The following is a 112580-nucleotide window of genomic DNA, read 5'->3' as shown; positions in this document are numbered from 1 at the left end:
GCGGACATGCGGCGCAAGTACAGCGGCGATCAGCCCAACGAGGGGCAGTGGTCCATCGCCAACGCCGGCGACACGGGTGAGGTGCTGCGAACGGCGATGGCACTCGGCGCGCAGACCGACCTGCTCGACGAGGCATGGTGGCTGCCCATGGTTTTCATCGCCGACCCGGGTGCAGCATCGCTCGGCTCGGGTCGGCAACGACCCGGAGCGATCTACGTCGACGCGACCGGCAAGCGGTTCTGCAACGAGTCGAACTCGTATGTCGAAGTCGGCAAGGCGATGTACGCCAACAAGGCGGTGCCGTGCTGGCAGATCTTCGACGAGGGGTACGTCGGTCGCTACGTGTCAGGCGCCAACCCGCTGAAGAAACGCACCCTCTCCGAGGAATTGATCACTCAAGGTGCGGTCAAGCGGGCCGCCACCGTTGCCGACCTCGCGCGCCAGATCGAGGTACCCGCAGACGCGCTGGAGCACACAGTGACGCGGTTCAACGAATTCGCGGCCGAGGGTCTGGATCCCGACTTCGGTCGCGGCCAATCGGCCTACAACCGCTGCCTCGGCGACCCGGGTTACAAGCCGAACCCCGCTGTGGGACCCTTGGATTCCGCGCCGTTTTATGCGACCCGGGTGTTTCCCGCCGATGTGGGGACATGCGGGGGAGTGATCACCAATGAGCACGCCCAAGTGCTCGACGAGCAGGACCGAGTGATCGACGGGCTCTACGCGACCGGCAACATCACGGCGACGGTGATGGGCCGCAACTACCTCGGTGCGGGCGGCAGCATCGCCAACACGATGATCTTCGGTTACGTGGCCGCGCGCCACGCAGCGGGCAGTTAGGACTGCGGGTCGCCCTCGACGAAATCCCTTGGTGTCAACCCTGATTGGATAAGCGCGGCGCGCCGGGCCTGGACATCGGACGCCGCACCCACCATGTTGGTCAGGATATGGCTCACCTGCAGGTGCACCCGCATGCCCATCAGCTCCCATGCGCGCTTGACGTTGTTCTTCACCGCCATCAGTGTGGTCAGCGGTATCTGGCCGATCCGGCGCGCCATGTCCTCGACCGTCTCCTCGAGGTCCTCCCGCGGCACCACCTTGTTGAGCAGTCCCCACTCCAGCGCCTCCTGCGCCGACAGCGTCGGCGCCAACAACAGCCAGTCCATGGTGCGATGCCAGTTCATCAACAGCCAAGGCTCGATCATCGTGTGTCCGCCGGGTTCACCGAGACTCTGGGCCAGAGGCATCTGGAAGTATGCGTCTTCGGAAGCCACGCAGAAATCGGTCAGCAGTCCCAGGTATATCCCGCCGCCCATGCAGTAGCCGTGGATCGCCGAGATCGTCGGTTTCGGGAACTCCCACAGGTACAGCGTCGGCCAGAGGAACAGATCGGCGGTGCCCTTGTAGAGATCCTCGAACGTGTCCCCGAAATCCGGATAGGGGTTCTCGTCGGGACCCCACCGGGCCACGTGGCCGCCGCAGAACCCCTTGCCGTTGGCCTTGAGGATCACCACCTTGATCTCTTTGTCGCGATCGGCCTCGTGAAGGCAGGCGTCAACCTCCTGCACCAGTTGCGCATCCTTGGTGTTGGCCTTGTCGGCGCGGTTGAGGATGATTCGCGCGATCGGTGGTTCACGTTCGTAAATCACCGCTTCGAGGGTGCGTCGCTCCAGCATGAACCACTCCTTAAAGAATCGCGCCGCTGTCCTTGGCCGTCGAGATGTCGTCCCAGTCGAGGTCGAGTTCGAGCAGGATCTCCTCCGTGTGTTGCCCGTGCTCGGGAGCACGCGCGGCCTGCGGCGGTGTCTCGTTGAATTGCACTGGGGCGGCGACGATCTGATATTCGACGCCCTTGTCATCGACGTTGGGTATCACATAGTTGTTCGGTTTCACCTGCGGATCATTGAGGGTCTCCTTCGGCGTCGCCAGCGCAGCCCACACCCCGGGCTCGTCGGCCAACGCGGCGTGCCAGTGCGCGAGGTCCTCGGCGGCGATCCGTTGACCGACCAATCTGCACGCCTCCTCGGTGTTGGCGATCAGATTGCTCGATGGGACGAAGCGCGGGTCGGTGGCCAGTTCCGGCAGTCCGATCCGCTCACAGAAGCCGGCCCAGAAGCGATCCGGTTGCAAAAACACCATCTGGATCCATCTACCGTCGCGCGTCTTGTACCGGTTGACCAACGGATTGATCGCCAAACCCGGTGGCGCGCCAGGGATGCCGTCAATGTCGAAGAGGTCGGCCACCGAGATCGACGGCGCGATGGTCCACATGGCCTGGGCCAGCAGCGATGAATCCACCACCGACGGCTCGCCGGTGCGTTCGCGGTGAAAGAGTGCGGCGCACACACCGCCGGCAAGGGTGATGCCACCCTGCAGGTCACCGAATCCGGGCCCCTGCACGGCCGGGGTGTCGGTGCCGTACGGGGTCATCGTGTACGACACGCCGCCACGGGACAGATAGGTAGCGGCGTCGAACCCACCCTTGTCACGATCGGGTCCGCGGACGCCGGTTCCGGTGCCCCGCGCAATGATGATGTTCGGGTTGAAGGACCGGATGTCGTCGACGGTCAGGCGCGCGCGTTCGAGCGGACCCGGCAGCCAATTGGTCAGGAATACATCGGCGGTCGCAAGTAGGCGGCCGAAGTACTCCCGGCCGATATCGGATTTTATGTCCATGGCTATGCTGCGTTTGCCGCGGTTGCCGATCTCCAGAATGAAGTCGACGTCTGCCTTCGCGTTCTGCCGGGTGAAGCCCCCGATGACCAACGCTCGGCCGGGATCGCCCGCCTTGACGTCTTCGACCTTGATCACGTCGGCGCCCCAGTCCGCCAGCGCTGCGCCCGCCGACGGAACGTAGGTCCACGAGGCCAGTTCGACGACGCGGACGCCGCTCAGAACTCCGGTCATTGCAATCCCTTCCGGTCGACCTGGCCGACGAGCTGCGCGCCGACCTGTTCGAGGTAGTCGTCGGCTCCACCGAGCAGCGCACTCCAGCTCAGCAGGCGCTTGAGGTAGAGGTGAGCATCGTGTTCCCAGGTGAAACCGATCCCGCCGAACACCTGGATCGCGGTATCACCGACGGACGCCAGCCGCCCCGCGAATGCTTTGGCGCGAACGGCCGACAAGTGACGCTCCGCGGGTTCGGCAGCGTCGGCGGCCCACAGCGCGTGGATGACGCCGCTGCGCGCGAGTTCGACCGATTCGTACATGTCGACGCACAGATGCTGAACCGCCTGGAAACTGCCGATGGGTTGATCGAATTGCCGCCGCACCTTGGCATAATCGATCGCGAGACTCATCACCTTGTGGGCGGCGCCGATCGCGTCAGCAGCGGATGCGATCAGGACGTCGTCGACGACTGCGGTCAACACATCCGCCGTGGCCGCGCCGAGCGGGTGCGCGGATACCCCGTCGAGCGTGACATCGAACAACTTGCGTGTCGGGTCGACGTGCGGCCGCGGCACCACGGTGACATCGGCGGAGGACGAATCCACGGCGAAAAGGACTGTGTCATCGGCGTTGTCGGCGAACACCAGCAGGACATCGGCGACGGCCGCATCCGGCAGAGCCGCGAGCTCGCCACGCAGCACGAAGCGCCTGCCGGTCCGCACGGCGGCCGGCCGAGGTCCGCGCAGCGGGCCGACCGTCGCGATCGTCGAGCCCGCCGCGATTCCGGTCAGAAGTTCTGTGACGTCGGTACCTGCGCCCACATGCACCAGCGCGCGTGGGGCGGCGACCGCGCTGGACAGCCAGGGCCCGGGACTGAGTGCTGCGCCGAGCGCCTCGGCGACCACTCCGGCCTCGACCATGGTCATCCCCGCACCGCCGTATTCCTCGGCGACGAGCACGCCGGTGGCCCCCAAGGCTGCCAAGCCCTGCCACACCTCGTCGGTGGTGCCGGTCGGGTCCTCAAGCATCGGCCGCACGTGCGTTGCCACAGCTGCCTTTTCGGCCAGGTAGTGCCGAACGGTGTCGCGAAGGGCCACCTGCTCGTCTGTCAGCTCGAGGTTCATGGGCGGGGCAACCCGAGCACTCGAACCGCGGTGATGCCCTTGTTGATCTGGGTGGTGCCGCCGGCGATGGTCAGCGAACGCGAGGACAGCCGCTGGTCCGTCCAGCGGCCGGTCGTCTGCCCGGGGCCCAGCAGGTCGTACGCCAACGAAGCCAGGTCCTGGCCCGCCTCCGCCCACACGCTCTTGGCGAGGCTCGCCGAGCCGAGCGCATCACCGCCGTGCAGCGTCGCCGAGATGGATCGCTTGCAGAGCAACTCGAGATAGTCTATGCGTACCGCGATCTCACCGAGGCGGCGCAGCGTCGAGGGATTCGACAGCACGGTTATGCCGTGCACTTCGTGCTCGGCCAGATCGGTCACCAGATCCTGCAATTGCAGTTGCAACTGCGCATAGAGGCGCGCGGCCCCGGCCCGTTCATGACTCAGTGTCGTGGTGGCCACCTGCCAGCCGCCGTTCAACGGACCGAGGACCGCGTCGGCGGATACGCGCACGTCGTTGAAGAAGACTTCGGCGAAATCTGCTGCGCCGTTGAGTGTGACGAGTGGGCGGACCTCGATGCCGGGCGATGCCATGTCCACGATCAGACAGGTGATGCCCTTGTGCTTCGGCACGTCGGGTTCGGTGCGCACATAGAGCTGACACCAGTCGGCGCGGTGCCCGAGCGAAGTCCAGATCTTCTGGCCGTTGACGACGAAGTCATTCCCGTCGCGGGTCGCGCGGGTACGCAGAGACGCGAGATCGGAGCCCGCGTCGGGTTCCGACATTCCCTGGCACCAGATGTCGTCGGCGCGCACCATGCGGGGAAGAAATTCGCGCCGCTGGGCCTCGGTGCCGTATTGCATGATTGCCGGGGCGATGTTATTGATGCCGATCACGTTGAGGGGCACCGGAACTCGCATCCGTGTCGTCTCTTCAGCGTAGGCGAGTTGCTCCAGTACTGTCGCGCCGCGACCGCCGTATTCCCGCGGCCAGGACACCGCACCCCATCCCGCGTCCGCCACGGCCGCATCCCACTGCCGCAGGATCTCGAAGGCATGCGGTTCACGACCGCGGGTGCGGCCTGCCGAGACCACGTCCTCGGTCAGGTTCGCGGACAGCCAGTCGAGCAGTTCCTTGCGGAACTGCTCGACCTCGGGCGGGTATGAGAAGTCCACGGCATCCTGTGGGTCGGCGGGATTGTTTCTTTATAATTTTAGGTAGTATAGCTACCGCAGCGGATACAGTGGCCGCAATGTCGTGTCACAAGATGGTCGATGGGGTTCCAATGGCGTGCACCGTTGTTCGAGCAGGCGGCGCTGCGAAATGACGAACTCGGCCGGCCCGTCGGATGTCGTCGACGTCAAGAATCTGCAAATCTCGCGCCGTAGAGGCATCGACGGACGCACGGCGCCGGTGGGTACCTCACAAGTCGCGATCGCCCATGTGTTCGGGTCGCGGTGCGGATCATGCGTGCCGACAGTGTGACGCCGGTGAGAAGGGATTCGCCATGGGCAGGGTGACGGGCAAGGTGGCCCTCGTCAGCGGGGCGGCGCGCGGCCAGGGACGGTCGCATGCCCGTGTGCTCGCCGCAGAGGGCGCCGACATCATCGCCGTCGACATCTGCGCGGACATCGAGACCAACGACTACCCGCTGGCGCGACCCGAGGACCTCGACGAGACGTCCCGACTGGTGGAGAAGGAAGGTCAGCGGGCGTACACGGAGATCGCCGACGTCCGCGACCGGGCAGCGCTGTCGGCGGCCATCGACCACGGCGTGGCCGAGTTCGGTCAGCTCGACATCGTTGTCGCCAACGCGGGCATCTGCCCGATGACCGCCGGCCTGCCTCCGCAGGCATTCGTCGACGCGGTCGACGTGGATCTGCTCGGCGTCATCAACCTCATTCACGCCAGCCTGAAACACCTCCATGCGGGCGCATCGGTCATCGCGACGGGTTCGGTGGCCGCGTTCATGGCGACGGCGATCAATACAAGCGGGATGGACGGGGGACCCGGCGGTGCCGGGTATGCCTTCGCGAAACAGGTTGTCGCACATTATGTCAACGATTTGGCCCGGACACTCGCACCGGAGCAGATCCGTGTGAACGCCGTTCACCCGACGAACGTCAACACCGACATGCTGCACAGCCCGCCGATGTACAAGGCGTTTCGGCCTGACCTGGCCAACCCGACCCGCGAGGACGCCGAGGCGGTGTTCCCCGTGATCCAAGGGATGCCGATCCCGTATGTCGAACCCGAGGACATCAGCGAGGCAGTGCTGTTCCTGGCCAGCGACGCCGCCCGCTACGTCACCGGTCAGCAGTTGCGCGTCGATGCGGGTGGCTTCCTGAAGATCAAACCGTGGTCAGGGCCGTAGCGCAACGAGGAGTGGTGACATGCCCAGAGGAATCATGTTCGTCGAGACGATGCCGGCCTCGCCGGACAAAGAAGCCGAGTACCACGAGTGGTACAACGAGACCCATCTGGCGCAGATCGTGTCCGTGGAGGGCATCGTCTCCGCCCGCCGGTTCGCCCCGACCGACGGAAACGGCCCGTTCATCGCGATCTACGAGCTTGACTGCGACGACCTCGATGCGGCGGTGGGGCGCCTCGGAGAACTCGGCGCGAGCGGCGAGATGATCGGGTTGGAGAACCTCGCGATGGATCCCAAACCGATTCCGCGCTTGTACCGCGAGATCGGTTCATACGGAACATGACTCAATCTGTAGACGTTCAGCGGCGTTTGTACGCGCTGATGGTGTTGATGAAGGCGGCCGACGACCGGTTGTCCAAAGGCATCAGCACCGGCGAGTTCATGTGTGTGTACTGGCCCTCACGGGGCCAGGAGGCGATCGCCGCCGCGATGGGAGTGTCGCTACGACAGGACGACCGGCTGGTCACCACCTATCGCGGCTTGCACGACCTCATCGGCAAAGGCGTTCCGCTGCAGGAGATCTACGGCGAATTGATGGGGCGCACCGTCGGAGCGGCCCGCGGCAAGGGTGGCACCATGCACATCGCCAAGCCGGAGGTAGGCGTGATGCTGTCGACCGGCATCGTCGGCGCCGGGCCCCCGGTGGCCGTTGGACTGGCCATGGCCGCTAGACGGCAGGGCTCTGACCGCGTGACGGTCGTCAGCTTCGGGGACGGCGCAACGAACACCGGGTCGTTTCACGAGGCGGCCAACATGGCCGCGCTGTGGGATCTGCCCATGGTGTTCGTCTGCCAGAACAATCTATACGCGGAAATGACCCCTACCGCCGACACCATGAAGCTCGAACACGTCGCGGACCGGGCGGCAGGTTATGGGATGCCCGGGGTGCGCGTCGACGGAAATGACCCGCTGGCCGTGGCCGAAGCACTGCAGGCGGCCGTGGAACGCGCACGCCGTGGCGACGGTCCGACGTTGCTCGAATGCGTGACGTTTCGCTTCCGCGGCCACTACTTCGGTGACCGGATGCCCTACATCCCGAAAGAGCAGCTGGCCGAGGCGATGGCGGCCGATCCCGTGCCGCGCTTCCGCCGTCACCTGATCGACTCGGGCGTCTGCGATGACGACGAACTCACCCGCATCGACGAGGGTGCGCTCAGTGAGGTCGAATCCGCGCTGAAGGTCGTCATGGCCGCCGAGTCCCCGTCGGTCGAAGAGTTGGACCGCGACGTGTACGCGACCCCGATCAAGTACCCGGTCTGAGGACGACGCATGGACGAAAAAGAGATGACGATGCGCGAGGCCCTCAATCTCGCCCTCGATCAGGCGATGGGCGCCGACGACCGGGTGTTCCTCCTCGGCGAGGACATCGCCGATCCCGGCGCGTCCGGCCCCACGGCAGGTCTGTCGACGAAGTACGGGCATGACCGGGTGCTGGACACGCCGATCTCGGAGGCGGCCATCCTCGGAGCTGCCATCGGGGCAGCCATCGAAGGGCTGCTGCCCGTCGCCGAGATCATGATCATGGATTTCATCGGCATCGCGGCCGACCAACTGATCAACAACGCGGCCAAACTGCGGTTCATGACGGCCGGCCGCACGACGGCCCCGATCACGGTGCGCACACAGGTTTACGGCGGACTGGCTACCGGCGCGACACATTCGCAGACGCTGGAGGCGTGGTTCATGCACATCCCCGGGATGAAGGTCGTCGTCCCGTCCACGCCCCGCGACGGCAAGGGGCTTCTGACATCGGCGATCTTCGACGAGGACCCCTGCCTGTTCGTCGAGACGATCCGCCTGCAGAGCCAGAAAGGCCTCGTGCCAGTCGATCCCGGGTTCGCGATACCGCTGGGGCAGGCCGACATCAAGCGCCCGGGTGACGACGTCACGATCATCACTTATGGCCGTAGCGTGCTGGATGCGCTCACAGCGGCGGCGATGCTGGACGAGCAGGGTGTCAGCGCCGAAGTCGTCGATCTGCGCACTCTCGTGCCGCTGGATCAGCAGACCCTGGTCACCTCGGTACGCCGGACCCGCCGCGCGGTCGTGGTGCACGACGCGGTCCAGTTCGCCGGTCCGGGAGCGGAGATCGTCGCGACGCTGCAGTCCCAGTGCTTCGGTCGGCTCGTGGCGCCGATCGAACGCGTCGCAGCCCGCTTCGTGCCCACGCCGGCCGCAGCGGTGCTCGAGCAGCAGATCTACCCGTCACCGCCGCGCATCGTCGCTGCGGTGCAGCGCACCCTGCAAGAGGCGAGTGTGCATGGCTGAGTTCGTCATTCGTATACCCCGCGTGTCGGTCGCCGTTTCTGAAGCGGAGCTCACCGAGCTACTGGTGGAGGCGGGACAACACGTCGAGGAGGGGACCCCGATCTACGTCATCGCCACCGAGAAGGTCGACCAGGAGATCGAAGCCGGCGCCTCGGGGACCGTGCAGTGGACCGGCCGGGTCGGCACCACATACGACATCGGCGCCCAGATCGGCGTGATCACGTCATAACCAAAGGAGGACGGATGGATCTCAACGAAACCCGCGAGAGGATCATCTACGAAAAGGATGGTCCGATCGCGAAGATCACGCTCAACTGGCCCGAGAAGGCCAATGCGCAGGATCAAAAGCTCGCCGAGGAGGTCGACGCGGCGCTGTTGGACGCCGACCGTGACTACGACATCAAGGTGCTGGTCCTGCGGGCCAACGGCAAGGGGTTCTGCTCAGGACACGCGATCGGCAACAACGCGGTCGACTACCCGGCCTTCGTGGAGAACGCGATGAGGACGGGTCATCCGTGGAAGGCGCAGTCCGACCTCTTCGTGAAGCCGACCCTGAACCTGTGGGAGTTCTCCAAGCCGACCATCGCGCAGGTGCACGGCTATTGCGTCGGCGGCGGCACACATATGGGGCTGACCACCGACATCGTCATCGCCTCGGAGGACGCGTACTTCTCGTACCCGCCGCTCCAGGGCTTCGGCATGCCGTCGGGCGAATGCTCCATCGAGCCGTGGGTGTTCATGAACTGGCGTCGCGCCGCCTACTACCTGTTCACCGCCGAGGTGATCGACGCCAAGAAAGCCCTGGAGGTCGGATTGGTCAACGAGGTGGTCAAGCGCGAGGACCTCGACGCGCGCGTCGACACCATCGCCCGCCATATCGCGCAGGCACCGTTGACGACCCTCATGCTCACCAAGGCCAACCTCAAGCGGGCCTGGGAACTGATGGGGATGCGCGTGCACTGGCAAAGTTCGAACGATCTGGTGGCGCTCGCGTCGATCAGCAAGGACGTGCAGGAACTGATCCAGCGAGTGTTCAAGGACAAGATCCTGCCATCGGAGATGGCGCAGCGTCAGGCCGCCGCATCGACCGACGGGGCCGTCTCCTAGCTGACGGGCACGCGAGGAGCACCGGATGGTCTTTGCGGCATGGGATGGGCCTGCGCTGATCGAGGCCGACGGAGAAACCGTCACGTACAGGCAACTGTACGAGCGCAGCCAACGCGTGGCGGCTGCGCTTCACGACGCGGGGCTGCGTCGCGGTGACGGCGTCGCTCTGATATTGCCGAACCGTCGTGAGTTCCTCGAGATCACCTGGGGCTGCCAGCTTTCCGGACTCTACTATTCCGCGGTGAACACCCACTTCACACCGGATGAGGTGGCATACGTCGTCGAAGACTCGGAGGCGAAAGCACTGTTCGTCGATGCGTCGTTGGCCGCCGTGGGGGAACGGATCCGAAACGCCGGCGGTGGCCTACTTATCTGCATCGGCGGTGAACTGCCGGGATGGCGTCGTTACGACGACGCGCTCGCGTCGGCCGGAGCGCCGCCACCGGTGTCGGACGGGTCGGAGATGTTGTACTCGTCGGGTACCACGGGGCGCCCCAAGGCGGTGCGGCGACCGTTGCCGACGGACGGCCAAGGGTCCTGGGCGCAGAAGGTTCTCGAGCACGCGTTGGTTCAGCGCTACGGCATGACCGAACAGAGCGTCTATCTGTCGCCCGCACCGCTGTATCACGCTGCGGGCGTCAACTACACGATGGCGGTACACCGGGTCGGCGCGGCGGCAATCCTGATGCGCAGGTTCGACGCGGAGACCGTACTGCGGTTGATCGAGACCCATCGGGTCACCCATGCCCAATTCGTGCCCACGATGTTTGTTCGGATGCTCAAGCTGCCCGACGCGGTCCGGCGTTCCTACGACGTGTCGAGCTTGAGATGTGTCCTCCACGCGGCCGCACCGTGCCCGGTCGACGTCAAGCGGCAGATGATGACGTGGTTCGGCCCGATCATCCACGAGTACTACGGCGGGACCGAGGGTTTCGCGGGAACGACGATCGGTCCCGAGGAGTGGCTCGCGCATCCGGGCTCGGTCGGCAAGCCGTTCGCCAAGGTGCACGTGGTAGGCGACGCCGGAGTGGAACGTGCGGTCGGCGAGCCCGGCGAACTGTTCTTCGAAGGCGGGCCCGCGTTCGAGTACTTCAAGGATCCTGAAAAGACCGCCTCGGTGAGCAACGCCCGCGGGTGGCGATCACTGGGCGACGTCGGCTACCTCGACGATGACGGATACCTGTACCTGACCGATCGGTCGACGTTCACCATCGTCTCGGGCGGGGTGAACATCTATCCGCAGGAGGCGGAGAACATTCTGGTCATGCACCCCGACCTCGTCGACGCCGCGGTGTTCGGCGTGCCGAACGACGAGTTCGGCGAGGAGGTGAAGGCCGTAGTCCAACCGATCGACGGCCTGGTCGCCGGACCTGAACTCGAGGCCGAACTCATCGCGTACTGCCGCGCACATCTGGCCGGCTACAAGTGCCCGCGCTCCATCGATTTCGACCCCGCGCTGCCGCGCGATCCGAACGGGAAGCTGTACAAGAAGCGGATACGGGAGCGTTACTGGCAGGGACGGGCGACGCGCATCGTGTGACGCGATTAGTTGAGTGCGAAATCGATGACTCCGCGAATGATTTCACCATTCAACAGATCCGCGTAAGCCTCGTTGATGTCGTCGAGCCGATAGCGTCTGGTGATCATCTCGTCGAGTTGCAGCTGACCGCTTTGATAGAGCCGGGCGAGCCGACTGATGTCCGCCCTCGGATTGCACGAGCCGAACACCGTTCCGACGAGATTCTTGTTCCACAAGATGAAGTCCTGCAGGTTGATCTTCGCCGAACGTGTGGTCTGGGCGGTCATCCCGGTGAGCACGCAGGTTCCGCCCTTGCGAGTCAGCTTGAGATAGGAGTTGACGTCGTCGCCCTCGATCAACGACGGCGCGACGACGACGCTGTCCGCCATGACTCCGTAGGTCAGGTCGCGAACCAGGTCGGCGGCTTCGCCGGTGTTCGAAACACTGTGTGTGGCACCGAATTGCAGTGCCGACTTCTGCTTGAACTCCACCGGATCGACGGCGACGACATGTGCGGCGCCGTTGATTCGCGCCGCCTGAATCGCCGCGGTGCCGATACCGCCCGCGCCGATCACGACGACCGTGTCGCCACCGCGAACGTTCGCGCGGTATGCGGCGGAGCCGTAGCCGGTTGGGACCGCGCACGACAACAGGGCGCTCGGCACCAACGGCAGGTGCGGTTCGATCTTGACCAGCGAGTGCTGCGACACCACAGTGTGCCGTGCGAACGCGCCGACCTTGGACAGGTGCCCGAGAGGGCGGCCGTCGGCGGTGTGGTGGCGGAACGTCTGATCGGTCGGCATTCCGGGCTCCATGGTCGCAGCGCCCTCGTCGCAGATGTACTCCATGCCGCTCGCGCACCAGCGACATCGGCCGCACACCGCGACGAAGGACATCACGACGTGGTCGCCGATTGCGAAATCGGTTACCCCGTCGCCGATCTCGATCACGGTACCCGCACCCTCGTGCCCGCCGATCATCGGAAACATCGGGGTCAGGCCGAACTGACGGGCGACCTCGTTGGACACCGACATGTCGCCCTTGAGTATGTGGTCGTCGGAGTGGCACAGGCCTGCGGCGGCCATCTCGACCAGAACCTCGCCGGCGCGGGGGGAGTCCAACTCGAAGTCCTCGACCGACCAGGGCCCGCCGACGTCATGCAGGATCGCAGCGCGGCTTCTCATGCCCAAGCTCGACTTGTCGGATCAGCCGACGTGGCGCGGAAGGTCACGGGAAGGTGCTTGGGGGAGCGGAACGGCATCCCGACGATCCTGGTGTCGTCGTCGGGCAGCAGCGTCAGATCGGTCACGCGATCGAAAAGGCTGTTGAGCATCGCCCGGGTTTCCACCCTGGCCAGATGCATCCCGAGGCAACTGTGGATGCCGCCCGCGAACGAGATGTGGGCGCGCCGCGAACGGTGGATGTCGAATACCTCCGCGTCGGGCCATCGCGATTCGTCGCGATTTGCCGCGCCCATGCACAGGTTGACCTGCGCGCCTTCGGGAATCGTCTGCCCGTGCAACTCGACGTCACGAGTGGTGTTGCGCGCGACCAGAACCAAGGGGGTCTCATACCGGATGCCCTCCTCGATGGCTGCCGGGATGAGGTCACGATCGCGCTGCAGCGCCTCGAGTTGGTCCGGGTGGGTGAGCAACAGCGCCAACAGGTTGCTCGATGAGCGGTAGGTGGTCTCGAGCCCGGCGGGCAGAAGCAGTCGCAGAAACGAGATGATCGCTTCGTCGGTCAGTTTCTCACCGTCGATCTCGGCCGTGACGAGGTCGCCGATGACGTCGTTGGTGATCTCGCTGCGGCGCTGGTCCACCTGTTCCTGAAAGTACGTGCCCAGTTCCACTGACGCTGTCAGGCCGGCCTCGATGTCTTCGGTGATCGAGATCAGGTCCAGTGACAGCCGCCGGAACAGGTCGAGGTCCTCCTGCGGCAGTCCGAGGAGTGCGGCGGTGACCCGGGTGGGGAATTCGAACGTCACCGCCTTCACGAGATCCGCGCCGCCGTCGTCCTTGATCTCGTCGATCAGTTGGTCGCAGATGGGGTCGATCACTTCGGGTTCCCATTGAGCGAGCGCGCTCTGCCGGAAGGCTTTGGCCACCAGGCTGCGATGGTCGTGGTGTTGTTTGCCGTGCATGCCCAGAATCGTCGGCCCGAATACCAGCCCGATCGTTTTGTTGTACATCTCCGAGGCGAACACCTCGTCTTGACGGAACGCTGCGAACACGCTCTCGAAGTCGAACAGCGTCCATACTTCGTCGGTCTTCAGCTCCGGCGGCATCAGGTCGCTCTCCATGAGCGTGCCTCGCCACACCGGCGCTGTTCTGCGCATCTCCGCGAAGTACGGATAGGGATCGTTGACCAGATCGGGTGCGGCCGGCTGATCGTGGGAATCGGCGCTGATCGTCACATATGCCTCCCGGCGGCAGCATTAAGTTAGTGGATCGCCCTATCTTTACTATTTTAGTATTCTAGGTCAAGAAAAACGGAAGGACGCCATGCATCGCCGAGTGGTCTGCGCGATCGAGGACCTGCCACCCGGAAGCATGAAACTGGTGCAGGCCGGAAAGTTCGGAGTGGGCGTCTACAACATCGACGGGGCCCTGTACGCGATCGCGAACTACTGCTCACACGAGGGCGCGCCGTTGTGCGCCGGTTACGTCCGGGGCACCACAGAATTCGCTCCGGAGATGCCCGACCGTGTCCGGCACGTGCGCGCGGGCGAGATCGCCCGGTGCCCGTGGCACCAGTGGGAATTCGACATCACGACCGGAGAGAACCTCGCCGACCCGCGCAAGCGGGTGCGCACCTACGAGGTCGACGTGGCCGATGGGCAGGTGTATCTCACCGCATGAGCGAGCCTCGCGAAAGAATCATCGACGCGTCGGTGCAACCGCATTTCCGCTACAACGCCGAGATCCGGCGCTATCTGGCGGCTCCGCACAAACTGCGGTCGATTCCCGACGTCGAACAACAGTGGTACCAGGCGCCGGGCGGTGACTACCGCCAGGATCTCTACGGCGAGGGCTATCCGGGCTCCGATCCGCAGACGGTGGCCCGCCATCTGTTCGACGAGGGCGGAGCCGACTACGCGGTCCTCAACCCGCTGACCCGCGGCAACATCGCCGACTACCTGCTCAACAGCAGGATCTGTGCGGCGGTCAACGACTGGCTGCTCGACCGTTGGATCGAACCGGACATCACCGGCAGATTTCTCGGCACGATCCGGGTCAATCCCGAGGATGCCAGGGGCGCGGTCGCCGAGATCGAACGGCTGGCAGGCCATCCGAGGATGGTGCAGGTCGGGGTGCCCATGCAGTCGCGGGAACCGTACGGCAAGCCGATGTTCGAGCCCATCTGGGAGGCGGCGGCCGCACACGGGCTACCGGTGGCGGTTCACATCAACGGCGGCAACGGCGTCGACCACGCGCCCACCTTCGCCGGGCATGCGGCCACCTACCCCGGCTACGCCGCCTTCATGCCGCTGAATTCGTTCGTCCATCTGGCGACGCTGATCGTCGAGGGTATGTTCGGCAGGCACCCCGGTCTGCGGTTCGTGTTCGCCGACGGTGGCAGCGACATCCTCACTCCGCTGATGTGGCGGCTCGACACCTTCTGGATGTCGATGCGCGATCAGACACCCTGGGTGGACCGCTATCCGAGCGAGTATCTGCCCGATCACGTGCGCTACTGCACCTCGGCGTTGGACGGCCCGACCGACGAGCGTGATGCCGAGCGGTGGCTAAAGCTCACGGACAAAGCCGACCTGCTCATGTACGGGTCACATTATCCGCACTGGTCGACGTCGGGTCCAAGGTCGGTGGTTGCGGGACTCACCGACACGCAGCGAGAGAAAGTGTTGTGGCGCAACGCGAGTGATCTGTACGGGGTTGGCGCACAGATCGGCGAGGCTGTCCGATGACGAGCATCGAACACGCGAAGGATGTCGTCGCAGCCGACATCGCGGTGACGATCGTCGACACCGACGTGCATCCTATGCCGGTATCGGCCGAGGTGCTGAAGTCGTACGCGCCGGCGCAGTGGAAGGACAAGCTGTGGCCGACCGGCAATGCGGTCGCGCCGATCCCGCACTTCTACGACACCCCCGACTCGTACAAGACCAACTCCATGCGCGTCGACGCCACCCCACCCAACGGTGGGATCGCCGGCAGTGACCCGGATTTCGCCGCCAGGCAGTTGCTCGTCGACGCCGGGGTCAGTATCGCGATGTTGGAGCCCATGTGCGACGCCCAGCTACCGCAGGCCGAACACGTTCTCAAGGCGGCTCACAATGACTGGCTGGCCGACGTCTGGCTCGGGGACAACAACTGGCACGGTCGCTGGCGCGGAGCCATCAGCGTCACCGCCCAGGACCCCGTTGCTGCAGCACGGGAGATCGAGCGATGGGCCGGCCATGCGTACATGGCCGAGGTCCTGATGACCCCCCAGACACGTGGCATCCCGTTCGGCAGCCCGCACTTCGATCCGCTCTACGATGCCGCTGCTCGCCTCGGCCTTCCGGTTGCCACTCATTTGATGGGCCAGACGCCGTTCGAGCTGATCCCGATCTACCCCGTCGGCAACCCGGCCCACTGGCATGACTTCTTCGCGTCGTGGCCGCTGCTCTACGTGTCGCATCTGATGAGCCTGGTGTTCGACGGCGCCTTCGACCGCCACCCCGACCTACGCGTGGTGTTCGTCGAGGGCGGGTTCACCTGGGCGCTGCCGGTGATGTGGCGGATGGACCGAATCTGGCAGCAGCGCAAGGGCGATCTGCCACACGTGAAACGCAAGCCGTCGGACTACGTGCGCGAACACGTGCGCTTCACCACCCAGCCGCTGGAGGACGTCAACGTCGGCGTGTACCGCGAGTATCTGGAGATGATGGACCTCGGCGACAACCTCATGTTCTCCACGGACTACCCGCACTGGAGCTACGATTCGCCGGAATGGGCGATCCGGCGATTTCCCGCCGAGCAGCGGGAGCGAATCATGCGCGGGAATGCGACCGCGCTCTACGGTCTGCCGGAGTCCGTCAAGGCCCTGCCGTCGGAATCGCCGGGCTCCGGTGGCGTCACAGTCTGACGCGGCGCTCGAGGCAGCCCTGCTCGAGCTGGTTGGTGACTACGACCGGCACTGGTCCAGTCTCGATATCACTGGGGTAGCGGACCTTTGGGAACACGCGGATCCAGCGCCGATCTACGTCGGTGATGAATACGCCGCACCGCTGATCGGAGACGACGAGTTGGACCGGCACTGGGCGCGGGTAGGCAGCAGGCTCAAGGCCGCATCCCTGTCATCGACCCTGCACGAGTTCGACGTCGTCGACGACACCGTCGTGCGCGCGCTGCTGCTGTCTCGCTGGCGGTTGACCGATCGGGACGCCGACATCGAGCGCACCGGCGCAAGTTGGATCACCTGGCTGCTCGTGCGGCGCGGCCGGCGGTATCGGATCTTCCACCAGATGGAGTCGCAGGTGTATCTCGCAGACAGCGATGGGGAGTAACGGAACTCAACGTTCGCCCGTCGTCTTCGCCGCCCGTCGCTCGACCTCGAGCGGTACCACCGGAGCGCGGGCCGACGGACCCCGGGTGACCGCGTTGAGCCTGATCTCCGGTAGGTCGACGGACGGGTCGAGCGTGTCGAGCCAGGCGACGGCATCGGCGACATCGGCGGCGCGTATCGCGTACATCTCGAACGGAACATCGGCCAGCATGTCCGTTTCGACCGGACCCGGCGTCACGACGTGGACGTTGATGCCGTCCCGATCGACCTCTTGTGCGAGTGCACCGGCGAAGGCGTTCATACCGGCCTTTGACGCCGAGTACGCGGTCCGCGCACGCATCGGTTCATGGGCCGCCGAAGAGGAGATGAATACAAAGCGTGCACCCGCCTTCATCCGAGGCAGTGCGGCCGACGTGACCACGAAACAGGAATCCAAATTTGCCGCCATGGTGGTGCGCCACTGCGCGAAAGTCTGCTTGCGCGCGTACGTTCCGCCGAGAACGCCGGCTGCGTGAACCACGATCCCGATTTCACCTGCGGCCTGCACCGCGGGTTCGAACTTCGCGGGATCGGTCGCGTCGGCGACGACGAAGCGCGCGCCCATCTCTTCGGCTGCGGCGCGCAGCGGTTCCTCGCGGCGGGCAGTGAGGAGGACGTCGTAGCCCAACTGAGTCAGTCTGCGACCACACGCCTTTCCGATGCCACCGCTGCCGCCAGTGATCAGGGCCGTTCGCACGCAACAGCCTTCAGCGCTTGCGCCGCGCCAGCGCTTGCGGAGACAGCGCAACGATCCTCTGCTCGGGATCGCTCTCCATGAAGTAGGCCTGCGTGTCTGACAGGTGGCGCGCCGCGAGCTTGCGGGCGCGATCGGCGTCACCCGCCTCGATGGCGTCGGTCATCTTCGTGTGAGTCGTCAGCGCGATGCGGCGCTTGTTCATCGACGGATACTCGCCCCGCGCCGCGGTCTCCTCGGCCCACCAGTTGAGGTGCCCCGTCCACAGCGTCTCGAGGCTGCCGACCACCGCAATCATCGTGTGGTTGCCGCAACCTCGAACGACCTCGTCGTGGAACTGCCCGCCGATTTCGGTGAATCGCGCCCCGTCGTCGATGTGCTCGGACATCGCATCGTTGATTTCTTTGAGCTTGGGCACCAACGTCTCACCGCGATCGGGGCGACGAGCAGCAAGGGCCGCGCACATCGGTTCGAGTTCCTGAAGTGCGGTGCCGAGATCGGCCAGTGGCACGTAGTCGCTCTGCAGAAGCAGCCCCAGCATGTAGGCCGCGCTGGCCTTCGCTGGTGCGTGCACCACGGCGCCGCCACGGTTGCCGCGTCGCACCGAGACCAGGCCCTCGGTCTCGAGGATTCGCAAGGCTTCTCGCAACGACACCAGACTGACGTTGAACTGCTCGACGAGCAACTCCTGGCGGGGCAGCAGGTCGCCGTCGGACAGTTCACCGTCGATGATCTGCCTGCGGAGTTCATCGGCGACGATCTCGGCCGTCCTGCGCGCACCGAGCCGGCGTCGCGCCTCAGGCCCAATCCCCAGTGTTGTCATGTCGTAACGATGTTAACAGTGGCAGCCCGGCTACCAGGCCTCTACCGAGCCGCTATCTGGCAAAAGTTACTAAGATGACAAAGAAACCACCGGAGGTTGTGCCTGTGAGCGACGAAGCATCGACCCCGCTTCGTGACGTTCGAGTCGTCGAGATCAGCGACCGGATCGCGGGCGCCTACTGCGGCAAGCTGCTGGTCGACGCGGGCGCCGAGGTCGTGTTGGTGGAACCGGTGAACGGCGACGCGATGCGCCACGCCACCGCGTCCGGGGCTGCGGTGCCGCCTGGCCGAAATTCGCCGTTGTTCGATTACCTGAATGCCGGGAAGCGCAGTGTTACAACGATTTCCGAAGAAATGATGACTGGGGCCGATATCGTCGTCGTTACCGCGTCACAGTCCGTCGCGGACCAGATCGGGGTGAATCCGCAGCGGTTAGGCGACCTCGCGCCGCACCTCATCGTCGTCACGATCTCGGACTTCGGCTGGACCGGCCCGTGGGCGGAGCACCCGGCGTCGGAGTTCACGCTGCAGGCGTGGTCCGGGCTCACCGGCTTTCGTGGCGACCCCGCGGGTCCGCCGATCTCCATAGGCGGCGAACTGGGGGAGTACATGTGCGGCGTGTGGGCCGCATACGGCGCGCTAGCGCTCCGTCGCGGCGTCCGCACCGGCGGGCCCGGCGGGCATCTCGACCTGTCCATGCTCGAGGCGATCACCCTGATGCAAAGCGGCGAGTGGCTGCACTCTGCGTTGCTTGCGGTGCCGCCGATCAAGCGTTCCGTCGAAGTGCCTTCGGTCGAACCGGCCAAGGACGGCTACGTCGGGATCAGCATGGTGACAGGTCAGCAGTGGCTCGACTTCGCGGCGATGGTCGACTGTCCCGAGTTCACCGAGATCCCGCAGTTGCAGTTTCAGACCGGGCGGTGGGACTACCGCGACTGGATCCGCGAGCGCATCGGCCCCTGGATGCGCGAGCGCACCGTCTCCGAGATCGTCGAGCTGGGCCAGCTGTTCAGATTGCCACTGGCTCCGCTGGGCAACGGCTCGACCATCCCCCAGATGGATCACCTTCAGGAGCGGGGCGTGTACGTCCAGAACCCCGCGGGTTTCCGCCAGCCGCGCCCGCCGTGGTTGATGTCGCACGCGCGACCGGCGCCGATTCGGCCCGCACCCCGCGTCGGCGACGCTGGCGACGATTTCCGTTGGAAGCCGAGACCGGCGGTGGCGGCATCGGACGGCGGCCTTCCGCTCGCGGGGTTGCGTGTCATCGACTTCACCGCCTTCTGGGCCGGGCCCTCGGCGACCCACTCCCTTGCGGCGTTCGGCGCGGACGTCATCAAGGTCGAGTCGATTCAGCGCCCGGACGGCATCCGCTATTCGGGTGGCATGCGAAAGGACGTCGACGACTGGTGGGAGTACGGGTGGGTGTTTCACGCCATGAACACCAACAAGCGGTCGGTGACCTTGGACCTGCAGACCGCAGACGGAATCCGCCTGGTGAAAGAACTGATCCGTAAGGCCGACGTCGTCATCGAGAACTTCTCGCCGCGCGTGATGGAGCAGTTCGGGCTGGGCTCCGACGCGCTGCTCGAAACAAATCCACGGCTGGTGGTCGTGCGCATGCCGGCGTTCGGGTTGTCAGGTCCGTGGCGGGACAGGGTCGGCTTCGCTCCGACGATGGAGCAGATCGCCGGACTGGCCTGGGTGACCGGGATGCCGGACGGACCGCCCGTCGCGCCGCGCGGTGCGTGCGACCCGCTGGCGGGCGCGCATGCCGCGTTCGCACTTCTCGCCGCGCTCGAGTTCGGCGAACGAACCGGCCGGGGCCAGCTCGTCGAGGTCCCGATGGTCGAGACTGTACTCAACGTAACCGCCGTGCAGACAATGGAATTCGAGGTTTTTGGAACGATCCTCGAACGCCGGGGAAATCGCGGGCACTCGGCCGCGCGACAGGACCTCTACCGCTGCGCAGGCGATGACGACTGGGTCGCGGTGACCGCCCGCACAGACGAAGAATGGAACGCGCTGACCATGCTGGTGGACGGTCCCGACGCCGACCTCGGGCAGTGGTTCAGCGGTCAGGACGCAGCAACCGCCGTCGACCGTCTTCGCGAAGCCGGAATACCGGCCGCCGTGGTGATCTCACCGTCCCTGGTGACCGACAACCCGCAACTGGTCGAACGTGGCTTCTTCGAGCAGCTCGATCATCCGAGCACCGGGCCGGGCCTGTACCCCTGCCCGCCGTTCGCCCGGCTGGATGGAGCAGACCGGTGGCTGTCGCGCCCCCCGCCCACACTGGGTCAGCACAACGACGAGATCCTGGGTCAGCTATGTGGACTCGACGAGGCGGAGCTGCAGCGGCTGAGGTCAGAGGGCATCATCGGCACCAGGCCGAAGGGGCTGTGACGCGCTAGCAGGCGCGCAGCGAGATCGCCATCCCGTCGAAGATCGTCATGTTGTTGGTCAGGTCGGGATGGGCGACTTTGGCCGGACCCAAGGTGATGTCGGTTGCGCGGCAGAACAACTCGTCGAACACCGCGCGGATCTCGGCACGGGCCAGCATCGCCCCGAGGCAGTGGTGCGGCCCGCCGCCGCCGAAGGCGACGTGCGGGTTGTCGCGGCGGCCGATGTCAAATCCGAACGAGTCGTCGAAGACCTCTTCGTCGCGGTTGGCCGACCGCAGCATCGACACCACCCGATCGCCTTTGGGAATGGTGACACCGTCCATCTCCACGTCGACCGTCGTGCTGCGGGTCCAGAACGCAACTGGCGTCGACCACCGCAACACCTCCTCCACCGCGGTCGACCGAATGGTTTCGTCGTCGCGGTACCGCTCGATCTCACTGGGGTTGGCGACGAAAGCCTGCAGTCCGGAAGCGAGCGCATTCTTGGTGGTGTCGCTGCCTGCGAAGGCGATGACGAAGAAGAAGATCTCCAATTCGCTGGTCGGGATGGACAATTCCTCGCCGTCCTCGTCAGTCACCACCGCCGAGGCCAACGTGCTCCAGATGTCATCGGCGGGGTTGCGCCGCTTCTGGGCGGTGAGTTCTGACCCGTAGGAGAAGATGTCGGCGAACAACTCGAGGTGCTGCTGCTCGGTCAATGCCGAATCAGGTGAGTTGGCCTTCAGGATCCGGTCGAACGTGTCGAAAACCCGCGCCCGGTCCTGCTCCGGTATGCCGATGATGTCGCCGATCACCGACATCGGCAGGACGTCGGCGACGTCGTCGATCCAGTCGCCGCCGCCGCTGTCGAGCAGGTGGTCGACCATCGCGGCGGCCCGCGTGCGGATGCTCTGCTCCAGCTTGGCGATGGCCTTCGGGGTGAACGCGTGCGTCATCACCCTGCGCCGCTGGGTCAGGACGGGCGGATCCATGTTGATGATCGTCGGAAAGGACCCGACGGCCCCCACCCCCTGGATGAGCGGGCCATCGGCCGCGGTGAACGACTCGACGTCGCGGTGAATGCGTTGCGCGTGTCGGTGCTTGGTCGTCATCCAGAAGTCTCTTTTGACCGTCTTGGCGACGCCGTCGGTGAGCTCGTGATGAAAGACCGGTCGGTCGCGGCGCAGTTGCGCAAACAGCTCGTCGGGAAAACCGTTACGCCACAACGCGGAATCTGATAGATCGACCGGAGTCGTCGTGGGCATGCCGACCTCACTTCGTTGACCTTGACTAGAATGCCTAAAATAGCAAAGATAGACAAGGGACAGGGTCAGCGACCTGCCCGGTTTCTGCGCGGACGGAGAGAATTCGGTGACCGATACGGTGTCAAACTCGACGATCGATCCGTCCGAGCGGGAGTTCGGCCCCAGCGGTATCAGCCTGTCGACCTACCGGTTTCCGACGGGCTGGTTCATCGTCGGGTTCGCCTCCGACCTGACCCCCGGCCAGGTCAAGCGGGCCCACTATTTCGGCGAGGAACTGGTGCTCTTCCGGACGCAGTCCGGGAAAATCAACGTTCTGGACGCCTACTGCCAGCATCTGGGCGCGAACATGGGGGTCGGCGGAACAGTCGAAGGTGAACACATCGTCTGTCCGTGGCACGGCTGGCAGTGGCGCGGCGACGGCACGAACGCGCTGATCCCGTACAGCAAGATCGGCTGCAAGCAGAACGTCCGTGTGCGGACTTACCACAGTGTGGAGTGGTACGGCTTCATCCTGGTGTGGCATGAACGCCACGGCCGCGCGCCTTATTGGCAGCCGCCGGTGCTTCCCGAACTCGAGACCGACGAGTACTACCCCCTGCATCCGCACACCCGAATGGTCAACCGCGTCAAAGTGCATGCGCAGATGATCATTGAGAACGCGGCCGACCCGTACCACGTGCAGTACGTGCACAAGGCGGCCAACCCGGCCAACACGGCCTCATTCGAGGTGGCCGGCTACCACCTGCACGCGACAGTGAACGCGAATTTCGGCGGCGGACGGGCGAAGACCTGGTTGACGCCCAACGGCCCGGTGGACGCCAAGATCATTTACGACAACTACTCGTTGGGCCTGGGGGTCGTACGGTTCCCGTCCGAGTTGGTGGCGACGGTTCAAGTCACCGGTCAGACACCGGTCGACGAGGACTACACCGACTACTTCTACACCCAGGCGTCCATTCGCGAGCCCGGTGACACCGGCGACAGACCCACCGGACGGGCGGAGAAATTCCTCCAGTTGCAGCAGGAGGTCATCAAGCAGGACTTCTTCACGTGGGAGAACATGAAGTACCTCGAGAAGCCCAACCTAGCGCCCGAGGAGGCGCGAGACTACGCCGCGCTGCGCCGGTGGGCACACCGCTTCTACCCCGGGATCGACCCTGCCCCTGACGATTTCGGGTACACGCGAGACGGCGAACCCGACCCGGCGGCAGCGGCGGTGTGACACCCCCGGTCCGGCTCACCGTGCCGGCAGTGCTCGACCGGCGCGCCGAAGAGATCGGCGAACGCGTCATGATGTCGATCGCAGGCACACCTGTCACCTTCGCGCAGATGCGCGATCGTTCCTGCGCCACGGCGCACGTGCTCGCCGACCTCGGCGTCGAGCGTGGCGACACCGTGGCGCTGTTCACCGGCACCTGCCCGGAGTGGGTGTACTTCTGGCTCGGCGCCGCCCGCATCGGCGCAGTGACGGCGGCGGTGAACGGCGCCAGCAAGGGCGACTTCCTGGCGCATGCACTGCGGCTGGCGCGGACCGCGGTCGTCATCACCGACGCGCAGCGCCACGATCGCGTCGCCGACGTCGCCGATTCGGTGGAAACATTGAGATCGACCGTCCTGGTGGGTGCTTCGTTGACCGACATGCTGCAGCGCGCGCCCACCACGCCGCCTCCGACCACGCCGCTCGACGAGCATGAGGTCGGCGCCCTGTTCTTCACCTCGGGCACCACCGGCCCCTCGAAGGCGGTTGCCACCACTTGGCACTACCTGTTTCGCGCTGCGGGCTCCGTCGCGCAGGCCTGGCACTTCGGCCCTTCAGACGTGGTGTGGACCGCGATGCCGCTGTTCCATCTCAGCGCCGCGCCCACCGTCTTGGCGCCGATGCTCGCAGGCGGCACCACCGTCCTCGCCGAGCAATTTCACCCCAGCACGGTGTGGCAGGAGATCCGGGCGTGCGGTGCGGTCGGATTCGCCGGCGCGGGGGCCATGGTGAACATGTTGTGGAACCTGCCGCCTGAGCCCGGTGACGCCGAATCGGGATTGCGGTTCATCTCCGCTGCCCCCATCGCAGCCGACCTGTACCGCGACATCGAACGTCGCTACCGCTGCCGGGTGGTCACCATGTACGGCATGACCGAGGCGTTTCCGCTCGCATACAAGGCGGTCTCCGAGGACGGCGTGCCGGGCACCTCCGGTCGCGTCAATTCCGCGTTCGACGTCCGGATCGTCGATGGGTACGGAAATCCGCTGCCTGCGGGTAATGTCGGCGAGATCACCTGCCGGGCGCGAGCAACGCATGCGATGAGCGAGGGGTATGTGTCGTCCGCGACCGGCGGGTCCACGCTTCGGATCGAACCGCATCCCGAATGGTTCCGCACCGGCGATCTCGGGACGCTGGACGCCGACCAGAACCTCACCTACGTCGATCGGGTGAAAGATTCGCTGCGCAGGCGCGGCGAGAACGTGTCGTCGGTCGAGGTGGAGACGACGGTGATGCGCCATCCGGCCGTGTTGGAGGCCGCGGCCATCGGAGTCCCCAGCGACCTCGGCGAGGACGACATCCTCGTCGTCGTGGTTCCTCGCCCCGCCGCTCGCGTGGACTTCGAAGAGCTGATGGATTTCTGCGCGGCCCGCATGCCGTACTTCTGCGTACCGAGATATCTCGAGGTGCTGGACGAGATCCCCAAGAACGTCATCGGACGCGTCCGCAAGGACGTGCTCCGCAGCAGGGGACTGGGCAGGCATGCCTGGGACCGGGAAGCGCACGGCTACGTGCTCACGCGTTAGGCAGGAGAACGCAATGACGATGACCTATCAGCAGCAGTTCGTGTTGGACACCCTGGCGGGCCGCGCGGCCATCCTCAACGTGAATGCCCGGCACAACCGGCTGTACTCCAGTGGCGACCTCGTGGGCTGGATCACCACATTCCGTCATGCCGGCGCGACGTACTCGCGCGACGGTCAGAGGTTCGCCGACCTACGTGAGGCATTCGACGGCGGCGGCGGAAGCCGACTGGTGACCGTCGACCACGAGATCAACGTCGACGGCGTCGACGCCACCCAACACTGCGTGGCACTGCTCTTGCGCGACAACGTGCTCAGCGCGACGGGGACGTTCGTCGACCGGCTCGTCTACGAGCGCGGCGGCTGGTACTTCACGTCACGGGAGTTGCAGTGGGATCGAGCACCACGCGAGAACGCGCTGCCGGTGTGACCGCTGACATCAGCTACGAGTTCGCCTACGGCACTTATGAAGAAGCGCGCCAGTGGATCGGCAGAAAGGCCGAACCGCGGTACGCGGGCACTGCCGTGAGCGGGGCCCGCATTCAGCACTTCGCATCGATGGTGCGCGACCCCAATCCGTCGTACTGGGATGAGGACTTCGCGCGCCCGGTCTGGGGCGGCCTGGTCGCACCTCCGGCGTTGTTGACCGGGCTGCTGATGCCGCCGCCATGGACGCCCTGCGGCGAGCGGCCCACGGCGTCGATCGCCATCCGGGTGCCGCTGCCGGGCGTCGCTATCATCAACGCTTCGAACGACGCGGAATTCGCTGCCCCGATCCTCGAGGGCGATCGGCTCAATGTGGTCGAGGAAGTGGCCGGCGTGTCGCCCGAGAAGGAGACGCGCCTTGGCGCCGGGCATTTCGTCGAAACACTCGAAACGTACTACCGCGATGACAGCGCGCCCGTGGCCACGATCCGCAACACGTTGTTCCGCTACTCGCCTGCGGGCCAGCCGTGAGGTGGGACGAAATCATCGTCCCCGCCGCGCTTCCCGAAGTGATCGACGAAATCAGCTATCAGCGCGTGGTGATGAATGCGGGCACGACCTGGGACTACGTGCCATGGCATCACAACCCGTTTTATGCCGAAACCCACGGCCATCCGACGATTTTCGTGAACACGATGCACCTCGCCGGATTCGTCGACCGGATCGCGACCGATTGGGCGGGTCCGTACAGCCGGGTGGTGCGACGCAAGGTGTCATTGACCGGCTCGATCTACGCAGGCGATTCGATGGTCGGCCGGGGGCGGGTGGTGGACAAGCGGTGCGATTCAGCTCGGCATCTCGTCGACCTCGAGATCGCTGTGTTCAATCAGCGCGACGAGCTGTGCTGCCCGGCGCAGCTCACGCTCGAGGTGTCAGGCTAGGTTTGGCAGCTTGCCCGCGCTGACGGTCGACTGCAGTTCCACGTACTCCGACAATCCCTCGGCGCCGAATTCGCGCCCGATGCCGGACTGTTTGAAGCCGCCGAACGGCGCGGTGGTGTCGAGGGTGTACATGTTGATGCCGTAGGTGCCCGTCCGGATCTCGGCGGCGATCTCCAAGCCGTGGGCGACATCAGCGGTCCACACCGAACCGGCAAGCCCGTAGTCGGTGTCGTTGGCGATGCGGATCGCGTCCTTCTCGTCGGCGTACTTGAGCACCGTCAACACCGGGCCGAAGATCTCCTCACGCGCGATACGCATGTCGTTCGTCGCATCGGTGAACAGCGTGGGTTGGACATACCAGCCGCGATCATGCGGTTTGTCGCTGCCGCCCAGCACTATTCGCGCGCCTTCGTCGACGCCGGCCCGGATGTAGCCCTGCACGCGCTCTTGCTGACGCTGCGCAACGAGCGGTCCGACGTCGGTGGCCGCATCGGCGGGGTCACCGACCTGCAACGCCGACATCATTACCGCGAGCGCGTCGACCACCTCGTCGTGTTTGCGCTCGCTGACCAGGATGCGCGTCTGCGCGACGCAGGCCTGCCCGTTGTTCATCAGGCTTGCCATTTTCAACTGCTTGACGGTATGGGCGATGTCGGCGTCGTCGAGAACGATCGCCGCCGACTTGCCGCCGAGTTCCAGGCTCACCCGCTTGAGTTGTCCACCGCACAACGCCGCGATGTGCCGCCCGGTCGCCGACGATCCGGTGAACGAGATCTTGTCGACGCCGGGATGGCGCACCAAACTCTCGCCGGTGTCCCTGCCACCGGGAACGATGGATACCACACCTTCCGGGAGGTCGATCTCGGACAGCATCTCGGCCAGCCACATCGCGTCAAGGGGCGTCTCAGGAGCGGGCTTGACGACGACGGTGCAGCCGGCGATCAGCGCAGGAATCAGCTTGGGCATGATAAGGAACTGCGGAACGTTCCACGGCACGATCGCCCCGACGACACCAACGGGAGCGCGGCGCAAATGCACATCGCCGAAGAGGCCGCGCCGCCGCTCGACCCACGGGAACTCCCGCGCCGTGGCCATGGTCAGATGCATCTGTGCAAGTGCCCCTGCGCCCTGACCGAGTCGGCTGAAGCTGCGCGGTGAGCCCATCTCGGCGGTGATGAGATCGGCGATCGCATCGGTCTCGGAGGCATAGATGGTTGCGAGCTTCTCGATCCTGTCTATTCGCTCGTCAACGCGAAGGCGTGGCCACGGCCCTTCATCGAACGCAGTCCTGGCGGCTCGAACGGCCCTGTCGACGTCTTCGGGACTCGCCTCTGGTGTCTCGCCGACAGGTTCCTCCGTATGCGGCGAAATCACCGAGAGCCGCTGCTCTGTCGCCGGCTGTTCCCAGCGTCCACCGATGAAAAGACGATCGTAGGCAAGCGATCTCATGCCGCAACCTCCTCTGTAGTGGGAAACCGCGTGTCGATGTCGCCCATCACGGGGGTCTACGGCCCATCGCACGGCTAAAGTTGCTATTAATGCAAACATAGCAAAAAGGCGGAGGTTCGTGGACCATCATCAGTCCGACGATTGGCGTCGTTATCCGTTCCGGTTGGTAACCGGCGACACACAGTTCGACTTCCCCGCTGCGGAGGCGAACCACCCGCAGTGTGAATCGGACACCTGGTTCTTGGCAGGCGAATTGACCGCCGAGAGCGGTCGCAGATACGCGTTCCTCAGCATCTTCAACAAGAACCGCCCGGGACAGGCGATCGTCGCTGACTTCTACACTCTTGCGCTCTTCGACATCGATGTCGGCGCGTATGGAACCTTCACCGACTACGACATGCCCGGCTCCAACCTGCGTTCCGGTTCGAACCCGAAGTTGTCGGTGGCCGACGACCATCTCGACATCACCTTCGACAGCCGCGCGGGAACCGCCCAGTGGCGGACCTGCCGCGACGAGGGCGGCCGGTTGGTCCCCTACACCTACGACGTCACCTTCGTCGGACGCGACCAGGCGGGTGCGCAGATGCGGTTGGACCTGCGCGTGACACCGTCGCGCGCACCGGTCCCTCTCGGTGCCGCGACGCACAACGGCAGGATCGAGTGCTTCGGGCAGGCCGACACATACTCCTACTTCCAAACGGGCATGTCGATGTCGGGATCGCTGTCATGGGGGTCGGTCACCGAACACGTCGCAGGCAATGCGGGCCATGTTGACCGGCAATGGTTTCCACTGGTGGCCAACAGCGGGGGGCCGGACGGCGACATCCGCTCGCGCGCACATGAATGGCGCACGATCAACCTCGACAACGGTGTCGACCTCAGCATCTGGCGTCAGTTCGACCGCACGAATCGCAATGCTGTCGAACCTTTCTCCGGGGTCACCACCAGTTCCCCGGTCGCCGATCCCGAGTATGCCGACGATGTCGAGGTCGAGGTCTTCAGCTATGTGCGATGGCCCGAGGCGATCCGGACACTGGTACCGCCGCCCGCACCGGTGCGATACATGCCCGATCGCCACCGGCTGACCTCGCGCGCTTTAGATCTGGACCTGACGGGGGATCCGTTGGTGGCGGCGCCCGCGCACGGCTTGCCCCTGGAGTACATGGAAGGTCCGTACCGGTACCAGGGCATGCTGCGGGGTGTGCCCGTCAGCGGGTTCGGCTTCTACGAGCGGTCGCTGGCGCTGTACCGCGACTGGGAACTGGCCGACGTGTTGGCGGCAGCCGATTCCGAACAGCGCGACGATGTGGCGCGTGTCATCGACGGCCTGCACCGAATTTGACTGCCGCCTCCCAGGTTTCGTGACGGTGGTGCAGGCCCGGCTCATTGCGGCCGAAGACCAGATGCTCGCGCACCCCCGATGCGAGGTTGGCCTGCAGGGCCTCGACGAGCGCGTAGTCCTCGTCACGGACCGTCGAGTGCGCATAGTCGAAGACCGCGGCCGCACCTGCGGCCATCGATTCATCGGACACATCCAGTGGCGTCGAGTTCTGATGCACCGTGATCGACCGTCCAGGCACATCGCCGGGGTAGACCCGGAACAACTCGCCGTTCGCGATCGTGCAGGAGAGCACGATGTTCGGGAACAGCGCATATATCACGACCATGTTCTGCAGCGGCTCCCACTCGTGCTCGGGCGTGTTCTCCAAGTCGAGAATTCCGTTGAGCGGGAACACCAGCCGGTGATGCGGGCCGAACGAGTCGAACACGGTGCAGTTGCTGCGGGCTATCGTTGCGAACGTGGTCTTGTGGACCGTCGCGAAGTGATAGTTCTCCGCGAACGTGTCGATTGCCAGTTTCCAGTTGATCGGACAATCCAGCACCTTCTCGCCCAACGGCGACCATCGCCCAATGCCCCAGGAGTCGAGTTCGGCGGCCAGCGGACCGAGAAAGGCGGGTATGTCGAGGGTCCTGTCACGGTCGAGTGAGATCCACAAGAATCCTGCGCACTCGGCGGCGGGCATCTCGCTCAATCGTGCATCGCCCGTAGTTGTTTCGGGAAAACCCTCTGCGCCCGGAAGGCCCGCGAGGTTCCCGGTCAGATCGTAGGTCCACGAGTGGTACGGGCACGCCAGCCGGCGCGCGCTGCCACATCCGTCGGTGATTCGGGACTGACGGTGCAGGCAGACATTGTCGAACGCGCGAACCAGTCCGTCGGCCGCACGGGTCAACAGGATCGAGCGGCCCATCACCGTCTTCGTGCAGAAGGTGCCGGGGCGGGGGAGTTCGGATACGTAGCCGACGAGTTGCGGACTGGCCATCAGCATCGCGGAGTCCTGCGCGTGGCGCTCAACCGACGTATAGGCGTCAGCGGTCACCGTGCGCTGCGAAGGCGCGAGGTCCGTTGTGTTGTCGCGCGCGAGTTTGACGGCTCGCCGAGTCAGGTCGATCAGCTGATCGCGGTCCACAGCGGCCTATCTTAACTGTTTTTATAACAATAGCGCCAGCAGTCGGTAATCCCGCGAAACGTGCAGGTGAGACGGGTGCGCGGCGTATCGTCCGCAGCAGGTCGGGGTCCAGCGGGACGGAGGTCCGTCGATGGTGCTCGTGGCGAGAACGTCACCCCACAGGTCCATGCGTATGGCTGTCGCCGCGGTCATTGCCGGCACCCTCGCCGGCTTCGTCTGTGTGGCAGGCGAATCCGCCACGGCACAAGCGTTCTCGAACCCCAGTCTGCCGGTCGAACAGCTCGAGGTCCCCTCGGCGGCCATGGGGCGCAATGTGCGCGTCGAGTTTCTGTCCGGTGGTCCCGATGCTCCGGCGCTCTATCTGCTCGACAGCATGGAGGCCGGCGAGGATTTCAACGGGTGGGACATCAACACCCAGGCATTCGACTGGTACACCGGCTCCGGGATCTCGGTGGTGATGCCGGTGGGCGGCAAGTCAAGCTTCTACAGCGACTGGTATGCGCCCGCCGTCGGCAACGGCGGAACCTACACCTACAAGTGGGAATCTTTCCTGACCCAAGAGTTGCCCGCATGGCTGGCGAGCAACAAGAACGTGCGCCCCACCGGCAGTGCGATCGTGGGATTCTCGATGGGCGGCTCGGCAGCGCTGGTGCTCGCGGCCCATCATCCTCAGCAGTTCGTCTACGCGGGCTCTATGTCGGGCTTCCTGAATCTGTCCGCGCCGAACTGGCCGGGTCAGGTGCGGCTCGCGATGATGTGGAACGGCGGCTTCGACCCGGCCGCGATGTGGGGCCCGCCCGGCGATCCCGCATGGGCGCGCAACGATCCGACCCTGCAGGCGCCGCTGCTCGCTGCCAACGGCACCCGTGTCTGGGTTTACTGCGGAGACGGCAACCTGACCGACCCGGCGTTGGCGAGCCCGGACGCACCCATAGCCGGCCTCGGATTCCTGGAGGGATTCGCCGTCGACTCCAATCGCAGCTTCGTCGACGCCTACATCGCCGCGGGCGGGAACAACGGCGTGTTCAACTTTCCCGGCGGTATTCACAGCTGGGGCTACGCCGGTCAACAGCTGCAGCAGATGAAACCCGACATCCAGCGGGTCCTCGTCGCCGCACCTGCAGCTCAAACGTGACGAATTGCAACCACGTCCGCGCTGCCGGCTGATCGTCCACTCGTCGCATGTCCTCACGAGGAGGTACCCGCACCGCCGCGGGAGGTCCGCGCCTTTTATGTCGACCTCGACAACATCAGGGCGGTCCATCCACTGGTGCTGTCGGTGCGCTCGTTGTCACGGACCGAAACGCCCGGCGGCTACCGGCAGACCTATCGCGTGACTGACCGGATACCGCTGGGCCCGTTGACGATACGGACTCGCTACGTGGCTCGAATGACTGTGCCGTGGGAGGGCGATGTCGAGGCGGAGGCGCGCCAGTTTCCTCGCGTGCGGTTGTCCGCCACGGTGACGTTCGCCCCGGCCGGAACCGGCACGCAGACCACCGAACGGTTGACGATCGACGCGCCAGGCCCGCTGCCCGCGCTCACCCGACGCGAGGCCGTCGAGGCGCACAAGACGATGCTGGCCGGAATCCGGCGGCGGTTCAGCTAGCGGTGTCGGAGGGCGGCTCCGACGACGACTCGGGCGCGTCGAGCACGCTGACCGCGATGCCGTACGGCAGGAACCGCACCCTGCGGGTCGGATCGGTGTTGTTCTTGTTGGCACGCAAAGCGTCGAGCTCGGTCGGGTACACCTGCTCGATGTGGGCGCCGCCGTCGTCGTCGACGGTGTAGATGGCCCACACCCCGTCGCCCGTTTCCCCGGCGGTCTCGGGCTCCCGCTTAGGCCGCGAGTGCCGGGTGAACTCGTCGACCAGATTCGCCCAGCCCGCCCGTTCACCCGACGTGCCGAGGAGCTTGCCCACTCCGTCGAGAGCCTCGCGCAGTCCCTCGCCGGCCTCGCGGACGACGCGGTCGAAATCCTCGGGGTCGAACCCGAAAGGCCCGTTGCTGCTCATGGCGGTTCCTCCTCGAAAGCCCTGCAATGCTGCACGGCGGTACTTCCAGTGTGCCCGCAGATGCCGCGGTAGTCGACTGGGACCGACCGGCGTGGTAGGACGCCCTTATGCCGATTACACGCGCGGACGCGCTCGCGGCCGTCGAGCGGTCGCCCGCAGCTGCGGCTGCGCGTGACCGTCGCGGTTGGGTCGGTTTGTTCACCCCGGACGGGCAGGTTCAGGACCCGGTCGGTTCTTCGCCGCATCGGGGACACGCGGCGATCGGACGCTTCTTCGACACGTTCATCGGGCCGCGCGACGTTGCCTACCTGCCCGACACCGACATCGTCTCGGGTGAAACAGTCGTCCGCGACGGCGTACTACAGGCGGCGCTCGGCTCCATCATGCTGCGTGTGCCGATCTACATCCGATACGACCTGCAGCGCAGCGGTGAAGAAGTGAAAATCGCGGCCCTGACGGCGTTCTGGGAACTTCCGTCGATGGTGGGCCAGTTCCTGCGCGGGGGCGTCAAGGGCGTGCCCGCCGGCCTGCAACTGTCCAGAGCACTACTGACCAACCAGGGTTTGATCGGCACGCTCGGCTTCCTCAACGGCTTCCGCGGGACGGGCGCGGACGGCAAGCGGCAGTTCGGCAGATTTCTCGACGACGCGCGCATCGGTGACGAGGTGGCGGTGCGTCGGTGGCTCGGTAAGGGTGCGCGAATCACCTCCGGCGACGACACCCCGCTGTCGACTTCCGACCTGCTGTCGCGGCTGTCCGATTCGCGCCCGCGCAAGCTGATCGCCTCCGGATACCACATCGCCGTCGCACTCGAGCGCGACACCGGTCGCGACGTGTTGACTGCCGAGGTGGACTCGAAACCGTTCGCAATCAGAAGGATTCGTTACTTCTCCGAGCAGCGGTGACCGCGGCGATCGGACGCTCAGTTTGAGCACCTCGGCAGCGGGTAGATGAACCCCATGAGTCCAGGAGACAACGGTGACAACGACGACAGCGAGCAGGGCGTCGAGGACGACGGCAAGGTAGCCGGGTCGCGAGCAGGAAAAGAAGACTCCGACGACGGTAGCTACGTCGGGCGCACCTTCTCCGACGACTCCATCGACTCCGGCGAGACGGGAGCGGAAGCCCGGAGCGAACAGGGCGGCCACTGACAGCGTGTCTCGATTCGGGCGCGTCGCACCGGTGGACGGTGCCGACGTGAGACGGTTAGGCCATCATGCACGTCGATGACCAGATGACTTACGAAGAGTTCGGCCGCAGATTCTTCGAGACCGCGGTGACCGAAGACCGCGTCGGCGGCGCCATTGGCGAGATCGCCGGCGATGCGTTCGAGATGGGCCCGATGGGCCAGGGGCCCGGCAAGATCGCCAAGGTGACCGCGAAGGTGCGGATTTTGGAGCCTCGGGCGACACGCGACGTCGGTGACATGATCACCTTCGCGATCCGGATCCCTCTCGAGATCGACATGGTCGTCGACCTGCGGATCGACAAGCCCAAGTTCATGGTGTTCGGCGAGATCGCGTTGAGTGCCACGGCGCGGGCCGCCGCGCCGCTGCTGCTCATCCTCGACGTCGAGAAACCGCGCGCTTCCGACATCACCATCCACGTCACCTCCAAGTCCTTGCGTGGGGAGGTGGTGCGGGTGCTCGGCGGCATAGACGCCGAGGTCCGGCGCTTCATCGCAGCTCATGTCACCGGCGAGATCGACAGCCCAGAGGCGCAGAAAGCCAAGGTCATAGACGTGGCCGCCATGATCGACAGCACGTGGACGGGCGTCTGACCCGGTCCCGACGCGGCGTTGGCGCCCGCACCACGTACGATTTGCCGGTGCTCCGCAAACTTGGTTCGACGACGGCGCTGTCCGCCGCGTTTCTCACCGCGGCGGCGGTTACCGTCGCCCCCGCGCAAGCCGACCCCGCCAACCCGGTCGACGACGCGTTTCTCAACGCCGTGACCGAGGCTGGTGTCGTCATGGGCGATCCGTCGAGCGCCGTCTCGCTCGGCCAGCAGGTCTGCCCGATGCTCTCGGAGCCCGGTCAGACGGCCGCCGACGTCGCGGCCAAAGTGGCAGACACAGGCGGCATGTCGCTTGGTCCGGCAACGATGTTCACCGGCATCGCCGTCTCGATGTTCTGCCCGACGGTGATGTCGTCCATCGGCAGCGGTCAGTCACCGATCCCGCTGTCACTGTTCGGCCTCTAGACCGGCACCCGCGTGAGTCGAGGACGCTTGGGTCCTCTTCCGTCGCCCTCGGATCGTCCGCGGACACTGCGCCACAGCCACGGCATCAGCAGGTTGTTGGTCCACAGCACCTGAGAGTGCGCACGCGCCCGGATCGACGATCGACGCATGCCCTCGGGCTGTGCCCAGTCGTGGCTGCTGCCAGGCAGGTCGAGCGCTTCAGCGGCGGCAGCGGCGAACAGGATGTGCCCCTGCGTGGATCCGTGCACGCGGTCGGGGCTCCAGGTCTGCGGGTCCGCCATCGACGGCGCGCCGTAGAGGTCGACGAGCCGGAAATCATGCCGCTGCGCGGCTGCCCGGATCTCTTCGTTGATCCGCAACACCCGGGACGCGATGACACGACCGACCGGCAGGATCTGGGTGAGGTCGGGGAAGGTCGTCGTCACCACGGTGGCACCGGACTCGGCCAGCCTGCCGTGCAGGGTGTCCAGGTCGGCGAGCGCACGATCGAAGTACGGCCCTGGCCGGGTGACGTCATTCATCCCGATGCAGACGGTTATGAGGTCCGGACGCATCGCCAGCGCCAACGGCAGTTGCTCGACGAGCAGGTCGAGTATCCGCCTACCGCGCACCGCGAGGTTGGCGTACTCCAGGCCGGGGTGATGGGCGTCGAGGAGGGCAGCAAGTCGGTCGGCGAACCCGACGAGGCCGGTGGAGTCGTTGCCGTCCCACAGACCCTCGGTCTGGCTGTCGCCGATGGCGACATATCGCGAATAACGGTGCACACCGGCACTGTAACGGCGAAGAGCGTTCTGCACCCGTGACCCATGCGCCTCGAGACGGCATCGACACACGAAAGGAGGGGCACCCGATCGGATGCCCCTCCGCGTGCGTCGTTGGTTACCTGACGTCTACGTAGACGACCCGGTCCCGCACCGTGGTGTAGTTGTCGTTGCCGCCGATGATCGGAGCGCCGGCGTCCAGGTGGGTGTACGTCTGTCCGGGCCGGACGGCTACGACCTCGGCCTGATCCAGCGGGGCGTTGCCGAGGCGGTTGACGATCACGGTGTAACCCTGCGACTTCAGCTGGCCGATCGTCTGCTGCGCGTTGTCGGGGCCTGACGGCGCGGCCAACGCCGGTGCGGCCAGTCCGATGATCGCTGCGGCCACCCCGCCGACGGCCGCGGTGCCGATGGTGGCAAATCCGAACTTCTTCATGTTCTTCGCCTTCTTTCACTTCGTCGAGCCGTGGAGCGAATGACGCGGTTCGGACGTCTACTTCTCCGGCTGTCTTGGCATTCGTGCCGGTCTGACCCGTTTAACCGGCCGCGCCGCGGTTTCATTCCGCTGGCAGGAATTGATCGCCCGCTGGCAGGATCAGGCGCCTGCCAGGTTGGCCGCCCTGTTGCTAGAGCAAACGAGGCAGCCGGGTGAGATTGAGCGGCACCCCGACCGCGCTGAGTTGGTTGAGAATTTCCTCGAGACGGGTGCGCGGCATTGCCATCCGCCACTCGGGCAAAGTGCCCGACAGCCGCACCACTTTAGGAGCGAACTCGACCTCGGTGAGCCGCAGGCCGTGCGGCAACTCGGGCAACTGAACCCGATACGCGGGAGTGTGCGCGGGAAGCCGCCACCGCGACCGGCCGAGGACGATGCCGTTCGGTGTGAGCCGTAACGTCGAACCGTCGAGGCGGGCGTCGACCTCGAGGTGTCCCATCCGCGGTCTGCGCGCCAGCCGCAAGCGGGCGATTCCGTCGTCGGCGACCTCGCCGGAGAGCCGGGGCGCGGCCCATCGGAACAAGTCGTCGAGCGCTGCGGCGGGCACCTCGAGCGTCAGGTCCACCGGCGCGGCCACCACCACCGGAGGCGCAGCGGGCCTGATGTGCAGGTTGTGCAGTACGGCCGTGGCGTGGTTGAAGACGCTGTCATTCCATCGAATGTCGCGGGCGGCGAGGCGGACGTCGGTGAGTTGTCCCACCGAGAGCCCGCGGATATCGAGCCGGGAATCGAATTCGGTGACGGTGAGTGTCAACTCGCCTTCGTCGAGGCGAATCGCCAGTCGCCGGCCGGCTACCAGGCGCCGCACCGTGATGAACAACGTCCGGTAGGCGGCGGCGGCGCCGCTGCTGATCGGGGCGACCGCGGCTGTCGACCACAACGCAGTCAGCACCTCGAGGGCCCGCAACGGGTCGAGCAGGCGCAGCGATCGCGAGCGCGTCATAACTGCAAGCATCCACTGGACAGAGTGCCTTCCGTACAGTGGGGGCGATGACGTCTGTGGTGATCGTCGGCAGCGGTTTCACCGGCTTCGAATGCGCGCGCAATCTTGCCAAAAAGCTCAGGAGGCAAGACGCCGACGTCGACATCTCGATCATCTCGCCCGTCGACTACATGCTGTACACCCCACTGCTTCCCGACGTTGCCGGAGGCCTGGTGGACGCTCGCTTCGTAGCGATTCCGCTGGCGAACACACTGCGGGGCGTCCAGGCGATCCGCGGCCGTGTCGACGGTGTCGACTTCGATGCGCGCACAGTCACCTACGTCGATCCCGAGCAACGCGCGCGCGTGTTGCCGTGGGACCGTTTGGTGCTGACGCCGGGGTCGGTGACCCGGCTCTTCGACGTGCCAGGTCTGGCTGAGCACGCGCGGGGACTCAAGTCGACGGCAGAGGCGTTGTACCTGCGCGATCATGTGCTCGAACAACTCGAGCTCGCCGACGTCGACGACGACCAGGGCCGTGCGGCGGCGCGGCGGACGATCGTGGTGGTAGGCGCGTCGTACTCGGGCACCGAATTGGCGGTTCAACTGCGGGCGCTGGCCGATGCAGCGGCGAAATCGATGAGCTTCGCGCCCGAGGATGTGAAGTTCCTGCTACTGGACATGGCCGATCAGGTGATGCCCGAAGTGGGGGACAAGCTGGGCGCCGCCGCACAGCGGGTGTTGAAATCGCGGGGCATCGAGGTGCGGCTCGGGGTGACGCTCAAGGAAGTGCACGCCGAACATGTCGTGCTCAGCGACGGGTCGCTGGTCCGCACCCACACCGTCGCGTGGGTCACCGGTGTCACCGGAGCGCCGCTCATCGAACAACTCGGCCTGCCCACCGAGAAGGGCCGGCTGAAGGTGACCACTGAACTGGAGGTGCCCGGCTACCCGGGCGTGTTCGGCGCGGGCGACGCTGCCGCGGTGCCGGACGTGACACAGCCGGGGAAGATCACCCCGCCGACCGCGCAGCACGCGACGCGGCAGGGGAAAGTGTTGGCGCGCAACGTCGCCGCCAGCCTCGGTATCGGGAAGGCGAAGACGTACAAGCACCGCAACATGGGCTTGGTCGTCGACCTCGGACCGCGCTACGCCGTGGCCAATCCCCTCAATGTCCAGCTGTCCGGATTCCCCGCCAAGGTCGTCACCCGCGCCTACCACATCTACGCGATCCCACGGTTCGTCAACCGGTGGGCGGTCGCGCTGGCGTACCTGACCGACGTGTTCTTCGAGCGCTCGGTGGTGTCGTTCGGATTGTCGTCGAGCGAGGATGCGCGGTTCTCCGCGAGCGAAGGTATTCCGATGCCGAGAGCCGACTGATTCAAACCCGGCCAACCGGGTATCGGTATCCGCATGGCTACGTATCGAGTGTTGAACCCCAAGGGTGAAGTAGTCGACACCAAGGACATCGAGAGCGCCGACGATGCACACGCTTGGTTCGTCGACGAGAAGGCCGAACCCGAACTCGGTTGGCGCATGGAGGTCAAGTCCGACGACGGCGAATGGGCATTCTTCGACGACAGTGAAGGCGACCGCAAGTACTGATCCGACCGCACTCGCGGCAATAAGGTGATGGCGTGCCAAAGCTATCGGCGGGACTGCTGCTGTACCGCGTCGTCGACGATCAGGTCGAGGTGCTCATCGGTCATCCCGGCGGGCCGTTCTGGGCCCGCAAAGATGACAGTGCGTGGTCGATCCCCAAAGGCGAGTACGCCGAGGGCGACGACCCGTGGAGCGCCGCGGTGCGCGAGTTCGAAGAAGAACTCGGCAAGATTCCTCCCGACGGACCCCGCATCGACTTCGCGCCGCTGCGGCAGCCCAGCGGCAAGGTGATCACCGCGTTCGCGGTCCGCGGGGACCTCGACCTGGAAGGCACGTTCTCCAACACGTTCGAACTGGAGTGGCCGAAAGGGTCGGGAAAGTTCAAGGAGTTTCCCGAAATCGACCGGGTGGGTTGGTTTTCTGTTGCCGAGGCTCGGTCCAAGCTGCTGAAGGGTCAGCTGCCGCTGCTCGATCGACTGCTGGATGCGCTCGAACGCGACGCGCGGGGCGGGTCTCGATAGCGTTGATGGTCAACGCGCGGCCGTGTATACGCCAACCGGCGCGGGTGCGCAGGTATTCGTCGTCGTAGCGCAGATGCCACACCAGATCGTCGATGCGGTCGCCGGCAACTGTCCAGTGGTGGGCGATGCAGGTGATTCTGCCGAGCGCGTAGTCGGCGTCCTCGCCGGGCGCGTACACCTCACCCACGATCGCGTGTTCGGTGCGCGTCACCGCAGCCAGTGTGGCCAAGGCGGTACGGATGCCGTCGCGACCATCGTGGCGCCGTACCGGATACAGCATCTTCGGTGGATCGGGGAGCCGTAATTCCGCTGTCTCGGTGAATAATTCGAGCACATCGTCGAAACGTCGGTCGTCGACCGCGGACGCATACAGATGCACCAGATCGGCCAGCGCCAGCCGGTCGGGCAGGGCCAGCATCATGGCGTCAGCCCCAGTCGCTGGGCACACGCCGAGAGTACGTCGCGCGCCTCGCCGATGGACGCCGTCGGTGGCATCGCCAGCACGACGCGGCTCGCGCCGAGCGCCTCGAGCTTGTCCGCCCGTTGCCGGTCGATCTTCCCAACGCTGTGCCCCAGCGACAACTCCAGCTCGTCTGGATCGCGCCCGGAATCGGCTGCTGCGTCGCGCATCACGGCGACCAGCTCCTCGAGCGCGGGTCCGCCGACGCCCAACGGTTGCAGGCCGTCTCCGAGTCGTCCCGCCCGGCGGGCGGCCCGGCTGGTGTGTCCGCCGATGTGGATGGGCACCCGGCGGGCCGGTTTCGGATAGCACATCGCGTGGTCGAAGTCGAAGAATTCCCCGTGAAAACTTGCTCCGTCGGCCCGCTGCTCCCACAGCAGCCGCATCACCGCGATTTGTTCGTCGGCTCTGCGGCCGCGGCTCGCGAAATCCGCTCCGCAGGCTTCGATCTCCTCTTTGAGCCAACCAACGCCCACACTGAGGCGAAGTCGCCCACCGGAGAGCGCGTCGAGGGTGGCCACCCTTTTGGCCAACACCACGGGATGGTGATTCGGCAAGACCAGCACGCCGGTTGCCAGGCCGAGCCGCGTCGTGTGGCCGGCGAGGAACGCCAACAGGTCCAGGGGGTCGGGCACCGGACAGTCGGCCGGTAATTCGACGCGTCCCGACGGGTCGTAGGGGTAGACGCTGGTGTACCGCGACATCAGCACGGTGTGTTCGACCACGACGATCGACTCGAAGCCGCATGCCTCGGTGTGTTGCGCGAACGCGACCATGAATTCGGGGTCCGCGGTGACTGCTGCGCCGACGGGCGCGACGACGGCGAATCTCATGGCAGTGGCCGCAATCTGTTGCTGTCGCGAAAGTCTCTTCGGCATCCGCGTCGGGTCCGGACGGTCTGCTGCATGCACACCCGGACGAGAGACTCCTCGGCGAGGGGCAGGGGTTCGTCGGTCGCCTCGGTGGCGCGGGTGTTGCCGACCGGCGCGCAGGCAGCCCCGACAGCGCCGGAGCCCAGCAGGCGCACGATGGTGTATCCGGCGAACCTCGCACCATCGGTCAACCGCATGGGCGAATAGTACGAGACGCGACTACAGATCGAGCGTGAGACGCGACCCCTCGGCCGCCCGCGAGACGCAGATCAGCATCATGCCGCTGGCACGTTCCGGATCCGTCAGCAGCATGTCGCGATGATCGACGGTGCCGTCGAGCACCCGTGTCCTGCAGGTGCCGCAGAACCCCTGCTGACACGAGTACGGCGCTTGCGCGCCCGCGCGATTGAGCGCGGCCAGCAGAGTTTCGTCGGGCCCGACGCGAATGTCGGCGCCGGTAGAGGCGACCGTCGCGGTGAACTCCGTGCCGTCCACGACTGGCGGCGCGGCGAACCGCTCGAAGTGCAGCTCGACGCCGTCGCGACCGATCAGTGCGGACCGGATGGCGGTCAGCATTGCCGCGGGGCCGCACGCGTACACCGCGGTTCCGTCCGCACAGTCGCCGAGAAGGTCACGGGCCGTAGGCAACCCGGCGGAGTCGTCGGTGCGGATGCGCACCCGGTCGCCGTGGGCAGCGACCTCGTCGAGGAACGGCAGGCTGTCGCGGCTGCGACCCGCATACACCATCGACCAGTCCACGCCGAGGCGGTCCGCCAACCCGAGCATGGGCAGAATGGGGGTGATCCCGATACCGCCCGCGATGAATCGGAGCCGCTGTGCGGGCGATCCATACCCCGGCACGGTCAGCGGGAAGGCGTTGCGAGGCCCGCGCGTGGTGACGGTCGCCCCTACCGGCAGGCCGTGCATCTCGATCGAGCCGCCGCCGCCGGAAGGTATGCGCCGCACCGCGATCCGATAGGCAGCCGTGTCCGCGGGGTCACCGCATAGCGAGTACTGACGTAGCCGGCCGCTGGGCAGGCGGACGTCGATGTGCGCGCCCGGATGCCAACGCGGGAGCCGAGCGCCGTCGACACCGGCCAGCGTCAACGCCACCACGTTCTCGTCGTGCGCCACCACGCGTCGGTCGACGATGCAAAGTTCGCGTGTCCGGTCCGATTCCGGCGGTAGCGTCACCCGCCGGACCGCGCCCGCCATCGCCTCCATCCCGGAGATCACGGCCCCGACCAACCCCACCATCACGTCCCGGCGCTCGCGGTGAAACGGGTTGGACGGCAGTTGCCGGTAGCGTTCCCGCAGGCTCATCAAAGGTGGGCCGCGCGCGCTGCAGGAGAGGTGGCCAGATACGCGACTGCTTGCGCCGTGGAGCCCATCTGCTCCGGGGAGAATCCCGGTCGGAAGTACGCCATTGTGTTGGCTCCGAACAGGGTCCGAAACTTCGGCAGGAGCCCGAGTTTGGAATCACGCATCCGCAGACGCTGCATCTTCCACCAACCGATGTCGCTGGCCGGGTCGGCTTTGAGCAGGTACCACGTGCCGCGCTGGAAGAAAGCGAACATCACGGTCGCCGCCAGCGCCATCGCCCTGATGCGATCGGGGTAGCTGTCGTGGAAGTAGACCGCGACGTCGTGCGCGACGCTGCGGTGCTCGACCTCCTCGCTGCCATGCCACCGGAAGAGATCGACCAGCGTCGGGTCGGCGCCGTGCCGGTCCCAGGAGGAGTTCAGTGCAAAGTCGCCCAGCACCGCCGTGTAGTGCTCGATGGCCGCGATCAGCCACAGCCGTTCACAAAGGTTGTTCAGCCGACGCTCGGGATCAGTCGAAGTTGTTGGCGCCAAGACCTTTTCGAACATGTACTCGACGAGCTCGAGCATCGGGGTGGGATCGACGCCGTTGCCGGTGAGGAACTCCGCGATCACGCGGTCGTGCGCTGCGGCGTGCGTGGCTTCCTGCCCGATGAACCCGCGGATGTCCTCGGCGAGCTTCGGGTCCTTCACCAGCGGCAGCGCCTCGTTGAACGTCTTGACGAACCAATGCTCGGCTGCGGGCAGCACAACGTTGAACAAGTTGATCATCGTAGAGGCCACCGGATGGGCCGGAATCCACTCCAAGGGCACGCCGGCGAGGTCGAAGTGCACCTGACGGGCCTGGATCTGTACCGGGCCCGGATCGATCTCCTCGGCGAACCGGCGCGGTCGCAGCATATCGACCTCCTGTCGAAGCATCGGTGATCGCAGTTTACGAGGAGTACGTGGGAACGCGGGTTTCGGATTGCTGCGTCGTGTCAATATCACCTGCATGGCGGGCATCGGCGACGCTCTCGATTGGGCAAAACACCAGGTGACGGCCCGTGTTCCGAAGGCCGATCTGGACCAGCGCGACGCGGATTACATCCGCGAGCAACTACCGGGTCTGTGGCTGTTGGCCTCGTTGTACTTCCGGGCCGACGTGCGCGGGCTGGACCGGATCCCGGCCGAAGGACCGGTCTTGTTGGTGGGCAACCACAGTGGCGGCAACCTCCCGCCCGACACCTTCGTCTTCACGCTGGCGTTCTGCTCGTACTTCGGTGTCGAACGGCCGTTCTACCAACTCGCGCACAACCTGGTCGTCTCGATGCCGGGACTGGGCTCACTGCGCAAGTTCGGCACCGTCGCCGCCAATCACGACAATGCCACGCTCGCTTTGCAGTCCGGTGGGGCGTTGCTGGTGTACCCGGGCGGCGACTACGAGGTGTTCCGGCCGTCGTGGAAACGTCACGAGGTCGACTTCGGCGGTCGCAAGGGTTACGTGAAGCTCGCCCGCGAGGCCGGTGTGCCGATCGTGCCGGTCGCCAGCGTCGGTGGTCAGGAAGCGGCCCTGTTCCTCGACCGCGGACAGTGGCTGGCCAAGCTGACGAGGGTCGACAAGATGGCGCGTCTGAAAAGCGTGCCGATCCTGTTGGCGCCGCCGTGGGGCCTTGCGGTCAGCGACATGGTGCCGCGCTTACCCCTTCCGACGAAGATCGCCATCGAGGTGCAGGACCCGATCGACGCCGACGACATCGCGGCCAGCGACGACGACGTCATCAACGACAAGGTGCTGGCCAGCCTGCAGGCCGGTGTCGACCGGCTCGCGGCGGGTAGACGGTTCCCGGTGATCGGCTGATGAGGGCTTGCGCGAAGAAGAGACGGCCCTGATGAGCGCTTGCGCGAAGAAGAGACGGCCCTGATGAGAGTTCAACGGCAGTGCGTCATGGACGCCGATCGCGAGACCGTGTGGAAGCTTGTGAGCGACCCGGGTTGTTATCCCGAGTTCATGGCAAGCCTGGAACGCTGGGAGACCCTGACCGATGGGGCGGCAGGCTTGGGCGCTCGCTACACCGTGCACTGGAAGGTCGGATCCGTGCCGATCGGCGGCACCGTCGAGGTCGTCGAGTTCGATGCGCCTCGAGAGTTGTCCTGGATCGGGCTGACCGGGGTGTCGCAGCGCGGCCGGTTCCGGCTGCGGGAGACCGACGACGGCCGCACCAAGGTCACGTTCCGGTTGGCCTACGAGTCGGCCGGCAATCTGCTCGGAATCATCGCCGACAGGGTTGCCGCCCGTCAGGTCGGCCGCACGATGAGCGCGACGCTCAACAACCTGCGGCAAATGGTCGAGGGGTAGGTCAGGCCGGGGGCGGGGAAACGGGTCCGGGCGCGCCCTGGATCGGCACGAGCGGCGTCGGTGTCACGGTCGTGACGCCGTTGCTCCCGACGCGAGGACCGCCCGACGGGCCCATCTCCTCGAGCATATCGGCGGCCTTCTGACTGCAGTCCAACATCAGCAGGACGCGGCCTCCTGAGGTGATCTTCTGCTGATCGACCAGGCAGTCCGACTGGGACAGCACGCTGCCGAACGATCCGCCGAAGTACCCCTTCACACCCTGACTCTTGAGCAGTTGAAGCGCCTTGTTGTACGGCTCACCGACCACATTGAGGCCGCTGTAATCGGCCGGTTGTGACAAGGCGATGCCCGCGCCGACCAGGGCGGCCGAGCCGGCGACCACGAGGCCACCGCTGAGCACAACGAGCTTCTTCACGTGTTATCTCCTAAGTCGGTGCGCTGCGAACATATCGCAGAGGTGACGATTGTGAAACCGGAGACGGGCGCTCGCGCGTTACACCTGAGGTTCGACCGCCGCCCGCATGATGTCGACGAGCGCAGCCGCCCGCGGGCCGTACGCAGCCATGTAGGCTGTCTGTAACGATCCTTACAGACAGGCGACAATGTCCGCATCGACCAGCAGGCGACAGCAGCAGGGCGAGTTGTCGCGCGAGACGATCCTCGACGCCACCGAACAGCTGATGGCGACCCGCGGATACGCGGCCACCTCGATCAACGACATTCGCAAGGCATGTGGACTGCCGCCGAGCTCGATCTACTGGCATTTCGGATCGAAGGAAGGGGTGCTGGCGGCGGTGATGGAACGCGGTGCGGAACGGTTCTTCGCGGCCATTCCCGCCGGCGCCGACATCGATAGCCAACTCGCCGCCGTGACCCGACAGCAGGCTCAGCATCCCGAATTCCTGCGGTTGTTCCTGCTGCTCTCGCTGGAACGCAGCGACGACCCAGCGGTCGCCCAGGTGGTGCGCCGGGTGCGCGACAAAGCGCTCGCGGGGTTCGGCGCCGCGATCGCTGCGCTGCTACCCGAGGACGTGCCGCCGGCGAGGGCGCGGCGCGTCGTCGCAGAACTGGCGGCCGTCGCCACGGCGTTGTCCGACGGCATTTTCCTGGCCGAACATCTCGAGCCCGACGTGACGGACATCGAACGGATGTATCTGCGGCTGCACCAGACGGTGACGGCCTTGATCCCGATCCTGCTGGAGGAGAAATGACGACCAGAACCGCGATCATCACCGGTGCCAACGCCGGCCTCGGATTCGAGTGTGCCCGTGCGCTACTGGCCGCCGATCCGGCGTGGCACGTCGTGCTCGCCGTCCGCGATGCGGGACGCGGGGCCGACGCCGTCGCCCGACTCGGCCTGCCGCAGCGGTGCACCGTGCTCGAGCTGGACCTCGCCTCGCTGGCTTCCGTGAGCAGATTCGTCGACACTCTGCGCGGCGCTGGGCTGCCCCCGCTGCACGCCGTCGTCTGCAACGCCGGCCTGCAGGTCGTGTCCGGAACCGAGCAGACCGAAGACGGCGTGGAAATGACCTTCGGAGTGAACCACCTGGGCCACTTCGCTCTGATGCAAAGGCTCCGTGAGCAGTTGGCGCGGCCAGGGCGTGTCGTCGTCGTGAGCAGCGGCACGCACGACCCGGCCAAGTTCACCGGCATGCCGTCGCCGAACTACACCAGCGCCGCAGAAATGGCGCAACCGTCCGAGATCTCCGACTCGAGTGAGGGTCGTCGCCGCTACACCACCTCAAAGCTGTGCAACCTGCTTTTCGCCTACGAACTCGACCGCCGCCTCGGCCACGGCGAGCAGGATGTGACCGTCAACGCATTCGATCCCGGCCTGATGCCGGGATCCGGCCTGGCCCGCGACTACGCGCCTGCGGGCCGGTGGGCGTGGCGTTACCTGTTCCCCGCCCTTCGCGTGCTGCCCGGTGTCAACAGCACGCGCACCTCGGGCCGCCACCTTGCTGCGCTCGTACATGACCCGCGGCTCGACGGCGTCACCGGCGCCTACTTTGCCGGGCGAAAACAAATGTCCTCTTCGAAGGATTCCTACGACCGCGCGAAAGCGCTCGACCTATGGGAGACGAGCGAACGGCTGGTGACCCGCGTCAGCAAGTGAGCCAACCGCTTTCGGTAGTGTCGTTGCAATGGCGCCTGGCGGACTCGACGTGTCCGAGGCGCAGAACCGGAGGGCGCGGGTCGCGGTAGCCGCGCTGTTCTTGGCCAACGGCGCGGTTTTCGCCAATCTGCTGCCGAGGTACCCCGAGATCAAATCCGATCTGCACCTGTCCAACGCGATATACGGCGCAGCCGTCGCCGCGTTCTCGGCAGGCGCGCTCGTGGCGGGCCTGGCTGCCGCGGCGCTGATCCGGCGCTACCGGTCGTCGCGGGTGGCGGTCGTCGGCGCCGCGGGCATAGCCCTGTTCGTCGTGGCGGCGGGCCTGGCGCCGACGCCGCTGATGCTGGCGGCGGCGCTGTTCGTCGCGGGTGCCTCCGACTCGATCACCGACGTCGCCCAGAACGCACACGGCTTGCGCCTGCAACGCAGCTACGGGCGCTCGATCATCAACTCGTTCCACGCAGTGTGGGCCGCAGGTGCCATCGTCGGGGGCCTGATGGGCGCCGCCGCGATCGCGTTGGACATCTCGCGCGCAACACATCTGACGATTGCGGCCGTCCTTTTCACCGCAGTGGTCCTGGTCGCCTACCCGTATCTGCTGAAAGGTCCCGATCAGGACAACCACCCGTCAGCACGGACGGGCGGCGGGGGAGACGCCGGAATTGCGGTGTACGCAGCGCTGCTCGCGCTCGTCGTCATCGCGATCGCCGGCGCCACCGTCGAAGACGCCGGAAGCAACTGGGCCACCTTGTATCTGCGAGACAGCCTCGGTGCACCGGGTGCTGTCGCGGTCTTCGGCTATGTCGCTTTGGTCGGGTTCATGTTCGTCGGCCGGTTGATCGGCGACCGCTTGGTCGACCGGTTCGGCGAACGTACGGTCGCGCGCGCCGGCGGCCTGATCGCGGCGCTCGGAATGGGTTGTGCGCTGGCATTTCCTACCGTTGTCGGTACGGTCGCCGGCTTCGCCGCGGCGGGCTTCGGGGTGGCAACGCTGGTACCGGCCGCGATGCACGGCGCGGATCAGTTGCCGGGGTTGCGCCCCGGCACCGGGCTGACGATCGTGACCTGGCTGATGCGTATCGGCTTCTTCGGCGCACCCTTGGCCGTCGGAGTCATCGCCGACGCGACCAGCCTGCGGGCCGGGTTGTTGGCGGTGCCGATCGCCGGCATCGTGGTCGTCGCCCTCGCCGGTGTGCTCAGCGGGCGACGCCGGCCGTCTCGATCGTGAGCACGCCCGCCACGATCAAGGCGATGCCCGCCATCATCTTCGGGGTCAGTGGGTCGGCGAACACGACCCTGGCGATGATGGCCACCAACGCGACCCCGCACGCCGTCCAGACGCCGTAGGCGATGCCGACCGGCATGCCCAACGCGAGCGACACCCACAGCAGGTAGAACGACACGAGATAGCCGGCCAGGATCGGGCCGAACCAGACCCGCTTGCGGAAGCCGTCCGAGGCGCGCAGCGACAGCGTGGCGAAGACTTCGGCGAGGATGGCGCCGACGAGCGCCCACCACATCACGGCTCCACCCCGGCTGGCGTCCGCGAGCCGAGTTCGACGAGAAGCACACCGCCGATGATCAACGCGATGCCCGCCACTATCGGCCAGGTGAAGGGATCACCGAAGATCACAGCCGCCAGCACCGCCGTGCCCGCCGTGCCCATGGCACCCCAGATCCCGTACGCGACGCCGACCGGTACGCCGGCCCTCAGAACCAGGGTCAGCAACACGAACGCGCTGAGGTAACCGACCACGACGACAGTCAGCCACGCGGCATGATCCTGGGACGCTCGCAAGGACAGTGTCGCCACGACCTCGACCGTGATTGCCGCGATCAGCAGCGTCCACTTCCGCACGCCACCAAGTTATGCCATCGCCGTCAGATGGCGCGTTCGACCATCGGGGTCAGCACGTCGTGGGCGAAGCGACGCAGTTCGGCGTCGTCTCCGAAGTCAGGGTCGGAGGGCGGGATCGAAATGTAGGTGAAGAACAGCCGCGCGAACACATCTGCCACCCAGCGCACCGGTTGGGACGGCGCGCCCGGCGACTCGCCGTGGATGTAGTTGGCGATGAAGGCCGAACCCATCTTGAGCAGTTCGGCGGAGTCGTCGGTGGGCGCCGGTTCGACCTGACCGGCCCGGCGCAGCATCGGATGCTCGCGTGCGAAGCTGACCGCGGCGATGAACGCTTCCGCCACCCCCTCATGCGGATCCTCGACAGCCTCGATGGCGTCGGCGACCGAGGCGAGGAAGCGCTGGGTCTCTCGGCGCACCAAGGCCTGCACCAGGTCGTCGCGACGGGGGTAGCGACGATAGGCGGTCATGCGCGACACTCCTGCGCGGCGCACCACATCCTCAACCGTAAGGCGTTGCAGGCCAACAGAAGCCGCTTCGTGCAGAGCGGCGTCGAGGATGCGCTGACTGGTCCGGTCCGCGGCCTCGTCCACGCTGGCGCCCGTTGACGCACCGCCGACGATCTCGATCAGTTCTGCGTCGATCACCGCGCGCCGATCCTGTCAGGCGATGCTCTCCTGCGGGCGAGCTGGGCGTAGGGCGGCTCGCCGAACGCCCAGCGCAACCGTCTGGCGTCGAACTGCAGTACCGGCCCGATCAGAGCCCGGGTCATTGCCGACGGTCGGTCATAACCGATGAGCTCGCGGGCCCACTGCGGGGCCCGGCTCATGCCGGCATAGATGGCGAGCCGGTGCAACCGGCGGTCGACCGGAGCGGGAAGATCGGGGAAGAAGGGCGACGTCATCAGGAAGTCGATGAACTCCCTCGTCTGAGCGTTCACGCAGAGCTTCGGCCGCATCGCCGCGACGTAGTCGGACAGTTCGGCCATTGACGTGGGCACCCAGTCGGCTCCGCCCATCCTGCCGATCACGGCCTGTTCGGCGAGGTAGCGGTCACGCTCCTCGGCCGACAGCGACCGGTTGGTGTCCTCGAAGGCCCGCAGGATCATCCAGGGGATGCACGTGTGCACCCAGGCCAGTAGCTCGGGATCCCGTGCCCGGTAGACCACGCCGTCGGGCCGGGTGCCGTTGACGAACGAATGCACGTGCCGGACACGGTCGATGACTCCGGTGGCGGCCTCGGTGTTGCCGAACGTCGTCGTCAGCACATAGCCGAGGGTGGCCCTGGCCCGCTGAAACGGATCCTCGCGGTAGGTCGACAGGTCCTGCACCCCGGCGACGACAGACGGGTGCAGTATTTCCAGCACGATCGCGGCCAGACCGGCCTGGGATACGGCCGCGAGGTCGGCGTTGACCTCCCACGAAACGCTGCCCGGCCCGATCAGACCGGGGTCGCCTGCCGGTCCGCCGTACACATCGGGGTCGTCGTGACGGCCCGCGCCCTTCTCGAAATCCTCGACGATGCGACGGCGCAGCGACTCCATGGCACACCTCCTCCGATACGAATGTGACAGTAACACCTCCATCTATACCACGGGGGCATCGTCGCCGTGTGGCTACGGGGAAGCAGTCGATCGATCGGTGGCGTCCCAGGAGTCGGCGCGTAGCCTGGAATGGTTTTGTTCCCTTGGCGCAAGGAGTTCCATGACGGATCCCCGGCCCGTGGCCGACGGCCGCCCCGTCGTCGACACCGCCTACGGTCCCGTCCGTGGCGTCGACGAGGGAACAGTCAAGGTATGGAAGGGAATTCGGTACGCGGCCGCGCCCGTCGGCGAGCTGCGGTGGCGATCTCCTCAGCCGCCGCAGCGCTGGACCGAGCCCGCCGACGCAGCCCGCGTCGGACCCGTCTGCCCGCAACCCACAGATCCGCGGATCCCGATCGACCTCGGCGCTCCCCAGGGAGAGGACTGCCTGACGCTCAACGTGTGGGCACCGTCGGGCACCAGCGCCGGAGACGGCAGGCCGGTCATGGTTTGGGTACACGGAGGCGCCTACATCCTCGGGTCATCGGCCCAACCGCTGTATCACGGCCGAGCGCTCGCCTGCGGCGGTGACGCGGTCGTCGTGACCTTCAACTACCGGCTGGGAGCGCTGGGATTTCTCGATCTGTCGTCGTTCGGCGACGGGTTCGACACCAATCTCGGCCTGCGCGACGTGCTGTTCGCGCTGCAGTGGGTGCGTGACAACATCACCGGGTTCGGGGGAGACCCGAACCGGGTCACCTTGTTCGGCGAGTCCGCGGGTGGCGGCATCGTCACCACCCTGCTCGCCAGCCCCGCGGCGGCGGGGCTGTTCTCCGCGGCCATAGCCCAGAGTTCCCCGGCCACCTCCATCTATGACCGCGAACGCGCCCGCCGAGTCGCCGCACAGTTCCTCGAGTCGCTGGGAGTCGGCCCCGACGACGCACACCGGATGCCCTCGATTCCGATGGCCGCGGTGCTCGCCGCGTCCAAGACGGTGTTCGACGGCGTTCCACGACGCAACCCGGGCACGCTGGCGTTCGCGCCGATCGTCGACGGTGACATCGTGCCCGCGCATCCGGTCAAGCTGGCCAGGGAGGGACGCACGCATCCCGTGCCGTTGATCATCGGCACCAACAAACACGAGGCAGCGCTGTTCCGCTGGATGAAGTCGCCGCTCATGCCGATCACCCCGGACGCGATCCGGGCGATGTTCACCGAGATTGCGGCCGAGCAGCCCACCCTTGCGCTGCCCAGTGAGGAACAGATCCGCGCCGCGTACCGGGGCCGCGGCAAGGTCGCCGGCATGGGGGTCGCCCGTGACATCGGGTTTCGGATGCCGTCGATCTGGTTCGCCGAAGGCCATCGCGACGTCGCGCCGGTGTATCTGTACCGGTTCGACTTCGCGACGCCGATGTTGCGCTTGCTGCGACTGGGCGCCGCACACGCCACCGAATTGCCGTTCGTCTGGGGCAATCTCGTGGCAGGCCCACGCGACCCGACCTTCAAGCTGGGCGGGCTGAAAGCAGGTAAGACGGTGTCGGCACGGATTCGCACGCGCTGGTCGACGTTCGCCGCCGACGGGGTGCCGTCGGCGCCCGCGGGTGACCCGACGTGGCGTCCGTACCGCCGCGACGATCGCGCGACACTGATCATCGATGCCCAGGACAGGGTCGTCGACGATCTCGATCACGACGTCCGCACCGCGTGGGGCGACCAGGTGCTCAGTTTCCGCTGATTTGTCGGCGGTTCACGGGCGGTTAAACTCGCCTCCGGAGGTTTTGCCATGGAGGCGGGTGTGACCGCGATTCGCGAGTTTCTCGACGTACTGCCGCCGCAGATGCGTGACCCGGTGTTGTTCGCGATTCCGTTCTTCCTGTTGTTGCTGATCGTCGAGTGGACGGCGGCGCGCAAGCTAGAGCACGTCGAGGACCGGCCCGCGCCGGGCGCCTTCCATACCCGCGACGCATGGGCCAGCATCTCAATGGGCCTGGTGTCGGTCGCGACCATGGGCGCATGGAAATTCCTTGCGCTGCTGGGCTATGCGGCCATCTTCGCCTATGCCGCTCCATGGCATCTGCCGTCCACCGCCTGGTACACGTGGGTGATCGCGATCGTCGGGGTCGATGTGCTGTTCTACGCCTACCACCGAACCGCTCACCGAGTGCGGCTGATCTGGGCCACTCACCAAGCCCACCACTCAAGCGAGTTCTTCAACTTCGCTACCGCGCTGCGTCAGAAGTGGAACAACAGCGGCGAGATCCTGATCTGGATTCCGTTGCCGCTCCTGGGCGTTCCGCCATGGATGGTGTTCGCCAGCTTCTCGCTCAACCTCATCTACCAGTTCTGGATTCACACCGAGCGCGTCGACAGGCTTTGGCGGCCATTCGAATTCGTCTTCAACACCCCGTCTCATCATCGCGTGCACCACGGGATGGACGCCGAATACCTGGACAAAAACTACGGCGGCATATTCATCGTGTGGGACCGGCTGTTCGGCTCCTTTCAACCCGAGGTATTCCGCCCGCGCTACGGGCTGACCAAACCGGTCGACACGTTCAACATCTGGAAGCTGCAGACCCGCGAATACGCGGCGATTCTGCGTGACGTGCGCGCAGCACGGGGCTGGCGTGACCGGCTCGGCTACGTCTTCGGACCGCCCGGCTGGCAGCCGGTCGAAGGTCGTGCGCCCGCCGACGCCCACGCCTGAGGCGCGGCCGCCATGCAGACGGTGTTCGACGCGCCCGTCAACCCCGCCCTGATCAACCGCGCCCTGGCGGCCAGCCGCTTCGAGTCGATGTGGCTGGACATTCCGAGACCGACCTACCCGCCGCTGACCGAGAGCACCTGCTGCGATCTGCTCGTCGTCGGCGGCGGCTACACGGGTCTGTGGACGGCGCTGCATGCCGCACAGCGCGACCCCGGCGCGCGAATCGTCCTCATCGAGGCGCACCGCATCGGCTGGGCCGCATCGGGACGCAACGGCGGTTTCGTCGACGCCAGCCTCACGCACGGTACCGAGAACGGAACGACCCGCTGGCCCAACGAAATAGACACGCTGACAGCGATGGGCCGGCAGAACCTGGACGGCATGCAAGCCGACATCGAGCAGCTGGGTCTGGATACGGAGTGGCAGCGCACCGGCATGTTGTCGGTGGCCACCGAACCGCACCAGGTCGACTGGCTTGCAGAGGCCGCGGAGAACGGAGAAGGACGGCTCCTCGACGCCGGCGAGGTACGCGCAGAAGTCGACTCACCCACCTACCGGGCGGGCCTCTTCAGCCCGGACACGTGCGCCATCGTTCACCCCGCCAGGCTCGCGCTCGAACTGGCTCGCGCGTGTCGAGATCTCGGCGTGCACATTCACGAACACACGAACGCAACGCGGCTGCGCTCAGCCGGGACAGTGCTGCACGTGGACGCAGGCGATGCAGCGATCTCGGCCAGGCGCGCTGTGCTCGCGACGAATGTGTATCCCAGCCTGGTGCGCCTCAACCGGCTTCGCACCGTTCCGGTGTACGACTACGTGCTGGCGACCGAACCGCTCACCGACGCGCAACTGGACCGCATCGGTTGGCGGGGCAGGCAGGGAGTCGGCGACTGCGCCAACCAGTTCCACTACTACCGCCTGAGCATGGACAACCGCATCGTGTGGGGCGGCTACGACGCGATCTACCACTTCGGGCGCAGGCTCGACGCCGGCTACGAAGACCGGCCTGCGACCTACCGTCGGCTCGCGGCGCATTTCTTCATCACCTTCCCGCAACTCGACGACGTGCGGTTCTCGCACCGCTGGGCGGGGGCCATCGACACCAACACCCGGTTCTGCGCGCACTGGGGGATGGCGCACGGGGAGCGGGTCGCGTACGTGAACGGGTTCACCGGCCTCGGTGTGGGGGCGGCCAGATTCGCAGCGGATGTGTGCCTCGACCTGTTGGCGGGCGGCAGCACGAAGCGCACCGAACTGGAGATGGTGCGCAGACCGCCACTGCCGTTCCCGCCCGAACCGCTTGCCAGCCTGGGCATCCAGGCGACGCGCTGGTCGCTGGATCGGGCCGATCATTCCGCGGGACGTCGCAACGTCTTGCTGCGCACACTCGACGCGCTCGGTCTCGGGTTCGACTCCTAGGCCGTAACGCCAACGGCGCCAACCACGCCGACGGGCCGTGGGGTCGGGCGACCTGGCGATCGTCGGTGTAACGCCGCGGCTTGTCCGTGCGATGGGCAAGTGACGGTGCAGGTTGTCGAGGGTTGCTCCGGGTCGGGTGCGGTCGCCGATTCGCTCGCTCGGGTGCGGGAGTCCGTGATCCCTCAGTAGCCTGGACACTTTGACACGTGAGGATCGGAGACCGTAGTGCGCAGACGATGGTTACGGGTCCTCGCGATGGCGGCCGCCACAGCCGCGTTGGCGCTGACGTCCGCTCCCGCACAAGCCACTCCCGGCGTGGTCGTCCATCCAGGCATGGAGGTCCGTCAGGACACGAACGTGTGCACCCTCGGTTTCGTTGATCCGCAGGCACGGGTGGCGTTCACCGCAGGCCATTGTCGAGGCAGCGGATCCGTCGGCGACAGAAGCGGCAATGTCATTGGCACACAAGCCTCTTTCCGTGACAACACGCCGGACGGCACGACCATCGACACCAATCACCAGATCGCCGACTGGGAGGCCATCACTCTGGCTCCCGACGTGATGGTCAACAACATCCTTCCGAATGGCCGGGCGTTGTTCGTCGATCCCGCGATAGTGCCGGCGCCGGGCCTGCCGGTCTGCCATTTCGGGGTCGTGACGGGCGAGAGTTGCGGCACCATCCAAGCCGTCAACAACGGCTGGTTCACCATGGCCAACGGTGTGGTGAGCCAGAAGGGCGACTCGGGCGGGCCGGTCTACGTCACCACGCCCGACGGCCGGGCCGCGATCATCGGGATGTTCAACAGCACGTGGGGCCAGTATCCTGCGGCAGTGTCCTGGCAGGTCGCCAGCCAACAAGCCAGTCAGGACGTCATCTCCGCGACATCGGCCAACATCGGCGCGGCTCACCCCTGAGGCCGGGGTAGGAGTTCGAAAACCGGGATGGTCGGCGCCGCCGCACGCAATTCGTCGTCTGAGGACTGCGGCGTCAAGCCGCCGACGTGTCCTTTCACCTCCCAGAACCAGCGGTCCAGATAGGGTTTGAGCACGCCCGGCTTGGCGGCGTCGGCGACCTCGCGAAGGCTAACCTCGCGCCGGTTCCATCGCGGTCCAAGCTCGACGACGCCGGCGGCGCGCGCATTGCGCGCCCACTGCGTGGCGCCGCGGGGCGAGACCAGATAGTCGCGGCCGTCGACGGTAAGCAGGTTGACCACTACTTTGCGCCGCTTGCCGGACATGCGCCCTCGCACACTCAAGGCCGTCGTGCCCGCGATGCTGATCCCCATCTCGGCCAGCCGGCGGAACACGTCGTTGAACGCCCGCGTCACCAGGTTCGGCTCGTCGTATCGAATCATCGGGCTTCCTTCCACGCGGATAGAAATAGAGAGCGGTGCTCTCTCATGGAGCATCGCACAGCGTTGTGCGTAAATCAAGAGCAGTGATCTCGTTTCATGGCACACTGAGCCCGTGGGCAAGCGTCAGCAGTCTCGCGAGCGGATCGAGAGCCGGATCATCGAACTCGGCCGCCGCCACCTCGTCACGGAAGGGGCCGCAGGGCTGTCGCTTCGTGCCATCGCGCGCGACCTCGGCATGGTGTCGTCGGCGGTGTACCGCTACGTGGCCAACCGCGACGAACTGCTCACGCTGCTCGTGGTGGACGCGTATACCTCGCTGGCCGACGCGGTAGACCTGACGCGTGGCGCCGACGAGGCCACCTGGCGCGACGAACTTCTCGCCATAGCTCACGCCGCGCGCCAGTGGGCCGTCGCGCAGCCGGCCAGCTGGGCGCTCCTCTACGGCAGTCCCGTACCCGGCTACCACGCACCGAGGAGCCGCACGGTCGGGCCCGGCACTAGGGTGGTCGGCGCGCTGTTCGATGCGGTGTCCACCGGCATCGCTTGTGGCGATGTTCCGGCGACCAAAAATGCTGTGACGCAACCGCTGTCATCAGACTTCGACCGGCTGCGCGACGAATTCGGCTTCGCCGGTGACGATGTCGCGGTGGCCAAGTGTGTGCTGTTGTGGGCCGGACTCATCGGCGCGATCAGTCTCGAGGTATTCGGTCAGTACGGACCTGACACGCTCACCGATCCGAGTGCCATGTTCGACGTTCAGGTCAGGTTGCTGGTCGACATGCTGACACTAAAGTCTTGACTTATATAAGTATCAACTTTTATTCTCGGTGGTGTGCACGCGTTCGACGTCCTGGGCGACCCGGTGCGTCGCCGCATACTCGAACTACTCGCCGACGGTGAGAAGGCGGCGGGCGAGATCGGCGCCACGATTCAGGACGAGTTCGCCATCACCCAGCCGGCTGTCTCACAACATCTGAAGGTGTTGCGGGACAATGGCTTTACTACAGTGCGCCCCGAGGGGCAGCGGCGGCTGTACGCGGTCAACGGCGCCGCGCTGCGCGACGTCGACGCATGGCTCGACGGCTTCCGTCGCTTCTGGACGCCGCCGCTCAATGCGCTGGCCACTGAAATTGCCCGAGGTAAACGACAACGCAGACAAGGGAGGCAAGATGCTGGAAGTTGACGTCGACCACCAGATCAACGCGGTACAGCGCAAGGTCGGGACGAAAACCATTGACGCCGGCCAGGCTGACGTGGTGACCATCAGCCAGAGTTACGACACCGACGTCGCCGATCTGTGGGACGCAGTGACGAACGCCGATCGCATCCAGCGGTGGTTCCTGCCGATCTCCGGCGATCTGGAGCTCGGTGGCTCCTATCAGTTGGAGGGGCACGCCGGCGGTACGGTCCTGACGTGCGATCCGCCCAAGAACTTCACCGCCACGTGGGAGAGCGGGGGCAAGGTCAGTTGGATCGACGTCACCGTCCGCGACGACGGGCCGAACCAAGCCCGGTTGATCGTCGAGCACATCGCCGAGGCCGGCGATGACATGTGGGATCAGTTCGGTCCCGGCGCGGCCGGAATGGGGTGGGACTCGATGTTTCTGGGGTTGGCATTGCACCTCGCGACCGGCCGGGCGGTCGATCCGGCCGTCGGTCAGCTGTGGACGGCCACCGACGATGGTCGGCGCTTCCTCACACTGTCGGGCGAGCGCTGGTACCAAGCCGATGTCGACGCCGGCGCAGACCCGGCATCGGCGCGGGCATCAGCGGATCGGTGCCTGGCGGCCTACACAGGCGAGGCCGAAAACTAGAACACGTTCTAGCCAAGGGGCCGACGCGGCGATATCCTCGTGGCGATGCATGCCCAGACACCTGTCCAGATTGCGTGGGTGACGCGGGACCTCGACGCCACCGAAAAGGCACTGACCGCGTTGTTGGGCGCCAAGAAGTGGGTTCGGATGCCCGGCGTCGCCTTCGGACCGGACTCGTGCACGCTGCACGGCCGCCCGGCGGATTTCGTCGCCGACATCTCGTTGAGCTACGCCGGTGACACGCAGCTCGAGCTGATCGCGCCGGTGAGGGGCGACAGCATCTACACCGAGTTCCTCGCGACCGCCGGGCCCGGCCTGCACCACGTCTGCGTCGAAGTCGACGACGTCGAGGCGGCACTGCAAGAACGTGGCGCCGAGGTCGTCCAGCGCGGCGTGATGCCCGGCGGGATGGAATTCGCCTACGTCTCCGCCGCCGGCGCGGGGGTGCCCTACATCGAACTCGCCTACATCCCCGACGAGATCAAGTCGTTCTTCGAGTACGTGAAACAGGAGCAACAGTGAGCATCAGCGACGAGCGGCCCGCACGACCTGGCGCCACCGAGGCGCCGGAGACCATCGATGCCGCCGAGGTGTCGTCGTGGTCCGACGAGGTCGACGTCGTGGTGATCGGCTTCGGCATCTCCGGCGGGTGTGCAGCGGTCAGTGCGGCGGCCGCAGGGGCGCGCGTCCTGGTGCTGGAGAAAGCAGCGGCGGCCGGAGGGACCACCGCGATGGCAGGCGGTCACTTCTACCTCGGCGGCGGCACCGAAGTGCAGACAGCGACGGGCCACCAGGACAGCGCCGAGGAGATGTACAAGTATCTGGTCGCCGTGTCGCCCGATCCCGATCACGACAAGATCCGCGCTTATTGTGAGGGAAGCGTCGAGCACTTCAACTGGTTGGAGGACTTGGGTTTTCAGTTCGAGCGCAGCTTCTATCCCGGCAAGGTGGTCGTGCCGCCCGGTACCGAAGGTCTGTCGTACACGGGCAACGAAAAAGTGTGGCCGTTCCTCGAGCAGGCCAAGCCGGCGCCACGGGGGCACTCCGTGCCGGTACCGGGGGAGCTCGGCGGTGCGGCGATGGTCACCGACCTCCTCGTGAAGCGCGCCGACGAACTCGGTGTGCAGATGCGTTACGAGACTGGGGCGACCAACCTGATCGTCGACGAGGGGGCTGTCGTCGGCGTGCGCTGGAAGCACTTCAGCGAGACAGGTTCGGTGCGGGCCAAGTCGGTGATCATCGCTGCGGGCGGATTCGCGATGAACTCGGAGATGGTGGCACAGCACACGCCTGCGCTCGGGCAGAAGCGCCGAACCAAACATCACGGCGAGGTAGAGCCCTACATCCTCGGCAACCCCAACGACGACGGACTGGGGATCCGGTTGGGCGTCTCGGCGGGCGGCGTGGCGACGAACCTCGACGGCCTCTTCATCACCGCGGCGGCCTATCCGCCGGAGATCCTCCTGACGGGCGTGATCGTCAACAAGGACGGGAAGCGGTTCGTCGCCGAGGACTCGTATCACTCGCGCACGTCGGCGTTCGTCCTCGAACAACCGGAGCAACGGGCATACCTGATCGTCGACGAGGCACACATGCAGATGCCCGAGATGCCGCTGATCAAGTTCATCGACGGCTACGAGACCGTCGCGGAAATGGAAGAGGCGCTGGGCATTCCGCAGGGCGCCTTGGCGGCGACGTTGGACCGGTACAACGAGCACGCAGCGCGCGGCGAAGACCCCGACTTCCACAAGCAAGCGGACTACCTCGCCGCGCAGGACAACGGCCCGTGGGCGGCGTTCGATCTGTCGCTGGGCGTGGCGATGTACTCGGGCTTCACCATGGGCGGACTCGACGTGTCGATCGACGGCGAGGTGCTACGGGAGGACGGCTCACCGATTCCGGGGTTGTATGCCGCCGGTGCGTGCGCATCGAACATCGCCCAGGACGGCAAGGGCTACGCCAGCGGAACACAACTGGGCGAAGGGTCCTTCTTCGGCAGGCGGGCAGGCGCGCACGCGGCGCGGAACTAGACCGGTACCGGCTCGTCGCCCCCGACACGGCCGAGGCGCCACTCCCCGCCGCCGAGCAGCTGCAGCTCGCGCTCGTGATGCTGTTCGACGGTGGGGCGGTGGCTCACGCTGACGACGATGGTCTGGGGCAACTCGCGCCGCAACAGTTCATACATCGTGAACTCGAGACCTTCGTCGAGTGCCGAGGTGGCCTCATCCATGAAGACCGCCTGCGGCTTCTGCAAAATCACCCGCGCGAAGGCGATCCGCTGCTGCTCGCCCGGCGACAGAACCTTCGACCAGTCCTGGCCCTCGTTGAGCCGGATGACGAGATGCCCCAGCGCCACCTTGGCCAACACCGTTTGCAAATCCTCGTCGGAGATCGTGCCGGGTTCGGCTGGGTAGGACACCACCGCGCGCAGGTCACCGAGCGGCACGTAGGGGAGCTGCGACAAGAACATCGTGTTCTCGAGCGGGCACTTCATGTGACCGGTTGTGTAGGGCCACAATTGGGCCAGGCTGCGCAACAGCGTCGTCTTGCCGGTGCCCGACGCGCCGGTGATGACCAACGTCTCGCCGGGGTCGAGATGCAGGTCGAGCGGCCGCACCAGCAGATCCCCGTCCGGTGTCCGGACCTCGACGTCAGTCAGTGAAACCGTTCCGTCAATACAGTTCTCGGTGGCCAACACCGGTAGCTCACGCGCGCTCTCGTTGGCGATCACCATGCCGTGCAGACGAATTATCGCGGCTCGGTACGCGGCGAAGTCGTTGTACGCGTTTCGAAAGTAAGACAGGCCGTCGTGCACCTGAGTGAACGCCGTTGACGACTGACTGATGGTGCCGAGCAGGATCTCGCCGTTGAACAGCCGCCCCGATTGGATGATCATCGGCAACGGATTGATGGCCTGACTCATGGTGAGGTTCCACCCTGTGAAGCCGATCGTGCGTGACACGTAGCGGCGGTAATTGGCGATCGTCTCGCCGAACCGGCCCCTCAACTGCACCCGCTCGGCGCGTTCACCGCGGTAGAAGCTGACCGCCTCGGCGGTGTCGCGCAGGCGAACCAGCGCGTAACGGAACGCCGCGTTGAATCGTTCGTTGAGGAAACTCAGCTGGATCAGTGGCCTGCCGATCCAGAAGGCGATGACCGTGGCGACCAAGACGTAGATGATCACGATCCAGAACAGCGCCTTGGGCAGTGTGTAACCGAACAGCGACAACGGCCCGGACAAGCCCCAGAGAATCGTCGCGAAGGAAATGACAGACAGCACCGACGCGACCGAGCCGAACAGCAGCGGAACATTGGTGCCGTACGACGGGATGTTGGGCGTCTGGCCGTAGCCGGTGGTGAAGATGTCGACGTCCTGTTGAATGCGCTGGTCGGGATTGTCGATGGTCTGGCCGATGAAGCGGCCACGGTAGTACGCGCGGTGGTCGAGCCAATCGCCGGTGAGCCGGTCGGTCAGCCAGACGCGCCAGCTGATGATGAATCGCTGCAGGAGGTAGATATCGAGCATGGTGCGGGCGACGTGCAGGGTGGCCAGTACAGCGAAAACCAGAAGCGACAACCAGAAACCGTTGATGCCCGACTGCCTGACCGTGTCATCGCCGCCACTGAGACCTTGTACGGCGATCTGCATCGCGTCGTATACGTCTTTGCCGTAGTAGCTCAGAAGGACGTCCAGGCGGACCCCGGCCACCACCGACAACATCAGCACCGCGAACAGGCCCCACACCGGCAAACTTTTGCGGCCCTTGAAGTAGTCGCCCGTGATACGCCAGAACTGACGGCCCCACTTGGTGAGCACTGCGAGCAGGAAGCAGACAATGAGCACCCCGACCATCGCAAAAGCCCAGTGCTTGGCAATCCAGATCAGGGACGGGACGAGCTCGTTGCCCCAGTCGATCGACGGCTTGAATGTCTCCAACGGACGCTCCTGTACGGGGCGCCCGGCGACGCCTCTCAAGCGGCGAAGCTACCCCAGCGCCGCGAATGTTGCGCGGAGGTGGTCGCCGAGCGCATCGACGTCGACATCCTGCGCCGCGTAACCGAGGTAACCGTCGGGCCGCACGACGTACGCCGAGCGCTCGGCGACTGCGTAGGCCTTCGCGAATTCGCCGTCAGCGTCGGAGATCACCGGCAGCCCGCTCGGGGCGATATCAGCTTTGGGAGCGACCAGCAGGTATACGTCGAGACGGCCGTGCGCTGCGGCAGCTGCGGCGCCGGCGGCGCGCTCGAGCCGTTGCACCTCGTCGCGACCAGCGTTCGTCCCCGCGTACAGCAGCAGGGTGTGCTCGGTTCCGAACAGAGTGAACAGTCTCACCGGATGTGTGACCGCGGCACGGGTCAGCCCGGTCGCGTCCGGGGCGCGGGTGCCTGCACCCGGCGCGACGAGGACGCTGTCGGCGTAGCCGATGAGCAGCTGGGCCTCTCGGCGGATGACGAAGTCCGGGTCGTCGGAGTCGGCGCCGATGCCCTGGCGGGCGCTGCGCACGGTTCGCCCCACGACCTCTTCTCCCACCGGCCTGCGCTCGGCGTCGTAGCTGTCCAGTAGGGCTGGTGTGGCGCGGCCCTCGACCGCGAGCGCGAGCTTCCATGCGAGGTTGTGCGCGTCCTGGATGCCGGTGTTCATGCCTTGTGCGCCCGTAGGCGGGTGGATGTGTGCGGCGTCGCCAGCGACGAAGGCCCGCCCGCGGCCATAGGCGTCGACGATGCGGTGGCTGATGCGGAACACCGACGACCACCGCAGGGCCCCCACTGTCGTCGGCTCGGGAGCGAGCCGGTCCAGCACCGCCTGGATGTGGTGCAGTTCGGGCGCGTGGGTGCCTTCGAAGCCGTGCGCGACGCCGTCGCGGGACGACGCTGTGGCGAGGTCGTCGGGCACGAGCATCGACATCCGGTAGCGGTTGTGCCGGCGATGTGGGGGCGCGCGGAGAGCATCAAAGGGAGGCAGCGGGATGCACACCAGGAGGTCGTCGGGGGTGCCGTCGCTCTGGTGCATGGCCCGGATGGCGTAGCCCGGCGGCATCGACCAGTCGCCTTCGACGTCGCCGAGCATGTACTGCTCCTGGAAGGCCGCCCCTTCGAAGGTGAGGCCGAGGGACTTACGCACGACGCTGTGCGCACCGTCGGCACCGACAAGGTAGAGCGCCCGCACCGTCTGATCGCCGTCGGCGGCGGCCACCGTGGCGGTCACACCGTCGGCGTCCTGTTCGAAGCCGGTGAGTCGCCATCCGCGCTCGATGCGCCCGCCGCGGGCGGCCAGCTCGTCGCGCAGGATCTGCTCGGTCGCGTACTGCGGGATCGCGATGAAGCCGAACGGCACGTCGCCCGGCACAGGAAAGTCGACCTGCGCGACGCGCTCGCCGTTGACGTAGAAAATCTGGCCACGCATCTGGGTCGCGGCGTCGAGGATTCGGCGCAGCACACCCATGCTCTCGAACACCTCTAACGTACGAGGTTGCACACCAACGGCTTTCGCGTACTTCGGCGGATCGAGCAGCGGATCGACGATGTGGCAGTTCACACCGCGGCGGATCAGTTCGATGGCGGCGGTCAGGCCGACCGGACCGGCTCCGGCGATCAAAACTTGCGTCAGCAATGAGTCGGACACGCCTGATTATGCTTCCCTACATGAGCATTGGGGCTCCCTCTTCGGTGAACGCTGGACATCTGATCGCCCGACGATTACGCGCCAGTGGCATCGACACGATCTTCACGCTGTCGGGCGGCCACCTCTTCTCCATCTACGACGGTTGCCGCGCCGAGAACATCCGACTGGTGGACACCCGTCACGAGCAGACCGCCGCGTTCGCCGCCGAAGGCTGGTCCAAGGTGACCCGTGTGCCCGGCGTCGCGGCGCTGACGGCCGGACCCGGCGTGACCAACGGGATGAGCGCAATGGCCGCCGCACAGCAGAATCAGTCGCCGCTGGTGGTCCTCGGCGGCCGGGCGCCGACGCAGCGCTGGGGTCAGGGTTCGTTGCAGGAGATCGACCATGTGCCGTTCGTGGCACCGCTGACGCGCTTCGCCGCGACCGCCGACTCGGCGGATGCGGTGGGGCCGCTGATCGACCAGGCGCTGCGGGCAGCGGTCGGCGCGCCCTCCGGTGTCGCGTTCGTGGACTTTCCAATGGACCACGTGTTCGGCGAGGCGCACGACAGCGGTGCGCCGGGTGCGCTGACCCATCCGCCCGCCGTGGCCGAAGCCGACGGCGCGTCGCTCGACATCGCCGTCCGGTTGCTGTCGGACGCGCAGCGACCGGTGATCATGGCGGGCACCAACCTCTGGTGGGGACACGCGGAGTCCGCGCTACTGCAGTTGGCCGAGACGCTTCGCATCCCGGTGCTGATGAACGGCATGGCCCGCGGTGCTGTGCCGGCCGATCACGAGCTCGCGTTCTCGCGGGCTCGGTCAAAAGCGTTGCGAGAAGCCGATGTTGCGGTCGTCATCGGCGTGCCGATGGACTTCCGGCTCGGTTTCGGTGGCGTGTTCGGAACGGAGACGTCGCTGATTGTCGCCGACCGCGTCACACCCGGCCGGCCGCATCCGCGCGAGATAGCCGCGGGGCTGTACGGCGATCTCTCGTGCATTCTGGCGGTGCTGGAATCGGCAGCCCACGTCGATCACGAAGCGTGGATCGCCGACCTGCGGGCCGTCGAGGCGGCGGCCAGGGCAGCGGAGACGGCCGAACTCAGCGATGACCGCACGCCGCTGCACCCCATGCGCGTGTACGCCGACTTGGCCACCATGCTGGACCGCGACGCGATCGTCGTCATCGACGCGGGAGACTTCGGCTCGTATGCGGGCCGCGTCATCGACAGCTACGTACCGGGCGCATGGCTGGACAGCGGACCGTTCGGCTGCCTGGGCTCGGGACCGGGCTACGCGTTGGCCGCAAAGCTGGCCCGGCCGGACCGCCAGGTGGTGCTGTTGCAGGGCGACGGCGCGTTCGGCTTCTCCGGGATGGAGTGGGACACGCTGGTGCGCCACGGTGTCCAGGTGGTGTCGGTCATCGGTAACAACGGGATCTGGGCACTCGAGAAGCACCCGATGGAGGCCCTCTACGGCTACTCGGTGGTGGCCGAACTGCGCCCGGGCACCCGCTATGACGAAGTCGTCACGGCGCTGGGTGGACACGGTGAACTGGTATCGACGCCCTCGGAATTGCGCCCGGCGCTCGAACGGGCGTTCTCGGCCGGCCTGCCTGCGGTGGTCAACGCGTTGACCGACCCGACGGTGGCGTATCCGCGCCGCTCCAACCTCGCCTGAGGCACCCACCCCTTTTCGCCGCGACCCCGCTCGAAATCGGTTGGACGGCTGCGCCGGTTCAGTCCGCATCGAGTTCGCCACGTAGGGGCCGCGTACCGTAATTGTGTGGCGAAGACGAAGACCCGCACCTCAGGTCGTGCCAGCAGCAGGTTCTGGCGGATGCTCGGCGCGAGCACTGACAAGAACCAGTCCCAGTCGATGACGCAGGTGCGCAGCTCGGCAGAGTTCGACGAGAAGGCCACCGCACTCGACGACGAGCAACTACGCAAGGCCGCCAAGCTGCTCAACCTCGAGGACCTGGCCGACTCCGCGGACATCCCGCAGTTCCTGGCCATCGCCCGGGTCGCCGCCGAGCGGGCGACCACGCTCAAGCCGTTCGACGTGCAGTTGCAGGGCGCGTTGCGGATGCTCGCGGGCGACGTCGTCGAGATGGCCACCGGCGAGGGCAAGACCCTATCGGGCGCGATCGCCGCCGCCGGTTATGCGATCGGCGGCCGCAACGTGCACGTCATCACGATCAACGACTACCTCGCCCGCCGCGACGCCGAATGGATGGGTCCGCTCATCGAGGCACTGGGTTTGACGGTCGGCTGGATCACCGCCGAATCGACACCCGAGCAGCGTCGCAAGGCCTACAAGTGCGACATCACCTACGCCTCGGTCAACGAGATCGGCTTCGACGTGCTGCGCGACCAACTCGTCACCGACGTCGACGACCTGGTGTCACCGAACCCCGACGTGGCGCTGATCGACGAGGCCGACTCGGTGCTCGTCGACGAGGCGCTGGTGCCGCTGGTGCTGGCCGGAACCTCGCACCGCGAGACTCCGAAAGTCGAAATCATCCGGCTGGTAGGCGAACTCGTCGCCGGTGACGACTACGACACCGACACCGACGGGCGCAACGTGCACCTCACCGAAAAGGGTGCGCAGAAGCTCGAGGCCAAGCTGGGCGGCATCGACTTGTACTCCGAGGAGCACGTCGGCGGCACGTTGACCGAGGTCAACGTCGCCCTGCACGCGCACGTGCTGCTTCAGCGCGACGTGCATTACATCGTTCGCGATGGCGCGGTGCACCTCATCAACGCCTCCCGTGGGCGCATCGCGCAACTGCAGCGCTGGCCCGACGGCCTGCAGGCCGCGGTCGAAGCCAAGGAGGGCATCGAGACCACCGAGACGGGCGAGGTGCTCGACACCATCACTGTGCAGGCGTTGATCAACCGTTATCCGACGGTCTGCGGAATGACCGGCACCGCCCTGGCCGCCGGCGAGCAGTTACGCCAGTTCTACAAACTGGGCGTCTCGCCGATCCCGCCGAACACTCCCAACATTCGCGAAGACGAGCAGGACCGGGTGTACGTCACCGTGGCCGCCAAAACCGACGCGATCATCGAGCACATCAAAGAGGTGCACGAGACCCGCCAACCGGTCCTGGTCGGCACCCGCGACGTCGCCGAGTCCGAGGAGCTGCACGAAAAGCTCGTCAAGGCAGGCATTCCGGCGGTCGTGCTCAACGCGAAGAACGACGCCGAGGAGGCCGCCGTCATCGCCGAGGCAGGTGCGCTCGGCTCGGTCACCGTGTCCACCCAGATGGCCGGCCGCGGTACCGACATCCGGCTCGGCGGTTCCGATGTCGACGACCACTCCGCCAAGAAGAAAGAGGTGGCCGAACTCGGCGGCCTGCACGTCATCGGCACCGGGCGCCACCACACCGAGCGACTCGATAACCAACTCCGCGGCCGCGCCGGCCGGCAGGGCGACCCCGGTTCCTCGGTCTACTTCTCCAGCTGGGAAGACGATGTCGTCGTCGCTCATCTCGAGCCGAGCAAGCTGCCAATGGAGACCGACGAGGACGGCCGCGTCGTCAGCCCCAAGGCACCCAGCCTGCTGGACCACGCGCAGCGCATCGCCGAAGGTCGGCTGCTCGACGTGCACGCCAACACCTGGCGCTACAACCAACTGATCGCCCAGCAGCGCGCGATTCTCGTGGACCGCCGCAACAAACTGCTCAGCACGACGACCGCGCGCGATGAGCTCAAGGAGCTGGCTCCGAAGCGCTACGAAGAGTTCGTCGAACAGCTCGGCGAGGACAAGCTCGAAAAGATCTGCCGGCTCATCATGCTGTATCACCTCGACCGCGGCTGGGCCGATCACCTGGCCTTCTTGTCCGACATCCGCGAGAGCATCCATCTGCGCGCGCTGGGACGGCAGAACCCGCTCGACGAGTTTCACCGGATGGCGGTCGACGCGTTCGCGTCGCTGGCCGCTGACGCGATCGAGGCCGCTCAGCAGACGTTCGAGACGGCGGCATCGATCGAGGACGAGCCGGGTGTCGATCTCTCCAAGCTGGCCAGACCGACGTCGACGTGGACGTACATGGTGCACGACAACCCGCTCAACGACGACACGATGTCAGCGCTGAGTTTGCCAGGGGTGTTCCGCTAGGTTTGGTCCATGACCGTGCCGTCTGGCCGGCGGCCTCCGGCGCCGGACGCCGCGTCCGGGAACATGCGTGACCGGGTGCTCACGGTGCCCAACGCGCTCAGTGTGCTGCGCCTGATCCTGGTTCCGGTCTTCCTGTACCTGCTGCTCGTGGCGCACGCCAACGCATGGGCGGTCGGCGTGCTGATGTTCAGCGGGTTCTCTGACTGGGCCGACGGCAAGATCGCGCGGCTGGTGGACAATCAATCGTCCCGGCTCGGGGAACTGCTCGATCCGGCGGTGGACCGGATTTACATGCTCGTCGTGCCGATCGCCATGGCGATTCACGGCTCGGTGCCGTGGTGGATCGTGCTGACGCTGATCGGGCGCGACGCCGTACTTGCGGCGACGCTGCCGATTCTGCGCGGCCGCGGGTTGACCGCGCTGCCGGTCACCTACCTCGGCAAGGCCGCCACGTTCGCGTTGATGTCCGGCCTGCCGCTGATCCTGCTCGGCCAGTGGGATGCGTTGTGGAGCCGTGTGGTTCTCGCGTGCGGCTGGGCGTTCCTGATCTGGGGACTGGCGATGTATCTGTGGTCCGGCGTGCTCTACCTGATTCAGGTCACGATGGTGGTGCGGCACCTGCCGAAGGCTTCGCGGCGATGACGCTGCTGGGCGGATATGACCCGGATGCCGGTCGCAACGCCCACAAGGCCGACAAGCCCACGCTGATTCCGCTCCCGTCGCTGCTTCGGTCGCTGTTGTCCGAGCATCTGGACCCCGGCTACGCGGCGGCGGCCGAGGCCAAGGCCGCCGGTAAGCGCCGCGCATGGTGGCAGGCCTGGGCGTGGCAGCTGGCCGGCGCGATGATGATCGCCGTGGTGTTCGCCGCCGCGATGGCCCAGGCCCGCACCACCGCACCGGGTATGCGCGAGACACAGCAGGTGCTGGCAGGCAGCGTGCGGTCGGCCGAAACCACTACCGACACCCTTGCGCAACGGCGCGACGCGCTGGCCGCAGAGGTCGACACCGTCCGGCGCAGCCGCCTGGAGGGCGACGCGCTCGGCCAACAACTGCTGGGCCAACTCGACGAGGCCAACCATGCGGCCGCGGCCACCGAGGTGGACGGGCCGGGCCTGAGCCTCACCGTCACCGATCCGGGCGTGTCAGCGGATCTCAGTGACGTGTCCAAGGGCCGGGTGCCGGGAAGCCAGCAGGTGATCTTGGACCGCGACCTGCAGCTGGTGGTCAATTCGCTGTGGGTCAGCGGGGCAGAGGCGATTTCGGTCGGCGGGGTCCGGATCGGACCCAACGTGACGATCCGGCAGGCGGGCGGGGGCATCCTGGTCGACAATCAACCGATCAGCAGCCCCTATGTGATCAACGCGATCGGACCACCGCATGCGATGCAGGACGTGTTGGACCGCAGCCCCGGACTGCAGCGGCTGCGCCTTCTGGAGGCCTCGTACGGGGTAGGGGTAGGCGTCAGCGCCACGGACACCATGACGCTGCCCGCCGGTTCGGTGCGAGAAGTCAACTTCGCCAGGCAGTTCGAGCGATAAGTGAGCGCAGATAGATGATCGGAATCGCGGCCCTCGTCGTCGGCATCGTGCTGGGTCTGGTGTTTCACCCGGATGTGCCTGAGTTCGTCGCGCCCTATCTGCCGATCGCGGTCGTCGCCGCGCTCGATGCGGTGTTCGGCGGGTTGCGCGCCTATCTGGAACGCATCTTCGATTCGAAGGTGTTCGTCGTGTCGTTCGTGTTCAACGTGCTGGTGGCCGCGCTCATCGTCTACGTCGGTGATCAGCTCGGCGTCGGCACGCAGTTGTCGACAGCGATCATCGTCGTCCTCGGCATTCGGATTTTCGGCAACGCAGCAGCGTTGCGGCGCAGGCTTTTCGGCGCATGAGCACCCGAAGACGACCGCGAGTGAGGAACGAGCGAGGACCGGAGCGAGCGGGAGTCGAGGTAGACAACCGATGAGTGAGCATCCGCCCCAGCACGCCGACGAACCCGATCGTCAGGGCCGGCACGAGCTGCCGGCCGACCAGCCGGCGCCCGAGATCGGCGAACTGCACGCCGGCGGGGTGGGCGGCGTGCTTCGGAGGGGACGCTCGCAGATCCTGTTCGGTGCGCTCGCGGTGCTGCTGTGCGTGCTGCTCGGCATCGCGATCGTCACCCAGGTGCGGCAGAACGAGTCCGGCGACTCGCTGGAGACGGCGCGGCCCGCGGATCTGCTGGTGCTGCTCGATTCGCTGCAGCAACGCGAGGCGGCCCTCAACACCGAGGTGAACGACCTTCAGCGCACTCTGGCGCAACTCGAGGCCTCCGGCAGCAGCGATCAGGCCGCGATCGAGAACGCCCAGGCCCGGCTGGCCGCACTCTCGATCATGATCGGCACCGTGGCCGCGACGGGACCGGGTGTGACGCTCACCATCACCGACACCACCCCCGGTGTGCCGGCCGAAACGCTGCTAGACGTGATCAACGAGTTGCGCAACGCAGGCGCCGAGGCCATGGAGATCCGCGGCGGGACCGCCGCCGTGCGCGTGGGCGTCGACACCTGGGTGGTCGGGGTGCCCGGCGCGCTGATCGTCGACGGGACGACGGTGAACCCGCCGTATTCGGTTCTGGCCATTGGTGATCCGCCGACGCTCGCCGCGGCGATGAACATTCCCGGCGGCGCGATGGACAGCATCGAGCGCGTGGGCGGCGCGATGGAGGTTGCGCAATCGGACCGCCTCGACATCACCGCCTTGCGGCAACCGAAAGCTCGCCAATACGCTCAGCCAGTCAAATGAGTTGCAGTCAAGGAGCGCAGTGAGCGAAATCCCAGCCGAGCTGTACTACACCGTCGAACACGAGTGGGTGCAGCGCACCGGCGACGACACCGTCCGCGTCGGTATCACCGACTATGCCCAGTCCGCACTGGGCGACGTGGTTTTCGTCCAGCTGCCAGACGTTGGCGCTGACGTCGGCGCCGGCGAGTCCTTCGGCGAGGTCGAATCTACGAAGTCAGTCTCCGACCTTTACGCGCCCGTCAGCGCGAAAGTCGTTGCGGTCAATGGTGATCTGGAGGCAAGTCCGCAGCTGGTCAACTCGGATCCGTATGGCGAGGGTTGGCTGGTGGACCTTCAGGTCGACGCGTCGGCTCTCGAGGAGGCGCTGGGCAACCTGCTCAACGCCGACGGCTACCGCGCCTCGGTGACCGAATGACGAGTTGTTAGGGTTCTGCAGACCGGAAGCCAACTACGGCGGATCCGGCGGTGGTGGACACAACGGCCTCCAGTGCGCGGTACGGTCGACACCAGACGAAATCATGGCCGGATGCCCGGCCGGGTATCGCCACGGCAGCCAGTGAGGAGCAGCGGGTGACGGAAAGAGACCAGAATTCTGGTGCTGACCAGACGTCTGACGAAGTCACCGTGGAAACGACATCGGTTTTCCGCGCCGACTTCCTCAACGAACTGGATGCTCCGGCGGCGGCGGGCGCTGAAGGTGCGGTGTCCGGGGTCGAGGGTCTGCCGGTCGGATCGGCATTGCTGGTCGTCAAGCGGGGCCCGAACGCCGGCTCGCGATTCCTGCTCGATCAGCCCACCACGTCGGCTGGTCGCCACCCTGACAGCGACATCTTCCTCGACGACGTCACGGTGAGCCGGCGGCACGCCGAGTTCCGGCTCGAGAGCGGCGAGTTCCAGGTCGTCGACGTGGGCAGCCTCAACGGCACCTACGTCAACCGCGAGCCGGTGGACTCGGCCGTGCTGGCCAACGGCGACGAGGTGCAGATCGGCAAGTTCCGGCTGGTGTTTCTGACCGGCCCCAAGGGCGACGACAGCGGTCCAGGCAGCTAGTGACGGCGATGAGCGCTCGCGCGAAGAGCTGATGATGCAGCCCGACACTCCCGCGCTTCCTGGGATGTCGATCGGAGCGGTCCTCGATCTGCTGCGACCGGACTTCCCGGACGTGACCATCTCCAAGATCCGGTTCTTAGAAGCCGAAGGGCTGGTCACACCGGAGCGCACCGCGTCGGGCTATCGACGGTTCACCGCCTACGACTGCGCGCGCCTGCGGTTCATCCTGACCGCTCAGCGCGATCAGTATCTGCCGTTGAAGGTCATCAAGTCCCAACTCGACGCCCAGCCGGACGGCGAGCTGCCGCAGACCGGATCCGGTTACGGCGTACCGCGTTTGGTCTCGGTGGCCGACTACGGCTCAGTCGTCACGCGGGATGACACTGCCACCGGGATCGCGGCGGTGGCGCCGACTCAGGTGCGGCTTTCGCGCGAGGACCTGCTCGCCCGGTCCGGGGTCGACGACGACCTGCTCTCCGCCCTGGTGAAGGCGGGAGTGATCACCACCGGTCCGGCCGGCTTCTTCGACGAGCACTCCGTGGTGATCGCCCAGTGCGCCCGCGCGCTGGCCGACTACGGCGTGGAGCCACGCCACCTGCGGGCGTTCCGCTCGGCCGCTGACCGGCAGTCGGATCTGATCGCTCAGATCGCGGCCCCGGTGGTCAAGGCGCCCAAAGCGGGCGCACGGGACCGAGCCGACGATCTGGCGCGCGAGGTTGCTGCGCTCGCGATCACCCTGCATACGTCGTTGATCAAGTCTGCGGTGCGCGACGTTCTGGATCGCTGAGGATTAGACTCGCTATTAACGGCTTCTTGGTGCGGAGGGCAGACACAGATGGGTGAGGTTCGTGTGGTCGGCATTCGCGTGGAGCAGCCCCAGAACCAGCCGGTGCTGCTGCTCCGGGAAGCCAACGGTGACCGCTACCTGCCGATCTGGATCGGCCAGCCCGAAGCTCAGGCGATTGTGCTCGAGCAGCAGGGTGTCGAGCCGGCGCGGCCGCTGACGCACGACCTGATCAGAGATCTCATTGCGGCGCTGGGGCATTCGCTCAAAGAGGTGCGGATCGTCGACCTGCAGGAGGGGACGTTCTACGCGGACCTGATCTTCGACCGCGACATCAAGGTGTCGGCGCGGCCGTCGGATTCGGTGGCGATCGCTCTGCGGGTCGGGGTGCCGATCTACGTGGAAGAAGCGGTTCTGGCCGAGGCTGGGCTGCTGATCCCCGACGAGAACGACGACGAAGCGTCCGGTGCGGTGCGCGAGGACGAGGTCGAAAAGTTCAAGGAATTCCTCGACAGCGTGTCGCCGGACGATTTCAAGGCGACCTGAGACGGGTTTTGTCACGGCTCGGCTTTGTCACGGATAAGTCTCGTCGTCTCCGACACGCGGCGCGGGTTTCTGTCAACTCCGTTTCGGGCAGCCATACTTTGGGGGCCGGACCGGTTGATGGGCAGTCGCGGGCTAGGCGGAAAGCGTATGCTCGACACACTCGGGCTTGGCAAATGTGCGCCCACGCAGGTCACAGACGCAGGTTCGATCGGCGAGAGGATTCGAAAGTGGGAGACACGCCACGTCAAGAGGAGCTGGATTTGTCCTCTGCCGACGGCCCCGCGCAATCGGATGTGACAGCGTCCAGCGAACCTGTGCAGGCGGGTCTGTTCCCCGACAACTCGGTTCCTGACGAACTCGTCGGCTACCGCGGTCCCAGTGCCTGCCAGATCGCGGGCATCACCTACCGGCAACTCGATTACTGGGCGCGTACCTCTCTTGTCGTGCCGTCGATCCGCGGCGCCGCCGGGTCCGGCAGTCAACGGCTGTACTCGTTCAAAGACATCCTGGTCCTCAAGATCGTGAAGCGACTGCTCGATACGGGCATCTCTTTGCACAACATCCGGGTCGCCGTCGATCATCTGCGCCAACGCGGGGTTCGCGACCTGGCCAACATCACGTTGTTCTCCGACGGCACCACGGTTTACGAGTGCACGTCCGCCGAGGAAGTGGTGGACCTGCTGCAGGGTGGACAGGGTGTGTTCGGAATCGCCGTTTCGGGGGCCATGCGGGAGCTGACCGGCGCGATCGCCGACTTCCCCGGTGAGCGGGCCGACGGCGGCGAATCGATCGCCGCACCCGAGGACGAGCTGGCCTCCCGTCGCAAGCACCGCGACCGCAAGATCGGCTGACGCCTTTGGGCCGCGGCGATTGTGCTGCGGATTCGCCACGCCGGTAGACTCGATGGCGCATCGCCCGCGTGCGGGAGAGTTTCGTGGCGGCCAGTCACGGACGCCGAAGGAGCAACACCTCTCCGTCAACCTCTCAGGCACAAGGACCGCACTCGGCCCCGATGCCTCTGGAAAGTGGTGAGCACGAAACTCACCCGCCCATGGGGAAAGGCACATGCCGAATCTCTCAGGCGCCCGCGACGGGTTGACGACAGAGGGAGAGGAACCCGCGGTTCCTCTATGCGTCTGGAGTGTTCGCAGTGTTCGACCATCAGCAGCCCAACTTCGCCGACCGCCACATCGGCCCGGACGCCGACGCCGTCGCGACCATGCTCGAGACCATCGGTGTGGGCTCGCTCGACGAACTCGCCGAGAAGGCGCTGCCCACGGGCATTCTCGACGCGCTGTCGGCCGACGGGGTGGCGCCGGGGCTGGACCGGCTTCCTGCAGCGGCAACTGAAGAGGAGGCTCTGGCGGAGTTGCGTGCGTTGGCCGACGCCAACACCGTCGCGGTGTCGATGATCGGCCAGGGCTACTTCGACACGTTGACCCCGCCGGTGTTGCGCCGCAACATCCTCGAGAACCCCGCCTGGTACACGGCTTACACGCCGTACCAGCCGGAGATCAGCCAGGGGCGCCTGGAAGCCCTGCTGAACTTCCAGACCATGGTCGGCGACCTGACCGGCCTCGAGGTCGCCAACGCCTCGATGCTCGATGAGGGGACCGCCGCCGCGGAGGCGATGACGTTGATGCACCGCGCGGTGCGCGGGCCGTCGAACCGGTTGGTCGTCGACTCCGACGTGTACCGGCAGACCGCCGCCGTGCTGGGCACCCGCGCCGAGCCGCTCGGCATCGAGATCGTCACCGCCGACCTGCGGCAAGGACTGCCCGAGGGCGACTTCTTCGGGGTGATCGCGCAGTTGCCCGGCGCCAGCGGGGCGGTCGTCGACTGGACCGACCTGGTGACCCAAGCCCACGAGCGCGGTGCGCTGATCGCGATCGGCGCCGACCTGTTGGCCATGACGCTGATCACACCACCCGGCGAGATCGGCGCCGACATCGCATTCGGTAGCACCCAAAGGTTCGGTGTGCCAATGGGGTTCGGCGGACCGCACGCGGGCTATCTCGCGGTGCACGCCAAGCACGCGCGGCAGCTGCCGGGCCGGCTGGTGGGGGTGTCGCTGGACGCCGACGGCGCACCGGCTTACCGGCTGGCGCTGCAGACCCGCGAGCAGCACATCCGTCGCGACAAGGCGACCAGCAACATCTGCACCGCGCAGGTGCTCCTGGCGGTCATCGCCGCGATGTACGCCAGCTACCACGGCGCCGACGGTTTGACCGGCATCGCGCGGCGCGTCCACGCTCGCGCGGAGGCAATCGCTTCTGCGCTCGGCGATGCGGTGGTGCACGACAAGTACTTCGACACCGTGCTCGCCAGGACACCGGGCCGCGCCGACGACGTGATCGCGGCGGCGAAGGCCAAGGGCATCAACCTGTGGCGCGTCGACGACGACCACGTCTCGGTCGCGTGTGACGAAGCCACCACCGAGACCCATGTGGCCGCCGTTCTCGAGGCGTTCGGCGTCACGGCCGCCGAACCGACGCCGTCGGTCATCGCGACGCGGACCTCGGAGTTCCTCACCCACCCGGCATTCACGCAATACCGCACGGAAACTGAGATGATGCGCTACCTGCGCTCCCTCGCCGACAAGGATATTGCTCTGGACCGCAGCATGATCCCGCTCGGCTCGTGCACCATGAAACTCAACGCGGCCGCCGAGATGGAGCCGATCAGTTGGCCGGAATTCGCCCGACAGCATCCGTTCGCACCCGCATCCGACACTCCGGGCATGCGCAAGCTGATCGCCGATCTGGAAACGTGGCTGACCGCCATCACCGGCTACGACGCGGTGTCTCTTCAGCCCAACGCCGGCTCGCAGGGAGAGTATGCCGGCCTGCTGGCGATCCAGGCCTACCACCTCAGTCGCGGCGAGGCGCAGCGCAACATCTGCCTGATCCCGTCGAGCGCCCACGGGACCAACGCCGCGTCGGCGGCGCTGGCGGGCATGCGCGTGGTGGTGGTGGCATGCAGGGAGAATGGCGACGTCGACCTCGACGACCTACGCGCTAAAGTTGCCGAGCACGCGGAAAACGTTGCGGCTCTGATGATTACCTACCCGTCGACTCATGGGGTTTACGAGCATGACGTGGAGGAGATCTGTGCCGCGGTGCACGACGTGGGCGGCCAGGTGTACGTCGACGGGGCGAACTTGAACGCGCTCGTCGGTCTGGCCCGGCCGGGACGGTTCGGCGGTGACGTCAGCCACCTCAACCTGCACAAGACGTTCTGCATCCCGCACGGTGGCGGCGGCCCCGGAGTCGGCCCGGTGGCGGTGCGCGCGCACCTTGCGCCGTATCTACCGGGCCATCCGCTGGCCGAAGAACTCGGCGCTGAGCTTACGGTGTCGGCGGCGCCGTACGGATCCGCCTCGATACTGCCGATCACCTGGGCCTATATCCGGATGATGGGCGCGGGCGGCCTGCGGGCGGCGTCGCTGACCGCGATCGCGTCGGCCAACTACGTCGCCCGCCGCCTCGACGAGTACTACCCGGTGCTTTACACCGGTGAGAACGGCATGGTCGCCCACGAATGCATCCTCGATCTGCGCACCATCACCAAGCAGACCGGCGTCACCGTCGACGATGTGGCAAAACGCCTGGCGGATTACGGGTTCCACGCCCCCACGATGAGCTTCCCGGTGGCCGGCACGCTGATGGTCGAACCGACCGAGAGTGAGAGCCTGGCCGAGGTCGATGCGTTCTGTGAAGCGATGATCGCGATCCGTGCCGAAATCGACAAGGTCGGCGCAGGCGTGTGGCCCGCCGAGGACAATCCGCTGCGGGGTGCACCGCACACCGCGGAATGCCTGCTGGTGTCCGACTGGGATCATGCGTACTCCCGCGAAGAGGCTGCCTATCCGCTGGGCAAGAACTACCGACCCAAGGTCTGGCCGCCGGTGCGCCGCATCGACGGCGCGTACGGCGACCGGAACCTGGTGTGCTCCTGCCCGCCGGTGGAGGCATTCGCCTGAGCGCGGCGGTGCGCGCCATGCCGGGCTAGGCCAGGAATTTCGCGATCGCCGCGCTCAGATCCGGCGAACTGGAACTCGCGAGGTTCTGGTAGTTGCCGCCGGTGGCCTCCGCGACGGCCTCCCAGGTTCCGCTGTCGGCGTCGGAGCCGAAGTCGATCACGTTCACCGCGACCGGACGCGCCCGATCGAAGGCCCCGCGGATGTACTGCTGCAGGCCCTCGCCGTTCAATGACTGGTCGGTGTGGGGGCCGGTGGTGATCACCAGCACGGAGTTGCCCTGTCCCTGACGGTAGTTCGCAAGCGCCTCGGTGTAGATCAGCCGAAGCGTGGTGAACGAAACGGCGCCGCCGCCCGACGCCGACTGTGCGTCGAGTGCTGCCGTCAGCGCCGCCGAGCGTGGTTGGCCGTCGAGCGGGTCGGCCAACGGCCCGGTGCTCACCTCTGACCGGCCTTCGGTGCCGTCGAAGGTCCACAGGCCCACCGCCGAACTCTGCGGCAGCGCCTGCAATCTGGCGTTGATCGCGGCCACCACGTTCTCCAGCCGGGATCTGCCGCCCTCATCGGCGGGCATCGACTGGTCGAGCATGATCGTCACGGCGGGGCTGCCCACCGGTGCGGTCAATGTGTTGGCCAGCGTGGCGCGCGCTGCGTTGTCGCCCACCGCCAACGGCTCGGCCACCGGAGCGAAATCGATGACGTCGCTCTGCGGCGGCGTGCCACCCTCGGTGCGGAACCCGGCCTTGGCGAGCTCGGCGAGTTGCTCGGGCTTACGCATGAAGCGCGCGAACTCGCTGGCCGCAGTCTGCTGTTCCTGCGACAACTCGTTGCCCGACAGCAGCACCGTCGGGTAATCGGCTATCGCGGTCGGCCCTGGCGGCAGCCACGACGCCACAGCGCTTTTCGCGTTCGGAAGCGAAGCGGCCCGCTGGAACAGCATCTGTTCGGTGGTGACGACGGCGTGCACCGGAGCGGCAGCGGGGTCTCGGGCGTTCAGCAGTGCGTCCATCGCCGTCGACGCCTTCTTGTCGGCCAGTTTGGGTTGGCCTGACATCAGCGTGTTCACCGCTGCGGTCCCGGCGCTGGGTGGCGCTCCCGAAGGCGCCGACGCCGCGGCGACCGCCTCGGCCGCCAGGTACGACGCATCGCTGTCGCCGCTGAGTGGCAAGGCGAGTCGCAGCGAGCCCCACCCGGGCAGATTCATCCCGTCCAGGGCGCGCGGATTGGTCTGCAGGTCGGGCAACGTGCGCCAGTTCTGCTGGGTGAGAGCCCTTTTCAGTTGCGGGCGGATGGCGAGCACGACGGGCGATGTCACCAGTGACCTGCTGTCGCTGACGGTCTGTGCGCCCGCGGTGGCCTCCAGGCGAGCCGCCGAGACCGAACTCGCCGGGATCCACAACGCGGGGCGCGCGCCGAGTTCGGCCGGCCAGTTACCGACGAAGCCGTTGACCACCTGATCGGAGTCGGCCGGTTTGACCTCGACCTTGACGCACCGGTCTCCGACCGGGGCCGCGGCGTCGTTGTAAGTCTTGGCCAGGGTCTGTATCGGCGTGGCGATCGACGGGTCGGCGATGACCGCGACGGACAGGTCGCCGTCGACGCATCGGGCCGCCGCGGCGTCGCTGCGGTTGGACAGCGCATCACCGAAAAACCGCCACAGGATGAACGCACCGACGATCACGACGACGCCGACGAGGGCGCCGATCACCCCGAGGCTGACTCCGCGCCTGCCTGCGGTCACCGCACGGTGGCTACCGGTCCATTCGCCACCTTCCCATTCGCCGCTGTGAGCGCCCGCCGAACGCGGAGCACGCGGTGGGGGAGTCGACCCTGCCGACGACGCCGGCTCGTTCTCGCTGTAATCGTCGTAAGCGTCGTAATCGGATGCGGTGTAACCGGTTCGAGTTGTCTGCGGCTCGTCGTCGTAGTCGGTGTCGCGGTAGTCCGCAGTGAGGTCGCCCGGAGCGTCGCGATCGGAGTCCTGGTGGCCGGGCCGACCGTAGTCCGATTCTGAGTACCCGGCGTAATCCTGGCCCGCGACGCCCGGTTCGGGGTGGCCCGACTCGCCGAAGCCGGGTCCGTAGTCGGACTCGTCGGGGAGGCCGAAGCGCTGGGTCGGCGGATCCTCAGAAAGCTCGTCGCCGATCGGTTCGTCGTCGTCAGGTCTGCTATGCCTGCCCACGCTCGCCCTCGTGCTTGCTGCCTCGCCGGGTCATCTTTCATCCACCGTTGTGCGTTGCCTTGTACTCGCGGCGGCGGCGGTGGAGGATCGGTTCGGTGTAGCCGTTCGGTTGCTGCGTACCCGACAGAATCAGGTCCTGCGCCGCCAGGAACGCGATGCTGTTGTCGGGGTCGGTAGCCATCGGCCGGAACTCGGGATCCTTTTCGTTCTGCTTGTCGACGACGGCGGCCATCCGGCGCAGGCTTGCTTTGACGTCGTCGGCGGTGATGACACCGTGGCGCAGCCAGTTGGCCAGCAGCTGACTCGAGATACGCAGCGTCGCACGGTCTTCCATCAACGCGACATCGTGGATGTCGGGCACCTTCGAGCAGCCGACACCCGCGTCGATCCAACGCACCACGTAGCCGAGGATCGACTGGCAATTGTTGTCGACCTCCTCGCGGATCTCCTCCGACGCCCATGCCAATTCCTTGGCCAGCGGGACGGTGAGCAGCTGGTCGATCTCGGTGCGCCGCTTGCCTTCGAGCTCTGAGTGCACGGCGTACACGTCGACCTCGTGGTAATGCATGGCGTGCAAAGTGGCCGCGGTCGGCGACGGCACCCACGCGGTGGTGGCGCCGGCCTTGGGCTGGCCGACCTTCTGCTCGACCATGTCGGCCATCAGGTCGGTCATGGCCCACATGCCCTTGCCGATCTGCGCGCGACCGGAGAATCCGGTGGCCAGCCCGATGTCGACGTTCTGGTCCTCGTAGGCCTTGATCCACTCGGTGCTCTTCATCGCACCCTTGCGGATCATCGGCCCGGCCTCCATCGAGGTGTGGATCTCGTCGCCGGTGCGGTCGAGGAAGCCGGTGTTGATGAACACCACGCGGTCGGCGGCCGCTTTGATGCAGGCCTTGAGGTTGAGGGTGGTGCGCCGCTCCTCGTCCATGATGCCGACCTTGAGCGTGTTCTGCGGCAGGCCGAGCACGTCCTCGACGCGGCTGAACAATTCGACGGTGTAAGCGACCTCGTCGGGGCCGTGCATCTTCGGCTTGACGATGTAGACCGAACCGGTCCGGCTGTTGACCAGCGGGCCGTTACCGTCGCCTGCCTTCAGGCCGTGCGCCGCGATGAGGCCGGTGAACAAGGCGTCCTGAATGCCCTCGAACACCTCCGTCTCTTCGCCGTTGGGCTCGGTTCTGACGATCGCGTCGTTGGTCATCAGGTGGCCGACGTTGCGCACGAACATCAGGCTGCGGCCCGGCAGCGTCAACTCGCCACCGTCCGGCGTGGTGTAGGTGCGGTCCTCGTTGAGCTTGCGGGTAAACGTCTCGCCGCCCTTGCTCACCTCTTCGGTCAGGTCGCCGCGGTTCAGTCCAAGCCAGTTGCGGTACCCGAGGACCTTGTCGTCGGCATCGACGGCAGCCACCGAATCCTCGAAGTCCATGATCGTGGTGACCGCCGACTCCAGCACGACATCCTTGATGCCCGCGGCATCGGTGGATCCGACCGGGGATTGCGGGTCGACCAAGATCTCGATGTGCAGGCCGTTGTTGACCAGCAGCACCGACCAGTCGGGGGAGCCGAGTTCGCCGGTGTAGCCGACGAACTGCTCGGGTGTGGCCAGCCCACTCGACTGGCCGTCGCTCAGGTCGATTGACAACTGACCGTCGTCGATCTTGAGGCCGGTCGCCTCACTCCACGAACCCGAAGCCAGCGGGGTCGCGCCGTCGAGGAACCGCCGGGCATAGGCGATGACCTTGTCACCGCGCACCTTGTTGTAACTGGTGCCCTTCTCCGCGCCATCCTCCTCGGAGATCACATCGGTGCCGTACAGCGCGTCGTAGAGCGAACCCCAGCGCGCGTTGGCGGCGTTGAGGGCGAACCGCGCGTTCAGGATCGGCACCACCAACTGGGGGCCCGCGGTTTTGGTGATCTCGTCGTCGACTCCGGAGGTGGTGATGGTGAAGTCGTCCGGCTCGGGCTGCAGGTACCCGATCTCGGTGAGGAAGTTCCTGTAGCCCTCGGGGTCGAGCGGCTCGATGACGTGCTGGCGGTGGTACTTATCGATCTGCGCCTGCAGTTCGTCGCGGCGCGCCAGCAGGTCCTGGTTCTGGGGGCTGAGGTCGGTGACCACCTTGTCGACACCCGCCCAGAAGCTGTCGGGGTCGATGTCGGTGCCGGGCAGCGCTTCGTTGTTGATGAAGTCGTACAACACCTGCGCCACGCGAAGGTTGCCCACCGTCACGCGATCACTCATCATTTCCTCCCTAAACGCCGTCGACCCAGCTTACCCGTGGGTAACGTGGCCTATTCGCCGCGGACGACGGCCTTCGCCGCCGACAGCAGTTCGCCGCAACGCGCGGTGAGCGCCGTCCGCAACGGGGCTGCCCGCGAAGCGATCTCCTGCTGAGCCCGAACGTATTCCGCACGACCGGCCGCTGTCTCGATCTCGATCGGTACAAATCCGTAGACGCGCAGATCATACGGGCTGGCCCGCATGTCCAGTGCACGCGCGTCGGCCGCCAGCTCCAAACAGTCCAAGATCAGGGAAGATTCGACGAGCGGTCCGAGTTTGTAGGCGAACTTGTACAGGTCCATGTTGGTGTGCAGACAGCCCGGCTGTTCCCAGCCGACCTGGTCGGTGCGTGTCGGGCGGCCCTCGTTGCGCCGAGTGGCCGGTTCGGTGAAGAATCGGAACGCATCGAAGTGGCTGCAGCGCAACGGCATCGACTCGACGACAGCGTTCGTTCCGGCGGCGCCGAGCCGCAGCGGTACCTGGGCATGACGTACGGTCGGCGCGCGATAGACCATCGCCCATTCGTGCAGGCCGAAGCAGTTCAACCGGGCCGGGCGCGACGCCGTCGCCCGGAGCAGGCCGTGCACGAACCGCACCGTGTCGGTGCGTGTGCTCAGGTATTGCCTGCTCACGGCGACCCCACCGTCGACCTGAACATAGCCGGTGCGGTCGAGATAGCGCTGCGCGCCGGCGAGCACGACCCCGTAGCCGGGGTGCCAGGTACGAAGCTGCCCCGGTCGCAGGCTGTAGTAGGTGAACAGGAAATCCCACACCGGGTGCGGCTTACCGTCGGCGGGCCGATACGTGTCGAGCAGCGCATCGGCCCGGCGGCGGTGTTCTTGCTCACGAATGGTCCAGTCGCCGGTGCTGAGCAGTGCGCCGTCAGACACCGTCGCGCGGAGCGCGACATCAGACACGGTGGGTCCCGTCGCGCACCGTGCCCACGAGATCCTCGACAAGGTCCTCCAGCGCAACGACGGCCGACACGCGGCCGTCGGACGCGGTGACCAGCGCGAGGTGGCTGTTGATCCGGCGCAGCCGCGACAGCGCGTCGGGCAGCGGCAACGACGCCGGAACCAGCGGCAGCGGACGCACCATCGAGAAGTCCAGCACCGCGTCGGGATCGTCGACCAGGTCCAGAACGTCCTTGATGTGGACGAAGCCGACATATTTGCCGGAGTCGTCGGTGATCGGGAAGCGCGAGTAGCCCGTCTCGGCCAGCGCCTGTTCGATGGCGCCGACGGTAGGGCCCAAGCCTTCGCCGGCCACCGGGACGGCCCGGATGTCGGTCAGCGGTACCGCGACGTCGCTGACGACGCGGTTGCGGATCTGCAGCGCGCGGGTGAGGCGACCGTGTTCCTCCGGGTCGAGCAGGCCTTCGGACAGGGACTCGGCGATCATCTCCGACAATTCGACGGTCGACACCGTCACCTCGAGTTCGTCACGGGGTTCGACGCGGAATGCCCGCAGCGTCCTGTTGGCGCACCAGTTGTAGAACGCGATGAACGGGCGCGCGAGCCGGATGTAGACGAGGTACACCGGGATCAGCAACATGGCCGTGGACTCCGGCCCGGCGATCGCGATGTTCTTGGGCACCATCTCGCCGAGAAGCACGTGCAGCGTCACCACAACTGACAGCGCGATGACGAACGACACCGTGTGCAGCACCGCATCGGGGATGCCGAAGAGGCCGAACGGCTTCTCCAGCAGGTGCGCGACAGCGGGCTCTCCCACGCGGCCGAGAAGAATCGAGCAGATCGTGATACCCAGCTGAGCGCCCGCCAGCATCAGTGACAGGTTCTCGCCCGCGCGGATCACCGTGACTGCGCTGCGCTTGCCCTGTTCGGCGAGCGCTTCGAGCCGGTCCCTGCGCGCCGAGATCAACGCGAACTCGGAGCCGACGAAGAACGCGTTGAGCCCGAGCAGGAACACGGTCAGCAGGACGCCGAAAACGTCACCCATCAGGCCTCGCCCTCGCCGTTGGAGTGCCGGGGCAGCTCGGTGAGCTTGAGTTGGTCGATCCGGCGGCCGTCCATGTTCACCACGGTGGCGCGCCAGCGCACCGGATCCTCGAGGGGAGCGTCCGGGTCGAACGCCGTCAGCTCCACGGACTCACCGGCCTCCGGAATGTGGCCGAGTTCCTGCAGCACCAGCCCGCCGATGGTCTCGTAGTCGCCTTCGGAGGCACGGAATCCGGTCGCGTCGGCGACTTCGTCGATACGCAGCAGCCCCGAGACCTGCCATCCGCGGCCGGCCTGCACGACATCCGGCGGTTCCACGTCGTGTTCGTCGCGGACGTCGCCGACGATCTCCTCGATCAGATCTTCGACCGTGACCATGCCGGCGGTGCCCCCGTACTCGTCCACGACGAGCGCGGTCTGCAGCCCGTTGGCCCGGATTTGCTCCATCACGGCGTCGCCGTCCAGCGTCGAGGGCACCTTGGCCACCGGCAGAGCCAGCGTTGCCAACCGGGTGGTGTCCCGCCGCCCGTGCGGGACCTCGAAGACCTGTTTGACGTGCGCGATGCCGATCGTTTCGTCGAGATCGCCGCGGATGATCGGGAACCGTGAGTGGCCCGTTCTGATGGCGGTGGCCACCAGGTCGGCCACGGTGTCGTCGGCTTCTAGCGCCTCGATCTTGGACCGCGGTGTCATCAACTCCTCGGCGGTGCGCTCACCGAACTGCAGAGAGCGGTCGACCAGCACCGCTGTGACCGGATCCAGCGATCCTCGGCGCGCCGAGGTGCGCACCAACGACACCAGTTCCTGCGGGGAGCGCGCCGAGCGCAGTTCCTCGGCCGGCTCGATGCCCATCCGGCGCAGAATCCAGTTCGCCGTGCCGTTGGTCATCCGGATCAACGGGGTGAACAGCATCGAGAACACCAACTGGGGACCCGCCGACCAGCGTGCCGTCGGAACCGGCCGCGCCACCGCGAGGTTCTTGGGCACCAGCTCGCCGAACACCATCGACAGTGACGTCGCGATCAGAATGGCCAGCGCCAAAGCCAGCCCACTGACGAACTGCTCGGGCACCCCGATTGCGCTCAAGCCGGGGTCGATCAGCCGCGCGACCACCGGTTCGGCGAGGTAGCCGGTGGCCAGGGTGGTGATCGAGATGCCCACCTGAGCGCCCGACAGCTGAAAAGACAGCGTCCGGTGGGCCCGGCTCACCATCTGGTCGCGCCGGTTGCCACTGCGGGCATTGGCCTCGACCGTGCTGCGCTCGAGCGCCGTCAACGAGAACTCGGCAGCGACGAATACTGCCGTGCCTGCCGTGAGCACCACGATGGCGAGCACCGACAGCAGGGTCATGGTGACACTCATCGCGTCCTCGATCGGGGGTCGCCGGGCCCGGTGCCCGGCCGACTAGAAGAGGGCTCGGCGTCGGCAGGCTCGTGGGACGGCTGCTCGGCCCGGAAGCCTGAAGCCTCGACGGGTGCCTGCGGCACGGGTTCCCTTTCACGTAGACGGCGGTGAAGAACCCATGGTAACGGGTGCCGTCGGGGTGACCGTGGTGCCCGACTCACCAACCGGACGGGAGCGGATGCCCCTCGGCGAACCCGGCGGCGGACTGAACGCCGAGCACCACCTTGTCGTGCAGTGCGGCGAGATTCGCGGCGCCGACGTAGGTGCAGGTGCTGCGCACGCCGGAGGTGATGTGGTCGAGCAGATCCTCGACACCGCCGCGCGACGGGTCGAGTCCCATCCGCGAGGTCGAGATGCCCTCCTCGAACAACGCCTTGCGGGCCCGGTCGAACGCGCTGTCGGCGGCCGTGCGTGCGGCCACCGCGCGTTTGGACGCCATGCCGTAGCTCTCCTTGTACGGCTGGTTCTCGCGGTCGCGCATCAGGTCGCCCGGCGACTCGTAGGTGCCGGCGAACCAGGAACCGATCATCACGTTCGACGCCCCGGCGGCCAACGCGAGAGCCACGTCGCGCGGATGCCGCACACCCCCGTCGGCCCACACGTGACCGCCGAGTTGCCTTGCGGCAGAGGCGCATTCGACCACTGCCGAGAACTGAGGGCGCCCGACGCCCGTCATCATCCGGGTAGTGCACATCGCACCGGGACCGACGCCGACCTTGACGATCGAGGCGCCTGCGGAGATCAGGTCCCTGGTGCCCTCGGCGGACACCACGTTGCCCGCGGCGATCGGCAGCCCGAGGTCCAAAGACGCCACCGCCTCGACCGCGTCGAGCATCCTGAGTTGGTGGCCGTGCGCGGTGTCGATGACCAGCAGGTCGGCACCCGCCTCGGCGAGACCGCGGGCCTTGGCGCCGACATCGCCGTTGATGCCGACCGCGGCCGCGATGCGAAGCCGACCCCTGGCGTCGACTGCGGGCGAATAGATGCCTGCGCGGATCGCCCCGGTGCGGGTGAGGACACCGGCGAGTGTGCCGTCGGCTTCGGTCAGCACCGCGACGTCGACCGGAGCGTGTTCGAGCAGGTCGAAGACCTTGCGGGGGTCGGTGCCGACCGGCGCGGTGACGAAGTCGGACACCGCCACGTCACGGACTCGTGTGAAGCGGTCGACGCCCACGCAGTTGGCGTCGGTCACCAGGCCGATCGGGCGCCCCTCGAAGACCACCACCGCCGCGCCATGAGCGCGCTTGTGGATGAGGGCGGTCGCGTCGGAAACCGAGTCGTCCGGACCCAGCGTCACCGGGGTGTCCACCACCAGGTCGCGGCTCTTGACGAAATCGACCGTCTCCTGCACCGCAGAGATCGGAAGATCTTGTGGCAGAACGACGATCCCGCCGCGGCGAGCGACGGTTTCGGCCATCCGCCGTCCGGCCACCGCCGTCATGTTGGCCACCACTACCGGAATCGTCGTCCCCGATCCGTCGGACGTCGCGAGGTCGACGTCCATTCGCGACTGCACGTCCGATCGTCCGGGGACGATGAAGATGTCGTCGTACGTCAGGTCGTAGGGGGGCCGGTGGCCATCAAGGAAACGCATCACCGGCCATTCTAGTTGGCCCGTTCACCCCGCCGAGCAGACGCAAAACTGCCCTATTTCACCTCGAAATGGGCAGTTTCGCGTCTGCTCGCGCGGGAGAAAGCTAGGATTCGACTTCGCTGCGGTCGCCGCTCCACAGCGTGTGGAAGCGCTTCTCGGGATCGGTGTCGGTGCGCCCGTACGTGTGGGCGCCGAAGAAGTCGCGCAGTCCCTGCGTGAGCGCCGCGGGCAGACGTTCCTCACGCAGCCCGTCGTAGTAGGACAGTGCCGAGGAGAACCCGGGGATAGGGATGCCCAGCTGGGTCGCCGTCACGACCACGCGCCGCCAGCTGTCGATGGCCGACTCGATGGCGCTGCGGAAGTACGGTGCCACGATCAGCGTCGGCAGGTCCGGGTCCTCGTCGAAGGCATCCTTGATCCGGTTGAGGAACTTGGCCCTGATGATGCAGCCGCCGCGCCAGATCGTGGCCAGGTCGCCCGGCGTGATGTTCCAGTCGTACTCGGCGCTGCCCGCCTGGATCTGGTTGAAGCCCTGCGCGTAGGCGATGATCTTGGAGGCGTACAGCGCCTGACGCACATCCTCGGTGAATTTCTCGGCGTCGCTTGGGTTTTCGCCGAGATCACCCGAAGCGAGCCCGGTGGTGGCCTTGCGCTGGGTGACCGAGCCGGACAGGGCGCGCGCGAATACCGCCTCAGCGATGCCGGTGACCGGCACCCCGAGGTCCAGCGCGGACTTCACCGTCCAGCGGCCCGTGCCCTTCTGCTCGGCCTCGTCGAGGATCACGTCCACCAGCGGCTTGCCGGTCTTGGCGTCGGTGTGGCGCAGAACTGTCGCGGTGATCTCGACCAGGAAGCTGTCGAGGTCGCCCTTGTTCCACTCGTCGAACACGTCGGCGATCTCACCCGCGGACTTGCCGAGGCCGTCGCGCAGCAGTTGATAGGCCTCGCCGATCAACTGCATGTCGGAGTACTCGATGCCGTTGTGCACCATCTTCACGAAATGCCCTGCGCCGTCAGGCCCGATGTGCGTGCAGCACGGTGTGCCGTCGACGTGGGCGGAGATCTCCTCGAGCAGCGGGCCAAGCGACTTGTACGACTCGGCCGGCCCGCCGGGCATGATCGACGGTCCGTTCAGGGCACCCTCCTCGCCACCGGAGATGCCCGCGCCGACGAAGTGCAGGCCACGCTCCCGCATCGCCTTCTCCCGACGGATGGTGTCGGTGTAGAGCGCGTTGCCGCCGTCGATGATGATGTCGCCTTCCTCCATCGCGTCGGCGAGCTCGTTGATGACGGCGTCGGTAGGGTCTCCGGCCTTGACCATTATCAACACCCGGCGCGGTTTCTCAAGTGCGGCAAGGAATTCCGGAATGGTCTCGCTGCGAACGAAGTTGCCGTCCGAGCCGTGGTCCGCCAGCAGCGCGTCGGTCTTGGCGACCGAGCGGTTGTGCAGTGCGACCGTGTAGCCGTGCCGGGCGAAGTTACGCGCGATGTTCGAGCCCATCACGGCCAGGCCGGTGACGCCGATCTGAGCGGTAGCGGTGGACGAGGCGGACGCGTCGGACGAGCTCATTCGGGCAGCCTTTCGTTGTTTTGTTATGACGAACGCTTCTTCGGGCGGACTTATCCCTATGCGGTGAACAGTCGATGAAGTTCGGTCAGCCACGGCACGGCGACCGCGATGGTCGGCACGAACAGCACCGCTGCTGCCGCCAGGTACGCCGCCCCGGCCAGCACCAGGCTGTTGCCTTGGCCGCCAAGTCGGCGCACGCGCAGCACCGTCGTCGGGCCGCCCGCGGCCAGGGCGCCCGAGGGCGTGCGGCCGGCCGCGCACGCGACCAGCGCCCGGGCCAGGGGAGTGGGACCGGCGATGCGCACGGCCGCGTCGTCGGCGAGCATCTCGATCAGCAACCGGACCGCGTCCAGGGCACTGGCGCTGCGGACGAACCGAGGAAACGCCGCGTGCACCGCGGTGAACATCTCGAGGACGAGGTCGTGGCGGGCCCGCAGGTGCGCACGCTCGTGGGACAGGATGGCCGCAACCTCGTTGTCGGCCAACGTCGTCAACGTCCCCTCGCTGACGACCACCCGGCTGCGGACGCCGGGCAGGCAGTAGGCGAGGGGCTGATCGACGTCGAGAATGCGCAGGCCGCTTTTCTGTGACTTACCAACCAGATCGACCACCATTCGGTGGTGCGCACGGCGACGCCTCGTGGCGATGGCCACCTCGATCACCGCGACGATCAACCGCACACCGATCACCAGGGTGAGCGCGAACACCGCGACGTAAGCGATCCACAAAGGCCAGCCGAGAACCGCGATCTCACTGGTGATGGTGGCCGTCGGCCTGCCGTCAGGGCCCGGCGCGAACAGGCGGCTCGCGATCGCGATGCCCGCCGAGAACGCCGACAACACGGCAGCAAGAGCGATGGCCTGCCACAACACGATCGAGGCCCGCGGCGCGCGGGTGGTCCACGTCGCCCGCGCCAACATCGCGGGCACCGGTCCCGACAGGACCAGCGCCATCACGGTGAAGGCCAGCGCGGACACGCTGTCAGTGTCCCTCAGCCAGTACCCGGACCGCCAGCGGGCGGCGGTATCCGATGCTTGGTTTCCAGTTCGGCCAGCGCGCGACGCAGTGCGTCGGCTTCGTCAGCGCCCACCCGCTCGACGAAATGGACGAGCGCCGCCTCCCGACTGCCGGAGTCGGACACTTGATCGAGCGCGTCGACCATCAGCCCTGCGACGAGTTCATCGCGGCCGTGGGTCGGGGCATACCGGTGGGCCCGGTCGTCACGGTGCTGCACGACCAAATTCTTCTTCGCCAGCCGCTGCAGCACGGTCATGATCGTGGTGTAGGCCAGGTCGCGTTGAGCCGAGAGCGCCTCATGCACCTGGCGCACGGTTTGGGGTTCGCGCGCGGACCAGAGGTGGTCCATCACCGCGCGTTCGAGTTCCCCTAGACGCGTCAACTTGGCCATTCGTAGTTCATCTCCTAGAGACGGTAGATCCAGCTTACTACGGGTTTACTACGGCGTGTCGTATCTCGCAGAGTGGACTTTGTTCCTACACCCGCTGACAACGACCTGCCGCCGCACTCAGCCGTGGTCACCGGCCCTTCTGTTGCCCTTGTGAGTCCAGTCACACGCCTCTAGCCGTCAGACGGCGTCTAGCTATAGTAAGGCTAACCTAACTCACTTCGGAGGTGCCATGACGGTCGTCATCGACGACCCGCTGATCGCGAGCATGACGATCAAGCGGACGCTGCCACTGCATGAGTCCAGCCGGCGGCTGCGAGCGCTCTATCCCGAGTGTCCGCGCGTGTACGGCGTTGCGGTGATGGGTGACCTGTCGCGGCGCCGGTGGTGGCCGCTGGCCGAGGCGCTGACCGGCGACCGGCTGCACGCGATGTTCGAACTCGCCGCCGAGGAGACCGACAGCAGGCCCGCGGTGACCCAGCAGTTGGCCGCGACGCTGGCGCACGTCGTGATCGGCCGGGTGGTTCCGCTCATGGTGCTAGAGGGCCGGGCCTGGGACACCGGATTGGAGAACCTATGGGTACATGTCGATTCGGAGGGCGCGATCGACTGGGTGGGCGTCGTGAACCCGACCCTGCGGGCACTACCGGACGACCCCTACTTCGATGAGCGCCGATACGTCCGCGTGGGTCACACGGCTCGCGACGGCATCGTGGCGCTGCCCAACGAGGCGGCCCTGACGACGTGGGTCGCCCACCGCAGCCATCGTGCCCTTGAGCCGCTTTTCGCCGAGCTTGCCGCGATCAGCGACGGAGCCATGTCGATAGCGGCGATGTGGCACATCGTGGGCGGCGCGGTAGTGAGCGCGGCGACGCAGGTGCCCTTGCTGGCGGGGTCCAGCGAGGTGACCAGCATGCGTCGGGCTCAGGCGATGCTCGACGCGCTTGTCGGGTTCGGACTGCCGGTGCGAGGCGACCGACGGAGGGAAGGCCTTGCAAAATTAGGGCAGCCTTGCCTATCCTCTACATCAGTTGGTCGGCGAAATTGAACGTGAACCACCGGACCGCACCGGAGTCCTGAGGGCTGCAGAGACTCCCGGTCCACACGAAGGACGGGCCTCACGCCTTATGGCGTGAGGCCCGTCCCCATGTCTGGGGCTTACTTGTCGACCGCGCCGCCACTGTCGACCCAGTCGCTGAAGGCGCCGAGGTTGTACACCTCGTGGTAGCCGAGTTCCTTGAGGGCCTGCCCCGACAACGCCGATCGCCCACCGGAAGCGCAATAGACGATCACGGTCTTGTCCTTGGCGAGATTTTCGTCGTGGTACGGGGATTCGGGGTCGGCCCGAAACTCGAGCATGCCTCGCGGCACGTGCACCGCGCCGGCCACCTTTCCGCTCTTCTCCACCTCGGGCGCGTCGCGCACATCGACGACCACCACGTTGCCCGCGGCGATCTTGTCCTGGGCTTCTGCCGGGCTGATCCGGGGCACCACCGCGTTGGCGGCTTCCACCAGTTCCTTCGCACTCTTGGTCATGCCGGAACGATAGCTCCGCACCCTGCGGGCGGCGGGCCGAAATCGAGCGTGTAGACACGACTGCGTGACGACGGAAGTACCCGCAGAACTCGGCAAGGGATTCGACAGCCAACTCGGGGTGACTTACCTGGAACTCGGCCCCGACGGTGGGCGCGCTCAGGTGCAGATCCACGAGAAATTGTTGCAGCCATGGGGCATTGTGCACGGGGGCGTGTACTGCTCGGTCATCGAAGGGCTGGCGAGTGTGTCGGGCCAGATCTGGCTGTCCGAGAACGGGGGCGGTCACGTGGTCGGGGTCAACAACAACACCGATTTCCTGCGCGCGATCTCCGCGGGCACGGTGACGGCCGAGTCGACGCCGATTCACCGTGGCAGGCGCCAGCAGCTGTGGCTCATCACGATCACCGACGAGAAGGAACGCGTCGTCGCTCGCGGCCAGGTGCGGTTGCAGAACCTGCCGCCCGAGTAACGGGCGGACACGGCCACGCTGCCGAGCGCGTTGCCTCGTGGCAGGATCGCGCACTATGCGTTTAACGCCGCATGAACAGGACCGGTTGCTGATCTCCTATGCGGCCGAGTTGGCGCGCCGGCGGCAGGCGCGCGGACTGAAGCTCAACCATCCCGAGGCCGTCGCGGTGATCACCGACCATCTTCTCGAGGGCGCCAGGGACGGCCGCACGGTGTCGGAGTTGATGACCAGCGGCCGTGCGGTGTTGAACCGCGACGAAGTGATGGAGGGCGTACCGGAGATGCTGCACGACGTCCAGGTCGAAGCGACATTCCCGGACGGCACCAAGCTGGTGACCGTCCACGACCCGATCGCATGATCCCCGGAGAGGTCGCGTTCGGCGACGGCGACATCGAGATCAATTCCGGCGCGACGCGAGTTTCGGTGGAGGTCGTCAACACCGGTGATCGGCCGGTTCAGGTCGGCAGCCACGTACACCTGCCGCAGGCCAACGCCGCCCTGTCGTTCGACCGCGACGCGGCGTACGGCCACCGACTCGACATTCCGGCGGGCACCGCGGTCCGCTTCGAGCCCGGCGTCGGGCAACGGGTTTCGCTGGTACCGCTGAGCGGTAAGCGCGAGGTCCCCGGGCTCAGCCTGAACCCGCCCGGCCGATTGGACGCCTCATGACCGCACTGTCCCGGGCCCGGTACGCCGCGCTGTTCGGGCCGACCACCGGTGACCGGATCCGGTTGGCCGACACCGACCTGTTCGTCGAGATCACCGAAGACCGCAGCGGCGGACCCGGTCTCGCGGGCGAGGAAGCCGTCTTCGGCGGCGGCAAGGTGCTTCGCGAGTCGATGGGCCAGTCGAGGGCCACCCGCGCGCAAGGCGCGCCCGACACGGTGATCACCGGCGCAGTGATCATCGACCACTGGGGAATCATCAAGGCCGACATCGGCATTCGCGATGGGCGTATCACGGCCATCGGCAAAGCGGGCAACCCGGACATCATGGCCGGCGTGCATCCGGACCTGGTGGTCGGCCCGTCGACCGAAATCATCGCGGGCAACGGACGCATCCTGACCGCGGGTGCCATCGACTGCCATGTTCACCTCATCTGCCCTCAGATCATGGAGGAGGCGCTCGGCGGCGGCATCACGACGATCGTCGCCGGCGGCACCGGGCCGGCCGAGGGCAGCAAGGCCACCACCGTCACTCCGGGCGCGTGGCACCTGGCCCGCATGCTCGAGTCGCTGGACTCCTGGCCGTTGAACGTCGCGTTACTCGGCAAGGGCAACACCGTGTCCGCCGAAGCGATGTGGGAGCAACTGCGCGGCGGCGCAGCGGGATTCAAGCTGCACGAGGACTGGGGCACCACACCGGCCGCCATCGACGCCTGCCTGACGGTCGCCGACGAGGCGGGAATTCAGGTCAACATCCACACCGACACGCTCAACGAGATGGGCTTCGTCGAGAACACACTCGCGGCGGTGAAGGGCCGCTCGATCCACGCGTATCACACCGAAGGCGCAGGCGGCGGACACGCACCGGACATCATCACGGTCGCCGCAGAGCCCAACGTGTTGCCGAGTTCGACCAACCCCACGCGGCCGCACACGGTCAACACGCTCGACGAACATCTCGACATGCTGATGGTGTGCCACCACCTCAACCCCAGCGTCCCCGAGGATCTCGCGTTCGCCGAGAGTCGCATCCGACCCTCGACGATCGCCGCCGAGGACCTGCTTCACGACATCGGCGCCATCTCGATGATCGGCAGCGACGCACAAGCCATGGGCCGCATCGGCGAAGTCGTGCTGCGCACTTGGCAGACAGCGCATGTGATGAAGCGACGCCGCGGTGCGCTGGACGGCGACACGTCGGGCAGCAGAGGAGCCGACAACAACCGCGCCATGCGTTATGTCGCGAAATACACCATCTGCCCGGCGATCGCCCACGGTCTCGACAGTGAGATCGGCTCCGTCGAGGTCGGCAAGCTCGCCGATCTGGTGCTGTGGGAGCCGGCGTTCTTCGGTGTCCGCCCGCACGCGGTGCTCAAGGGCGGCATGATCGCGTGGGCTGCGATGGGCGATGCGAACGCGTCCATCCCGACGCCGCAACCGGTCCTGCCCCGGCCGATGTTCGGCGCGGCACCCGCGGCGGCGTCGGCGACGTCGGTGCATTTCGTTGCCCCGCAGGCGATCGAGGACGGCCTGGCCGACCGCATCGCCGTCAACCGCCGACTGGTGCCAGTCAAGGATGTGCGCAGGGTCGGCAAGGCCGATATGCCGCACAACGACGCGATGCCGCGCATCGAGGTCGACCCCGACACATTCACGGTGCGCATCGACGGCGACGTCTGGCAGGAGCAGCCGGCAGTCGAACTGCCCATGGCGCAGCGGTATTTCCTCTTCTGATGTCTGCGCTCTCGACGCTGCTGACGCTCTCTGATTCGCGGCTGCCGACCGGCGGACACGTGCACTCCGGCGGCGCCGAGGAGGCGGTGACGAGCGGGCTGGTCGTCGACCTCCCGACACTCCGCGCGTTTCTTCGCCGCCGCATCCGCACCACCGGCCTGGTCACCGCGTCCGTCGCGGCGGCGCTGCATCGCGGCGCACTCACGGTCACCGAGGCCGATCGCGAAACCGACGCTCGCACACCGGCTCCCGCGGCACGCAGGGCCTCGCGCGCACAGGGCCGCGGTCTGGTGCGGCTCGCTCGTCGCGTCTGGCCGCAGTCCGACTGGGATGCGCTGGGCACCGCACCGCACCTTGCCAGCGCGAGCGGCGCCGTCGGCGCGGCAGCCGGGATGGCACCCGAGCAGACGGCGCTGTCGGTCGTCTACACCACGATGACGGGTTCGGCGACGGCCGCCCAGCGGTTGTTGGCCCTCGACCCCGGCGACGTCGCGGCCCTGACGTTCGAACTGTCCGCGCTGTGCGACCAGACCGCCGCGGAAGCGGGTAAGGACCTGGCCGACCTGTCCGATCCGCTGCTCGACGTGCTCGCGCAACGGCACGCCGCACGCGAGCGACCTCTCTTCGTTTCCTGAAGTCTCGGCGAAAGGACCACCATGCCACCGCATTTCCTCGACGGAGAACCACACCGCCATACGGAACGTCCGAAACGCGTTCGCACGCCGGGCGAACCCCTGCGCATCGGCGTCGGCGGGCCGGTCGGCTCCGGCAAGACCGCTCTGGTCGCGGCCCTGTGCCGGCAACTGCGCGACGAACTCTCGCTCGCGGTGCTGACCAACGACATCTACACCACCGAGGACGCGGATTTCCTGCGGCGGCACGCCGTCCTGCCGGACACGCGCATCGCGGCGGTGCAGACCGGCGGCTGTCCGCACACGGCGATCCGCGATGACATCACCGCCAATCTGGATGCCATCGACGACCTCATCGCCGGCAACGACCGACTCGACCTCATCCTCGTGGAGTCCGGCGGCGACAACCTGACCGCGACGTTCTCCTCAGGTTTGGTGGACGTGCAGATCTTCGTCGTCGACGTCGCGGGCGGCGACAAGGTGCCGCGCAAGGGCGGGCCTGGGGTGACGTACTCGGATCTGCTGGTGATCAACAAGACTGACCTGGCGCCGTTGGTCGGAGCGGATCTCGACGTGATGCGCCGCGATGCCGCCGCGGTGCGTGACGGGCGGCCGTTCGTGCTGATCTCGCTGACCGACGATCCCACTGCCACCGACGTGTTGTCGTGGGTCCGCGAGCAACTGCGGGTAGCGGTGCCTTGAGATCCGACGTCGTCATCGTCGCCACGGCCGGCCGACACCCGCGCATCGAGTCGTCCGGCGGCCTTGCGGCGCGCCGCACCGAGCCCGACACGGTGCATCTGGTCTCGACGGCCGCGACACCGCTTGGCGGGGATGCCATTCACGTGCGCGTCATCGTCGAGTCGGGGGCGCGGCTGCGGCTGCGCTCGGCTGCGGCAACGGTGACGTTGCCCGGCGCGGTCACCGTCGAATCACACGCGGTGTGGACCGTGGAGGTGGCGGGCGCGCTGGACCTCGACCCCGAGCCCACGGTCGTTGCGGCGGCATCCCGGCATTTCACGACCACCCGCCTTCAGCTCGCGGACGCGGGTCTGATCCGCCTGCGCGAGCGCATTCAGATCGGCAGATCCGGTGAGCGACAGGGATTCTGGTCCGGAACCCTGCACGCCGACATCGACGGCGCACCTCTGCTGCGGCATCGCATCGAACTCGGCAGCGGATCGGTGGCCGACGACGAAATCGACGCGCCGCTGGCGTGCGTCAGCGAATTGCACTACCCCGCGGCACATGCCGAGACCTCGGGCACCGTTTTGGCACTGGCAGGCGGGGGATGCCTGTCGACGTGGCAGGGCCAGCGCCTTTAACTGGCCGCCTTCTCGGTGTCCTGGACGGCCGCGGCGATCTCTTCGAGTTCCTCGATCCTGGTGCGGGCGTAGGCCTGTTGCTCGGTGATATAGAGGTTGCCCCGCGAGGTGGACAGGAACGTCACTGTCCACGACAACAGCGTGGTGATCTTTCGGCGGAACCCGACCAGGTACACCAGGTGCAGCATCAGCCAGGCCAGCCAGGCGATGAAGCCGCCGAATTCGACGGGGCCGATCTTGGCCACCGCGGAGAACCTCGACACCGTGGCCATCGACCCCTTGTCGAAGTACTGGAACGGTTCGCGTTCAGCGGGGTCGGCGCCCTTCAGCTCGGCCTTGATGGCGTTGGCGGCGTACTTGCCCCCCTGGATCGCGCCCTGCGCCATGCCGGGAACGCCCTCGACCGCGGCCATGTCACCGACCACGAAGACATTCGGATGGCCGGGAACCGATAGGTCGGGGAGCACCTTCACCCGTCCGGCACGGTCGATCTCGACGTCGCTCTGGGCGGCGAGGTCGCGACCCAGCGGGCTGGCCGACACGCCAGCCGACCACACCTTGGTGGCGCACTCGATGCGCCGCAGCGAGCCGTCGGAATCCTTGACCGTGATGCCGTTGCGGTCCACGTCGGTGACCATCGCGCCGAGCTGGATCTCGACGCCCATCTTCTCCAGCCTCGCCTGAGCTTTCTTGCCGAGCTTCTCGCCCATCGGCGGCAGCACAGCAGGCGCGGCATCGAGCAGGATCACGCGGGCGGTTGTCGAATCGATATGGCGGAACGTGCCTTTGAGGGTGTGATCGGCGAGTTCGGCGATCTGTCCGGCCATTTCGACGCCGGTCGGTCCGGCCCCGACGACGGTGAACGTCAGCAGCTTCTCGCGCCGCGCGGGATCACCGGACCGCTCCGCCTGTTCGAACGCGCTCATGATGCGTGCACGCAGTTCCAGCGCGTCGTCGATCGATTTCATACCCGGGGCGTACTCGGCGAAGTGGTCGTTACCGAAGTAGGACTGGCCGGCGCCCGCGGCAATGATCAGGCTGTCGTACGGGGTGACGTAGGTGTGTCCGAGCAGTTCCGACGTCACGCACTGATTCGCCAGGTCGATGTGGGTCACATCGCCGAGCAGCACCTGGGCGTTGCGCTGCTTGCGCAGAATCATGCGCGTCGGCGGCGCGATCTCGCCCGAGGAGATGATGCCGGTGGCCACTTGGTACAGCAGCGGCTGGAACAGGTGGTGCGTGGTCTTGGCGATCATCTTGACATCGACGTCGGCGCGCTTGAGGGCCTTGGTCGCGGTCAAACCGCCGAAACCCGACCCGATCACGACGACTTTGTGCCGATCCGTTGCAGTGGCACCGGGATGGCTCATTCTGGGCTCCTCGACGGCCTACACGTGCAGGTTTCCATCTCTCACGGTAGTCTTTCGGCCTTCGTTAGCCGAATCTGTTTGCTGTGGGATATCCCACGCCAGCGGCCGGATTAAACGCCGAGGACCGGCTTGAGGTGTTCGGCCACCGCGGTGATGCCGCCCGGGTGGTAGCCGTCGATGTTGGTGATGGGGCTCAGGATGACGCCGTCGACGCCCGCGCTGAGCACCTTCTGCGAGAGCTGCTCGGCGATCTGCTCGGGGCCGCCGAAGACGACTCTGTTCTTAAAATCGTCGGGGATCAGGTCCTCGGTGGCCTTCTCGTCGATCAGCGCCATCACCAACATGCTCGTTTCCAGAGTGGCCGGGTCGCGGTCGATCTCCTCGCATCGCTGCTTGACCACGTCGATCTTGCGGGACAGCTCGTCGAAGCCGGTGATGATGTTGAGGTGGTCGAAGTGGCGGGCCGCCAGCGGGATGGTCTTCTTCTCGCCGCTGCCGCCGATCATCAGCGGAATGTGGTCGCGGAAGCGCGGGTTGGCCATCGCTTCCTTCGTGCGGTAGTACTTGCCGTCGACCGTGGGCCGCTCACCTGCGAGCATCGGAAGAATGATCTGCAGGGCTTCGCCGAGCTTGTTGAAGCGGTCGGTGAAGGTGCCGAACTCGTAGCCGAGCTGATCGTGTTCGAGTTCGAACCAACCGGCGCCGATGCCGAGAATCGCCCGGCCCTGGCTCATCACGTCCAGCGTGGTGATGGCCTTGGCCAGCAGCGTCGGATTGCGGTAGGTGTTGCCGGTGACCAGCGTGCCCAGTTGCACGCGTTCGGTCGCCGTCGCCAGCCCGCCGAGAGCGGTATACGCCTCGAGCATCGGCTGGTCCGGGGTACCGAGTCCGGGCAGTTGGTAGAAGTGGTCCATCACGTACACCGAGTCGAAGCCTGCGGTCTCGGCTTCCTGCGCCTGAGCGATGACCGTGGGGAAGAGCTCGGCGACACCGGTGCCGTAGGAGAAGTTGGGGATCTGGAGTCCGAGTCGAATCGTCACTCCACCGACCCTAGCGATCTAGCCGAAGTTGGCCAGTGCACCGTGGCTGACGTGCAGCGTCTGTCCGGTGATGTGGCGAGCGGCCGGCGTGGTCAAAAACACCGCGAGCCGGGCGATCTCGGCGGCGACCGGGGGCGGAGTACGCGACAGGCCGTCGTAACCCGGTTCCGCACTGCGCCCCGAGGCGACCGCGTTCATGGTGATTCCGCGGGTACCGAAGTGAGTGGCCTGACCGGCCGTCCAGTCCGACATCGCCGCCTTGATGGCCGCCGACGCGCTGCCTTCCATCGGGTTCTCGGGCACGACGTTGACGATCGAACCGCCCGACCGCAGATGGTCACCGAGGATCTGCACGGTGAGGACGGCCGATACGACCGTTGCGTCGAGCGCGTTTCGCCACGCCGCGGCGAGGTCCGACAGCGAGTAGGTGCGCGGGTCGCCGGCATCCGAGCGCGGGGCGGGAACATTGACGATGGTGTCGAGGTGGTGCGGGAATTGACCGCGCGCGTCGATAAGACTGGCTGGGTCGGTGTTGTCGAAGACGATCGCGTCGACGTCGAGTTCTTTCGCGGCGACCTCGAGATCGTCGCGGCGCGCGCCCGCGAGGGTGACGTTGTGGCCCGCGTCGCGGAAGCCTTCCGCGATCGTGCGTCCCAGGTCGGTGTCGCCGCCGGTGACCAGCACATCCATCGGATGACCTCCTGTGTTCAACCCTGAACTGCGCGGGTGGGCGCAATGGCCGCAATGTTACTGGACAGTAGCTAGGGCGCGAAACTCGGCGCGCCCGCGCCACCTCAACCGATGGGACACGGTGCCATAGTGTTTCCTGTGACCGCCGGCTTGCCCCGCTGGATCTACGTTCCGGCCGCTGCCGGAGCGCTTTTCGTCGTCGTGCCGCTCGCCGCGGTGGCGGCCAAGGTCGACTGGAGACGATTCGTCTCTCTCATCACCAGCGAGTCGTCACTGACCGCGTTGGAACTGAGCCTCAAGACCGCCGCCGCGAGCACCGCACTGTGTCTGGTGGTGGGCGTGCCGCTGGCGCTGGTGCTGGCGCGCAACGACAGTCGAGTGGTGCGGTGGGGCCGGCCGCTCATTCTGCTGCCGCTGGTCCTGCCTCCGGTGGTCGGCGGCATCGCGTTGCTCTACGCGTTCGGCCGGCTCGGCCTGATCGGGGGCTACCTCGACGCGGCAGGTGTACAGATCGCGTTCACCACGACCGCGGTGGTGCTCGCCCAGACGTTCGTGTCGCTGCCGTTCCTGGTCATCGCGATCGAGGGGGCCGCACGGACCGCGGGCGCCGACTACGAGATCGTCGCCGCGACGCTCGGTGCCCGGCCGAGCACGGTGTGGTGGCGGGTGACGCTGCCGCTCCTGGCGCCGGGGTTGGTCTCCGGCGCGGTGCTGGCGTTTGCCCGCTCGCTGGGCGAGTTCGGCGCCACACTCACATTCGCGGGCTCCCGCGAAGGCGTCACCCGCACGTTGCCGCTGGAGATCTACCTGCAGCGGGAGAGTGACGCCGACGCGGCGGTCGCCCTATCGCTGCTGCTGGTCGCGGTGGCCGCAGTGGTGGTCGTCGGGCTCGGCACCCGGCGCCTGCGGGGTTCGAGTGCCTGGTAGCGGCGGGCTGTGAGCGCCATCAGCGTGCGCGCCGCGGTGGACCACCGCGGTGTCGACATCGAATTCGACGTCGCCGCGGGCGAAGTCCTGGCCGTGCTGGGCCCGAACGGGGCGGGCAAGTCGACCGCCCTGCACGTTGTCGCCGGTACGGTGCGGCCCGACCGCGGTGTTGTGCGGGTTGGCGAGCGCGTGTTGACCGACACCTCGAAGGGCGTCCACGTCGCGACGCATGACCGCAGGGTCGGGTTGATGCTGCAAGACCCGCTGTTGTTCCCCCATCTCACGGTGGCGCGCAACGTCGCATTCGCGCCGCGCAGCAGCAGGCCCGCGCACTGGCTGGCCGAGGTGGACGCCGAGGACCTGGCCGACCGCATGCCGCGGCAGCTGTCCGGTGGCCAGGCTCAGCGCGTCGCACTGGCCCGCGCGCTGGCCGCCGAACCTGACGTGCTGCTGCTCGACGAGCCCCTGGCCGGGCTCGACGTCTCCGCCGCGACGACGGTGCGCAAGGTGCTTCGCCGCGTACTGGCCCGCGACGGCCGCTCCGCCGTGCTGATCACCCACGATGTGCTGGACGTGCTGACGCTTGCGGACCGGGTGGTCGTCCTGGAATCCGGGAAAGTAGCCGAAACCGGTTCGGCAGCAGAAGTTCTCGCAAGGCCTCGCAGCAGATTCGGGGCGCGCTTCGCGGGGGTGAACCTGGTTGGCGGCATCGCCGGCCCCGACGGAGTGCTGACCACCGAATGGGGCCAGGTGTGGCACGGCAATCCGGACGCCGACCTCAGTTCGGGTGACTCGGCTGTGGCACTTTTCGCGCCTGCCGCCGTGGCGGTCTACCGGGACAAGCCGCACGGCAGTCCGCGCAATACCGTCGAGGTGACCGTCGCCGAACTCGACAGCAGGGGCACGACGATCCGCGTACGTGCCGACGAGCAACCCGACGGGGCGCCCGGCCTCGCCGCCGACATCACTGCCGACTCCGCCGCCGAGATGCGCGTGACGCCGGGGGAGCGGGTCTACTTCACGGTGAAGGCGCAGGAAGTGAGCTTCCACCCGGGCCAGTAACATCGCGGCGCACCGTCTCGATCAACCGTATGAATTCGCTGAGAATCCGGCGCGCTCAAACGCCCGCACAACGCCCGCGCGACGCGTGGGGGTGCCGTCATGTCAGCAATCAACTAAATTATGCTTGTCCAGGCAACTACCAAGCACCAGCAACCTGACAGAAGAACTCATTAAGAGCAACTCACACTTGCGTCACGGCGGTAACACGGTAGTTTCTTCCACATGGATCGACCGGACGCGATTTCTTCACACCGCACGGGCCGCTCGAAGAAGCGGACCATAGCGGCGCTGACCGGTGCCACCGCAGTGGCACTCACCCTGCCGATCGCGGCGCAGGCGCAACCCGAACCGGCGCCGCCTCCGCCGCCCCCTGCGCCGAGCGGCAATACCTTCCTGCAGGGTCCGCCGCCGCCACCGGGTGCGCCGCCTGCACCGGGAGCTCCTGCGCCTGCGCCTGCACCAGGCGCACCCGTACCCCCGCCACCGCCTGCCGATCCCAACGCGGTCCCGGCCGACCCCAACGCTGCGCCACCACCGGCGCCCGAGGCGGGTCGCGTCGAGGTTCCCGCCGGCGGCCTCAGCTTCGTCGTACCCGCTGGCTGGAAGCTCTCGGATTCCACCCAGCTGTCTTACGGCCAGGCGTTGTTGACCAAGGACGCGCCCGAAGGCGCCCAGCCCCCGAACGACACGAGCGTTCTGCTCGGACGGCTCGACCTGAAGTTGTTCGCAGGCGCGGAAACCGACAACACCAAGGCTGCGCAGCGACTGGCGTCCGACATGGGTGAGTTCTTCATGCCGTTCCCCGGCACGCGACTCAACCAGGAATCCGCCCAGCTCGACGCGGCGGGCATGCCCGGGGTCGCCTCGTACTACGAGGTGAAGTTCACCGACGCCAACAAGCCGACCGGGCAGATCTGGGCTGGCGTCGTAGGCACGCCGACCGAGCCCGGCACCCCGCGCGGACAGCGCGCGCCGGAGCGGTGGTTCGTCGTATGGCTCGGCACGGCCAACAATCCGGTGCCCAAGGACGAGGCCGTGACCCTGGCCAACTCGATCCGGCCCTTCAACGCGCCGCCGCCTCCGCCGGCCGCGGACCCGAATGCGCCCGCTCCGGCGCCGGATCCGAACGCACCGCCGCCGGATCCGAACGCGCCTGCGCCTCGGCCAGGGGTCGGCGTGGCCGTTCCCGTGGCACCGGAGGCCGCACCGGGAATGCTGCCGCCGCCCTGACGCCGGCGGCAGCCCCGGACCCCGAGCGCTCGGACGCTAGGGGCCGACCCGCGGCGGTTGCGCATTGCCGACGTTGGCGATGAAGCACTGGGTTCCGCCGAAGCCGAGCACACCCGTGGTCTGGCAGCGCTCGAAGTTGCCGTCGGAGCCGACCGGTCCGTCGCAGATCTCGCCACCGCCCCACGGCGTCCAACCCGCCTGGCATCCCGCGCTCGCCGGCGCCGCAAATGCGATACCACCGGCGACCAAGGCGCCGACCGCCAGTGCGACAAGCGATTTCATTTTCGTCACTCTCCTGAGTCAGGCCGGTTCCCCGTACCGGCGTCTCGTCCCGCGTAGGCCGCGTTATCTCCAGGTTATGTCGCCGTGACCCGGTAGGAATCGGGATTTTCCCTACATTCGCCCGGCACTCATTTCTCTGAAGAGGCCGCCGAATCGTTACCCCCACCTCTTGCCGCCGTTGTCGGCGTGGCGCACGAGAAGACCTCGCGCCACGATGAGGTGATGAGCACACCGACGATGAGCGCGTGGCGGGTGCGTCGGCCGGGACCGATGTCCACCCGACCATTGCTGCGCGTCGAGACCGACGTGCCTGCACCCGCACCAGGCGAACTTCTCGTCGCGGTGCGCGCATGTGGTGTTTGCCGCACCGACCTTCACGTCACCGAGGGCGATCTGCCGATGCACCGGCCCGAGGTGATTCCCGGTCACGAGGTGGTCGGGGAGGTCGTCCGCGTCGGGCCGGCCGCGGGCAGCGAATTCACCGTCGGTGAACGCGTCGGCATCGCGTGGCTTCGGCATACCTGCGGTCAGTGCAGGTTCTGCCTGCGCGGTGCGGAGAACCTGTGTCCCGCGTCCCGGTACACCGGCTGGGATGAGGACGGGGGATACGCCGAATTCGTCACTGCCCCAGCTGCTTACGCCCACCATCTGCCGACGGGCTACAGCGATGCCGAACTGGCGCCGCTGCTGTGCGCGGGCATCATCGGCTATCGCGCCCTGCTCCGGGCCGACCTGCCCGCCGGCGGGCGGTTGGGCATCTATGGATTCGGCGGCAGCGCGCATCTCACAGCTCAGGTGGCTCTGGCCCAGGGCGCCGAGGTGCATGTCATGACGCGCGGTGAGAAGGCGCAGGCGCTGGCACTCGCACTGGGCGCGGCATCGGCGCAGGGCGCCACGGAGCGGCCGCCGACGCAATTGGACGCCGCGATTCTCTTCGCACCCGTCGGCGAATTGGTACCCCCGGCGCTCGAAGCTCTGGACCGCGGCGGGGTGCTGGCCGTCGCAGGCATCCACCTCAGCGACATTCCGACGCTGAACTATCAACGACACCTCTTCCAGGAGCGCCAGATCAGATCGGTGACGTCGAACACCCGCTCCGACGCCCGCGAGTTCCTCGCCTTCGCCGAACACCATCACCTCGAGGTGACCAGTCCGCGCTATCCGCTCGACCGCGCGGACGACGCCCTGGCCGACCTCGCCGACGGCCGCATCGCCGGCGCCGCCGTGCTGGAGGTGTGACCCGTCAGAGGGCGGCGAGGGCGGCGCCGAGGCGGCCTCGCAGGTCGCCGCGTCCGAACCGGTACAGCGGACCGCACCCGTCGGACAGCAGCCTGCGCAACCGCGCCATGCCGCGAGCATCGACCGGCCGCGGTGAGTGCAGCCGCAGGGTGACCGCGTCGATGAGGTCCTCGGCGGCGCTGATGTTGCCCAGATGCAGCGGAACTCGCGACGACAGCGGACTGACGTGAGCGCGTGAGTCGCGCACCGCGCCACGCAGGGAGCGTGCGATCGCCTCGCGTTCCCGCACCGACGTCAGCCGCGCTTCGTGAGCGGCCAGAGCACTGCCCGAGGGCCCGGATGCGCCGACCGCAAGCAGTTCGTCGAAATGGCCTGCGCGCATGCGTGCGAGTAGACGCGCGCCGATACCCGGCCCGGGCGCATTCCCTTTCAGTGCCTCGTCGTGACCGCGCAGAAGGTCGCCCGACGGCATTTGATTCTTCGACATGTCCCTCACCTCTTGACTAGCTCCGTTGACCTCGTGACTACTGAAAACGTTACAGCGGTCATGCATGACTGGTCAAGTTGATTAGCCGGTCACATCGCGCGTACGGTGGATTTCATGACGAGGGCACCCGGACAGTGGACCGGCGACAACGAGGAGAAGCCGGCTCCTGCCCCGCTGGACAGGGTGCAGAACCTGGTCAACACCATCGACATCGAGATAGGGCAGGACCGTCTTGCGCGGGCCGAGGACGCCGCGCCGTGGTTGGTGGCCAACGAGCTTCTGACGGCGGACTCCGCACTGGACGCCGCCGAGCTGGACTTCGTGTGCAAGGTCCGCGAGGCACTGCGGGCGCTGTTGGTTCACAACTCAGGGGGACCAGCACCGGGCGCGGGCGAGCTCGCGGTGTTGCGCGAAGTCGCGGCGAGCGGTTCGGCCCAAGCCGTCATCGGCGATCGAGGCGACGTCACGTGGCGGGCGACCGGGGATTCCCTGCGCGCGCGCCTGGCCGGCCTGCTCCTGATCGTCAGGGACGCGCAGCGCGACGGGAACTGGCAGCGGCTCAAGGCGTGCGCAAACGACGACTGCCGATGGGTTTTCTACGACCAGTCGCGCAACCGCGGCGGCGCGTGGTGCAACATGGCGGTCTGCGGCAACCGGCTCAAGAACCGCGACTTCCGGGCCCGTCGCCGCCAGCCGTCGCGGTGACCCTCACAACGACAGCTGCCACACCAGCGCCGCGGCCAGCGCGCCCAGCCCGTTCAGCGACCAGTGCAGCGCGATCGGCGCAATCAGGCTGCCGCTGCGTCTGCGCAGCCACGTGAAGACGAAGCCGGCGATCCCGGTGGCGACGACGGCGAGCACCACACCCGCGACGGTGCCCAAGACCCCCGTGCCGAAGATTCGGGTGAAACCGACGTTCTCACTGGTCAGACCGAACGACGTGGCGATGTGCCACAGCCCGAACAGCAGTGACCCGGCGGCGGCCACACCGCGGAACCCCCAGGCCCGGTTCAGCGCACCGTGCAGCACGCCGCGGAATGCGACCTCCTCCGGGATCACCGTCTGCAACGGGATCACCACCATCGAGGCGATCAGCGCGCCGGAGATCGTCGCGTAGTTGTTGTTCATGAACATCGGCCGGGTCCACGGCAGCAGCGCACCGATCGCGATCACGGTGAGCACCAGGCCCACCGCGGCAGCCGCGTACCCCGCGCCGGACCGCCAGTGCTCGCGGCCCAGCCCGAGCTCGGTCCAGTCCAGGCCGCGCGAACGCACGAGCACGATCAGGCCGACGGCTGCCGCGGGCACAGTCGCGATGCTGGCCCACGGGGTGGTGAAGTGCGCGATCAAATTCGTCACCACGAGCACCGCGACGACTACGCCGATGTCGAGGTAGATGTGGAATCGTTGCCGGGCGGACGGGCCCACCGCGTGAGCTGGTGCGGCGGCGTGGGCGGTCATCGCCGCAATTCTACGGGCGATCGCCGGGTGACTCAGTCTGCCGAACCGTCACCCGGCTCCCAGGTCCAGCCGGAGATGGCCGGATCGTCTTCGCCGTGCTCGCGGGTGTAGCGGCGTGCCGCCAGCCTGGCGTCGGCCATTTCCTGCCGAAGGCCCGCCGCCCTCGCGCCCAGCCCCTCGACCCGGTCGATCACGTCCATCACCAGGTGGAACCGATCCAGGTCGTTGAGCATGACCATGTCGAACGGCGTCGTAGTGGTGCCGCGCTCCTTGAAGCCGCGCACGTGCAACTGATTGTGGTTGGCGTGGCGGTATGTCAGCCGGTGGATCAACCAGGGATAGCCGTGGTAGGCGAAGATGATCGGCTTGTCCTCGGTGAACAGCGAATTGAACTCGCGGTTCGACAGTCCGTGTGGGTGTTCCGAATCGGGTTGCAGCCGCATGATGTCGACGACGTTGACCACCCGGACCTTGAGGTCGGGCAGTCTCTTGCGCAGGATGTCTGCGGCGGCGACCGTCTCCAGGGTGGGGATGTCGCCTGCGCACGCCAATACGACGTCGGGCTCGCCCAAGCCACTTCCCGGGTCGCTTCGCTCCTGCCCTCCGCCGGTGCTGCCCGCCCACTCCCAGATGCCGACGCCGCGGGCGCAGTGGGCGATCGCCTCATCCATCGACAGGTAGTTCAGTGCCGGTTGCTTGCCCGCGACGATGACGTTGATGTAGTGCTTGCTGCGCAGGCAATGGTCGGCCACCGACAGCAGAGTGTTGGCATCAGGCGGCAAATACACCCGGACCACCTCGGGGCGCTTGTTGGCGACGTGGTCGATGAACCCCGGGTCCTGATGCGACGCGCCGTTGTGATCCTGACGCCAGACATGGCTTGTCAGAAGGTAATTGAGTGACGCGATGGGGCGTCGCCAGGGCAGCTGCGAACTGCTGGACAGCCACTTGGCGTGTTGATTGAGCATCGAGTCGACGATGTGCACGAAGGCCTCGTAGCAGTTGAACAGGCCGTGCCGGCCCGTCAGCAGGTAGCCCTCAAGCCAGCCCTGACACAGGTGCTCGGAGAGCACTTCCATCACCCGGCCCTCGGGTCCGAGGTTCTCGTCGTCCTCGCTCGTCTCGGCCAGCCAGGCCTTGTCTGTCACTTCTAGCACCGGCGACAGTCGGTTCGACGCCGTCTCATCGGGGCCCATCAGCCGGAACCGGTCCGGGTTGCGGGCGATCACGTCGCGCAGGAAGGTGCCGAGCACCTTGGTGGCTTCGGCGGTGTCGCCGGCGGGTTCGTCCACCGCAACGGCGTAGTCGGCGAAATCGGGCAGATCCAGGTCCCGCAGCAGCAGTCCGCCGTTGGCATGCGGGTTGGCACTCATCCGGCGTGCGCCGGTGGGGGCGAGGGCACGCAGTTCGGGGCGCAGGGCACCGTCGTCGTCGAACAACTCCTCGGGGCGGTAACTGCGCATCCACTCTTCGAGTTGGGCCATGTGCTCGGGGTTGGAGCGGGTCTCCGACAGCGGCACCTGATGCGCGCGCCAGGTGCCCTCGACCTTCTTGCCGTCCACCTTCTCCGGACCGGTCCACCCCTTCGGCGTGCGCAGGATGATCATCGGCCACAGCGGCCTGCCGTCCTCGCCGTCGAGCGGGGCCGCCCGCTGGATCGCGCCGATCTGGTCGAATGCCTCGTCGAACGCGATGGCCAGTTGCTGGTGCACATTCGCCGGGTCGTCACCCGCCACGGTGATGGGCCGGTAACCGTATCCGTAGAACAACGACTCGAGTTCGTCCTGCGGGATGCGCGACAACACGGTCGGGTTGGCGATCTTGTAGCCGTTGAGGTGCAAGATCGGCATCACCGCGCCGTCGGTCACCGGGTTGAGGAACTTGTTGGAATGCCAGCTCGCGGCGAGCGGCCCGGTTTCGGCTTCGCCGTCGCCGACCACACACGCCACCACGAGATCGGGATTGTCGAAAGCGGCGCCGAACGCGTGCACCAGCGCGTAGCCCAGCTCGCCGCCCTCGTGGATCGAGCCCGGAGTCTCAGCGGCCACGTGGCTGGGAATGCCGCCAGGGAACGAGAACTGCCGGAACAGCTTCCGCAGTCCATCGACATCCTCGGAGATCGCCGAGTAAACCTCGGCGTAGGTCCCCTCCAGATAGGCGTTGGCCACCAGGCCCGGTCCGCCGTGGCCGGGGCCGGTGATGTAGATGAGATTGAGGTCGCGCTGGCGGATGACGCGGTTGAGATGTGCGTAGACGAGGTTCAGGCCGGGGGTGGTGCCCCAGTGGCCCAGCAGTCGCGGCTTGACGTGCTCGGGCGCCAGAGGTTCGCGCAGAAGTGGGTTGTCCAACAGGTAGATCTGGCCGACGGACAGATAGTTGGCGGCGCGCCAGTAGGCGTCGATCAGCGCCAGTTCGTCGTCGGACAGGGTTGGGGAGAGCGCCTGGGCGGTCATCTACCTCATCATCGTCGTGATGGGTGAACATCTGGGTGCCGTCCCCGTACCCGAATCGGCGAAACCTATTCACTAGCCTGACGTGCGTGCTGGGATTCGCGCTGCCGCAGTTCGGTGAGTCCGCGTGCGCCGACCTCGCGCGCTTCGCGTCGAGCGCCGAACAACTCGGCGCGGACAGCCTGTGGGTGGGAGACCGCCTGCTGGCGGCGGTGACTCCCTCGGTCGGCTACAACGGCAAGGACACGATCCCCGAGCGGTTCCGGACATGTCTGGACCCGTTCGTCGCGTTGGCGGTGGCCGCGGCGTCGACGAGGACCGCAATGCTCGGCAGCAGCGTGTTCGTCGCCCCCTGGTATCCGCCCGTCCAACTGGCTCGGCAGTTGACGAGCATCGACGTGGTCAGCGGAGGTCGACTGGTCCCCGGCTTCGGCATCGGGTGGTCACCCGAGGAGTTCCAGGCCGCCGGCGCGCCGTTTCGCGGCCGCGGAGCACAACTCGACGAACTGTTGGACGCGCTCGACGCGCTGTGGACCGAGGATCCGGTTCGGCACGAAGGCCGGCGCTGGTCGATTCCCGAGTCGTGGGTGGGGCTCAAGGCCGTCCAGCGCCCGCGTCCGCCGGTGTACCTCGGTGCGTTCACCCCCGCAGGTCTGAAACGGGTCGGTGAGCGCGCCGACGGCTGGTTGGCCGCGGTGCAGGTCCCCGACGCGGTGAACGTGGACATGCTCGACTGGCAGCGGAGGTTCATCGACGACGCCGCGCGGGCAGCAGGTCGAGACCCCTCGGACATTCACACCCACGTGCGGATCAACGTCGCAGAAGGCACCTCTGTGGATGCGGTGGCTCGAGCCGTGGCGACGTTGTCCGACAACGGGTTCGGCGACGCGTTCGTCGACCTCATGTATGTGGCCAACGATACCGACTCCCACCTCGAGTGGGCGGAACGGTTGCTGGTGCGGTGAGCGACGGACTACTCGCGTCGCTGCGGGTCCTGGACATGGGCGGGGCGCGATCCGACGGTGTGGGCCGGTTGTTCGCCGACTTCGGCGCCGACGTGCTGAAAATCGAGCCGCCCGAGGGCAGCAGCGCCCGTCGTGCGCGTCCGGCCGTGGCCGATCGCAGCATCGCGTTCACCATGCAGAACGCGAACAAGCGCTGCACGGTGCTCGATCCGCGCGACGCCGCGCATCACGAGCGCCTGTTGGATCTGGCGCGCACCGCGGACATCGTCATCGACAGTGGGCTCGACGGAACCCTTGCCGCGTTCGGGTCGTCGTGCGCGGCGCTCGCCGAGCGTTTCGACCACCTGGTGCTGTTGTCGGTCACCGACTTCGGAACGGACGGCCCGTACGCGTCGTGGCAGGCCACCGACCCGGTGCTGTACGCACTGTCGACGGCGCTGTCTCGCACCGGACCGACGTCGGGAACGCCGGTTCTGCCGCCCGACGGTGTGGCGTCCTCGACCGCCGCGGTGCAGGCGGCCTGGGCCGCGTTGGCAGCGTACTATCACAAGTCACGTTGTGGCACAGGCGAATACATCGACTTCTCTCGGCTCGAGGGAGTCTTGCAATGCCTCGACCCGCCGTACGGTTCAGAGGGCCAGGCCGCGGTCGGTGTGAAAGCGGCGACCGAACTGTCGCGAGGACGACCGCGCAATCAGCAGATCTACCCGATCTTCGAGTGCTTGGACGGGCATGTACGCATCTGCCTGCTGTCGCCGCGCCAATGGCGTGGGATGTACGGCTGGCTCGGCGAACCCGCGCAGTTCGCCGATCCGAAGTTCAACACGATCGCCGCGCGCTACGCGTCCTCACGCGAACTCAACGCCGCGATCGCGGCACTGTTCGCCTCCCAGTCGATGGACGCGCTGGTGACCGAAGGACAGCAGCGCGGCGTTCCCATCGCGGCCGTCCTCACGCCTGCGGAGACGCTGACATCGGACCATTTCCGCGCGGTCGGTGCCTTGACCGAAGCCGAGATCGCCCCCGGGGCCTCGCTGACCGTTCCGGCCGGGCCGTTCGTCGTCGACGGTGAGCACCTCGGTTTCGTGCCACCGCCGGCGCGTGGCATGGACGAACCTGCCTGGCGCAGTTCGTCTTTGCACGCCGAAGCCGCAGCCACAGCCACCGTGCGGCGGCCGTTCGAGGGCCTGCGCATACTCGACCTCGGCGTCATCGTGGCCGGGGGTGAGCTGGGCAGGCTGTTCGCCGATCTGGGCGCCGAGGTCATCAAGATCGAAAGTGCCGCCTATCCCGACGGGCTCCGCCAGACGCCGCCCGGCCTGACGATGAGCAGATCGTGGGCGTTGACGCACAGAAACGAGTACAGCCTCGGGCTGGACCTGCGTCATCCGGAGGGTGCCGCGCTATTCGCCACACTGGTGGCCGGCGCCGACGCCGTGTTCGCCAACTTCAAGCCGGGAACGCTTGATTCGCTGGGCTTTTCGTACGAGCGGCTGCACTCGCTCAATCCGCGGATCGTGCTGGCGGAGAGCAGTGCGTTCGGGGCCGGCGGGCCGTGGAGTGGCCGGATGGGATACGGGCCGCTGGTGCGCGCGACGACGGGCGTCACGTCGCTGTGGACCTCCGGCGACGGCGGTTTCTACGATGCGACGACGGTCTTCCCTGATCATGTCTCGGCGCGGCTCACCGCGATCGGCGCCCTGGCGGCCCTGATTCACCGCGACCGGGTTGGAACGGGCGCACACGTGCATGTCTCCCAGGCCGAAGTCGCGGTCAACCAACTGGCGACGTCGTACGTGTGCGACGCCGCCCGCACCACAGGCCTGCCGCTGACCGACGACGCCGCTACCCACACCGTGTACCCGTGCGATGGTGAAGACGAGTGGTGCGTGGTGTCGGTGCGCTCCGATGACGAGGCGGCCGCGCTGGCCGAGCTCACCGGCGGTATCGACGTCGGGCGGTGGACAGGCACGCGGGACAAGGTGGCGGTGGCAGAGGCGTTGCAGGAAGCGGGAATCGCTGCCGCACCCATGTATCGCGCCGTTGACGTGCTGACCGATCCTGCGGTGCGACACCGCAATCTGTACCGCGATATGGCGCACCCCCTGTTCGAGGCTCCGATGCCCAGCGAAACCGGCCCGGCGCCGTACACCCGCATCCCGCCCGCGGAGTTCCGGCCTGCGCCGATGCCGGGCGAACACACCCGGGAAATCTGCCAGAAGGTGCTCGCCATGACCACCGAGGACGTCGACCGGTTGATCGCCGAGGGTGTGTTGTTCAGTCAAGGAAGGCAGTGATGGACCCCAGAATGCCCGTGCTGGTCGGCTACGGCCAGTTCAACCAGCGCGACGAGAATCCGCAGACGGAGCCCGTCGATCTGATGGTCGCCGCGGCTCGTGCCGCCGCCGACCCGCGCGTGCTCGAGGCCGTCGACTCGGTTCGTGTGGTGAACCTCCTCTCGTGGCGCTATCGCGACCCCGGGCGACTGCTTGCGCAAAGCGTCGGCGCCCAGGACGCCACCACCCGGTACACGGGCATCGGCGGCAACGTCCCGCAGTCATTGGTCAACCAGGCCTGCCTCGATATTCAGGCGGGTCGTGCCGGCGTCGTCCTGATCGCCGGGGCCGAAACATGGCGCTCCCGAACCAAATTGCGCGCCGCAGGCAAGAGGGCACAGTGGACCAGCCAGGACGAATCCGTGCCACTGGCGGAGGGTTCGGACGAGGTGATGGTGTTGGCCGGGCCGGAAGACCTCCGCATCCATCTGGACCGGCCGGCCTACGTGTACCCGATGTTCGAGCAGGCGCTGCGGATAGCGGCCGGGAGAACCCCCGACGAGCACCGCCGCCACATCGGCGAACTGTGGTCACAATTCAGTGCGATCGCTGCGACGAATCCGCATGCCTGGAACCGGGAACCGGTGTCGGCCGAAGAGATCTGGCAACCGGGACCGAGCAACCGGATGGTCAGCTGGCCGTACACCAAGCTGATGAACTCCAACAACATGGTCGATCAGGGGGCCGCCCTGGTGCTCATGTCGGTCGATCGAGCAACTTACCTCCAGATCCCCTCGGAGCGTTGGGTCTTCCCGTATGCGGGGTCGGATTCGCACGACACCTACACCATCGGAGAACGCGCGGAGTTCCACCAGTCGCCGGCGATCAGGATTGCCGGTAGGCGGGCACTGGAGTTGGCCGAGACGAGCGTCGACGACATGGATTTGATCGACGTGTACTCGTGCTTCCCGTCGGCGGTGCAGGTGGCCGCCAACGAACTGGGCCTGCCCCTGGGTGACCCGCAGCGGCCGCTGACCGTCACCGGCGGGCTGACATTCGCCGGCGGGCCGTGGAACAACTACGTCACCCACTCCATTGCGACCATGGCCGAGCAACTGGCTGCCAACCCGGGTAAGCGCGGCTTCATCACGGCCAATGGGGGATACCTCACCAAGCACAGTTTCGGGGTGTACGGCACCGAGCCGCCCGCGCACGAATTCCGTTGGGAAGACGCACAACAGGATGTCGACCGTGAGCCGACGAGAACGGCCATCACCGAGTGGACAGGGGTCGGCACGGTCGAGGCGTGGACGACGCCCGTCAGTCGGACGGGCGAACCGGAGAAGGCGTTCCTCGCGGTGCGCACACAGGAGGACGCCCGTGTGCTTGCGGTGATCACCGACGCCACCGAGGCCGAAACCACGGTGCGCGAGGACATCGCGGGCGCCAAGGTGCAGGTCAACGACGACGGGACTGCGACGCTGGTGTAGGTCCCGCTTCGAGTTACATCTCCGCCGCCTTCCGATGTGGGCCCTATGGCGCCCCGGCGGGGACTTCGGTGTACTGAGGCAGGAATCCCTCTGCGGAGAAAGCGAATCCCTTGCCGGTGGCTTCGCTCATGCACGAAACTCCGGACTCCTGCACATTGCACCGGAAGCCGGCCGCGGCGAGGATCTTGTTGAAGTCCAGCACGTTGGCGGTATCGAGCGAGAACTCGGGTTGCTCCATCGCGACGAAGCGTGGGTCGGCGTCGCGCTCGACGATCACCGCGTTCGGCGTCGCCTCCTGGCCGAGGGGGTCGAGCACGAAATCGGGTTCGCCGGTGATGCCCATGGCCGACGGGAAGTCCGCTGACTGGCAGCCGGCCTTGACGCGCGGGACGATCGCGCAGGACCATCGCCCGCTCGGGGTGGTGAAGTAGTAGACCGCCTGCCCTGCGGGATAGGCGACGTAGTTGAACGCGTTGACGAGGTGCCTGGGGGGCGGGGGAGGCGGCAGGGGTGTCGTCGGGGTGGGGGAGAGTGTGGGTCGCGGCTCGTCGGTGTTGACGATCCGCTCACCCGAGCAGCCGACAAGAGCGAGCGCGAGAGCCGCGATCAGACAGATGGCACGCATTTCGTTCCCTAGCGTGCCGGAACGCACATCGCCGACGTCAGCGGGGGTGGGCGAATGACCTAAGCCAACAGCTCCTTGAGCCGGCGCGAATTGCGGATCGCGTGCCCGCCGAGGTCGTTGTTGAAATACACCAGCACCCGGTGGCCCTCCCGGTCCCATCCGGCGATCCGGTCAGCCCACTGCTTGAGTTCGTCGTCGGGATAGGAACCTGCGTACAACGAGTCCTGCGGCGGCCCGTGCAGCCGAACGTAGACCAGCGAGCTCGTCGCCTTCGGCACGCAGCGCAGACCCGCGCCGCTCATCACGACGTATGCGGCGTTGTTCCGTTCCAGCAGCGTGTAGACGGCCGGGTCGTCCCACGATGGGTGCCGCAGCTCCATCGCCACCGGAATCCAGTCGGGCATGCATGTCAAGAAGTGCTCCAGCAGCGCGTCGTCGCGCTCGATCGCCGGATGCAGCTGTACCAGCAGCGCCTCACGCCGGTCGCCCAGTGCGGTCCAGCAGCGCTCGAACCGCTCGATCCACGGTTCCGGTGACCGCAACCGCCGGTAGTGCGTCAGACCACGGTGCGCCTTCACGGTCATGGTGAAGCCCTCGGGCAGACGTTCGCGCCAGCCGGCGAACGTCGCATCCTTGGGCCAGCGGTAGAAGCTGGCGTTCAGCTCGACGGTGTCGTAGTTCTCGACGTAGCGAGCCAGCCGTTTGGCCACCGGCGTCTTCGGCGGATACAGCACGCCGTCCCAGTGGTCGTAGGACCAGCCGGAGGTGCCGATGCGGATCATTGCGCCGACGACAGCTTCTCGCGCAGGCCGTCGTCGAGCGACACCCGCACCAAAGCTGCCGCCAGGTTGGCGTTGCGTCGCGGCGCGAGTTCGGACAGCGCTTCGACGTCGGCGGGCAGCCCCATCGCGCGCGCGCCCGTCATCGCCCGGGTGTCGAAGTACGGCCGCACCCACGTCCAGGTGTCCTGCACCTCT

The 112580-nt window shown here is 66.7% G+C and carries 117 protein-coding genes, 1 pseudogene and 1 riboswitch (2 of these 119 running past the window's edge); of the genes and pseudogenes, 70 read left to right on the top strand and 48 right to left on the bottom strand.

The window, feature by feature from the left end; genetic code table 11:
• On the top strand, positions 1-840 hold the 3' portion of the coding sequence (locus N4S67_RS27020; protein ID WP_260996121.1) for an FAD-binding protein. The gene continues 819 nt to the left of window position 1, outside the view; only the last 840 of its 1659 coding nucleotides appear in the window; its start codon lies off the left edge, out of view; the stop codon is at positions 838-840.
• On the opposite strand, the gene N4S67_RS27015 is transcribed toward N4S67_RS27020, so the two are convergent.
• From N4S67_RS27015 to N4S67_RS27000, 4 genes are read right to left on the bottom strand one after another with little or no spacing between them, the layout of a single operon-like run.
• Positions 837-1676, bottom strand: a complete 840-nt coding sequence (locus tag N4S67_RS27015; RefSeq protein ID WP_260996120.1) for an enoyl-CoA hydratase-related protein — start codon at positions 1674-1676, stop codon at positions 837-839. The genes N4S67_RS27020 and N4S67_RS27015 overlap by 4 nt on opposite strands.
• Positions 1677-1686: 10 nt before the next feature.
• Complete coding sequence (locus tag N4S67_RS27010) at positions 1687-2907, bottom strand: CaiB/BaiF CoA transferase family protein (RefSeq protein WP_260996119.1); 1221 nt, start codon at positions 2905-2907, stop codon at positions 1687-1689.
• Complete coding sequence (locus N4S67_RS27005; protein WP_260996118.1) at positions 2904-4013, bottom strand: acyl-CoA dehydrogenase family protein; 1110 nt, start codon at positions 4011-4013, stop codon at positions 2904-2906. The genes N4S67_RS27010 and N4S67_RS27005 overlap by 4 nt, the downstream gene beginning before the upstream one ends.
• The gene (locus tag N4S67_RS27000; RefSeq protein WP_260996117.1) at positions 4010-5167 is read right to left on the bottom strand and encodes an acyl-CoA dehydrogenase family protein; all 1158 of its coding nucleotides are present in this window, start codon (positions 5165-5167) and stop codon (positions 4010-4012) included. Before N4S67_RS27000 ends, N4S67_RS27005 begins: the two co-directional genes overlap by 4 nt.
• Positions 5168-5499: 332 nt before the next feature.
• On the opposite strand from N4S67_RS27000, the gene N4S67_RS26995 reads away from it, so the two are divergent.
• From N4S67_RS26995 to N4S67_RS26965, 7 genes are read left to right on the top strand one after another with little or no spacing between them, the layout of a single operon-like run.
• Positions 5500-6366, top strand: coding sequence for a mycofactocin-coupled SDR family oxidoreductase (locus N4S67_RS26995; protein WP_260996116.1), 867 nt, complete (start codon positions 5500-5502; stop codon positions 6364-6366).
• Between the two features lie 19 nt (positions 6367-6385).
• Positions 6386-6706, top strand: a complete 321-nt coding sequence (locus tag N4S67_RS26990; protein ID WP_260996115.1) for a hypothetical protein — start codon at positions 6386-6388, stop codon at positions 6704-6706.
• Positions 6703-7683: a thiamine pyrophosphate-dependent dehydrogenase E1 component subunit alpha gene (locus N4S67_RS26985; RefSeq protein WP_260996114.1), complete on the top strand. Its 981-nt coding sequence runs from the start codon at positions 6703-6705 to the stop codon at positions 7681-7683. The genes N4S67_RS26990 and N4S67_RS26985 overlap by 4 nt, the downstream gene beginning before the upstream one ends.
• Before the next feature lie 9 nt (positions 7684-7692).
• Positions 7693-8691: an alpha-ketoacid dehydrogenase subunit beta gene (locus N4S67_RS26980; RefSeq protein WP_260996113.1), complete on the top strand. Its 999-nt coding sequence runs from the start codon at positions 7693-7695 to the stop codon at positions 8689-8691.
• Entirely contained in the window at positions 8684-8920 is a 237-nt protein-coding gene (locus N4S67_RS26975) for a biotin/lipoyl-containing protein (RefSeq protein WP_260996112.1), read from the top strand. Before N4S67_RS26980 ends, N4S67_RS26975 begins: the two co-directional genes overlap by 8 nt.
• A 14-nt stretch (positions 8921-8934) precedes the next feature.
• Positions 8935-9798: an enoyl-CoA hydratase-related protein gene (locus N4S67_RS26970; protein WP_260996111.1), complete on the top strand. Its 864-nt coding sequence runs from the start codon at positions 8935-8937 to the stop codon at positions 9796-9798.
• A 25-nt stretch (positions 9799-9823) separates the two neighbouring features.
• Complete coding sequence (locus N4S67_RS26965; RefSeq protein WP_260996110.1) at positions 9824-11338, top strand: acyl-CoA synthetase; 1515 nt, start codon at positions 9824-9826, stop codon at positions 11336-11338.
• A gap of 5 nt (positions 11339-11343) precedes the next feature.
• Here the strand turns inward: N4S67_RS26965 and N4S67_RS26960 are convergent, their stop codons facing one another.
• Together N4S67_RS26960 and N4S67_RS26955 are read right to left on the bottom strand one after the other, a co-directional pair.
• The gene (locus N4S67_RS26960) at positions 11344-12501 is read right to left on the bottom strand and encodes a Zn-dependent alcohol dehydrogenase (protein WP_260996109.1); all 1158 of its coding nucleotides are present in this window, start codon (positions 12499-12501) and stop codon (positions 11344-11346) included.
• Complete coding sequence (locus N4S67_RS26955; RefSeq protein ID WP_390893536.1) at positions 12498-13733, bottom strand: cytochrome P450; 1236 nt, start codon at positions 13731-13733, stop codon at positions 12498-12500. Before N4S67_RS26955 ends, N4S67_RS26960 begins: the two co-directional genes overlap by 4 nt.
• A gap of 88 nt (positions 13734-13821) precedes the next feature.
• Here N4S67_RS26955 and N4S67_RS26950 point away from each other — a divergent pair, with 88 nt between their 5' ends.
• From N4S67_RS26950 to N4S67_RS26935, 4 genes are read left to right on the top strand one after another with little or no spacing between them, the layout of a single operon-like run.
• Positions 13822-14178: a Rieske (2Fe-2S) protein gene (locus N4S67_RS26950; protein WP_260996108.1), complete on the top strand. Its 357-nt coding sequence runs from the start codon at positions 13822-13824 to the stop codon at positions 14176-14178.
• Positions 14175-15245, top strand: coding sequence for an amidohydrolase family protein (locus N4S67_RS26945; RefSeq protein WP_260996107.1), 1071 nt, complete (start codon positions 14175-14177; stop codon positions 15243-15245). Before N4S67_RS26950 ends, N4S67_RS26945 begins: the two co-directional genes overlap by 4 nt.
• Positions 15242-16408 (top strand): amidohydrolase family protein, encoded by a 1167-nt coding sequence (locus N4S67_RS26940; protein WP_260996106.1) that lies wholly within the window; start codon positions 15242-15244, stop codon positions 16406-16408. The genes N4S67_RS26945 and N4S67_RS26940 overlap by 4 nt, the downstream gene beginning before the upstream one ends.
• Positions 16392-16829, top strand: a complete 438-nt coding sequence (locus tag N4S67_RS26935) for a hypothetical protein (RefSeq protein WP_260996105.1) — start codon at positions 16392-16394, stop codon at positions 16827-16829. The genes N4S67_RS26940 and N4S67_RS26935 overlap by 17 nt, the downstream gene beginning before the upstream one ends.
• A 6-nt stretch (positions 16830-16835) precedes the next feature.
• Here N4S67_RS26935 and N4S67_RS26930 read toward each other — a convergent pair whose 3' ends face one another.
• Entirely contained in the window at positions 16836-17564 is a 729-nt protein-coding gene (locus tag N4S67_RS26930; RefSeq protein ID WP_260996104.1) for an SDR family NAD(P)-dependent oxidoreductase, read from the bottom strand.
• A gap of 10 nt (positions 17565-17574) precedes the next feature.
• Positions 17575-18384 carry a FadR/GntR family transcriptional regulator gene (locus tag N4S67_RS26925; protein WP_260996103.1) on the bottom strand — a complete coding sequence of 270 codons (810 nt, stop codon included), beginning with the start codon at positions 18382-18384 and terminating at the stop codon, positions 17575-17577.
• Between the two features lie 74 nt (positions 18385-18458).
• Between N4S67_RS26925 and N4S67_RS26920 the strand changes: the two genes are divergently transcribed.
• Positions 18459-20786: a CaiB/BaiF CoA-transferase family protein gene (locus N4S67_RS26920; RefSeq protein WP_260996102.1), complete on the top strand. Its 2328-nt coding sequence runs from the start codon at positions 18459-18461 to the stop codon at positions 20784-20786.
• 4 nt (positions 20787-20790) lie between these two features.
• On the opposite strand, the gene N4S67_RS26915 is transcribed toward N4S67_RS26920, so the two are convergent.
• Positions 20791-22029: a cytochrome P450 gene (locus N4S67_RS26915; protein WP_260996101.1), complete on the bottom strand. Its 1239-nt coding sequence runs from the start codon at positions 22027-22029 to the stop codon at positions 20791-20793.
• Positions 22030-22135: 106 nt separating this feature from the next.
• Here N4S67_RS26915 and N4S67_RS26910 point away from each other — a divergent pair, with 106 nt between their 5' ends.
• From N4S67_RS26910 to N4S67_RS26890, 5 genes are read left to right on the top strand one after another with little or no spacing between them, the layout of a single operon-like run.
• Positions 22136-23251 (top strand): aromatic ring-hydroxylating oxygenase subunit alpha, encoded by a 1116-nt coding sequence (locus N4S67_RS26910; RefSeq protein ID WP_260996100.1) that lies wholly within the window; start codon positions 22136-22138, stop codon positions 23249-23251.
• Complete coding sequence (locus N4S67_RS26905; RefSeq protein WP_260996099.1) at positions 23248-24813, top strand: AMP-binding protein; 1566 nt, start codon at positions 23248-23250, stop codon at positions 24811-24813. The genes N4S67_RS26910 and N4S67_RS26905 overlap by 4 nt, the downstream gene beginning before the upstream one ends.
• A gap of 13 nt (positions 24814-24826) precedes the next feature.
• On the top strand, positions 24827-25240 hold the full coding sequence (locus N4S67_RS26900; protein WP_260996098.1) for a nuclear transport factor 2 family protein: 414 nt from the start codon (positions 24827-24829) through the stop codon (positions 25238-25240).
• Positions 25237-25767 carry a MaoC family dehydratase N-terminal domain-containing protein gene (locus tag N4S67_RS26895; RefSeq protein ID WP_260996097.1) on the top strand — a complete coding sequence of 177 codons (531 nt, stop codon included), beginning with the start codon at positions 25237-25239 and terminating at the stop codon, positions 25765-25767. Before N4S67_RS26900 ends, N4S67_RS26895 begins: the two co-directional genes overlap by 4 nt.
• Positions 25764-26177 (top strand): MaoC/PaaZ C-terminal domain-containing protein, encoded by a 414-nt coding sequence (locus N4S67_RS26890; protein WP_260996096.1) that lies wholly within the window; start codon positions 25764-25766, stop codon positions 26175-26177. Before N4S67_RS26895 ends, N4S67_RS26890 begins: the two co-directional genes overlap by 4 nt.
• Here the strand turns inward: N4S67_RS26890 and N4S67_RS26885 are convergent.
• Positions 26169-27626 carry an aldehyde dehydrogenase gene (locus N4S67_RS26885; RefSeq protein ID WP_260996095.1) on the bottom strand — a complete coding sequence of 486 codons (1458 nt, stop codon included), beginning with the start codon at positions 27624-27626 and terminating at the stop codon, positions 26169-26171. The genes N4S67_RS26890 and N4S67_RS26885 overlap by 9 nt on opposite strands.
• A gap of 118 nt (positions 27627-27744) precedes the next feature.
• Here N4S67_RS26885 and N4S67_RS26880 point away from each other — a divergent pair, with 118 nt between their 5' ends.
• Positions 27745-28968: a lipocalin-like domain-containing protein gene (locus N4S67_RS26880; RefSeq protein ID WP_260996094.1), complete on the top strand. Its 1224-nt coding sequence runs from the start codon at positions 27745-27747 to the stop codon at positions 28966-28968.
• Here the strand turns inward: N4S67_RS26880 and N4S67_RS26875 are convergent.
• Positions 28943-30094 (bottom strand): aromatic ring-hydroxylating oxygenase subunit alpha, encoded by a 1152-nt coding sequence (locus tag N4S67_RS26875; protein WP_260996093.1) that lies wholly within the window; start codon positions 30092-30094, stop codon positions 28943-28945. The two genes, N4S67_RS26880 and N4S67_RS26875, sit on opposite strands and share 26 nt — an antisense overlap.
• Positions 30095-30260: 166 nt before the next feature.
• On the opposite strand from N4S67_RS26875, the gene N4S67_RS26870 reads away from it, so the two are divergent.
• Together N4S67_RS26870 and N4S67_RS26865 are read left to right on the top strand one after the other, a co-directional pair.
• Positions 30261-31229, top strand: coding sequence for an esterase family protein (locus tag N4S67_RS26870; protein ID WP_260996092.1), 969 nt, complete (start codon positions 30261-30263; stop codon positions 31227-31229).
• A gap of 3 nt (positions 31230-31232) precedes the next feature.
• Positions 31233-31703 carry an SRPBCC family protein gene (locus N4S67_RS26865; protein ID WP_390893544.1) on the top strand — a complete coding sequence of 157 codons (471 nt, stop codon included), beginning with the start codon at positions 31233-31235 and terminating at the stop codon, positions 31701-31703.
• Here N4S67_RS26865 and N4S67_RS26860 read toward each other — a convergent pair.
• Positions 31696-32109, bottom strand: coding sequence for a hypothetical protein (locus tag N4S67_RS26860; RefSeq protein ID WP_260996091.1), 414 nt, complete (start codon positions 32107-32109; stop codon positions 31696-31698). The genes N4S67_RS26865 and N4S67_RS26860 overlap by 8 nt on opposite strands.
• A gap of 107 nt (positions 32110-32216) precedes the next feature.
• Here N4S67_RS26860 and N4S67_RS26855 point away from each other — a divergent pair, with 107 nt between their 5' ends.
• From N4S67_RS26855 to N4S67_RS26840, 4 genes are all read left to right on the top strand, one after another.
• Positions 32217-33014, top strand: a complete 798-nt coding sequence (locus N4S67_RS26855) for a ketosteroid isomerase family protein (RefSeq protein ID WP_260996090.1) — start codon at positions 32217-32219, stop codon at positions 33012-33014.
• 54 nt (positions 33015-33068) lie between these two features.
• Entirely contained in the window at positions 33069-33260 is a 192-nt protein-coding gene (locus N4S67_RS26850) for a hypothetical protein (RefSeq protein WP_260996089.1), read from the top strand.
• Positions 33261-33325: 65 nt separating this feature from the next.
• Positions 33326-33889 carry a hypothetical protein gene (locus tag N4S67_RS26845; protein ID WP_260996088.1) on the top strand — a complete coding sequence of 188 codons (564 nt, stop codon included), beginning with the start codon at positions 33326-33328 and terminating at the stop codon, positions 33887-33889.
• A 47-nt stretch (positions 33890-33936) separates the two neighbouring features.
• Positions 33937-34311 (top strand): DUF732 domain-containing protein, encoded by a 375-nt coding sequence (locus N4S67_RS26840; protein ID WP_260996087.1) that lies wholly within the window; start codon positions 33937-33939, stop codon positions 34309-34311.
• On the opposite strand, the gene N4S67_RS26835 is transcribed toward N4S67_RS26840, so the two are convergent.
• The 3 genes from N4S67_RS26835 to N4S67_RS26825 form a co-directional block, all read right to left on the bottom strand.
• A complete protein-coding gene (locus N4S67_RS26835) occupies positions 34308-35075 on the bottom strand; it encodes an SGNH/GDSL hydrolase family protein (RefSeq protein WP_260996086.1) in 768 nt (255 codons plus the stop codon). The genes N4S67_RS26840 and N4S67_RS26835 overlap by 4 nt on opposite strands.
• A gap of 115 nt (positions 35076-35190) precedes the next feature.
• Positions 35191-35508, bottom strand: coding sequence for a hypothetical protein (locus N4S67_RS26830; protein WP_260996085.1), 318 nt, complete (start codon positions 35506-35508; stop codon positions 35191-35193).
• Between the two features lie 190 nt (positions 35509-35698).
• Entirely contained in the window at positions 35699-36511 is an 813-nt protein-coding gene (locus N4S67_RS26825) for a hypothetical protein (RefSeq protein ID WP_260996084.1), read from the bottom strand.
• Between the two features lie 47 nt (positions 36512-36558).
• On the opposite strand from N4S67_RS26825, the gene N4S67_RS26820 reads away from it, so the two are divergent.
• Genes N4S67_RS26820 through N4S67_RS26810 form a run of 3 tightly spaced genes read left to right on the top strand, consistent with a single transcriptional unit; the run spans position 36559 to position 38612 of the window.
• A complete protein-coding gene (locus tag N4S67_RS26820; RefSeq protein WP_260996083.1) occupies positions 36559-37869 on the top strand; it encodes an NAD(P)/FAD-dependent oxidoreductase in 1311 nt (436 codons plus the stop codon).
• Between the two features lie 33 nt (positions 37870-37902).
• Positions 37903-38094, top strand: coding sequence for a hypothetical protein (locus N4S67_RS26815; RefSeq protein WP_260996082.1), 192 nt, complete (start codon positions 37903-37905; stop codon positions 38092-38094).
• A 32-nt stretch (positions 38095-38126) separates the two neighbouring features.
• Entirely contained in the window at positions 38127-38612 is a 486-nt protein-coding gene (locus N4S67_RS26810) for an NUDIX domain-containing protein (protein WP_260996081.1), read from the top strand.
• A 76-nt stretch (positions 38613-38688) separates the two neighbouring features.
• Here N4S67_RS26810 and N4S67_RS26805 read toward each other — a convergent pair.
• The 5 genes and pseudogenes from N4S67_RS26805 to N4S67_RS26785 form a co-directional block, all read right to left on the bottom strand.
• Positions 38689-39030: pseudogene (locus tag N4S67_RS26805) on the bottom strand (nuclear transport factor 2 family protein); the annotation flags it as partial.
• Positions 39030-39905: an LLM class F420-dependent oxidoreductase gene (locus N4S67_RS26800; RefSeq protein WP_260996080.1), complete on the bottom strand. Its 876-nt coding sequence runs from the start codon at positions 39903-39905 to the stop codon at positions 39030-39032. The pseudogene N4S67_RS26805 and the gene N4S67_RS26800, both read right to left, overlap by 1 nt.
• Positions 39902-40141: a hypothetical protein gene (locus tag N4S67_RS26795; RefSeq protein ID WP_260996079.1), complete on the bottom strand. Its 240-nt coding sequence runs from the start codon at positions 40139-40141 to the stop codon at positions 39902-39904. The genes N4S67_RS26800 and N4S67_RS26795 overlap by 4 nt, the downstream gene beginning before the upstream one ends.
• A 22-nt stretch (positions 40142-40163) precedes the next feature.
• Positions 40164-41267 (bottom strand): PDR/VanB family oxidoreductase, encoded by a 1104-nt coding sequence (locus N4S67_RS26790; RefSeq protein WP_260996078.1) that lies wholly within the window; start codon positions 41265-41267, stop codon positions 40164-40166.
• A complete protein-coding gene (locus N4S67_RS26785) occupies positions 41267-42166 on the bottom strand; it encodes a metal-dependent hydrolase (RefSeq protein WP_260996077.1) in 900 nt (299 codons plus the stop codon). Before N4S67_RS26785 ends, N4S67_RS26790 begins: the two co-directional genes overlap by 1 nt.
• Positions 42167-42260: 94 nt before the next feature.
• Between N4S67_RS26785 and N4S67_RS26780 the strand changes: the two genes are divergently transcribed.
• Complete coding sequence (locus N4S67_RS26780; RefSeq protein ID WP_260996076.1) at positions 42261-43106, top strand: lysophospholipid acyltransferase family protein; 846 nt, start codon at positions 42261-42263, stop codon at positions 43104-43106.
• Positions 43107-43169: 63 nt separating this feature from the next.
• On the top strand, positions 43170-43604 hold the full coding sequence (locus N4S67_RS26775; RefSeq protein ID WP_260996075.1) for an SRPBCC family protein: 435 nt from the start codon (positions 43170-43172) through the stop codon (positions 43602-43604).
• Between the two features lies 1 nt (position 43605).
• Here N4S67_RS26775 and N4S67_RS26770 read toward each other — a convergent pair whose 3' ends face one another.
• Complete coding sequence (locus N4S67_RS26770; RefSeq protein WP_260996074.1) at positions 43606-44019, bottom strand: hypothetical protein; 414 nt, start codon at positions 44017-44019, stop codon at positions 43606-43608.
• A 187-nt stretch (positions 44020-44206) separates the two neighbouring features.
• On the opposite strand from N4S67_RS26770, the gene N4S67_RS26765 reads away from it, so the two are divergent.
• From N4S67_RS26765 to N4S67_RS26755, 3 genes are read left to right on the top strand one after another with little or no spacing between them, the layout of a single operon-like run.
• Complete coding sequence (locus tag N4S67_RS26765) at positions 44207-44815, top strand: TetR/AcrR family transcriptional regulator (protein ID WP_260996073.1); 609 nt, start codon at positions 44207-44209, stop codon at positions 44813-44815.
• Positions 44812-45720 (top strand): SDR family NAD(P)-dependent oxidoreductase, encoded by a 909-nt coding sequence (locus N4S67_RS26760; protein ID WP_260996072.1) that lies wholly within the window; start codon positions 44812-44814, stop codon positions 45718-45720. Before N4S67_RS26765 ends, N4S67_RS26760 begins: the two co-directional genes overlap by 4 nt.
• Before the next feature lie 28 nt (positions 45721-45748).
• A complete protein-coding gene (locus N4S67_RS26755; RefSeq protein ID WP_260996071.1) occupies positions 45749-46948 on the top strand; it encodes an MFS transporter in 1200 nt (399 codons plus the stop codon).
• Here N4S67_RS26755 and N4S67_RS26750 read toward each other — a convergent pair.
• From N4S67_RS26750 to N4S67_RS26735, 4 genes are read right to left on the bottom strand one after another with little or no spacing between them, the layout of a single operon-like run.
• Positions 46917-47240 carry a DMT family transporter gene (locus N4S67_RS26750; RefSeq protein WP_260996070.1) on the bottom strand — a complete coding sequence of 108 codons (324 nt, stop codon included), beginning with the start codon at positions 47238-47240 and terminating at the stop codon, positions 46917-46919. The genes N4S67_RS26755 and N4S67_RS26750 overlap by 32 nt on opposite strands.
• Positions 47240-47578, bottom strand: coding sequence for a DMT family transporter (locus N4S67_RS26745; RefSeq protein ID WP_260996069.1), 339 nt, complete (start codon positions 47576-47578; stop codon positions 47240-47242). The genes N4S67_RS26750 and N4S67_RS26745 overlap by 1 nt, the downstream gene beginning before the upstream one ends.
• Before the next feature lie 23 nt (positions 47579-47601).
• Positions 47602-48222 (bottom strand): TetR/AcrR family transcriptional regulator, encoded by a 621-nt coding sequence (locus N4S67_RS26740; protein WP_260996068.1) that lies wholly within the window; start codon positions 48220-48222, stop codon positions 47602-47604.
• On the bottom strand, positions 48219-49118 hold the full coding sequence (locus N4S67_RS26735; RefSeq protein WP_260996067.1) for an oxygenase MpaB family protein: 900 nt from the start codon (positions 49116-49118) through the stop codon (positions 48219-48221). Before N4S67_RS26735 ends, N4S67_RS26740 begins: the two co-directional genes overlap by 4 nt.
• A gap of 160 nt (positions 49119-49278) precedes the next feature.
• Here N4S67_RS26735 and N4S67_RS26730 point away from each other — a divergent pair, with 160 nt between their 5' ends.
• From N4S67_RS26730 to N4S67_RS26715, 4 genes are all read left to right on the top strand, one after another.
• Positions 49279-50832, top strand: a complete 1554-nt coding sequence (locus tag N4S67_RS26730; RefSeq protein WP_260996066.1) for a carboxylesterase/lipase family protein — start codon at positions 49279-49281, stop codon at positions 50830-50832.
• 48 nt (positions 50833-50880) lie between these two features.
• Positions 50881-51804, top strand: a complete 924-nt coding sequence (locus tag N4S67_RS26725; RefSeq protein ID WP_390893535.1) for a sterol desaturase family protein — start codon at positions 50881-50883, stop codon at positions 51802-51804.
• A 12-nt stretch (positions 51805-51816) separates the two neighbouring features.
• Positions 51817-53223, top strand: coding sequence for an NAD(P)/FAD-dependent oxidoreductase (locus N4S67_RS26720; RefSeq protein ID WP_260996065.1), 1407 nt, complete (start codon positions 51817-51819; stop codon positions 53221-53223).
• Positions 53224-53448: 225 nt separating this feature from the next.
• Entirely contained in the window at positions 53449-54138 is a 690-nt protein-coding gene (locus N4S67_RS26715; RefSeq protein ID WP_260996064.1) for an Rv1815 family serine proteinase, read from the top strand.
• Here the strand turns inward: N4S67_RS26715 and N4S67_RS26710 are convergent.
• Positions 54129-54578: a nitroreductase/quinone reductase family protein gene (locus N4S67_RS26710; RefSeq protein ID WP_260996063.1), complete on the bottom strand. Its 450-nt coding sequence runs from the start codon at positions 54576-54578 to the stop codon at positions 54129-54131. The two genes, N4S67_RS26715 and N4S67_RS26710, sit on opposite strands and share 10 nt — an antisense overlap.
• A 112-nt stretch (positions 54579-54690) precedes the next feature.
• Between N4S67_RS26710 and N4S67_RS26705 the strand changes: the two genes are divergently transcribed.
• From N4S67_RS26705 to N4S67_RS26685, 5 genes are read left to right on the top strand one after another with little or no spacing between them, the layout of a single operon-like run.
• Positions 54691-55377, top strand: coding sequence for a TetR/AcrR family transcriptional regulator (locus N4S67_RS26705; RefSeq protein ID WP_260996062.1), 687 nt, complete (start codon positions 54691-54693; stop codon positions 55375-55377).
• Between the two features lie 33 nt (positions 55378-55410).
• Positions 55411-55761 carry an ArsR/SmtB family transcription factor gene (locus N4S67_RS26700; protein ID WP_260996061.1) on the top strand — a complete coding sequence of 117 codons (351 nt, stop codon included), beginning with the start codon at positions 55411-55413 and terminating at the stop codon, positions 55759-55761.
• Positions 55748-56392: an SRPBCC domain-containing protein gene (locus N4S67_RS26695; protein ID WP_260996060.1), complete on the top strand. Its 645-nt coding sequence runs from the start codon at positions 55748-55750 to the stop codon at positions 56390-56392. The genes N4S67_RS26700 and N4S67_RS26695 overlap by 14 nt, the downstream gene beginning before the upstream one ends.
• Before the next feature lie 45 nt (positions 56393-56437).
• A complete protein-coding gene (locus N4S67_RS26690) occupies positions 56438-56914 on the top strand; it encodes a VOC family protein (protein WP_260996059.1) in 477 nt (158 codons plus the stop codon).
• A gap of 2 nt (positions 56915-56916) precedes the next feature.
• On the top strand, positions 56917-58422 hold the full coding sequence (locus tag N4S67_RS26685; protein WP_260996187.1) for an FAD-binding protein: 1506 nt from the start codon (positions 56917-56919) through the stop codon (positions 58420-58422).
• Here N4S67_RS26685 and N4S67_RS26680 read toward each other — a convergent pair.
• The gene (locus N4S67_RS26680; protein WP_260996058.1) at positions 58419-60329 is read right to left on the bottom strand and encodes an ABC transporter ATP-binding protein/permease; all 1911 of its coding nucleotides are present in this window, start codon (positions 60327-60329) and stop codon (positions 58419-58421) included. The genes N4S67_RS26685 and N4S67_RS26680 overlap by 4 nt on opposite strands.
• 48 nt (positions 60330-60377) lie before the next feature.
• Positions 60378-62015 (bottom strand): FAD-dependent monooxygenase, encoded by a 1638-nt coding sequence (locus N4S67_RS26675; RefSeq protein ID WP_260996057.1) that lies wholly within the window; start codon positions 62013-62015, stop codon positions 60378-60380.
• A 20-nt stretch (positions 62016-62035) separates the two neighbouring features.
• On the opposite strand from N4S67_RS26675, the gene N4S67_RS26670 reads away from it, so the two are divergent.
• The 12 genes from N4S67_RS26670 to gcvP all read left to right on the top strand — a co-directional run bounded on the left by N4S67_RS26670 (position 62036) and on the right by gcvP (position 75254).
• The gene (locus tag N4S67_RS26670) at positions 62036-63673 is read left to right on the top strand and encodes an acetolactate synthase (RefSeq protein ID WP_260996056.1); all 1638 of its coding nucleotides are present in this window, start codon (positions 62036-62038) and stop codon (positions 63671-63673) included.
• 105 nt (positions 63674-63778) lie between these two features.
• A complete protein-coding gene (gene secA2 / locus N4S67_RS26665; protein ID WP_260996055.1) occupies positions 63779-66115 on the top strand; it encodes an accessory Sec system translocase SecA2 in 2337 nt (778 codons plus the stop codon).
• Between the two features lie 9 nt (positions 66116-66124).
• Positions 66125-66757 carry a CDP-alcohol phosphatidyltransferase family protein gene (locus N4S67_RS26660; protein ID WP_260996054.1) on the top strand — a complete coding sequence of 211 codons (633 nt, stop codon included), beginning with the start codon at positions 66125-66127 and terminating at the stop codon, positions 66755-66757.
• Positions 66754-67653 carry a DUF881 domain-containing protein gene (locus tag N4S67_RS26655; RefSeq protein ID WP_260996053.1) on the top strand — a complete coding sequence of 300 codons (900 nt, stop codon included), beginning with the start codon at positions 66754-66756 and terminating at the stop codon, positions 67651-67653. Before N4S67_RS26660 ends, N4S67_RS26655 begins: the two co-directional genes overlap by 4 nt.
• Positions 67654-67667: 14 nt before the next feature.
• A complete protein-coding gene (locus N4S67_RS26650; RefSeq protein WP_260996052.1) occupies positions 67668-68000 on the top strand; it encodes a small basic family protein in 333 nt (110 codons plus the stop codon).
• Between the two features lie 70 nt (positions 68001-68070).
• A complete protein-coding gene (locus N4S67_RS26645) occupies positions 68071-68892 on the top strand; it encodes a DUF881 domain-containing protein (protein WP_260996051.1) in 822 nt (273 codons plus the stop codon).
• A 19-nt stretch (positions 68893-68911) separates the two neighbouring features.
• Complete coding sequence (gcvH, locus tag N4S67_RS26640; RefSeq protein ID WP_260996050.1) at positions 68912-69307, top strand: glycine cleavage system protein GcvH; 396 nt, start codon at positions 68912-68914, stop codon at positions 69305-69307.
• Positions 69308-69462: 155 nt separating this feature from the next.
• Positions 69463-69942, top strand: coding sequence for a glycogen accumulation regulator GarA (gene garA / locus N4S67_RS26635; RefSeq protein WP_260996049.1), 480 nt, complete (start codon positions 69463-69465; stop codon positions 69940-69942).
• 31 nt (positions 69943-69973) lie between these two features.
• A complete protein-coding gene (ftsR, locus tag N4S67_RS26630) occupies positions 69974-70729 on the top strand; it encodes a transcriptional regulator FtsR (RefSeq protein WP_260996048.1) in 756 nt (251 codons plus the stop codon).
• A 48-nt stretch (positions 70730-70777) separates the two neighbouring features.
• Positions 70778-71272, top strand: a complete 495-nt coding sequence (locus N4S67_RS26625) for a bifunctional nuclease family protein (RefSeq protein WP_260996047.1) — start codon at positions 70778-70780, stop codon at positions 71270-71272.
• A gap of 227 nt (positions 71273-71499) precedes the next feature.
• Positions 71500-72123 carry a MerR family transcriptional regulator gene (locus N4S67_RS26620; RefSeq protein WP_260996046.1) on the top strand — a complete coding sequence of 208 codons (624 nt, stop codon included), beginning with the start codon at positions 71500-71502 and terminating at the stop codon, positions 72121-72123.
• Between the two features lie 61 nt (positions 72124-72184).
• A riboswitch (glycine riboswitch) is annotated at positions 72185-72282 on the top strand.
• Between the two features lie 140 nt (positions 72283-72422).
• On the top strand, positions 72423-75254 hold the full coding sequence (gcvP, locus tag N4S67_RS26615) for an aminomethyl-transferring glycine dehydrogenase (RefSeq protein ID WP_260996186.1): 2832 nt from the start codon (positions 72423-72425) through the stop codon (positions 75252-75254).
• Between the two features lie 25 nt (positions 75255-75279).
• On the opposite strand, the gene N4S67_RS26610 is transcribed toward gcvP, so the two are convergent.
• The 9 genes from N4S67_RS26610 to N4S67_RS26570 all read right to left on the bottom strand — a co-directional run bounded on the left by N4S67_RS26610 (position 75280) and on the right by N4S67_RS26570 (position 87651).
• A complete protein-coding gene (locus N4S67_RS26610; RefSeq protein WP_260996045.1) occupies positions 75280-77433 on the bottom strand; it encodes a substrate-binding domain-containing protein in 2154 nt (717 codons plus the stop codon).
• A gap of 37 nt (positions 77434-77470) precedes the next feature.
• The gene (locus tag N4S67_RS26605) at positions 77471-79675 is read right to left on the bottom strand and encodes a malate synthase G (protein ID WP_260996044.1); all 2205 of its coding nucleotides are present in this window, start codon (positions 79673-79675) and stop codon (positions 77471-77473) included.
• Between the two features lie 50 nt (positions 79676-79725).
• A complete protein-coding gene (locus N4S67_RS26600) occupies positions 79726-80631 on the bottom strand; it encodes a 3-methyladenine DNA glycosylase (protein ID WP_390893534.1) in 906 nt (301 codons plus the stop codon).
• Entirely contained in the window at positions 80624-81676 is a 1053-nt protein-coding gene (locus N4S67_RS26595; protein ID WP_260996043.1) for a hemolysin family protein, read from the bottom strand. Before N4S67_RS26595 ends, N4S67_RS26600 begins: the two co-directional genes overlap by 8 nt.
• Positions 81676-83037 (bottom strand): hemolysin family protein, encoded by a 1362-nt coding sequence (locus tag N4S67_RS26590; RefSeq protein WP_260996042.1) that lies wholly within the window; start codon positions 83035-83037, stop codon positions 81676-81678. The genes N4S67_RS26595 and N4S67_RS26590 overlap by 1 nt, the downstream gene beginning before the upstream one ends.
• A gap of 199 nt (positions 83038-83236) precedes the next feature.
• A complete protein-coding gene (locus N4S67_RS26585; RefSeq protein WP_260996041.1) occupies positions 83237-84676 on the bottom strand; it encodes a GuaB1 family IMP dehydrogenase-related protein in 1440 nt (479 codons plus the stop codon).
• A gap of 100 nt (positions 84677-84776) precedes the next feature.
• Positions 84777-86243 carry an NADP-dependent phosphogluconate dehydrogenase gene (gene gndA / locus N4S67_RS26580; RefSeq protein ID WP_260996040.1) on the bottom strand — a complete coding sequence of 489 codons (1467 nt, stop codon included), beginning with the start codon at positions 86241-86243 and terminating at the stop codon, positions 84777-84779.
• Between the two features lie 56 nt (positions 86244-86299).
• Entirely contained in the window at positions 86300-87220 is a 921-nt protein-coding gene (locus N4S67_RS26575) for a M56 family metallopeptidase (RefSeq protein ID WP_260996039.1), read from the bottom strand.
• Between the two features lie 14 nt (positions 87221-87234).
• Positions 87235-87651, bottom strand: coding sequence for a BlaI/MecI/CopY family transcriptional regulator (locus N4S67_RS26570; RefSeq protein ID WP_260996038.1), 417 nt, complete (start codon positions 87649-87651; stop codon positions 87235-87237).
• Between the two features lie 229 nt (positions 87652-87880).
• Between N4S67_RS26570 and N4S67_RS26565 the strand changes: the two genes are divergently transcribed.
• The gene (locus tag N4S67_RS26565; protein ID WP_260996037.1) at positions 87881-88696 is read left to right on the top strand and encodes an iron reductase; all 816 of its coding nucleotides are present in this window, start codon (positions 87881-87883) and stop codon (positions 88694-88696) included.
• Between the two features lie 110 nt (positions 88697-88806).
• Here N4S67_RS26565 and N4S67_RS26560 read toward each other — a convergent pair whose 3' ends face one another.
• Complete coding sequence (locus N4S67_RS26560) at positions 88807-89184, bottom strand: rhodanese-like domain-containing protein (RefSeq protein ID WP_260996036.1); 378 nt, start codon at positions 89182-89184, stop codon at positions 88807-88809.
• A 64-nt stretch (positions 89185-89248) separates the two neighbouring features.
• Here N4S67_RS26560 and N4S67_RS26555 point away from each other — a divergent pair, with 64 nt between their 5' ends.
• From N4S67_RS26555 to N4S67_RS26525, 7 genes are read left to right on the top strand one after another with little or no spacing between them, the layout of a single operon-like run.
• Positions 89249-89653 carry a PaaI family thioesterase gene (locus N4S67_RS26555; protein WP_260996035.1) on the top strand — a complete coding sequence of 135 codons (405 nt, stop codon included), beginning with the start codon at positions 89249-89251 and terminating at the stop codon, positions 89651-89653.
• A 55-nt stretch (positions 89654-89708) separates the two neighbouring features.
• On the top strand, positions 89709-90011 hold the full coding sequence (locus N4S67_RS26550) for an urease subunit gamma (RefSeq protein WP_260996034.1): 303 nt from the start codon (positions 89709-89711) through the stop codon (positions 90009-90011).
• Positions 90008-90322 carry an urease subunit beta gene (locus N4S67_RS26545; protein ID WP_260996033.1) on the top strand — a complete coding sequence of 105 codons (315 nt, stop codon included), beginning with the start codon at positions 90008-90010 and terminating at the stop codon, positions 90320-90322. The genes N4S67_RS26550 and N4S67_RS26545 overlap by 4 nt, the downstream gene beginning before the upstream one ends.
• The gene (locus tag N4S67_RS26540; protein WP_260996032.1) at positions 90319-92052 is read left to right on the top strand and encodes an urease subunit alpha; all 1734 of its coding nucleotides are present in this window, start codon (positions 90319-90321) and stop codon (positions 92050-92052) included. Before N4S67_RS26545 ends, N4S67_RS26540 begins: the two co-directional genes overlap by 4 nt.
• Positions 92052-92687, top strand: a complete 636-nt coding sequence (locus N4S67_RS26535; RefSeq protein WP_260996031.1) for an urease accessory protein UreF — start codon at positions 92052-92054, stop codon at positions 92685-92687. The genes N4S67_RS26540 and N4S67_RS26535 overlap by 1 nt, the downstream gene beginning before the upstream one ends.
• A 21-nt stretch (positions 92688-92708) precedes the next feature.
• The gene (gene ureG / locus N4S67_RS26530; RefSeq protein ID WP_260996030.1) at positions 92709-93386 is read left to right on the top strand and encodes an urease accessory protein UreG; all 678 of its coding nucleotides are present in this window, start codon (positions 92709-92711) and stop codon (positions 93384-93386) included.
• Positions 93383-94009, top strand: coding sequence for an urease accessory protein UreD (locus tag N4S67_RS26525; protein ID WP_260996029.1), 627 nt, complete (start codon positions 93383-93385; stop codon positions 94007-94009). Before ureG ends, N4S67_RS26525 begins: the two co-directional genes overlap by 4 nt.
• Here the strand turns inward: N4S67_RS26525 and N4S67_RS26520 are convergent.
• The 3 genes from N4S67_RS26520 to N4S67_RS26510 all read right to left on the bottom strand — a co-directional run bounded on the left by N4S67_RS26520 (position 94006) and on the right by N4S67_RS26510 (position 97109).
• Entirely contained in the window at positions 94006-95379 is a 1374-nt protein-coding gene (locus N4S67_RS26520; RefSeq protein ID WP_260996028.1) for an NAD(P)/FAD-dependent oxidoreductase, read from the bottom strand. The two genes, N4S67_RS26525 and N4S67_RS26520, sit on opposite strands and share 4 nt — an antisense overlap.
• 110 nt (positions 95380-95489) lie before the next feature.
• Positions 95490-96419 (bottom strand): LLM class F420-dependent oxidoreductase, encoded by a 930-nt coding sequence (locus tag N4S67_RS26515; protein WP_260996027.1) that lies wholly within the window; start codon positions 96417-96419, stop codon positions 95490-95492.
• Positions 96420-96437: 18 nt separating this feature from the next.
• Positions 96438-97109, bottom strand: coding sequence for an SDR family oxidoreductase (locus N4S67_RS26510; protein WP_260996026.1), 672 nt, complete (start codon positions 97107-97109; stop codon positions 96438-96440).
• A gap of 138 nt (positions 97110-97247) precedes the next feature.
• Between N4S67_RS26510 and N4S67_RS26505 the strand changes: the two genes are divergently transcribed.
• The 3 genes from N4S67_RS26505 to N4S67_RS26495 all read left to right on the top strand — a co-directional run bounded on the left by N4S67_RS26505 (position 97248) and on the right by N4S67_RS26495 (position 100328).
• Positions 97248-98036, top strand: coding sequence for an ABC transporter permease (locus N4S67_RS26505; protein ID WP_260996025.1), 789 nt, complete (start codon positions 97248-97250; stop codon positions 98034-98036).
• Between the two features lie 9 nt (positions 98037-98045).
• Positions 98046-99098 (top strand): sulfate/molybdate ABC transporter ATP-binding protein, encoded by a 1053-nt coding sequence (locus N4S67_RS26500; RefSeq protein WP_260996024.1) that lies wholly within the window; start codon positions 98046-98048, stop codon positions 99096-99098.
• Between the two features lie 222 nt (positions 99099-99320).
• A complete protein-coding gene (locus N4S67_RS26495) occupies positions 99321-100328 on the top strand; it encodes an alanine and proline-rich secreted protein Apa (RefSeq protein WP_260996023.1) in 1008 nt (335 codons plus the stop codon).
• A gap of 36 nt (positions 100329-100364) precedes the next feature.
• Here N4S67_RS26495 and N4S67_RS26490 read toward each other — a convergent pair whose 3' ends face one another.
• Complete coding sequence (locus N4S67_RS26490; protein ID WP_260996022.1) at positions 100365-100610, bottom strand: CDGP domain-containing protein; 246 nt, start codon at positions 100608-100610, stop codon at positions 100365-100367.
• 222 nt (positions 100611-100832) lie between these two features.
• Between N4S67_RS26490 and N4S67_RS26485 the strand changes: the two genes are divergently transcribed.
• Positions 100833-101849 carry a zinc-binding alcohol dehydrogenase family protein gene (locus tag N4S67_RS26485; RefSeq protein WP_260996021.1) on the top strand — a complete coding sequence of 339 codons (1017 nt, stop codon included), beginning with the start codon at positions 100833-100835 and terminating at the stop codon, positions 101847-101849.
• Positions 101850-101853: 4 nt separating this feature from the next.
• On the opposite strand, the gene N4S67_RS26480 is transcribed toward N4S67_RS26485, so the two are convergent.
• Positions 101854-102336, bottom strand: a complete 483-nt coding sequence (locus tag N4S67_RS26480) for a hypothetical protein (RefSeq protein WP_260996020.1) — start codon at positions 102334-102336, stop codon at positions 101854-101856.
• Positions 102337-102450: 114 nt separating this feature from the next.
• Here N4S67_RS26480 and N4S67_RS26475 point away from each other — a divergent pair, with 114 nt between their 5' ends.
• Entirely contained in the window at positions 102451-103041 is a 591-nt protein-coding gene (locus tag N4S67_RS26475) for a CGNR zinc finger domain-containing protein (protein WP_260996019.1), read from the top strand.
• Between the two features lie 3 nt (positions 103042-103044).
• Here the strand turns inward: N4S67_RS26475 and N4S67_RS26470 are convergent, their stop codons facing one another.
• Positions 103045-103797, bottom strand: coding sequence for a CPBP family intramembrane glutamic endopeptidase (locus tag N4S67_RS26470; RefSeq protein ID WP_260996018.1), 753 nt, complete (start codon positions 103795-103797; stop codon positions 103045-103047).
• A 32-nt stretch (positions 103798-103829) separates the two neighbouring features.
• Entirely contained in the window at positions 103830-106250 is a 2421-nt protein-coding gene (locus tag N4S67_RS26465; RefSeq protein WP_260996017.1) for a phosphoketolase family protein, read from the bottom strand.
• 86 nt (positions 106251-106336) lie between these two features.
• On the opposite strand from N4S67_RS26465, the gene N4S67_RS26460 reads away from it, so the two are divergent.
• Genes N4S67_RS26460 through N4S67_RS26450 form a run of 3 tightly spaced genes read left to right on the top strand, consistent with a single transcriptional unit; the run spans position 106337 to position 110978 of the window.
• The gene (locus tag N4S67_RS26460; protein WP_260996016.1) at positions 106337-107212 is read left to right on the top strand and encodes a TIGR03619 family F420-dependent LLM class oxidoreductase; all 876 of its coding nucleotides are present in this window, start codon (positions 106337-106339) and stop codon (positions 107210-107212) included.
• Positions 107209-109509, top strand: coding sequence for a CaiB/BaiF CoA-transferase family protein (locus N4S67_RS26455; protein WP_260996015.1), 2301 nt, complete (start codon positions 107209-107211; stop codon positions 109507-109509). The genes N4S67_RS26460 and N4S67_RS26455 overlap by 4 nt, the downstream gene beginning before the upstream one ends.
• Positions 109509-110978, top strand: a complete 1470-nt coding sequence (locus tag N4S67_RS26450; protein ID WP_260996014.1) for an acetyl-CoA acetyltransferase — start codon at positions 109509-109511, stop codon at positions 110976-110978. The genes N4S67_RS26455 and N4S67_RS26450 overlap by 1 nt, the downstream gene beginning before the upstream one ends.
• A gap of 43 nt (positions 110979-111021) precedes the next feature.
• On the opposite strand, the gene N4S67_RS26445 is transcribed toward N4S67_RS26450, so the two are convergent.
• The 3 genes in view from N4S67_RS26445 to N4S67_RS26435 are tightly spaced (at most 59 nt apart) and all read right to left on the bottom strand, a layout consistent with a single transcriptional unit that may run on beyond the window.
• A complete protein-coding gene (locus tag N4S67_RS26445) occupies positions 111022-111603 on the bottom strand; it encodes a hypothetical protein (RefSeq protein WP_260996013.1) in 582 nt (193 codons plus the stop codon).
• Between the two features lie 59 nt (positions 111604-111662).
• Positions 111663-112385: a DUF72 domain-containing protein gene (locus tag N4S67_RS26440; protein ID WP_260996012.1), complete on the bottom strand. Its 723-nt coding sequence runs from the start codon at positions 112383-112385 to the stop codon at positions 111663-111665.
• Positions 112382-112580: the 3' portion of an endonuclease gene (locus tag N4S67_RS26435; protein WP_260996011.1), read on the bottom strand. The gene runs 446 nt beyond the window's last position; 199 of the gene's 645 nt are visible here — the last part of the coding sequence; its start codon lies beyond the right edge, outside the window; it ends in the stop codon at positions 112382-112384. The genes N4S67_RS26440 and N4S67_RS26435 overlap by 4 nt, the downstream gene beginning before the upstream one ends.

This window comes from Mycobacterium deserti (genome assembly GCF_025345615.1).
Taxonomy (GTDB): Bacteria; Actinomycetota; Actinomycetes; order Mycobacteriales; family Mycobacteriaceae; genus Mycobacterium; species Mycobacterium deserti.
This window is presented reverse-complemented; position numbering and strand designations above follow the sequence as displayed.

Bases quoted from the DNA above. Each gene is read 5' to 3' on its own strand.
- N4S67_RS26970 (WP_260996111.1), top strand. From the start codon at position 8,935: ATGGATCTCAACGAAACCCGCGAGAGGATCATCTACGAAAAGGATGGT.
- N4S67_RS26590 (WP_260996042.1), bottom strand. From the start codon at position 83,037: ATGAGTGTCACCATGACCCTGCTGTCGGTGCTCGCCATCGTGGTGCTC.
- N4S67_RS26860 (WP_260996091.1), bottom strand. From the start codon at position 32,109: ATGAGCAGCAACGGGCCTTTCGGGTTCGACCCCGAGGATTTCGACCGC.
- N4S67_RS26690 (WP_260996059.1), top strand. From the start codon at position 56,438: ATGCATGCCCAGACACCTGTCCAGATTGCGTGGGTGACGCGGGACCTC.
- N4S67_RS26725 (WP_390893535.1), top strand. From the start codon at position 50,881: ATGGAGGCGGGTGTGACCGCGATTCGCGAGTTTCTCGACGTACTGCCG.
- N4S67_RS26750 (WP_260996070.1), bottom strand. From the start codon at position 47,240: ATGTGGTGGGCGCTCGTCGGCGCCATCCTCGCCGAAGTCTTCGCCACG.
- N4S67_RS26465 (WP_260996017.1), bottom strand. From the start codon at position 106,250: ATGACCGCCCAGGCGCTCTCCCCAACCCTGTCCGACGACGAACTGGCG.
- N4S67_RS26720 (WP_260996065.1), top strand. From the start codon at position 51,817: ATGCAGACGGTGTTCGACGCGCCCGTCAACCCCGCCCTGATCAACCGC.
- N4S67_RS26790 (WP_260996078.1), bottom strand. From the start codon at position 41,267: ATGAGCCTGCGGGAACGCTACCGGCAACTGCCGTCCAACCCGTTTCAC.
- ftsR (WP_260996048.1), top strand. From the start codon at position 69,974: ATGATGCAGCCCGACACTCCCGCGCTTCCTGGGATGTCGATCGGAGCG.
- N4S67_RS26980 (WP_260996113.1), top strand. From the start codon at position 7,693: ATGGACGAAAAAGAGATGACGATGCGCGAGGCCCTCAATCTCGCCCTC.
- N4S67_RS26845 (WP_260996088.1), top strand. From the start codon at position 33,326: ATGCACGTCGATGACCAGATGACTTACGAAGAGTTCGGCCGCAGATTC.
- N4S67_RS26950 (WP_260996108.1), top strand. From the start codon at position 13,822: ATGCATCGCCGAGTGGTCTGCGCGATCGAGGACCTGCCACCCGGAAGC.
- N4S67_RS27010 (WP_260996119.1), bottom strand. From the start codon at position 2,907: ATGACCGGAGTTCTGAGCGGCGTCCGCGTCGTCGAACTGGCCTCGTGG.
- N4S67_RS26485 (WP_260996021.1), top strand. From the start codon at position 100,833: ATGAGCACACCGACGATGAGCGCGTGGCGGGTGCGTCGGCCGGGACCG.
- N4S67_RS26475 (WP_260996019.1), top strand. From the start codon at position 102,451: ATGACGAGGGCACCCGGACAGTGGACCGGCGACAACGAGGAGAAGCCG.
- N4S67_RS26670 (WP_260996056.1), top strand. From the start codon at position 62,036: ATGAGCATTGGGGCTCCCTCTTCGGTGAACGCTGGACATCTGATCGCC.
- N4S67_RS26595 (WP_260996043.1), bottom strand. From the start codon at position 81,676: ATGGGTGACGTTTTCGGCGTCCTGCTGACCGTGTTCCTGCTCGGGCTC.
- N4S67_RS26995 (WP_260996116.1), top strand. From the start codon at position 5,500: ATGGGCAGGGTGACGGGCAAGGTGGCCCTCGTCAGCGGGGCGGCGCGC.
- N4S67_RS26570 (WP_260996038.1), bottom strand. From the start codon at position 87,651: ATGGCCAAGTTGACGCGTCTAGGGGAACTCGAACGCGCGGTGATGGAC.
- N4S67_RS26915 (WP_260996101.1), bottom strand. From the start codon at position 22,029: ATGCCCACGACGACTCCGGTCGATCTATCAGATTCCGCGTTGTGGCGT.
- N4S67_RS26855 (WP_260996090.1), top strand. From the start codon at position 32,217: ATGCCGATTACACGCGCGGACGCGCTCGCGGCCGTCGAGCGGTCGCCC.
- N4S67_RS26445 (WP_260996013.1), bottom strand. From the start codon at position 111,603: ATGCGTGCCATCTGTCTGATCGCGGCTCTCGCGCTCGCTCTTGTCGGC.
- N4S67_RS26660 (WP_260996054.1), top strand. From the start codon at position 66,125: ATGACCGTGCCGTCTGGCCGGCGGCCTCCGGCGCCGGACGCCGCGTCC.
- N4S67_RS26625 (WP_260996047.1), top strand. From the start codon at position 70,778: ATGGGTGAGGTTCGTGTGGTCGGCATTCGCGTGGAGCAGCCCCAGAAC.
- N4S67_RS26765 (WP_260996073.1), top strand. From the start codon at position 44,207: ATGTCCGCATCGACCAGCAGGCGACAGCAGCAGGGCGAGTTGTCGCGC.
- N4S67_RS26975 (WP_260996112.1), top strand. From the start codon at position 8,684: ATGGCTGAGTTCGTCATTCGTATACCCCGCGTGTCGGTCGCCGTTTCT.
- N4S67_RS26940 (WP_260996106.1), top strand. From the start codon at position 15,242: ATGACGAGCATCGAACACGCGAAGGATGTCGTCGCAGCCGACATCGCG.
- N4S67_RS26535 (WP_260996031.1), top strand. From the start codon at position 92,052: ATGTCTGCGCTCTCGACGCTGCTGACGCTCTCTGATTCGCGGCTGCCG.
- N4S67_RS26655 (WP_260996053.1), top strand. From the start codon at position 66,754: ATGACGCTGCTGGGCGGATATGACCCGGATGCCGGTCGCAACGCCCAC.
- N4S67_RS26550 (WP_260996034.1), top strand. From the start codon at position 89,709: ATGCGTTTAACGCCGCATGAACAGGACCGGTTGCTGATCTCCTATGCG.
- N4S67_RS26815 (WP_260996082.1), top strand. From the start codon at position 37,903: ATGGCTACGTATCGAGTGTTGAACCCCAAGGGTGAAGTAGTCGACACC.
- N4S67_RS26730 (WP_260996066.1), top strand. From the start codon at position 49,279: ATGACGGATCCCCGGCCCGTGGCCGACGGCCGCCCCGTCGTCGACACC.
- N4S67_RS26710 (WP_260996063.1), bottom strand. From the start codon at position 54,578: ATGATTCGATACGACGAGCCGAACCTGGTGACGCGGGCGTTCAACGAC.
- N4S67_RS26565 (WP_260996037.1), top strand. From the start codon at position 87,881: ATGACGGTCGTCATCGACGACCCGCTGATCGCGAGCATGACGATCAAG.
- N4S67_RS26870 (WP_260996092.1), top strand. From the start codon at position 30,261: ATGCGTATGGCTGTCGCCGCGGTCATTGCCGGCACCCTCGCCGGCTTC.
- N4S67_RS26510 (WP_260996026.1), bottom strand. From the start codon at position 97,109: ATGGATGTGCTGGTCACCGGCGGCGACACCGACCTGGGACGCACGATC.
- N4S67_RS26470 (WP_260996018.1), bottom strand. From the start codon at position 103,797: ATGACCGCCCACGCCGCCGCACCAGCTCACGCGGTGGGCCCGTCCGCC.
- N4S67_RS26480 (WP_260996020.1), bottom strand. From the start codon at position 102,336: ATGTCGAAGAATCAAATGCCGTCGGGCGACCTTCTGCGCGGTCACGAC.
- N4S67_RS26960 (WP_260996109.1), bottom strand. From the start codon at position 12,501: ATGAGAAGCCGCGCTGCGATCCTGCATGACGTCGGCGGGCCCTGGTCG.
- N4S67_RS26985 (WP_260996114.1), top strand. From the start codon at position 6,703: ATGACTCAATCTGTAGACGTTCAGCGGCGTTTGTACGCGCTGATGGTG.
- N4S67_RS26900 (WP_260996098.1), top strand. From the start codon at position 24,827: ATGACGATGACCTATCAGCAGCAGTTCGTGTTGGACACCCTGGCGGGC.
- N4S67_RS26650 (WP_260996052.1), top strand. From the start codon at position 67,668: ATGATCGGAATCGCGGCCCTCGTCGTCGGCATCGTGCTGGGTCTGGTG.
- N4S67_RS27005 (WP_260996118.1), bottom strand. From the start codon at position 4,013: ATGAACCTCGAGCTGACAGACGAGCAGGTGGCCCTTCGCGACACCGTT.
- ureG (WP_260996030.1), top strand. From the start codon at position 92,709: ATGCCACCGCATTTCCTCGACGGAGAACCACACCGCCATACGGAACGT.
- N4S67_RS26850 (WP_260996089.1), top strand. From the start codon at position 33,069: ATGAGTCCAGGAGACAACGGTGACAACGACGACAGCGAGCAGGGCGTC.
- N4S67_RS26495 (WP_260996023.1), top strand. From the start codon at position 99,321: ATGGATCGACCGGACGCGATTTCTTCACACCGCACGGGCCGCTCGAAG.
- N4S67_RS26645 (WP_260996051.1), top strand. From the start codon at position 68,071: ATGAGTGAGCATCCGCCCCAGCACGCCGACGAACCCGATCGTCAGGGC.
- N4S67_RS26885 (WP_260996095.1), bottom strand. From the start codon at position 27,626: ATGAGATCGCTTGCCTACGATCGTCTTTTCATCGGTGGACGCTGGGAA.
- N4S67_RS27015 (WP_260996120.1), bottom strand. From the start codon at position 1,676: ATGCTGGAGCGACGCACCCTCGAAGCGGTGATTTACGAACGTGAACCA.
- N4S67_RS26540 (WP_260996032.1), top strand. From the start codon at position 90,319: ATGACCGCACTGTCCCGGGCCCGGTACGCCGCGCTGTTCGGGCCGACC.
- N4S67_RS26825 (WP_260996084.1), bottom strand. From the start codon at position 36,511: ATGACGCGCTCGCGATCGCTGCGCCTGCTCGACCCGTTGCGGGCCCTC.
- gndA (WP_260996040.1), bottom strand. From the start codon at position 86,243: ATGAGCTCGTCCGACGCGTCCGCCTCGTCCACCGCTACCGCTCAGATC.
- N4S67_RS26785 (WP_260996077.1), bottom strand. From the start codon at position 42,166: ATGCTGCGACCGCGCCGGTTCGCCGAGGAGATCGATCCGGGCCCGGTA.
- N4S67_RS26490 (WP_260996022.1), bottom strand. From the start codon at position 100,610: ATGAAATCGCTTGTCGCACTGGCGGTCGGCGCCTTGGTCGCCGGTGGT.
- N4S67_RS26735 (WP_260996067.1), bottom strand. From the start codon at position 49,118: ATGGAGTCGCTGCGCCGTCGCATCGTCGAGGATTTCGAGAAGGGCGCG.
- N4S67_RS26775 (WP_260996075.1), top strand. From the start codon at position 43,170: ATGAGAGTTCAACGGCAGTGCGTCATGGACGCCGATCGCGAGACCGTG.
- N4S67_RS26800 (WP_260996080.1), bottom strand. From the start codon at position 39,905: ATGAGATTCGCCGTCGTCGCGCCCGTCGGCGCAGCAGTCACCGCGGAC.
- N4S67_RS26695 (WP_260996060.1), top strand. From the start codon at position 55,748: ATGCTGGAAGTTGACGTCGACCACCAGATCAACGCGGTACAGCGCAAG.
- N4S67_RS26830 (WP_260996085.1), bottom strand. From the start codon at position 35,508: ATGAAGAAGTTCGGATTTGCCACCATCGGCACCGCGGCCGTCGGCGGG.
- N4S67_RS26560 (WP_260996036.1), bottom strand. From the start codon at position 89,184: ATGACCAAGAGTGCGAAGGAACTGGTGGAAGCCGCCAACGCGGTGGTG.
- N4S67_RS26990 (WP_260996115.1), top strand. From the start codon at position 6,386: ATGCCCAGAGGAATCATGTTCGTCGAGACGATGCCGGCCTCGCCGGAC.
- N4S67_RS26795 (WP_260996079.1), bottom strand. From the start codon at position 40,141: ATGCGGTTGACCGATGGTGCGAGGTTCGCCGGATACACCATCGTGCGC.
- N4S67_RS26925 (WP_260996103.1), bottom strand. From the start codon at position 18,384: ATGACAACACTGGGGATTGGGCCTGAGGCGCGACGCCGGCTCGGTGCG.
- N4S67_RS26520 (WP_260996028.1), bottom strand. From the start codon at position 95,379: ATGAGCCATCCCGGTGCCACTGCAACGGATCGGCACAAAGTCGTCGTG.
- N4S67_RS26820 (WP_260996083.1), top strand. From the start codon at position 36,559: ATGACGTCTGTGGTGATCGTCGGCAGCGGTTTCACCGGCTTCGAATGC.
- N4S67_RS26440 (WP_260996012.1), bottom strand. From the start codon at position 112,385: ATGATCCGCATCGGCACCTCCGGCTGGTCCTACGACCACTGGGACGGC.
- N4S67_RS26965 (WP_260996110.1), top strand. From the start codon at position 9,824: ATGGTCTTTGCGGCATGGGATGGGCCTGCGCTGATCGAGGCCGACGGA.
- N4S67_RS26780 (WP_260996076.1), top strand. From the start codon at position 42,261: ATGGCGGGCATCGGCGACGCTCTCGATTGGGCAAAACACCAGGTGACG.
- N4S67_RS26945 (WP_260996107.1), top strand. From the start codon at position 14,175: ATGAGCGAGCCTCGCGAAAGAATCATCGACGCGTCGGTGCAACCGCAT.
- N4S67_RS26605 (WP_260996044.1), bottom strand. From the start codon at position 79,675: ATGAGTGATCGCGTGACGGTGGGCAACCTTCGCGTGGCGCAGGTGTTG.
- N4S67_RS26545 (WP_260996033.1), top strand. From the start codon at position 90,008: ATGATCCCCGGAGAGGTCGCGTTCGGCGACGGCGACATCGAGATCAAT.
- N4S67_RS26450 (WP_260996014.1), top strand. From the start codon at position 109,509: ATGGACCCCAGAATGCCCGTGCTGGTCGGCTACGGCCAGTTCAACCAG.
- N4S67_RS26755 (WP_260996071.1), top strand. From the start codon at position 45,749: ATGGCGCCTGGCGGACTCGACGTGTCCGAGGCGCAGAACCGGAGGGCG.
- N4S67_RS26920 (WP_260996102.1), top strand. From the start codon at position 18,459: ATGACAAAGAAACCACCGGAGGTTGTGCCTGTGAGCGACGAAGCATCG.
- N4S67_RS26760 (WP_260996072.1), top strand. From the start codon at position 44,812: ATGACGACCAGAACCGCGATCATCACCGGTGCCAACGCCGGCCTCGGA.